This window comes from Rhodoferax sp. GW821-FHT09E07 (genome assembly GCF_059416145.1).
The window spans coordinates 1-113,880 of record NZ_JBWKOP010000003.1; the positions used below are offsets into that span (position 1 = coordinate 1).

Consider the following 113,880-nt stretch of genomic DNA (forward strand, 5'->3'; position numbering starts at 1 on the left):
GACCTGTCTCCTGTAGAGTTCGAGAAGCAATATTTCCTGAGACTCAGGTCTGTCTAGGAAACCCGGGGCGATTCACTGCTCCAAATTTGTTAACCCATCTCTCATATTCGGCAAGTTGCTCTCTGTATTGACTTCCTGATGCCTCCACAGCCTGGCGCCAAGCCGCGCATTCAGACTGATATTTCGCCTCTGCGGCCGACTTCGCTTTTCGTGCGTCAACCTCGCAGTCATAGTCGATGCCGGCATAGTGCCAAGCGGGCCGTGAGCTAAAAATAAGATGCGGGCGGCGAATCTCGACCACGTCCATCGTCGGCTCTTTCGGTGGTTGCGGTACAGGAACTGCAACAGGTTTTGGTGGCGGAACAAGTCCCACCGTTTGATTCCATGACTGCATGCCAGAAGCGCCCCACGCTTCACGAATCAAAGCCTTCTCAGCATCACTGCACTTGGTTGAAATCCACCGTTTCGCAGCTATCGATATCTCCTTGTGGGCTCGATCGCGCGCATCTCCCTGCAGTGAATCTACATGGACTCTATAGAGGGCCAAGAACAGTGCTTTAAATCCATCCTTCGTACCCTGGTACCGCAGAGCATCCTGCTTCCAAGAAGCTGCCAAGGCTTTTATTTCGTTGGCATGACGTTGAGCTTGGGAGGCACGGCGCTCTGCATCGTATGCGTCTCGTTGAGCCGCAGCCGCAGCGGACTCTGCATTGCGGCTCCGTGAATTCTGCAAGCCATCCGCGTACCCCTTGATCAATCCACCCATACAGTCCTCCTGTAATTCATCGAAATTTTTTTAGTGCCATTTAAGCATCAGGTAGCGCAGAGAGTTCACCAATACGACCAAAGCAGTGCCATTTAGGCATCAGAAGCACACCACCATGCTTCAAATTTGAGGCCTCGGAGGCCATTTAGTGCTATTCAGGCATCAAGCAACCGTTTGCGCCCCCTCACCTTGCCAATCTAGTGCCATTTAGGCATCAAATGACACCTGCTTTGTCGCTCAAAATCTTTGGGCGCTGGATGTTCTTCAGCACCTTTTGCTCAATGCTCCGCAGTCCGGGCGTGTCGGTGGTCCCAAGGATTTGTTCGACAACCTTAGGCCAGGCACTCCACAAGTTGGCCAAGGATCGGTGCTTGATCTCAAGCTTGGTTTGACCTCGAGTGCACATCCGCTCCACAACCTCATTGAGCGCATCGTTGATTTCATAGAGCTCGTCTTTCGTCAAGTCCATCTCACTGCTCCTGTCTGTTAAAAATTCCTGCTTTAAGAAGACCCCGCTGTCTTCGTTTGGGGTCCTCTCGATCCGTGGGTGCTTTTGTTTTTCCTGCTTCGCGTGAGCCCCAATGCCGTGCGACTAAAAGAGCCAGGTGGAGCCCAGATGCAAGGGCCAGCCCGGAAGCCGCAGCCTGACCGCAGGGAGGGACCGGGTGAGGACTGGGCGCAGCGCACCCTTGCATCTGGGTGGAGCCTGGCTACAGTCGCAAGAAAAGGCATGGGGACGCGGAGCAGGAAAAACACCACGGACCGAGAGAGACGGCGCGCGCCGAGCGCCCCTTGCGGCCATGGGCCGCACTGACCATTGAGCGCAGCGAACCTGCCGCAGGGCGGCTCTCCCGGTGTGGCGCTTGCCTCGCCATCTCCCAGGGTGCGCCCAGCGGCAGGGGTGGCGCGCGGCGCCTTCCCTGGGAGTGTGAGTGAGGGATCGTCACCCGAATGGGCGGGGACTACAGGCCCCGTTCTGCAACGCAGAATAGAGCCCGGTCGGCCCCGCCGGCACTCCCGGATCATTTGAGTTGGCAAGCTGCACCGTTAAAAATGGCAAAACACCATCCAACCACAGCACACGCCACCCACCAAGCATTTGATCGATAGGAGGTGCGCAGACGCGTCCTCAATTTGATGAGGCGCTGATTGAGTAAGCGCTGACGCGCCAACTCTTCCGCCCTCGCTTGCTGCCCAGCAATTCGCGTAAGAACGAAGTGCTGCCACGCCTCCTGTGCACCTACAGCAAGCGCCTCCGCACTGCAAGGACTGCCTGCCAGCCGAGAAGACTCAGCAGCCAAGAATCGAACGACCTCAGCTCGCCAATCAACCACGCATTCGAGGTCCGGTGGGCAATCGGCAAAGTCATAGAAGGATACCGAGTCAGGCAGCTGAGAAAGATGTGGTGCCGCCGCTGCGCGACGATACAAACACAAAAGTACCAAGCAGAAGACCGGCCCATGCGACTCAACTTTCTCGGCACGGGGCAGGCCATGACAAAGTGCATGTGCCACTTCGTGGAGGTAAACGGTGATTAAAGTAAATTGATTCCACAATGTGGCCCGTCCGGCCAAGACAACTCGCCCGTCATCATCGTCACGTCGAATGCGGCCGGCCGGCTGCATTCTGCTGCGCACCTCCACGGGGGGCGGCTCGCCGGCAAAACGGCAAGCCTGTATGGTCGGGGCCAGCATGCGGTCAAACCACCCCGACATTGCCGGCGGCGCCGCAGTGTTCACAAATACCCGCAGCGTCATGGATGTTTTTCCTTGAATTCTGAAATCAGGTGCCGAATTTCTTCGGCCTGCCGAACCGCTGTGTCGTGGAGTGACTGCGCCGCAGCAAGCATTTGCAAGCAAATTTCAAAAAAATCTTCCGCGCTGGGAGCTGCAGTGGGTTGTTGTTCGTTCATATCAAATTCCTGATAGGTAACGGGTTATCGGCGGCTGGCGGCGAATTACCGCCTGACTTCAAGTGCATTGATTTGGCGATCCGATATTCAGTCCAAAATTGAGCGCACACGTTGTGAACAACACTCAGGCGGATCTGCTGTTTGGCAGACTCAAGCGCCTCAGGAATGTCCTGGCCATCATCACAAAAGTGCTGCATCCGCCAGGCAAGTTCTCGGCCATTGGCCAGCAATGTCTGACCGGCTCGCAATTTGGCGATCAGTGCTGCTAAAAAATCTGGGTGAAATTCAACACGATTTTTTGTAATCAGCAGCATTTGATGGAGGCTCATGCCAGCACCTCCCGCAACACCGAGTGCATGGCCAGGGCTTCCGTCACACCGGTCAAGATCCGGTGTGGCTTTGGGTGACAACGCCGGGCGCCAAGCTTGTTCATCGCCAATAGCCGCGGCAGAGGGCGGCTAATGGTTTGCCACACCTCGTACTCTTTGCCGCTGCGGCGGTATGTGCGTTCGCAGATTTGCAGTACCCATTTGTCAGTCGGGTGTGATTTCATTTTTTCCTCCTTGAGTGTTTTGAGTTGACGTCGAGCTTTCAAATCGAGAAAGATTTGTCTTGGCCAGGCGCGCACGCATGGTGGCGAGCTGTTTGGTCGCTCGCTCCTGTTGTGGGGTCAGGCGCGGCGACTCATCGGCGACATGCGCCCGGCGAGCGAGGCGCCGAGTAATGCCCGTCCGTACGGGGCCGAGGTGAAACGTCGGCTCCCGTTCAATCCCTTGATCGGCGAGGCTCCGGTGATCCACACGGGCGGGTTGAGCTGCGACCTCAAGTGCCTGATTGACTAGCGCCGCCCAGCGCTCACGCCAAAAGACCACCTCGCCAGTTTTCTTGTCATCGAGTTCACGACACTTTTCGCCGAAACCATCTTGGGTGAGGCGCCGAGTTGTGGTTAGGACGTGGGCGTGTTCATTTCGGATGTCACCACCTTTTCCCGCCGTGTGGACCGCCACGTCAACAGCGCAAGAGTGCCGTTCTGCAAGCTCCCGGGCGAACTGCACCGCAAGATTTCGCCGTTGCAAAGGGGGGAGTTCATTTGGCAACGCAATCTCGAATTCGCGCGCAACTGTGCTGTTCTTCCGAGTTTCTGATGCCTCTGCCTGGTTCCAGAGCGATTCGCGCTGGCCAGCCCACTGCGGCGCATGGGCTGGAAGCACAAGCTCACGATGCAGCACGCCGGTTTTGCGCCGGTAGTCGAAGGTGCGCCCCAAGCGCGCATCGTGCAGGCGCTGCCCGGCACGATACGCAGAGGCACCGACCGCGGAGCGGCCGTGTGCCCTGCTGACGGTTTTGATGGAAAGATGAAAAATGGCCATGCCGTTTTACCTTTCCATACAGGCGGCGGAGCTGCCGCATAGCGCCGTCGGCGCTACGCTGCCCGCAGGGCCGCACGCAAACTCCGAAGGAGTTTGCATAAGTGCGCCCTTGTCGCTGAAAGCGACCATGGGAGCAGCCGCGCTCACACCTCGCCTCCCTCAGCGATGGAGGCACCATGAGCTGCCCCAGCGAGATCGACTGCAGATAGAGGCAGATCAAACAGCGCACGGTCATCAGGCTTAACCAACCAATCCGCCAAGCGCTTGTGCTGCACTTTCAACTGCTTGGCGCCATCCACACCAAGCTGATCAATAAGAAAGGCTCCCAGCAGAATTTTTCGGCGAGTGTCTGCCTTACGGTTGGCAGAGGCTGCGCGCGCGCGCTGCAGCGCATCCGCCTGCTGTTTTTGGGCTTTAAGCTGAGCGAGTTTTAGACTCAGGTCATCAATTTTCTTTGCCAAATTACTGGACATGCTGATTCTCTTTTTGTTGGTGCTGTGAACGAATTGCCGCAAATCGGGCAAGTATTTCTGGTGGGGGCCGCGTGCCTGCGGCTGGACGACTCTGGGGCACCGCAGCGTGAGAAGATCCAAGCGCTTCACGTGCACGTGCTGAAACACGCGCAGAGCGCAGCGCGGCCTCTTGCTTTGAGTACGTAAGTTGGTCTAGGGGAACTGCCAATATCGACGACAAAAATCGCGGCAAATTCCTGATTCCGCCTGCACCTGCTCGTCCTCGAGCGCGCACAGCACCCGCAAGCTCATCGATTAAAGATTGCTTGACCGCCTGGTCCGTAACTCCGCTCAGGATTCGAAGCAGTTGGTCCAGTTCAAGCTTGGTGCACAGACCCAATGTGAGAAGGTCATCTTCAAAAGCAACAACACAGTTGTTGTTCTCTATTTTTTCTTCTTCTATCTTGTTATCTATATACGGTGCTTTGCCAAGGCTTGGCTGTCCAAGCCGTGGTTCACCACACACTGGTTTTCCGGTGTCTGGTGAAAACACAGGTTCCAATGCGCAGGAGTACTGATGCTCAAATAGTCCCGCCCCCGTATTCCTGCGCTCATGCTTCCAATACCCTGACCGAGCAAGTTGTTGTGTTGCTTTGTAGTAGCGCTCTTGAGACCAGCCGAGTTCAGCCCTTAAACTTGATGTTCTGATTTCCCAGCCTGGTGGTTTGGCGCTCAAAAAGATGATGAGCCACTTGGCATCCTGACTAAGAAGTTTGTGCTGGATTAGCGCCCTCGGGATCTGTTGATACGGCGTCTCGACGGGGGTGAACCGTACTACCCCGCCTTTGCCCGTCATACTGCCTCCCGCTCAATAGCCCTCGCGGTTTTTCGTGGGCGACCTCTAGGTCGACCTAGTGGGGAAGATTCAACCTTTGGCTGGAGTTTGGGAAGCTCCGACTGGGAGGCAGTCAGCCATACAAACACATCCGCCAAGACCCAAAGGTATCGACGTCCGATTTTTCTGGCAGGCGGGGGAACTCTGTGTGGTGCACGCGTCAGGTCGTTCTTAACACTCCTGACCTCACGGTGCAAAATTTTGGCGAGCTCTTGGGTGTCGAGGGTGACATAGCGCGCATCGATGGCAGGCGCATTTTGAGGGAATAAAGTTGTGTGCAAGGCACATCTCCATTGGTCGTCGCGATCGGCAGAAGCTCATCGAGCAACTGAGCGGATATATGCGGCCGAGCCTTGCACCCGGTTAAATTCGGCGCCGACGAACGGACGACCAAATAGCCTACCAATCCTTATTTCGCAACTATGGAGATCACTTCAAAGTGAACACGAGATTTTTCAGCTCGCGGCTGGACTCTAGCACACTCATTTTCACTCGTCACCACTCTCAAAGAAAGAATTTTTCGACAATTCTTTTGGGACACTCTTGGGACAATACGAGTGAGTTTTAGAGAGTATTAGTGAGTCTGAATGAGAGGGGCATTTCACATAACCTATTGATTTATATAGAGTTAGTGGCCTGTCCGGAGGGGATCGAACCCCCGACCCACAGCTTAGAAGGCTGTTGCTCTATCCAACTGAGCTACGGACAGAAAGAACAAAGGCCCTGGAAGGGCCTTTGTTCTTGAATAGTGGTCGGCGTACAAGGATTCGAACCTTGGACCCCCTGCTCCCAAAGCAGGTGCGCTACCAGGCTGCGCTACACGCCGACAGCTGGTATTCTAACCTCGGATGGTTGCCCTCCTTGGCGGGCAGCCCCAATTAATTTGCTTTGCATGCGCACCATGGCTCCCCCCTCTCTCACCCTCCCCTGGCTGGAACCCGGCGACCCATTTCCAGATGTCACCACCGCCTGGGGCACCGACAGTGACGCCCCCGGCCTGTTGTGCATGGGGGCAGACCTGCAGCCCGACACACTGCAGGCCGCCTACGCCCAAGGCATCTTTCCCTGGTTCAGTGAAGGCCAGCCCACACTCTGGTGGAGCCCCGACCCGCGCATGGTGCTGCAAATCAGGAATTTCCGCCTCCACCGATCGCTGCACAAGACCATCACCCGGCTCCTGCAGGCGGGTCGCCTGGAGGTCCGCATGGACCATGCCTTCGGCGCAGTCATCCAGGCCTGTGCACAGACCACACGGCGTGGACAACCGGGAACCTGGATCCTGCCCGACATGGTGCAGGCCTACAGCCAACTCCACGCCCAGGGAATTGCCCACAGCGTGGAAACCTGGATCGATGGCGCATTGGCAGGTGGGTTGTACTGCATCGGCTTGGGCCGCGCGGTGTTTGGTGAATCCATGTTCACTCGCGCGCCAGACGCCTCCAAGATTGCGCTGGCAGGCCTGGTCGCGTTCTGCCGGCAGCATGGCATCCGCATGGTGGACTGCCAGCAGAACACCCCCCACCTGGCCTTCATGGGCGCACGTGAAATTGCACGGGGCGCATTTTTGCAACATGTGCGGCACGCCCGAGCCGAGCCTGCGCCAGCCTGGCGGTTTGACCCCGTATACTGGGATGAGCTTTTGTCTGCTTGATGCCGAATCACCATGACAAACCTGACCGACCTCCCCCTTCAAACGCTGCAGTTCTACGCGACTGCACCCTATGACTGCAGCTACCTGCCAGAGCGGCAGGCACGTTCGCAGGTCGCTACCCCCAGCCATGTGATTGACAATGCCACCTACTCCGACCTGGTGGCCAAGGGTTTTCGGCGCAGTGGCATGTTCACCTACCGCCCCTACTGCGATGGGTGCCAGGCCTGCACGCCGCTGCGGGTAGAAACACAGCACTTTCAGCCCGACCGCAGCCAGCGTCGTGCCTGGAAACAGCATCAGGCACTCCATGTGCGTGTGCTGAACCTGGGGTTCATGGCAGAACACTATGCACTGTATTTGCGCTACCAGACCAGCCGCCATGCGGGTGGTGGCATGGACGAAGACAGCGTAGACCAGTACACCCAGTTTTTGCTGCAAAGCCGGGTGAACTCCCGGTTGGTGGAGTTTCGTGAGCCCAGTACGGACGGCAGCCTGGGTACGCTGAAGATGGTCTCCATCCTCGATGTATTGGAGGATGGCATTTCGGCGGTGTACACCTTTTTCTCGCCCGAGGCCGGTGCCAGCTTTGGTACCTTCAATGTGCTGTGGCAAATTGCCCAGGCCAAGCGGCTGGGGCTCGAATTTGTCTACCTGGGCTACTGGATAGAGCAGAGCCCCAAGATGCGCTACAAGTCCCGTTTTCAGCCCACACAGCTCTTCGTGGACGGGCAGTGGGTTGCGCAAGGTAACATCGGGCGCACAAACCCACCATGACCAAAAAAGAACTCGATCCCCCAAGCACCCCAACCGTTCAGGTCATTGACCGCATGTTCACGCTGATTGACGTGCTGGCCTCCCGCGAAGAGGCCATCCCCCTGAAGGAGATCAGCGAACGGGCCGGGCTGCACCCCTCCACCACCCACCGTATCCTCAACGACCTGGTATCAGGCCGATTTGTGGACCGCCCCCAGTCGGGCAGCTACCGGCTGGGCATGCGTCTGCTGGAGCTGGGCAATTTGGTGAAAGCGCGCCTGAATGTGCGCGATGCGGCGCTGATTCCCATGCGAGAGCTGCACAAGCTCACGCAACAGCCTGTCAACCTGAGTATGCGCCAGGGTGACGAGATCATTTATGTAGAGCGCGCTTACAGCGAGCGTTCGGGCATGCAGGTGGTGCGCGCCATTGGGGGCCGGGCGCCTTTGCACCTTACGTCTGTGGGGAAACTGTTTCTCGCCGCCGATGATCCCCAACGCATTCGCGCCTATGCCACACGCACGGGACTTCAGGGCCATACCAAGAACAGCATCACCGATCTGGCGGCACTGGAGCGAGAACTGTCCAAGGTCCGCCAATATGGCCAAGCCGGAGACAACGAAGAGCTGGAGTTGGGCGTGCGCTGCATGGCAGCAGGCATTTACGACGACCAAGGCAAGCTGGTCGCGGGACTGTCTATTTCAGCACCCTCCGGGCGCCTGGAAGATGATTGGCTGCCCAAACTGAAGGACACGGCCAGACAGATCTCACAAACCCTGGGCTACCACGGCAACTAGCCGCGCCCAGAGCCTTTAGCCGCTCAGTTGGAGACGATGCGACGGTCCGGTTCGCGACTGGCCAGCGGAGAGGAGCGATTCGCCAGAGACGGGGTGGACTCCACCCAGCGGCGTACACGTTCCGCATCCGCGATGCGGCTCAACTTGCCTGCAGAGTCCAGGAACACCATGATGAGCTTGCGCCCTGCAATCTTGGCCTGCATCACCAGGCATTGGCCCGCCTCGGTGATATAGCCGGTCTTTTGCAGACCGATATCCCACGCAGGGTTTTTTACCAACCGGTTGGTGTTGTTGTACTGCAGGGTGCGGTTGCCCACTTCCACTTGGTAGCCTGTGGAGGTCGATAGCTCGCGCAACATGGGGTTGCTGTAGGCATAGTTCACCAGGGTCGCCAGATCTTTGGCGCTGGACTGGTTGCGGCTCGACAGGCCGGTGGGCTCCACGTACTGGGTGTCATGCATACCCAGCATGCGTGCTTTGCTGTTCATCAAACTTACAAAGGTCTGCAGGCCACCGGGGTAGGTGCGGCCCAGCGCGTGGGCAGCGCGGTTTTCACTGGCCATCAAAGCCAGATGCAACAACTCGCCACGGCTAAGCTCGGTGCCCACGCGCAGGCGTGAAGAGCTGCCTTTTTCGGTATCCACATCCGCCTGGGTAATGGCAATAGCTTCGTCCATGGGGAGGTGAGCCTCGCTTACCAGAACGCCGGTCATGAGTTTGGTGATGGAGGCAATCGGCAGCACAGCCGACTCATTCTTGCTGAACAGCACCTCTTTGGTGTCCTGGTCCACCACAAATGCCACACTGGACTTCAGCTCCAATGCATCCTGGGCACCATGCAAGCCTGCCAATTGGCCAAACGAAGGCGGCTTGGGAGCGACCGCTACCTTGGCATGCACCACTTTTTTGTGGATCTTTTTCTTGGCCACCACATGCTTGACCGCATGGGGCGCAATTCGCACTTTTTTACGCTGTGTCGCAGAGGCTTCCACGGGAAGCAACAACAGGGCGGCCACCAAACTGCCAAAACCGAGGTGTACAAGTGCGCGTTTCAACATACGTCCTTTGATTGGTGCAGGCTTACAGCGTGTAACACGATGTACAAAACCTGAAAGTGCCGACAGTTTAATCAAAAAACTTACGCAAGATCAACTACTTGCACACGAAAGTTCAAGAATATTTTGATGTCCGCGCACTGCTAGCCTTGTGCGGCCACCCGATCCGCCTTGCTTTGCAGCTTGTTGAGCGCGCTCAAATAGGCTTTTGCAGACGCAACCACGATGTCGGGATCTGCCCCCACGCCATTGACCACGCGGCCGCTGTTTTGCAGGCGCACCGTGACCTCTCCCTGGCTTTCGGTCGACCCGCTGATCGCATTGACCGAGTACAGGACCATTTCTGCCCCACTCTTCACGAAAGATTCAATGGCTTTAAGGGACGCATCCACCGGGCCGTTGCCATCGGCAGCGCTCTTGACTTCCTTGCCATCCACGGTAAAGACCACCGCAGCGTGGGGACGCTCGCCGGTTTCGCTGTGCTGCGACAGGGACACGAAGCTGTATTGCTCTTTGTCCAGCGTCACACTGTCGTCACTGACCAGCGCGAGGATGTCTTCATCAAAAATATCGCTCTTGCGATCTGCCAGTTCTTTGAAGCGGGCAAATGCGGCGTTGATTTCGGCTTCACTTTCCAGCTGCACACCCAATTCCTGCAGGCGCTGCTTGAAGGCATTGCGACCGCTGAGTTTGCCCAGAACGATCTTGTTGGCGGTCCAACCCACGTCTTCAGCGCGCATGATCTCGTAGGTGTCACGCGCCTTGAGCACGCCATCCTGGTGGATACCAGAGGCATGGGCAAAGGCGTTGGCACCCACCACCGCCTTGTTGGGCTGCACCACGAAGCCCGTGGTCTGGCTCACCATGCGGCTGGCAGCCAGGATGTGCTTGGCATCAATGCCCAGCTCCAGTCCGAAATAGTCCTTGCGGGTTTTCACCGCCATGACGATTTCTTCCAGGCTGCAATTGCCAGCCCGTTCGCCCAAACCATTGATGGTGCATTCCACCTGACGCGCGCCACCAAGCTTCACACCAGCCAAGGAGTTGGCCACCGCCATACCCAGGTCGTTGTGGCAATGCACGGACCAGATGGCCTTGTCGGAGTTGGGAATGCGCTCGCGCAACGTCTTGATGAAGTTGCCATACAACTCGGGAATGGCATAACCCACGGTGTCGGGCACGTTGATGGTGGTGGCGCCTTCGGCGATCACGGCTTCCAGCACGCGGCACAAAAAGTCCACATCACTGCGGTAGCCATCTTCAGGGCTGAACTCCACGTCCGCCACCAAGTTGCGCGCAAAGCGCACCGACTGCTTGGCCTGCTCAAACACCTGGTCCGGCGTCATGCGCAGCTTCTTCTCCATGTGCAATGGGGACGTGGCAATGAACGTGTGAATGCGTGCGCTGTTGGCACCTTTTAGCGCTTCAGCTGCACGCGAGATGTCGCGGTCATTGGCTCGCGACAAGGAACAGATGGTGGAATCCTTGATGGTGTTGGCAATCAGCTGCACAGCCTCAAAGTCACCATTGGAGCTGGCCGCAAAACCGGCCTCGATCACATCCACCCTCAGGCGCTCCAACTGGCGTGCAATGCGCAACTTTTCGTCGCGCGTCATGGACGCACCGGGAGATTGCTCACCGTCGCGCAACGTAGTGTCAAAAATAATCAGTTTGTCAGCCATACCAGTTCTCCTGTTCTTCCAATCACATGTGCAAGCCGCGCTCTTCCGGCTCATCGGTCGAGGTGCTGATCACGCTGGTGCGCACCCCGCGGGCACGACGTACCCCATAAACCACATAGCCGCTCAGGCCGTACACCACGAACACGCCAAACATCACGGTGGGTGGGTCAATATTGATGATCGCGATGCCTAGTGCAATCAATACGATCACGGCAAAGGGCACGCTCCGCTTCATGCTCACGTCCTTGAAGCTGTAGAACGGCACATTGGTCACCATGGTCAGGCCCGCATACAGGGCCAGCGCAAACATGACCCATGGTACGGGTAGCGCGAAGGCGCCGAATCCCAACACACCGCCGCCCTTCAGGCCACTCTCGGTCAGAAGCCAAATGAACCCGGCAACCAAGGCAGCTGCGGCGGGCGATGGCAGGCCCTGGAAGTAGCGCTTGTCCACCACCGTCGTATTCACATTGAAACGCGCCAAACGCAATGCGGCACAGGCACAGTAGACAAAGGCTGCAATCCAGCCCCACCGGCCCAGCCCCTGCAGAGCCCAGACATAGGAAATCAGCGCTGGCGCTGCGCCGAAAGACACCATGTCGGACAAGGAATCCATTTGCTCGCCAAACGCACTTTGCGTGTTGGTCATCCGCGCAACCCGGCCATCCAGGCTGTCCAACACCATGGCGCAAAAAACGCCCACTGCAGCCTGATCAAAACGGCCATTGATGGCCATCACAATGGCATAAAACCCGCCAAACAGCGCAGCAAGCGTAAACAGGTTGGGCAATATGTAAATACCTTTGCGACGCTTTCGCAGCACCACGCCCTCTTGGGGCGTCGTCAGTGATTCAGATCCATCATGCATAAATTCTCCTTGCGCTTGCAGCTGCCAGTGTAAGTCAGCAGACACCCCGAGCAGCCTCTGCGCCACCAACAACAAGGGCCACCGAAGTGGCCCTTGGCGCTACGCAGCAAGCGTATTAGTTGCGGGTCTGGTCGACCAGCTTGTTCTTCGCAATCCAGGGCATCATGGCGCGCAGTTGGGCGCCCACTTTTTCGATGGAATGTTCAGAAGTCAGGCGGCGGCGTGCAGTCATGCTGGGGTAGCCGGTACGGCCTTCCAGAATGAACATCTTCGCGTATTCGCCAGTCTGGATGCGCTTCAGGGCGTTGCGCATGGCCACGCGGGATTCGGCGTTGATCACTTCAGGGCCGGTCACGTACTCACCGTACTCCGCATTGTTGGAGATGGAGTAGTTCATGTTGGCAATGCCGCCTTCGTAGATCAGGTCGACGATGAGCTTGAGCTCGTGCAGGCATTCGAAGTAGGCCATTTCAGGGGCGTAACCGGCTTCGACCAGGGTTTCGTAACCCATCTTGATCAGCTCGACGGCACCGCCGCACAGCACGGCTTGTTCGCCGAACAAGTCAGTTTCGGTTTCTTCCTTGAAGTTGGTTTCAATGATGCCGGCCTTGCCGCCACCATTGGCCATGGCGTAGCTCAGGGCCAAGTCACGGGCCTTGCCGCTCTTGTCCTGATGCACAGCCACCAGGTGGGGCACGCCGCCACCCTGGGTGTAGGTGTTGCGCACGGTGTGGCCAGGCGCCTTGGGGGCGACCATCCACACGTCCAAATCTGCGCGAGGCACGACTTGGTTGTAGTGGACGTTGAAACCGTGGGCGAAGGCCAGCGAAGCGCCTTGCTTGATGTTGGGTTCGACGTTGTTCTTGTACACGCCAGCGATGTCTTCATCGGGCAACAAAATCATGACCACGTCGGCCGCCTTGACGGCATCGTTGACTTCCATCACGTTCAGGCCGGCCTTGCCAACCTTGTCCCAGGAAGCGCCACCTTTGCGCAGACCGACCACGACCTTCACGCCGCTGTCGTTCAGGTTCTGTGCGTGGGCGTGGCCTTGGGAACCGTAGCCGATGATGGCAACTGTCTTGCCCTTGATGAGGCTCAGATCACAATCTTTGTCGTAAAAAACTTTCATCACTTCTCTCCTAAAAATGGTTTGGCGAAATGCCCTTCGACAGGCTCAGGGCGAACGATGTACGTTGATCGCCACAGCAAGGTCCGTTCGCGTTGAGCCTGTCGAAACGCGCGCTCGGACCTGACAAACTAAACCCGCAGGATTCTCTCACCCCGGCCAATGCCACTGGAGCCCGTGCGCACTGTTTCCAGAATCGCCGCACGCTCGATGGCTTCGAGGAATGCATCGTTCTTGGACTGATCACCCGTGAGTTCGATGGTGTAACTCTTCTCCGTGACGTCGATGATGCGGCCGCGGAAGATGTCCGCCATGCGCTTCATCTCTTCACGTTCCTTGCCCACCGCGCGCACCTTGACCATCATGAGCTCACGCTCGATGTAGGCCCCCTCAGTCAGATCCACCACCTTGACCACTTCAATCAGGCGATTCAGGTGCTTGGTGATTTGTTCAATGACGTCGTCCGATCCGGTGGTCTGGATGGTCATGCGCGACAGGCTCGGATCTTCCGTGGGGGCCACGGTCAGCGATTCAATGTTGTAACCGCGGGCCGAAAACAAGCCCACTACGCGGGAAAGAGCGCCTGGCTCGTTTTCCAGCAAAACTGCAATGATGTGTTTCATAACTACCGATTCCTCTTTTCGTTGCCCTCCCCGTGCAGCGGTAACCGCACAGCTCGGCAGACAATAGATTCTTCAAAAATGATAGCAGTCAGCGCCCGTTCCACGAGGGCTAGACCGCTAAATGGCTTTGCTCCGGGTTACAGGTCCTCCGCACCCAGCAGCATTTCGGTGATGCCCTTGCCGGCCTGCACCATGGGGAACACGTTCTCCGTGGGGTCGGTACGGAAGTCCATGAACACCGTGCGGTCCTTGAGCTTGCGGGCCTCGCGCAGGGCGGGCTCCACATCACCGGGTTTTTCGATCAGCATGCCGACGTGGCCATAAGCCTCAGCCAGCTTGACGAAGTTAGGCAGCGCATCCATGTAGCTGTGGCTGTAGCGGCCTTCGTACTCGACCTCTTGCCACTGTCGCACCATGCCCAGGTAGCGGTTGTTCAGCGAGCAGATCTTGATCGGCGTGTTGTACTGCAGGCAGGTCGACAGCTCTTGAATGTTCATCTGCACCGAGCCTTCGCCGGTGATACAGAACACTTCGCTGTCGGGCTTGGCCAGCTTGATGCCCATGGCATAGGGAATGCCCACGCCCATGGTGCCCAGGCCACCGGAGTTGATCCAGCGGCGTGGTTCGTCAAACTTGTAGTACTGCGCAGCCCACATCTGGTGCTGGCCCACGTCGGACGTGATGTAAGTATCAGCATCCTTGGTCATGTTCCACAGCGTTTCCACCACGTACTGGGGCTTGATGACATCGCCATTGCCCTTGCTGTACTTCATGCAGTCGCGCTTGCGCCAGCCTTCAATCGTGTCCCACCAGGCACCCAAGGCATTGGCGTCGGGCTTGACGCTGCCTTCGCGGATCATGGCGATCATTTCGCTGAGCACGTCTTTCACGTCGCCCACGATCGGGATGTCGACCTTCACACGCTTGGAGATGCTCGACGGATCAATGTCGATATGGATGATCTTGCGTTCGTTTTGCGCAAAGTGCTTGGGGTTGCCAATCACGCGGTCGTCAAAACGGGCACCCACCGCCAACAGCACGTCGCAGTTTTGCATCGCATTGTTGGCTTCCACCGTGCCGTGCATGCCCAGCATGCCCAGGAACTTGGAAGAGCTGGCAGGGTAAGCACCCAGGCCCATCAAGGTGTTGGTGCAGGGGTAACCCAGCATGTCCACCAGCGTGCGCAGCTCGTTGGACGCATTGCTCAGCAACACGCCACCACCGGTATAGATGTAGGGGCGCTTGGCCGCCAGCAGCAGTTGCAAGGCCTTGCGGATCTGGCCGCCATGGCCCTTGCGCACCGGGTTGTAGGAGCGCATTTCCACAGTCTCAGGGTAGCCGTAGTAGGGAACCTTCTTGAAGGACACGTCCTTGGGGATGTCCACCACCACGGGGCCGGGACGGCCGCTGCGCGCAATGTGGAACGCCTTTTTCATGACCTCGGCCATGTCCTTGGCGTCCTTGACCAGAAAGTTGTGCTTCACGATGGGGCGGGTAATGCCCACGGTATCGCATTCCTGGAAGGCATCCAGACCAATGGCGTGCGTGGGGACTTGCCCACTGATGATCACCATGGGTATGCTGTCCATGTACGCCGTGGCGATACCAGTGACCGCATTGGTCAGGCCTGGGCCGGAGGTGACCAGGGCCACGCCCACGTCACCCGTGGCGCGGGCATAGCCGTCGGCCGCGTGCACGGCGGCCTGCTCATGGCGCACCAGCACGTGCTGGATGGTGTCTTGTTTGTAGAACGCGTCGTAAATGTGCAAAACCGCACCGCCGGGGTAACCCCAGATGTACTTGACGTTCTCGGCCTGAAGGGATTTGACCAGCACCTCGGCACCACGCAACTCGGGCACGGCAGGGGTGGCAGCAGAAGATTTGGACGCAGAGGATGCCGAAGCGATTTCAGCTTTAGTAATTTCCATGATGAACCTTTGTGAATTTCTCTAACGAAAAACCTTGGGTGCCCCTACGCAAACTCTTGTGGAGTCGTGTCGGGACTTGAGATCCAGGCCATGAGCGCACCGAATATTGCGCCGAACCAGGATCCGTTTGCCTTTTGATTTGCAACCGCATTATCGCACTGGTTTGCGCCGCCCCCCAAATGGGCGCAGCGGCGGCGCGCCAAAATGCCATAATTGCGCCGCCCTAAAAGCTCCTCCAGCCGTGCCTGATGCCGGCTGTTTTGCCCCAACCTCCCAGCAAGGCTGCTCCCGCTTGGCTACCGAACAAGAACTGTCTGATTTTTTGAAAAGCGTCGAGCGACGTGCGTTCAAACGTTCGGTCTACCACGTACGCAACGACGAAGCTGCCCTGGATATCGTGCAAGACAGCATGATGAAGCTGGCCGAGCATTACGGACACAAACCGGTGGAGGAGCTGCCCATGCTGTTCCACCGCATCCTTTCCAACTGCACACTGGACTGGTTCAGGCGGCAAAAAACCCACAACGCGCTGTTTTCCAATATGGGGGACTTCGAGTCCAACCAGGACGATGGGGACTTTGACCTGCTGGAGACTCTGCACGCCTCCAGTACGCCTGAACAAAACGAGAGCGCTGAGACCCAGACCGAACGGGCACAAACATTGCTTTCTATTGAGGAAGAGATATTGCAGTTGCCAACGCGTCAACGCGAAGCGTTTCTGATGCGTTACTGGGAGGATATGGACGTTGCGGAGACTGCCGCCGCAATGGGCTGCTCGCAAGGCAGCGTGAAAACACATTGTTCCCGGGCGGTACACGCGCTCGGTGCCGCATTGAAAGCGAAGGGGATCCGACTATGACGAGCAAATCGCACACCACCAGCCGACCATTCGACCAAGATACGTTGGGCCGCGCCATCGCGACCCGCCTGTCGGACGCCACACAGGAGTTGCCGCATGACATTACGCAGCGGCTCAAGGCTGCGCGCATGCTGGCTCTGGAAAAACGCAAAGTGCTCAAATTGAGCGTGGCCACAGGTGTGGCAGCCTCCGGTAACGCTGCGGTCATGCACCTTGGTGATGCGCCCCAGGGCAAATGGCGCCAGTTGGGGGCTTGGCTGCCACTGTTTGCCTTGGTGGCTGGTCTGCTCACCATTGGGTTTATCCAGGATGACTACCGCGCACGCGAAATTGCTGACGTAGATGCAGAAATCCTGACCGACGAACTGCCCCCCGCAGCCTTTACTGACCCAGGCTTTGCCCAGTTCCTGCGCGTGAACCGTGGCGAGTAAGCTTGGCGTACATGACATCCAGGTTTTTGCTGTGAATTTCTGCCGTTTCTCCCCCCTCATGACCCGCGCAAGCCAAATTGTCTTGGCTGCGCTCGTGTTGGGCGCAAGTGCATCTGGCGCCGCATGGGCACAGTCCGCAGCGCGAAGCGGCAACAGCACGTCGTCCCCACTCTCATCCCTTGCCTGGAGCGACCTGAGTGCCCCGCAACGCCAGTCTCTGCAGCCCTTAGCGACCACCTGGGACACCCTGAGCGATGGCCACAAGCGCAAATGGATTGCCGTTGCGCAAAACTATGCCAATCTGGGTCCTGTCGAACAGGCAAAAATGCACAGTCGCATGGCCGAGTGGGCGGCCCTCAAGCCACGTGACCGAGAACTGGCCCGCCTGAACTTTGCTGAGGCAAAAAAGGTGGAGCCTGCCAAGCGCGCCGCCGACTGGGAGGCCTACCAGGCGCTAAGCCCTGAGGAAAAGCAAAAGCTGGCCAGCAAAGCCGCTGGCAAACCTGCTGGCGCCGCCGTTTCCACCAAACCACTGGCCACGGCGAGCAAACTCACGCCAGTGCCGATTACCCGGCATACGCCCGAAGAAGAACGCTCCAAAATCACCGCCCAGCAACAGGTCGACCCCAATACCTTGCTACCGGTGGTGGCGCCCTGATCCTGCCCGGACAGCCAGGGGGCGCTTTGGCTAACTGGCCGTCTCTACAATCGGCGCATGCTTTCTTCTGCTCCCGCTTCCGAACTCCCCGCTTCTGTTTTTGACACCCCCGGCTTGGGCCGGCGCATGGCCTGCTGGCTGTACGAAGGAATTTTGCTGTTCGGTGTGGTTTTTTTGGCCGGCTACCTCTTCAGCACCCTGAGTCAGACTCGCAATGCGCTGGACAACCGGCACGCGTTGCAGGCGTTCGTCTTTGTGGTGTTCGGCATCTATTTCGTCTGGTTCTGGGGCCATGGCCAAACTCTGGCCATGAAGACCTGGAATATCCGACTGGTGGACCGCGACGGCCAGCGTGTCACCCAATTGCGCGCCTTGGGGCGCTACGTCGTGAGCTGGGTCTGGTTGTTGCCACCGCTGGCTGCAGTGGCGCCCTTTCACCTCAATGCAGGTGAAATCATCGTCATCACCATCGGTTGGGTAGCCGTCTGGGCCCTGCTGAGTCGCTTTCACCCGCAACGCCAGTTCTGGCACGATGCGCTGGCTGGCACCCGGCTGGTCACTTCCCCGCCCCTGAGCCGCTGAACGACTCCCTCTTCGTCATGGAACCTACTTTGTCGTCTGCTGACACCCCGGTGAACCCGCAAAAAGAACGCACAGGCTTGAACCGCGTGTGGCACGCCTTCGGCTACTCCCTAGCCGGACTGCGCGCCGGCTGGGGCGAAACTGCCTTCCGCCAGGAATGCATCGCCGCCTTCGTGCTGGTACCGCTGGCCTTCTGGCTGGGCCGCAGCTGGGTGGAAGTGGCCCTGCTGGCAGGCAGCATGCTGCTGCTCATGGTGGTGGAGTTGCTCAACACCGCGATTGAGACCGCCATTGACCGCGTAGGCCCCGAGTGGCACGACCTGTCCAAGCGCGCCAAGGATATGGGCAGCGCCGCGGTGCTGCTGAGCCTGCTGGTCTGCGCAGGCATCTGGCTGGCCGCGCTGGCCCAGCGCTTTTTCGCATGAACAACAAGCTCGTCGCCCCCAACTTCTCCCTCTGCGTCTACTGCGGCTCGCGCCCTGGTAGCGACCCGGCCTATATGGAGGTAGCGCAGGAGGTGGGCCGCTGGATTGCCGAACATGGCGGCCAGCTGGTCTATGGCGGCGGGCACAACGGCCTCATGGGTGCGGTGGCCGACGCGACGCTGCAGGCCGACGGCCGCGTGGTGGGCATCATCCCCCAGGCGCTGGTGGACAAGGAATGGGCGCACCGGGGTTGCACCGAGCTGCATGTGGTGGACACCATGCACGACCGCAAGCGCATGATGGCCGAACGCGCCGATGCCTTTCTGGCGCTGCCCGGCGGGATAGGAACGCTGGAAGAATTGTTCGAGGTTTGGACCTGGCGCCAACTGGCCTACCACGACAAACCCATTGGCCTGCTAAATACGGCAGGCTACTACCAGGGACTCGTGGACTTCATGGGCACCACCATCACCCAGGGCTTTCTGGGCGAGTGGCAGATGGGGTTGGTGCGGGTGAGTGACACGCCGCAGGCGCTGCTGCCGGAATTAGTGCAGGCCGCGGGCCTGGTACCGGCCGCGCGGCTGGAAAATATCTAGGACTTAGACGGCAGACTCGTCCTGCTCGCCGGTGCGGATGCGGATCACGCGTTCCACGCTGGTCACGAAGATCTTGCCATCGCCAATCTTGCCGGTGTGCGCGGCCTTGACGATGGCGTCCACGCAGCGGTCCACGTCTTCGGTCTTCACGACCACTTCCACCTTCACCTTGGGCAGAAAGTCCACCACGTACTCCGCGCCGCGGTAGAGTTCGGTGTGGCCCTTCTGGCGGCCAAAACCCTTCACTTCGGTCACGGTCAGGCCGGTCACGCCGCATTCGGCCAAGGCCTCGCGCACTTCTTCGAGCTTGAACGGTTTAACGACGGCGGTGATTTGTTTCATGGTCTTGTCTCGGTGAGGGAATGAACTGGGCCGGGCTGCTGGCTCACGCCCGGAATTTGCTGGTAATAGGATAACGCCAATCCTTGCCAAAGCTGCGGTGTGTGACACGAATGCCCACGGGCGCCTGGCGGCGTTTGTACTCGTTGATCTTGATGAGGCGGGTCACCTTTTCCACGTCGGCCCGGGCAAACCCTGCCGCGATGATGGACTCGATGCTCTCGTCGTTCTCCATGTAGCGCTCCAGAATGCCGTCCAGCACTTCGTAGGGCGGCAGGCTGTCTTGGTCCTTCTGGTCAGGGCGCAGCTCGGCGCTGGGCGGACGCGTGATGATGCGCTCGGGAATGGGCGCGCTGCCCGTGCCATACGGGTCATGCAGGTTGCGCCAGCGGCAGAGCTTGAACACCGTGGTTTTGGCCAAGTCTTTGATGACGGCAAAGCCGCCCGCCATGTCGCCATACAGCGTGCAGTAGCCCGTGGCCATCTCACTCTTGTTGCCCGTGGTGAGCACAATGCTGCCGAACTTGTTGGACAACGCCATGAGCAGCGTGCCGCGGATGCGGGCCTGGATGTTCTCCTCGGTCGTGTCTTCGGCGCGGCCCACAAAGTGCGGTGCCAGCGATGCCTTGAAAGCCTCGAACTCGGGCACGATGGAAATCTCGTCATAGCGCACGCCCAGGCGGGCGGCCATGTCGCGCGCGTCGATCCAGCTGATGTCGGCTGTGTAGGGCGAAGGCATCATCACGGCACGTACCTTGTCCTTGCCAATCGCGTCCACCGCCACGGCCAGCACCAACGCAGAATCGATGCCGCCGGAAAGGCCCAGCAGCGCACCGGGGAAGCCGTTTTTGCCGATGTAGTCGCGCACACCCAGCACCAGCGCATCCCACAGGTCCGCTTCCGGACTGCGCTCGGGCTCCACCGTCGCTACGATTTTCATAGCTGCTGGCGCACGTTCCACGAGGGCTGGGAACAGATTCTCCTTGAAACTGGGGGCGCGGCCAGCCACCGAGCCGTCGGCGTTCAGCGCAAACGAGTGGCCTTCAAACACCACCTCGTCCTGCCCGCCCACTAGGTGGGCATAGACCAGGGGCAGACCCGTGGCCTGGCAGCGCTTGGCCATCATGGCCTCGCGCTCGTAGCCCTTGCCCACATGGAAGGGAGACGCGTTGATGACGGCCAGCAGCTCGGCCCCGGCCTCCTTGGCAAGGCGCGCGGGCTCTTCAAACCAAGCATCTTCGCAAATCAGCAGGCCCACCTTCACAGCGTCAGCGCCCTCGCCTGCCGTGAACACGCAGACGCCGTTGCCGGGCGTGAAGTAGCGGCGCTCGTCAAACACCTGGTAGTTGGGCAGCTCGCGCTTGGCATAGGTGGCGACCACCTGGCCCTCGCGCAGCACGCTGGCGGCGTTGTGGCGTTGCTGCACCGCTACCGAACGCGTGCGGCTGTCGCCCCCAGTGGGGTGGCCCACCACGACGCTGAGGCCTTTTAACCCGGCAAGCTGCTGGGCCACGGCTTTCACGGCATCATCGCAGGCAGAGACAAAGGCGGGGCGCAGAAACAGGTCTTCGGCCGCGTAACCGCAAATGGAGAGTTCGGGGGTCAGCACCAGGCGCGCGCCGTCGGTGTAGGCCTGGGTCGCTGCATCGACGATTTTTTTGACGTTTCCATCCAGATCGCCAACGATGAAATTGAGTTGCGCAACGCACAGTGAAAGAGTCATGAACCAGCCAATAGTTGTTCGGGGCGGCGCAGTGGGCGCCGCCATGGCGCAGGGTGCGCTCCATGGGTGAAGTCAATTATGTCATCGGGGTCCACGCCTCGGTGCACGGTGTGGACGCAGCCGCCTGGGACGGCCTGCTGGCCGTCCAGTCGCAACCCAGCCCCTTCATGCGCCACGCCTACCTGGCCGCGATGGAAGACAGCGGCAGCGCCAGCCCCGCCACGGGCTGGACGCCGCAGTGCATCACCCTGCACACGGGCGGCGTGCTGCAGGCCGCCTGCATGGTTTACCTCAAGCACCACTCCTACGGCGAATACGTGTTCGACTGGGCCTGGGCCAGCGCCTACCAGCAGCACGGGGTGCCCTACTACCCCAAGGCGGTGATTGCGGTGCCCTTCACGCCCGTGCCGGGTGCGCGGCTGCTGGCGCGGGATGGCGAAGCACGGGCCGCGTTGCTGCGGGCCGTGGTGGACTGGTGCGAAGACGTGGGCGCGTCGTCGCTGCACACGCTGTTTGCCAGTGACGACGACGTGCAAGCGAGCGATGACACCGGCTTGATGCTGCGCCACACCGTCCAGTTCCATTGGCAGAACACCCACCCCGGCTATTCCGACTTCGATGCTTTCCTCGCCAGCCTGGCGCAGGACAAGCGCAAGAAGATCCGGCAGGAGCGGCGCAAGGTGGCCGAGGCTGGCGTGACGTTTCGCCACATACAGGCCGCAGACATCTCCAAGACCGACTGGGACTTTTTCTACCGCTGCTACGAGCGCACCTACCTGGAGCACGGCAACCCGCCCTACCTGAACCGCGACTTCTTTGCGCGCATGGCCCGCACCATGCCGGAGAACTGGCTGCTGTTTGTGGCCGACCGCAATGGCCGCCCCATTGCTAGCAGTTTGATAGCTGTTGGCGCATATTCCACGGGGGCTAGCGTGGCCTATGGCCGTTACTGGGGGGCACTGGAGCCGGTGGACTGCCTGCACTTTGAGGCCTGCTACTACCAGCCGTTGGCCTGGTGCATTGCCAATGGCTACCAGCGTTTTGAGGGCGGCGCGCAGGGCGAGCACAAGATGGCGCGGGCGCTGCTACCCGTCAAAACCACCAGCACGCACTGGCTGGCGCACCCGGCCTTTGCCGACGCCGTGGCCCGCTTTCTGGAGCGCGAGGGCCAGGGAATCGGCCACTACCTGGACGACCTGGGCCAGCGCTCGCCGTTCAAACGGCCAGCCTAACCCTCTCGGCGCGACTTAGAAGGTTTCCCAGTCGTCGTCCCCACCTGCCGGGGTGACCTTGGTGCTGGTCTTGGGCACCACGGTGGTGGGCGCATGCGCTGCAGCAGGCGGCGCCTTGGGTTTGGGGGCAGCGGCTTTGGCCGAGGCTGCAGGAGCCGGCTTCATATCGCCACGGCGTTCAGGTCCCTTGAACGCAGGTGCCTTGGGCACGCTGGACCGCACCTTGGCCGGCGGCAGGTGCATACCCGCAGCCTGGCCGGGTGCTTCATTACCCAGCTTGAAGACGGCCACCACCTGCACCAGATCCTGCGCCTGCGCCTTCAGGCTCGATGCCGCAGCCGCCATCTCCTCCACCAGCGCCGCGTTTTGCTGGGTGGTCTGGTCCATGGAAGTCACGGCCTCGCCCACCTGGGCCACGCCCGCGCTTTGCTCGCTGCTGGCCGCACTTATTTCTCCCATGATGTCCGTGACACGGCGGATGCTGGTTACCACTTCGGTCATCGTGGTACCAGCCTTGTCGACCAGGACCGTTCCCTGTTCCACCCGCTCCACACTCGCACCGATGAGGGACTTGATTTCCTTGGCCGCCTCGGCGCTACGGCCGGCCAGGCTGCGCACTTCGCTGGCGACCACCGCAAAGCCGCGTCCCTGTTCACCGGCCCGGGCAGCTTCCACTGCCGCATTCAGCGCCAGGATGTTGGTCTGGAAGGCGATGCCGTCGATGACGCTGATGATGTCGGCGATCTTTCTGGAAGATTCGTTGATGCCTTTCATGGTTTCCACCACCTGGCCTACGACTTCTCCGCCTTGAATGGCTACGGTAGAAGCATTCATGGCCAGCTGATTCGCTTGACGGGCAGAGTCGGCGTTTTGTTTGACGGTGGAGCCCAGTTCTTCCATGCTGGCTGCGGTTTCTTCCAGGGCGCTGGCTTGTTGTTCGGTGCGGGCGGACAAGTCGTTGTTTCCCTGCGCAATCTCTGCACTGGCCAGCGCCACGTTGTCCGCACTGCTGCGCACCTGGCGCAGCACCTGCTGGGTTTTCTCCACAAACTGGTTGAAGCCACCGGCGATGCTGGCCAGCTCATCGTTGCCCGTGGTTGCTATACGGCGTGTCAGATCGCCCTCGCCCGAGCCAATGTCTTGCATGGCATTGCGCAACACCACCAGCCGGCCCAGCACCTTGCTGAGCACTGCACCGATCACCAGAATGGCCAGCACCGCAATCACCACGCTCCACACCGCGGACGACCACACCATGGCCAGGATGCCGCCCATGGCCTCCTGGCGGTTCAGCGCCACCAGCAGCGTCCAGTCGGTGCCGGGAATGGCCTCGGCATACACCAGGCGGTTTTCGCCACGGATCACCACGTCACTGAGTGCAGCCGCCTTGACCAGCGCATCCACCCCGCCGTTCCCCAAGCTGGGCGCGATGTCGGTTACGGGCTTGAGCACCAGGGCGGTGTCTTCGTGCACCGCGATCTTTCCGTCCTTGGTGACGATGAAACCGTAGGTACCGGGCGTAGGCCGGATGGAGGCCACATTGCGCACCACGCCATCCATGAATACATCCAGCGCGGTGACCGCACTCACCTGGGCACCATCCTTGACGGCGGAGGCGAAGGTAATGACAAGCTTCTTGGTACCGGCGTCCAGATAGGGCTCGGTGACCACCGGGCCGGCGGCCTTGGCCGCCAGCTGGTACCAGGGGCGCGAGGTGGGGTCGTAGTCGGGCGGCAAACTCTGCGGGCTGGAGAACGCGGTGCGCTTGTCCGCATAGCCGATGTAGGCCGTATCCACGTCACCGGCAATCTTGGCCTGCTGCAGGAACTTGAGAGGGTCAGCCTCGGGCACCGCCCCCGCGAAGGACTTGACCACCTGCTGGCGGGACGCCACCCAGTCCCCCACGCCTGCCGCATGCGAATGCGACAACGCCCGCGTCTGGTTGGCCAGCGATTCCAACGCGTAGCTCCGTGCGGTGAGCACATTGGTGATGGACAGGCCCAGTAAACCCGCTACGACCAGCAGGCCCACGGTGGTCACAATTTTCCCGCGCAGGGAGGTCAAAAAGCCCAAGGTCATTTTTTTCTCCAATGAGTGCCAACTCTCACGCTTACCGCCTGCCCACCCGGGCACACCCCGGTGTCGAACAAGTGCCTGCTGTACTAGGCAGGCACCATGCCAATTTCTGCGTTGCCCAGCAGGGCTTCCATGTTCATCACGATCAACATGCGCTCTCCCACATGGGCCAGCCCGACGATGAAACGGGAGTCCAGCGCCGACTCAAACTGCGGCGCCGGCTTGATGGCCTCCGGCTGGAGCGTGACCACGTCGGAAACCCCGTCCACCACCGCGCCCACGACCTTGCCGCGCACGTTGAGGATGATGACCACGGTGAAGTCGTTGTAGTTGACCTCGGCAAGGTCCAGCTTGAGCCGCAGATCGACGATGGGGACGATGACACCGCGCAGGTTGATGACGCCCTTGACGAAGCTGGGCGAGTTCACCATCTTGGTGGGCACTTCGTAGGAGCGGATTTCCTGCACGCGCAGGATTTCGATGGCGTAGTCCTCACTGCCCAGCTTGAGGGTGAGGTACTGGTTGGTATGCGCTGCGCTGCTGCCTTGGCCGGCCTCCGGCGCGGGAGAGTTGTGAAGAGCTTCCATGGCATCACCTCGGTGGCACAGGGTTGGAATTCCAGCGACTTGCGATTCATCATACACGCGGGACTTCGTTTCAGGGGCGCAAAAACATGCTGGTTTTCCAGCACCACGCAGCCCTTGGCAAACCCTAGCTATCGGGCAGGCGACGTGCTGGTACGCTGCACACAGGAGACCTCCCCATGCAGACTTTGAGCGGCCTTGACGCCACCTTTTTGTACCTGGAAACACCGGAGATGCCCATGCACGTGGGCTCCTTCTGCCGCTACGCCCTGCCGGCCACGCCGCGCTACAGCTTTCACAAGGCGGTCACGGCGCACATCGGAGCGCGCATGCACCTGGCCGACGTGTTCAGCCGCAAGCTGGGCTTGATGCCCCTGGACTTGGGGCACCCGGTGTGGTTGCGGGTCGACGATGTGGATCTGGGCTACCACATCCGCAAGGTGAAGGGCCGCACGCTCACACTGGCCCAGGCGCAGGCCCACGCCACGACACTGCACACCGAGCTGATCGACCGCAGCCGCCCGCTGTGGGAGTTCCATGTATTTGACCGCGTACTGTGCCCGGACGGGACGGTGTGCGGCGCCATGTACGCCAAGATCCACCACGCCACGCTGGACGGCAAGGCGGGCGCCATCCTGAGCCAGGCCATGATGGATGTGAGCGCCACACCGCGTGAAGTCCCTGCGCCCCACGCCAAGGGACGCAAGCCGCAAGACCTGAAGATCGGCCAAATGCTGGGGGCAGTGTTCTCCAACACGCTGGCCCAGTACGCCAAGCTGGCCCGCGCCCTGCCCCAGGCCGCACAAGCCCTGGGCAACACCGTGGCCAAACAGACGCTGCAGGGCAAGGGGAGCGGGCTGCGCGCCAAGTCACCCCTCACATTGGCGCCGCTCACCGTGTTCAACGTGGCTGTAGGAACCGAGCGCAGCTTTGGCACGGCCAGCGTGCCGTTTGCCGACTGCCGGGCCATGGCGCAGGCCGTGGGCGGTTCGTTCAACGACATCGTGCTGTGGATCTGCGCCACCGCGCTGCGCAGCTACCTGGCGCAGCACGGCAGCATCCCGCGCAAGCCCCTGCTGGCTGCCATGCCCGTGAGCTTGCGCGAGGAAGGCAACCACGACTACAGCACCCAGGCCTCCATGACGGTGGTGGAACTGGGCACGCACCTGGCGCACCCTATCAAGCGGCTGCAGGCCATCATGACCTCCACCGCCAAGGTCAAAGACGCCATGGCCAACCTGAAAAGCATGCTGCCCACCGACTACCCCTCGCTGTTGGCGCCCTGGGTGGTGGGCGGCGTAGCCAAGGCCGCGTTCAAGACCTATAGCGCTACCGGCCTGTCCAAGCGGCTGCCCATGGTGGCCAACCTCGTGATCAGCAATGTGCCCGGCCCCCAAGTGCCGCTGTACCTGGCGGGCGCACGCATGCTGAGCTTCCATCCCATGTCCATCGTGGTCCATGGCATTGCGCTCAACATCACCATCCAGACCTATGCAGGCAGTGTGGAATTTGGCGTGATTGCCGGCCACGAAGCCGTGCCCCAGGTGCAGGAACTGACGGCGGCGCTGGAAGCCGCATTTGAGGAAGGCCGCGCGCTGCTGGCCAGTGCCAGCGCCGAAAAAGCACCGCCAACCGCCCCCGCAGTCACCAAGGCGACGAAAAAACAGAGTGCCCCAACTAAAGCCGCTGCACCACGCCGGGGCACAGCCACAAAAGCTGCTACTGTGAAAACCCCTTCTTCACGCAAGCGGCCAGCGAAAGCCGCCTGAACAACGTCGTATGGCAAAAGCAAACGCCCCTGAGAGCGAACACCCCCCTGCCCCCAATGCCTGGCTGATGGCCCTGGAACTGCGAGCTCCTTGGGAGCTGTGGTCGTTGCTGCCCAGTTGGCCCGCCTTAGCCCGCGCCCCGGTGGGGGATGGTCACCCGGTCATCGTGTTCCCCGGCCTGTCGGCCAGCGATGGCTCCACGCTGCCCCTGCGCGGTTACCTCAAAAATCTGGGCTACGACATATCAGGCTGGAACCAGGGCTACAACTTCGGCCCCCGCGCCGGTGTACTGGAAACCGCCAAGCGCCAGGTGCAGGAAACCGCCGAGGCCAGCGGCGAAAAGGTGAGCCTGGTGGGATGGAGCCTGGGCGGCATCTACGCCCGCGAGCTGGCCAAGGCCCTGCCCGAGCATGTGCGCAGCGTCATCACACTGGGCAGCCCGTTTGCTGGCTCCCACAAAAGCACCAACGCCTGGCGCCTGTACGAACTCACCAGCGGGCGCAGCATTGCGCAGGAGGTGGAAAACTTCGACCTACCGGCCGCGCCCCCGGTGCCCACCACCTCCATCTACTCGCGCACCGACGGGGTGGTGGCCTGGTCCGCCAGCCTGCAGGCCGCCAGCCGTACCAACCCTCACACCGAAAACGTGGAAGTGTTTGCCAGCCACATTGGCCTGGGCCTGAACCCCACGGCCTGGTGGGTCGTGGCCGACCGGCTGGCGCAAGCCCCTGGTGCCTGGAAGCCGTTTGAACGCGCCGGCAAGCTGCAACAGTGGGTGTTTCCCGATCCCAAGTAAAAAGAGCGCTGACCCGGCCAGGTCAGCGCTCCTTTTTTGATAGCTGCCCGCGCAGCATCTGCGGGGGCTAGAGGCCGCTTTAGGCCTGCTGCTTGTTGTAGTTGGCGATGCCGTCCATGATTTCCTTCTGGGCGGCTTCCGGGCCTTCCCAGCCTTGCACCTTGACCCACTTGCCTTCTTCCAGGTCTTTGTAGTGTTCAAAGAAGTGGGCAATGGTCTTGAGGCGGAAGGGGTTCAGGTCTTCAGGCTTCTTCCACTGGCTGTACAGCGACAGGATCTTGTCGATGGGCACGGCCAGCACCTTGCCGTCTTCGCCGGCTTCGTCGGTCATCTTCAGGATGCCGATGGCGCGGCAGGGCACCACCACGCCGGGAATCAGGGGCACGGGGGTGATCACCAGCACGTCCACGGGATCGCCATCACCGGAGATGGTCTTGGGCACGTAGCCGTAGTTGGTGGGGTAGTGCATGGCGGTGCTCATGAAGCGGTCCACAAAAATGGCGCCAGAGTCCTTGTCCACCTCGTATTTCACCGGGTCAGCGTTCATGGGGATTTCGATGATGACGTTGAACGCTTCGGGGACTTTGCTGCCAGGGGTGACTTTGTCGAGGGACATGCTTGATCTCTTTGTATGGAAAGTAAGAAACGGGAAACCTTAGGGAGAAACCTAGGGATTAACCCGGATTTTACTGACTTGACACTTTCGTTTTCCCGGGACTGTCATCAAAGCACGCTACATTCGGCCCGTTGGCCAATCATCTCCCCTTGCTTTGTAGGGTTGGAGCACTGAGGAAGCAACGCAGCGGGGGCCTCGCTAGCGTTGCTCCCATCTTTGCGAAACAACCATAGAGGAGTATTTCTATGACGGGCAACACAGCGCTATTTCTGGCGCTTGGCTGTGGACTGATCGCCGTGGTGTACGGTGTTTGGGCCCGCAGCTGGATTCTTTCCCAGGACGCCGGCAATGCGCGCATGCAAGAAATTGCAGCCGCGATCCAGACCGGTGCCGCCGCCTACCTTTCCCGCCAGTACAAGACCATCGCCATCGTGGGCGTGGTCCTGGCGGTACTGATTGGCGTGTTTTTGGACCCCCTGAGCGCCGCCGGCTTCGTGGTGGGTGCCGTGCTTTCGGGCGCCTGCGGCTTCATCGGCATGAACGTGTCGGTGCGGGCCAACGTGCGCACTGCACAGGCCGCCACCAAGGGCATTGGCCCGGCATTGGACGTTGCCTTCCGCGGCGGCGCCATCACCGGCATGCTGGTAGTGGGCTTGGGCCTGCTGGGCGTGACCGGCTTTTACTGGTACCTGGTGCCGGACGGCATGGTGACCACCGCCAAGCTCAATCCGCTGATCGGCTTTGCATTTGGTTCCTCGCTGATTTCCATCTTCGCCCGTCTGGGCGGTGGCATCTTCACCAAGGGCGCTGACGTGGGCGCCGACCTGGTAGGCAAGGTAGAAGCAGGCATTCCCGAAGATGACCCCCGCAATCCGGCTGTGATTGCCGACAACGTGGGTGACAACGTGGGCGACTGCGCCGGCATGGCCGCCGACCTGTTTGAAACTTATGCGGTGACCTTGATCGCCACTATGGTTTTAGGAGCACTTCTCGCAAGTGCTGCGGGGGCTACCGCCGTTTTATACCCCTTGGCACTGGGTGCCGTGTCGATTGTGGCTTCCATCATTGGCTGCTTCTTCGTCAAGGCTTCGCCCGGCATGAAGAATGTGATGCCGGCGCTGTACAAGGGCCTGGCGATTGCCGGTGTGCTCTCACTGATTGCGTTCTACTTTGTCACGCAGTCGCTGTTCCCCGCCGCCATCACGCTGACGGATGGCCACGTGATCACCGCCGGCAGCCTGTTTGGCGCCTGCACCGTAGGCCTGGTCCTGACCGGCGCGCTGGTGTGGATCACCGAGTACTACACCGGCACGCAGTACGCACCGGTGCAGCACATTGCCCAGGCTTCGACCACGGGCCACGGCACCAACATCATTGCCGGTCTCGGGGTTTCCATGCGCTCTACCGCCTGGCCTGTGATCTTTGTCTGTGTGGCCATCTACAGCGCGTTCAGCCTGGGTGGCCTGTACGGCATCGCCATCGCTGCCACCTCCATGCTGAGCATGGCCGGCATTGTGGTGGCACTGGATGCCTACGGCCCCATCACCGACAACGCCGGTGGCATTGCCGAGATGAGTGAGCTGCCCGCCAGCGTGCGCGACATCACCGACCCCCTGGACGCGGTGGGCAACACCACCAAGGCCGTGACCAAGGGCTATGCCATTGGTTCTGCCGGCCTGGCCGCCTTGGTACTGTTTGCCGACTACACCCACAAGCTGGACGCGTTTGGCAAGCACATCACCTTCGATTTGAGCGACCCCATGGTCATCATCGGTTTGTTCATCGGCGGCCTGATTCCCTACCTGTTCGGCGCCATGGCCATGGAGGCCGTGGGCCGTGCAGCGGGCTCGGTGGTCGTGGAAGTTCGCCGCCAGTTCAAGGAGATCAAGGGCATCATGGACGGCACGGGCAAGCCCGAGTACGACACCGCGGTGGACATGCTGACCACGGCAGCCATCAAGGAAATGATGATCCCGTCGCTGCTGCCTGTCGTGGTTCCCATCGTGGTCGGCCTGGCCCTGGGCCCCGCCGCCCTGGGCGGCCTGCTGATGGGCACCATCGTGACCGGCCTGTTTGTAGCCATCTCCATGTGCACCGGCGGCGGTGCTTGGGACAACGCCAAGAAGTACATCGAAGACGGCCACCATGGCGGCAAGGGCTCGGAGACGCACAAGGCAGCCGTCACTGGCGACACCGTGGGCGACCCCTACAAAGACACGGCCGGCCCTGCGGTCAATCCGCTGATCAAGATCATCAACATCGTGGCGCTGCTCATCGTGCCACTGATGATGAAGATCCACGGCGGCTGAGCTCCATCCGCCCCTCGAAAGGCCCGCCTCGGCGGGCTTTTTTCATGCAACAACCTGTCGTCGCTTTGCGCTACCATGGTGCTTTGTGGCAGACCGCCCGTCTTGAAGCGACCCGTGAAAATACTTGTAATTGACGACCATGCACTGGTGCGCGAAGGCTTGCACCAGGTGCTCAAAGGACTGGACGAAAACGTCGTTGTGCTGCAGGCGGGTACCTGTGCACAAGCCTTCGCCATTGCAGATGCCCACCCGGACCTGGATTTGGTGTTGCTGGACTACCACCTGCCGGACATGACCGGCCTGCAGGCCCTGGACGTGTTTGGCAAGGACCATCCCGAGCTGCCTATCGTCATGCTTTCGGGGTCGGCCAATATCCAGGTCATGCGACAGGTGCTGCAATCGGGCGCCTCCGGCTTTGTGACCAAATCAACCCTCAGCGACGAGCTGCTGAACGCGGTGCGTCTGGTGCTGGACGGAGATGTTTATTCGCCCGTGGAGCTGGAAGCCGACTACGGTGCCCTGCCCTTTGATGCTGCCTCGTCCAAACCCCCCTTGACCCAGCGCCAGGAGCTGGTCCTGCGTGAATTGCTGGACGGCCGCTCCAACCGCGAAATAGGCACCAGCCTGAATGTCTCGGAAGAAACCGTCAAGACCCACGTGGCGGCCATCCTGCGCTACTTTGATGTGCAGAACCGCACCCAGGCGGTCGTGGCCGCGGCGCGCTGCGGCTACCGCGCCAGCCAGGCGAATTAAGTTCCCGCGCTCAAACGTCGTCTGCCACGGATCCCGCGGCCATCACCAAACGCCGAAGCAGGCTGCGCAACTTGGCCGGGCGCACGGGTTTGTGCAGCAAGGTCAACCCGGCTTCCTTGGCGGCCTGAATCAAGGCGGCGTCGGTGTCGCCACTCATCAGGCAGGCCGGAATCTCGCGCCGCGCCGTGGCCCGCACCATGGCAATCACGTCCAGACCATTGCGGTCTTCACCGAGACGGAAGTCGCTGAGCACCACGTCAGGTGGCGCATAGCCATTGGCAAAATCCAGTGCCTGCGCCACAGAGGCCGCCGCATGCACCACGCAACCCCATGAGGTCAGCAAGTCACTGATGGCCTCCAGCGCAAAGCCATCGTCTTCAATCACCAAGACCCGCATCCCCTCCAGCCCCAGCAAGCTGGCGGGTTCTGCTGCCACCGCCGCACTCAGGCTGTCCACCGCCTGCGCCACCGGCAAAAAGATGGAAAAGCGTGTGCCACAGCCCAGGTCAGAGCGCAAGGCAATCGGGTGGCCCAGAAGTTGGGCCGTACGCTCCACGATATTGAGCCCCAGACCCAGCCCCTGGGTACGGTCGCGCCCCGAGTTGCCCACCTGGTAAAACTCTTTGAAGATGTCGGCCTGGTGGGCCGGTGAAATGCCAATGCCGCTGTCAGATACATCCAGGCGCAAGTTGCGCCCGCCATCCACGCTGCGGCAGCTGATGAGCACCGTACCGCGCTCGGTGTAGCGCAGGGCATTGTTGGCCAGGTTCATGACCATGCGCTGCAGCAGCATGGGATCGCTCAGCGCCCAGTGCCGGCTCGGGCGTACCCGCAGCCGCAGACCTTTGCCCTCGGCCAGCGGCAGCAGGGCCTTGCGCAGGCTGGTGAAAAGCTCTCCGATATTGACCGCACCGCGCTGCACTTGCACGGCACCCGCATCCAGCCGAGAAATATCCAGCAGCCCGTCCAGCAGGTCCTGCATGGACTGCACCGATGCCTCCAGGCTGGCCACCAATTGGCGCGTGGGAACATCCAGTGGCAACTGCCCCAGCCGGGCGACAAACATGCCCAAGGCATGGGTGGGCTGGCGCAGGTCGTGGCTAGCTGCGGCCAAAAACCGGGATTTGGCCAGGGTGGCGGTCTCGGCCTCTTCTTTTTTGAGGCGCAACTCCCGCGTGGCCGACTCCACCCGAAACTCCATTTCCTCGCGCCCCCAAGCCAGGCGCTGCGCCATCTGGTTCAGACGGGTTTGCAACACATACAAAGGATCCGTCGGCAAGGCTTCCGAGCTGGGAGTCAGATCGCCCTCACCGATACGTTCAATCATGCGCGAAACGCGCAGCACAGGCCGCACCACACCCTCACCCATGCGGGTCGCCAAAAAGCCTCCCAGCACCAGCCCCGCAAAACCTACGGCCAAGGCCACCAGCAGCAACTCGCGCTCGCGTGTGATCAAACGGCTGCGGGAGATTTCAATCACGACGTGGCCCAGCACCATGGCCGTTGGCGGCATGGGTGGTGCCGCGCTGGAGCCAAAAAAATCATCCAGCGGCACACTGCTGGAGGTCACCGGCACGGCCAGCACATCCACATCCCGGCTGCGCTGAAAGGCCTGGTACACCGCGCCCTGGGCTTCTTGCAGGCCTTTGTACTGCAGCACGCCGGTGCTGGCCAGCATGCGGCCGTCCACATCGAACACCGCCACCGAGCGAACATCGGCTTCACGCTGCAGGCCTCCCAGCACGACCTGGAGCGCCGATACATTCCCTGAAAACAAGCCGTACTCGCTGGCCAACGCCGCCTGGCGCGCCATCAGCTTGGCACGCAGGTCGTGCGATTCATCCAAGTCCGCAACCCGGCTGGTCCAGAAAATGCCCACCAGTGCCACCACCACCAAAAACACGGGGAGCAAAGCAGCGGCCAGCATGCGGGCGCGGATACCGGGGAACATCATGGGCGTTTCTCCATCCGCCGCAGGCGCTCGGTAAGCACCCCTTCATCCAGCAGCAGCCCCAGAGACCGGGCCACGTAGTCGTTCACCACCACACTGAAATCCAGGGGGTACTGCGACAGGGGAAGCGCCCCACCCTGCATCACGGCACGGGCCATGGCCGCGGCCTGCCCGCCCACCTGACGTGGCGCGCTGTGCAGGGACATCAGGGCTCCGGCCTTGGTGTAGGCCGGCGAAAACGCCACCAGGGGAACGCGCGATCGGTAAGTAGCCAAAAGAATGTTGGAAATCGTCGTACCGTTGTAGACAGCGGGGTCAGCAACAGCCAGCAGCACGTCGGTATCACTCAACACGGTCTTGAGCCCCGCGTAGAGGGTGATCGGGGAGGTCACGGTGCTGCCCACAATCTCCAACCCGCGCGATTGCGCGGCGGAGGCCAAACCGGTTTGCTGCGACAGCGATTCATGGCCCCACAACACCCCCACCCGCTTCGCATCCGGCAGGGCCAAGCGCAATAGGTCCAATTGGCGGCCAAACGGTTGGTCCAGGTACAGCGCTGTCACACCGGCCGTGGCTTTGTGCACGGTCTCACGCACGATGCGCTCAAATCCCAGGCGAGGAATCAGCGCCGCAATGATGGGCGGGCGACCATCCCGTGGCAACGCTCGGCTGAAAGCCTCAGTCCCCAGGGTGATCCACACCTTGCCGCCCTGCAAGCCTGCCACCTCAGCCCCCGGCACATCGGGCACCACCAGCTGTGCAATGTCTGCGCGATCAACCCCGGTGCGCACCAACTCGGCCACCACCGCCTGCGCCGCTTCAGAATACCCGGCGCTGCGCTCACTGCTGAGAATGACAACGTCCGAGCCCCAGCACGCACCGGCGCACCACAGCGCCAGCGCAGCCAGACATCGCGGAAGCACTGCCAGACCCAACATCCGCTCAGTTCTCCACCCGCAGGCTCACGAAAGCCCTGCGTTCAAACATGAACTTGGCGTCGCCATCACGCGACGGCACATCCAGGTTTTGCAATGTGAAGGCCCATTCGGCTTTGTTCTTGCCCAGCAAAAAACCTTTGGCAATGCGAATATCGGTGCGCCCCACGGAATACAGGCGGTCATTGCCGGACATCAGACCGATGTCGTCCGACTGCTGGTGCATGAGCGAAAGCGTGGTGCCCGACGGCAGGGTGTGTACCGCCATCAGAGAGGCTGCGTAACGTGCGGCTCCATGGGTGGTCTTGAAGCGCTCGGCACCGGCAATCTGGGTCCAGGCTTGGCTGGCGAAGATCTGGGTTGCCGCCAGGGGTTTCCACTGGATCTGGTGCTCCACCCCGGTGATGCTGAAGTTCTCGATGTTCTGGTAGTCCTCAGGTGACACATTGGCAGGACGTTCAATGCCATCCGTGATGCGCTCATCAAAGAAACGCACATCGCCCGAGACGCCCTGCTTCTGCAGGTTGTAGTTGTAGCCCAGCTCGCGGGTGAAGATTTTTTCCGGCAGCAACTGCCCCGTGCTCTGCACGGTCGTCAAGGGATTGGCACCATTGGCATCGTAGTAACGCACCGCCGCGTATTTCTCATACGCGCTTGGCGGGCGGAAGGCGCTGGAGACTCCGGCACGCAGGGTGTGCCCTGGAAGCGCATGCCAGTTCAGCATCAGGCGAGGAGAAAAGGTTCCCCCGCCCATGTCGCTTTGCTCAGCCATGGCACCCGCGTTCAAGACCCATTCGGGCTGCAGCCGCCACTCGGCACTGCCGAACAGGCGGGAGAAGTTGGACACCACCTGGTTGCGCGTATCAAAACTGGAATGCGACGTCACTTGCTCACGCCGCAGCTCCAACCCCCACACCGAGCGCAGACTCAGGGTGTGCACTACCGTGTGCTGCAATGACAGCGCGTCATTGAGTTCCTGAGCGCCAAAGTCGACCAGCGCACCGTAGTAATTGACGCCGTTGATAAGGTCTGTGCTTTGGTAGAGAAAGCTGTCTTTGTGCGTGTTTTGGGTATGGGAAAAACTCAGTTGCAGGTCCTGGTCACCTTCCAACGGTTTGCGCCAGTCCATCTGAACAAACTGTGACCCCAGAAACCGCATCCGTGCGATATTGCCGGGTGAATCGGCAGAGCCGCGACCCGCATCAATGCCCAGCGCGCCGACCCGCATGTCCAGCTCCGCCCCGCCTCCGGTGTCCAGCGAAGCCACGGCATTCACACGGGACACCCGATTGCCACCATAGCTTCGCCGCAGCCCCTGGTCGCCGCGGGTATCCACACTGAGCCGGTAGGTGGCGCCCGGCAGACCCCAACCAATGCTGGCACCGGCATCTGCCACGTTGTTGTCGCCCAGAGTCAAGGAAGCACTGGACCCTACCTCTCGCGCATCCTTGGAAATGATGTTGATCACTCCCAGAAAGGCCCGGGCACCATAGGTCGCAGAATTCGATCCCCGCAGCACCTCGATGCGGGCAATATCGTCCAGCGCCAAGGTTTGCAGCCCCAAGCCGGCAGAGCCCTGCAAGTGACCGGAGTACACAGATCGACCATCCACCAATACCTGGATGCGGTTGGCCCAGTCATCACTGCGGCCATGGTAGGAGGCCAGTGGCGCATCGGTTTCAAAGGACGTTGTGGTCTGAAAACCGGGGACCAGGCGCAGCAGGTCGGCCACATCGCGCGCACCAGAGTTGCGGATGAACTGGCGGTCCAATATGGTGACAGCGCCTGGTGCTTCGTCCACCGGCTGCGACAGCCGCGATACCGACAGGACTACGGGCATGTCGCCCAGAAAGTCGCGTTCGCTCACCGCCGAGCCCGTTTGGGCTTCAGCCAGCGTGCTGGACAGCAGGAGGGTGACAGCAAGAAGCTTGGTAGACATAGGCGTTTCCCCAACGAAAAACCTTGTAATAGTTGTGGGGTGATTTTGCACTGGGTTTCAAGGCTTGCCGGACAAGCCGTGGACAATATGCCCATGGCTGAACCCAGTACACAACGGATAGTCCCCCTGGTGGATCTACGCGGGGGGGCACTGCAGGTGCCGCGCTCTGCACTGGAGCCGAACGCGCACGCCCCGGCGACGGGGCATCTAAGCGACCGATTGGGACGTTCCCTGCGTGATTTGCGCATCAGCGTGACCGACCGTTGCAACTTCCGCTGCAGCTATTGCATGCCCAAGGAGGTGTTCGACAAGGACTACGCCTACCTTCCCCATCGGGACCTACTCAGTTTTGAAGAAATTACCCGCTTGGCGCACCACTTTGTTGCGCATGGTGTAACCAAAATCCGCCTGACTGGCGGAGAGCCCTTGCTGCGCAAGAACATTGAGGTGCTGATTGCCCAGTTGGCCCAACTGCGCACGCCGGAAGGACGTGGGCCAGACTTAACCCTGACCACCAACGGATCGTTGCTGGCGCGCAAAGCCCGAGCGCTGAAAGACGCGGGACTACAGCGTGTCACGGTCAGTCTGGATGGCTTGGACGACACGGTGTTTCGCCGAATGAACGATGTGGATTTTCCGGTGGCCGATGTATTGCATGGCATTGATGCCGCTTTGGCCGCAGGGCTTGGGCCTGTCAAGGTCAATATGGTGGTCAAGCGCGGTACCAACGACCAGGAGATTTTGCCCATGGCCCGGCACTTCAAGGGAACCGGTGTAGTGCTGCGGTTCATCGAGTACATGGACGTGGGCGCCACCAATGGCTGGCGCATGGACGAGGTGTTGCCGTCGGCCCAGGTCGTGGAATGCCTGCGTGAGGAATTTCCCTTGGTGGCACTGAACCACAGCGCTCCTGGAGAAACCGCGCAGCGTTGGGGCTACGCCAACGCCCTGGGTGTGCATGACCCTGCGGCGGGAGAAATTGGCGTGATCAGCAGCGTGACCCAGGCCTTTTGCGGTGACTGCAATCGCGCCCGTCTTTCCACCGAGGGGCAGTTGTACACCTGCCTGTTTGCCAGCCAGGGCCATGACCTGCGCAGCCTGCTGCGCGGTGGCTGTAGCGAGGCCGATCTCGCTTCGGCCATTGCCCACATCTGGGAAGGTCGCGATGACCGCTACTCAGAACTGCGCGCCAGCCTGCCCGCAGACGGAACCTCGGGAGCCCGACGCGTGGAGATGAGCTACATCGGGGGCTGAAGCACACGGCAGACACCGTGTCGGCCAGCTAACGCGTTTTCAGCGCGACCTCCACACCTTGGTTGGCCAAGGCATCCGCACGCTCGTTGCCGGGGTCACCGGCATGGCCCTTCACCCATCTCCAATCAATCGCATGGCCGCCGCCCGAAACCAGGGCGTCGAGCTGCTGCCACAGGTCTACATTCTTGACGGGTTGCTTGGCCGCCGTTTTCCATCCCTTGGCCTTCCAGCCCGCCAGCCACTCGGTGATGCCCTTGAGCACGTACTGGCTGTCGAGGTGCAACACCACGGCGCAGGGGCGTTTGAGCGCGCTCAGCGCCTGGATCACCGCCATCATCTCCATGCGGTTGTTGGTGGTACCCAATTCACCGCCACACAGTTCTTTTTCAGTGCCGTCTGGTGATCGCAGCAATACACCCCAGCCGCCGGGACCCGGGTTGCCCTTGCAGGCGCCATCGGTGTAAATCACCACAGAATTCAAAGCTTGGTTCAATCGTTTTTCCTTGTTTCAACCGGATGCATTCTCTGCGCTGCGGGTACCGACTGCTTCGCCAGCGCCGGTGTTGTACGCCAGGCCGCCCCCAGCATGCGTACGCCACGCACACGTTTGACGGCCACTACAAAATAGGCGGCTCCAAAAATGGGCCACCAGCGCGGACCAAAGCGGTCCATCCACGCCATACGCTGCAGCCATTGCGGGCTATCTACGGCCGGTCTATAGCAGCCAAAGCGCCCCACTTCGACCTCAAAGCTGAGCAAGCGCAGCCAGTCGCGCAATCGCCAATAACCAATATGGTCACCATAGTCGGGCAGAAACAGCGTGCCAAAACCCAGCTTTTGGTACAGACGCGCGCGACGCTGGCGCAGCCCCCACAGGCTGGTCGGGTTCATGCCGCACAGCACCACACGTCCGTCGGGTACCAGCACGCGCTCCACCTCGCGCAAAGTGGCATGCGGATCGACGCTGAACTCCAGGGTGTGGGGCAATACCACCAGATCCAGACTGCAGGCCGGAAACGGCAGTGCCGTAAAGTCCGTCAACACATCAATGGCTTGCAAACTGCCACCAGGGACTGCGTCTGTGTGCTGCACGGCCATCCAGCGGTGGGGCATGCGGTTGGCCTGCAAACCGGCCAGTTCGGGCAATCCCAGCTGCAGCGCATGGTAGCCAAAGATGTCGGCCACGGCGCTTTCCAGCTGCTGGTGCTCCCATTCCAGGAGGTACCGGCCCGCCGGTGTCTGGAGCCAGTCCTGCAAACCTATAATTTGTTCGCTCATGAAGTTAATACCACTGCCCGCTTTTACTGACAACTACATCTGGATGTTGCACGATGGACAAGGGGCGCTGGTGGTGGACCCGGGAGACGCTGCGCCTGTCTTGCAGGCATTGCAACGTGAAGGCGTACAACTTCGTGGCATTCTAGTCACTCACCATCATGCCGATCACACGGGGGGCGTGGACACCTTGCGCCAAGCGACTGGTGCCCAAGTATTCGGTCCGGCCCGCGAAACAATCCCTGAACCCCTGCAACGCCTGAGCCAGGGTGACAGCGTGGAGTGTCTGGGGTTGCAGTTCCAGGTGATGGACGTGCCCGGCCACACCGCCGGACACATTGCGTACTTCTGTGCCGAGATGGACGGATTGCCGCTGGTGTTTTGTGGCGACACGCTGTTCAGCGGCGGCTGCGGACGGCTGTTTGAGGGGACGGCCGCGCAGTTGGAGCATTCCCTGCAAAGCCTGGCTGCGCTGCCCGCCGAAACGCGGGTATGCTGCACCCACGAATACACGCTGAGTAATCTGCGTTTTGCCCTGGAAGTCGACGCCGACAATGCCGATCTGCAGCACTACCAGGCCCATTGCCAAGCACTGCGCGCCCAAGATTTGCCGACTCTGCCGTCGTCCATCGCATTGGAGCGGCGCATCAACCCTTTTTTACGCAGCAGACTGCCCGCCATCCAGGCATCCGCCCGCCGCTTTGACAGCCGCAGCGTGGACCAGCATGGCGTGTTTGCCACCCTGCGACTATGGAAAAACGAATACCGATGAGCCTTTTCAAAATCGCCAGTTTGGCCGCCGCGCTGCTTCTCAGCGCCTGTGCCACCACCGGCCCTGACACCACGGTAGCCACACCTTCCCAGACCAACGGCTCGACGCCAGCCCCTCGCAACCCGGATGGTCTGACACTGCAATCCAGCCGCGAACTCAAGCGCCCGGCCCCAGCACCGGCGGCAGCGGCACGGGCCACCGAACGCAGTACGGATAACAACACCCCACTGAGCCCCATCGATGCGCAGACCTTGTCCTCACGCACCGTGGTCGCGCTGGCCCCCCCTGCGGATTTGTGGGAACGCATTCGCCGCGGCTATGCCATGCCCGACCTGCAGAACGACCTGGTGCATGACCGAGAACAGTGGTACGCCACGCGCCCCGACTACATCTTTCGCATGACGGAGCGCTCCAAGAAATACTTGTTTCATATCGTGGAGGAGCTGGAAGTCCGTGGCATGCCCACCGAGCTGGCCCTGTTGCCCTTTATCGAGAGCGCGTTCAATCCACAGGCAGTGTCGGGCGCCAAGGCCGCTGGCATGTGGCAGTTCATGCCCGCCACCGGCAAGTACTTTGAGCTCAAGCAAAACACTTTCCGCGATGACCGCCGCGATGTGCTGGCCTCCACGCGCGCGGCGCTGGACTACCTGCAAAAACTTTACGGCATGTTTGGTGACTGGCACCTGGCGCTGGCGGCCTACAACTGGGGCGAAGGCAGCGTCCAGCGGGCCGTGAACAAAAACAAGCGTGCCGGCCTGGCTACCAGCTACCTCGACCTGAACATGCCCATGGAGACGCGGTTTTACGTGCCCAAACTGCAGGCTGTGAAAAACATTGTGTCCAACCCTGCGCAGTTCGGCTCGAAACTGCCGCTGATCGAAAACCACCCCTATTTCCAGACCGTCACCATCCGCCGCGACATCGATGTGGCACTGGCCGCCAAGCTGGCTGAAGTTCCGGTGGATGACTTCAAAGCGCTGAACCCCTCAATCAACCGCCCGGTGATCCTGGCGGCCGGCACGCCACAGATCCTGCTGCCCTGGGACAATGCCGAAGTGTTCCAGTCCAACCTGGAAGCCTACGGTGGCGGCCGACTGGCCAGCTGGACCGCCTGGGTGGCGCCCAGCACCCAGCGCCCAGCCGATGTAGCCAAGCGCGTGGGCATGTCTGAGAGTGAGTTGCGCAGCCTGAACAACATCCCGCCACGGGTGCTGATCCGAGCGGGCTCCACGCTGCTGGTACCACGCGCAGCCAACATGCAGGACGTGACTGTCAAAGTGGCAGACAACGGCCAACTGTCCCTGGCACCCGAGGTAGTACTCAAGCGCAGCACGGTGCGTGCCGGCAAGGGCGAGACGGTGGCCAGCATTGCACGCAAATACAAGGTGAGCGCGGTAACCGTGGCCGAGTGGAACAAGGTGAATACCAGTGCCAGCTTCAAGGCGGGCCAGCACGTGGTCGTTTACCTGCCGGCCGGCAAGGGCCATACGCGCAGCGCAAGCGCCAAGGCCGGTGGCAAGCACGGTGGCAGCAAAGTTGCCGCCAAGTCTGGCCACAGCTCCACGGCCAAAGGCAAAGCGACCGCGAGAAAGAGCAGCAAGTCCGGCGGCACCAAGCTGGCCCGCCACTGACTTTGCAAGGCGGGCTTAGCGGTAGCCCACCAGCAGAATGCCGATATTGACCGCGAAGGCGGCGGCCCACACCACTGTGCGGGCTGTGCCCATGCCGGACACATACATCATGATGTAGAGCATGCGCAGCACTACAAACAGGAAGGCCAGGATGTCCAGCCGCGCCTGATGCGCGCCCAGTTGGTGGGCAATGATGACAGCACCGATGAAGAAAGGCAGCGCCTCAAAGCTATTGGCCTGCGCCGCGTTGGCACGTGCGCGCCAATCGGTCTGGCGAGCCAGCCAGTCGCGGGGATGCACATTGTCGAAACCACCCTCGCGGCGTGGAACTCCCAAACGGCCGGACTTGGCCAAACCCGCACAAGCAATCGGCAACAGGGCGGCGATCAGCACACACCAGTAGGCAACCGTGAAATGGGCGTATTGCATGAACAACTTACTTTCTCAAAACGAAACGGTGCGCCCAGCAGTTCAACGCCGGTCCACCAAGGCATGGGCAATGGTGCCCAGATCCACGTACTCCAACTCACTGCCCACGGGTACTCCGCGCGCCAGGCGCGTGGGCCGCAGACCGCGGGCTTTCAGCCCCTCTGCGATCACATAGGCTGTAGCCTCGCCTTCCGCGGTGAAGTTGGTCGCCAAAATGACCTCCTGCACCACCCCATCGCAAGCACGCTCAAACAGCTTTTTCAGCCCCAGGTCATTGGGGCCCACGCCGTCCAGCGGGCTGAGCTTGCCCATGAGCACAAAGTACAAGCCCTTGTAGGCGCCAGTACGCTCCATGGCCGACTGGTCGGCAGGCGTCTCCACCACGCACAACTGGCTGCGGTCGCGTCGCACGTCTTCACAGGTGGCGCAGACCTGCGCCTCGGTGAAGGTGTGGCAGCGCTCGCAGTGGTGCACCTGGGCTGACGCTTCATGCAAAGCCTGTGCCAGCAATTGGGCGCCAGGCCGGTCATGCTGCAGCAGATGAAACGCCATGCGTTGCGCGGACTTCACCCCCACACCCGGCAGGCGGCGCAGCGCCTGGATCAGGACGTCAAGGGCGTTGGTATCAGACAAGAGGATGCTGCGGTATCAGAACGGGAACTTCATGCCGCCGGGCAAGCCAGGCATGCCCGCGGTGAGCTTGCCCATCTTCTCGGCCGAGGTTTCTTCGGCCTTGCGCACAGCGGCGTTGAAGGCGGCGGCCACCAGGTCTTCCAGCATGTCCTTGTCGTCGGCCAGCAGGCTGGGGTCGATGGTGATGCGCTTGACATCGTGCTTGCAGGTCATGGTGACCTTGACCAGGCCGGCGCCAGATTCACCGGTGACTTCAATGTTGCCCAGCTCGTCCTGGGCTTTTTTCATGTTGTCCTGCATCGCCTGCGCCTGCTTCATGAGGCCAGCGAGTTGTCCTTTGTTGAACATGGATTTCCTTGAGAGTGAGGGAGATAAAAAGCAAAGCGCCCGTTTACAGGGGCTTGATGGAGCCAGGCACGATTTTCGCGCCAAAGTCCCGCATCATGGTTTGCACAAAAGGGTTACCCAGAATTATCTTCTCGGCCGTGAGCTGTTTCTCGGCCGAAGCCGCGGCGTTGCGCCGGCCCGGGCAGTCGGTCACGCGGCCAATTTCGACCGCGAGCGTGATAGGGAAGCCCGCCGCGTTGAGTGCCTGCGTGAGGCGATCACGCGTGCCGGCCTGGTTCAGGGTTTCACGTTCCAGGCGCAGCAGCCACTGGTCGGTGTCTCGCGCCACCAGTTGGGACTGCAGCGCCAGTTCTCGCACAAAGGCGTTGATCGACTCGGAGGCGATGAGCTGTCGCACCGTGGCGTGCCAAAAGTCGCCTTCTTCCGTCGGAATCAGCACTGCGGGGGCCTGCGAGGCCACCGCATCGGCACGGCCTTCCGGCTGGGTACGCACCGGGACCGCTACAACTTTAGTAGCTGCTGGCGCAATAGCGACGGGGGCTAGCGGCGTATTTTCTTCTTCATAGAGGTCGTCAGGCTCCTCGAGATCGGGAGGGCCACTCTCGCGGACCGGCAGCACCTGGCCGGGGGGAATCACTTCGGCCACGGCGGGTGCCGGTACGTCTTCCCACGGCTGGACTACGGCGGGAGACTGTGGCTTGATGGGCGCAGCCACTACCACGGGTGCAGCCGCTGGCGGCACAACACGCACGGGCACTGGCGCGGAAGCCAGCACGGGAGCGGTGGCCGGCGCTACCGCCACCCGGGGTGCGGCATCAATTAGAGTTTTTTTTTCAGCCAGTGGCGCAGTGGCGACCCGGGATGCGGCATCCGCCGCGGGCGGCTTGAAGGCCAACAGCCGCAGCAACACCATGGTCAGCGCAGCATACTCATCGGGCGCCAGGCCCAAATCGGCCCGGCCATGCAGGCAAATGCTGTACAGCAGTTGGGTTTCGTCTGCGGCCATCAAGCCGGCCAGGCGCGCCGTGTCATCAGCTTCAGGATCAGAGTCGTCGCCAGCACTGCCCCCCATCGCCTGCTGCACGGCCATGCGCTGCAGCACCGTAGACATTTCTTCGAGGGTGGACGCCGCGCTCAGGCCATTCAAACGCAGTGCTTCGGAGGTTTCCACCACCGTCTTGCCATCGCCCAAGGCCAGCGCCTCGATCAGACGAAACACATAGCTTCGGTCCACACTGCCCAGCATCTGGCGCACCGCGGCTTCTTGCAGCTGGCCGGAGCCAAAGGCAATCGCCTGGTCGGTCAGGCTCAAGGCGTCACGCATGGAGCCACGCGCGGCACGCGCCAGCAGGCGCAGGGCTTGCACCTCGGCCTGCACGTGTTCCACCTCCAGGACCTTGGTCAGATGTTCACGGATGGTCTCTGGGGCCATGGGGCGCAGGTTGAACTGCAGGCAGCGGGAAAGGACGGTCACCGGCACCTTTTGCGGGTCGGTGGTAGCCAACACAAACTTCAAATACTCAGGCGGCTCTTCCAGCGTCTTCAGCATGGCGTTGAACGCCGTGTTGGTGAGCATGTGCACTTCGTCGATCATGAAGACCTTGAAGCGCCCCTGCACCGGTTTGTAGACCGCCTGCTCCAGCAGGGCCTGCACTTCGTCCACACCACGGTTGCTGGCGGCGTCCAGTTCGGTGTAGTCCACAAAACGTCCGCTATCAATATCAGAGCATGCTTGGCAGACGCCACAAGGTGTAGCGGTAATTCCACCATGGCCATCGACACCCTGGCAGTTCAGCGACTTGGCCAGGATGCGCGACACCGTGGTCTTGCCCACACCGCGTGTACCGGTGAACAAATAGGCATGGTGCAGGCGCTGGGTGGTCAGCGCATTGGTCAGGGCTTGCACCACGTGGTCCTGCCCCACCATTTCGGTGAAGTTGCGCGGACGGTACTTGCGGGCGAGCACGAGATAGGACATGGGAGGATTCTAGTGTGCCGGCATGGGCGCTCTCAGGTAGACTGGGCAAGAGGAAAGTCCTTTGTTCAACCCCACCATGGTGTCCCTCCTGCGCCAACGCCTGTTACAGCTGTTCTGTGCGTGGCTGCTGTGTGCCCTGCCCCTGGCGGCCCAGGCTGAAGAGGTATTGCGTGTGCTGGCTTGGCCCGGCTATGCAGACCCCGACGTGGTCAAAACCTTTGAGCAGCGCACGGGCGCCCGGGTCGAAGTCACCTTCATCGATTCAGACGAAGCCCTGTGGCAGCGCGTTACCCAAAACCAGGCCGAAGACTTTGACCTGTTTGCGGTCAACACCGCTGAACTGCAACGCTATATCCCCAAAGGCCTGGTGGTGCCCATCAACACCCGTGCCATCCCCAACATCCGGCGGCAATTGGCACGCTTTCAGCAGCTCAAGAGCATCCCGGGCATCGTGCATGGCAACCAGGCCTATGCCGTGCCCTACACCTATTCGGAAATGGGACTGATCTACGACCGCGCCCAATTTGCCACACCGCCCACCACCATCCAGGCGCTGTGGGACCCCAAATACAAGGGCCGGGTGCTGGTCTACAACGGTGGCACCCACAATTTCTCGTTGGCAGCCCAAATGCTGGGGGATGCCACGCCCTTTCAGTTGGACGCGAAGGAATGGCCCGCCGCGGTGCAACAGTTGTTGGCATTGCGACGCAATGCGCTCACCTTTTACAGCCAACCCGAAGAGTCTGTGGAATGGTTCCAGCGCAACAAGGCCGCCTTGCTGTTTGCCAACTATGGGTCGCAGCAGCTCAAGCTGCTGCAAGCCGCCGGCGCGAACGTGGGCTATGCCATCCCCAAAGAGGGCGCCCTGGCCTGGCTGGACTGCTGGGTCATCACACGGGGCGCCAAAAACATGGCGTTGGCAGAGTCTTGGATTGACTACATGCTGGAACCTGAACCAGGCCAGGTACTACTAAACCGCCAGGGCCTGGCCAACACCACGTCCGAGTCTCCTTACCTGCGCCCCAGTGATCGGCTGATATGGCTGGAACCCGTGGAAAACGTAGACCGCCGCAACCAACTGTGGATGCGAATTCTGTCGGGCGACCGGGCCAACAAGGTGCTGGCACCATGAGATTCGGCATCACCGCCCGCCTGGCGCTGGTGCTGGCACTGGTGGGGATCCTGGTGTCTGGGTTTACGGGGTTTTACGCCTTCAGTGTGAGCCGCAGCCTGCTGGTACAAAGTGCGCAAAACGAGTTGCTCACTTCCACCCAGGTGCTGGCACGGCGCCTGGCGCTGACCCGGCAGGAAATCTCTCGCAATCTGCTGGTGCTGGCCACCCATCCTGCGGCGCTAGCCAGCTTGCAGGGCAAAGACCCGGCTGCAGAGCAACAACTAGCCACACTCTTCCAGCTGATCATGGAGGCCAACCCGTCCTACTTCCAGGTGCGGCTGATTGCTGCGCAAGAGGGCGGCCTGGAGCAGGTGCGGGTAGACCGCGACAGTGGCACGCTGCTGCGCGTGACGGGGGACGATTTGCAGGAAAAAGGGCACTTCCCTTACGTCTATGAAACCCTGAAGCTGCCGTTTGGCGAGACCTACCTGTCCCCCATCACCATCAACCACGAACGCGGCGCGCACGCGGGCCTGGAGCGCCCCACCGTGCAGCTGGCCACGCCAGTAACCGATGCCAAGGGCGTGGCGTTTGGCGTGCTGGTGATCAATGTGGACCTCAATGGCGTGTTTGCCTTGCTATCAGCCGACCTGCCGCCAGATTTCCAGTTATTTCTGGCCAATCGCAACGGAGACTTCCTGATCCACCCCGATCCCACACACGCTTTTGGCTTTGACCGAGGGCGCCGCTTTCTGGTGCAACAGGAATTTCCTGATACGGCGGACCTGGTCGCGGGCAAGGCCACTACAGCTTTGGGCCAATCTGGTGAAGGCAGCTATGCCGACGCACCGATTCTGGTCAGCTTCATCGGGCGACAGCTCGACGTGTCCAGCGGCGAGGGCCAGCTGATTGTGGGCCTGGCCCAACCGCTCGGTAGCGTACTGCAGCAAGCCGACCGGCTGGGCGCAGGCATTCTGCGCATCGTGGCATTGGTGTGCCTGGGTTGCCTGGTGTTGGCCGTGTTTGTAGCCCGCGCCGTGACCCGCCCCATCAACGCCATGAACGCGGCCATCCAGCGCTTCTCCAACGACAACCACATGCTCAGCCTGCCGGTGGCGCGCCAGGACGAGATCGGCATGCTGGCGCGCAGCTTTCGACACATGCAGAATCTGATCAAACGCCAGGTCGAGGACCTGCAGGACAGCCGCGAAGAACTGGAGCACCTGGCGCAGCACGACATGCTGACCGACCTGCCCAACCGGCGCATGTTCATGGAGCGGCTGGAGTTGGCCATCGCCCGCGCAGTGCGCAACGACGAGGAATTTGCTTTGCTGTTCATTGACGTGGACAACTTCAAGCACTTCAACGACACCCTGGGCCATGCGGCCGGCGACGCCGTGCTCAGGACCGTTGCCCAGCGCCTTGTGGGTAGCACCCGCAAGGTGGATACAGTGGCCCGTCTGGGGGGCGACGAGTTTGTGGTGCTGCTGGACAAGTTCTCGCAGCGGGAGCAGATTGCGGGGTTTACCGAAAAACTTCTCGCCATGCTCAAGGCGCCGATGCCCTATGGAGCGACGCCGATGCATGTGGAATTCAGCATCGGTATCAGCCAGTTCCCCGAGAACGGCACGACCTCGGAAGACATCATCAACAACGCTGACCGCGCCATGTATAAAACCAAGGCCGGAGGCCGCAATGGCTACCGGTTCACCTCGGACGCCAACACCCAGCCCAACCTGCTTTGAAAAGGGAAAAAGTGCCGCCCTGCATTGGGTACAATGGGTACTGACGGGCCTTCCCGCATGGTGAAGCGGCCAACCGGGTCAGGTGGGGAACCAAGCAGCCCTAACTGTGGAGCCAGTGCCGGGGTCAGGCTCGTCAACTCCCCTTTTCTCACCCTTGAGGAATTCCAGGATTGAGTTTCAAGGCGCTCTCTCGTTGGACTTTCTCGATGCTGCTAGCGCTGTGCGTCAGCGCAGCCTGCGCGTTCACGGCGCCAACCGATCCCACTTTCCCCACACTGCGGCTGTCTGAGGCCACCGGGGCCAGCCAGGACATTGGCACCCACATGGGCTATCTGGTGGACAGCAGCCGATCGGCCAAGCTGGAGCAAGTGAGCCTGCCGGGCCAGGACTGGCAAACCATAGACCGCACCAGCCCCAACTTCGGGTTCACGGAGAAGGCTTACTGGTTCCGTTTTGCCGTCGACAACGCCACCGACAAGCCCCAACAGCGGCTGCTGGAGCTCCCCCGCCCATTCCTGGATGACGTGCGCCTGTTCCATCTGGTGGATGGCCAGGTGCAGACGCGCTATGCGCTCGGCGATGAGCAGCCCTTCGCCCAGCGCGTCGTGCAGCACCAGAATTTTGTGATGCCGCTCACGCTGGTACCAGGTCGGCAGGACATCTATCTCCGCATCGCCTCCAGCGGAACCGTCGAGGCACCGCTGCGCCTGTGGGAGCCAGCCGCCTTTTACGAGGCATCCGCACGCGAACACCTGCTGGCCGGCGCGGTACTGGGCATGCTGGTGGTGATGATCGTCTACAACCTGTTCGTGTTTCTGTCCACGCGGGACGTCAACTACCTGTACTACATCGCCTTCGTCTCCAGCTACCTGCTATTTTGGGCCACGCTGTGGGGTTACGCGTTTGCCTACCTGTGGCCCAACGAGATCCGCTGGAACAGTGAAGCGGTGCCGGTGTTCATTGCCACCGCCTGTATTTCGGCCTGCCTGTTCGCCAGCAGCTTCCTCAAACTCCAGCGCTTTTCCAAGCCTGCCTACCTGTCGGTCAAGGTCTTGGCTTGGGTCAACGCCGCGCTGCTGCTGGCCAGCTTTTACTTGCCCTACCACCTGGTCATCCGGGTGAATTCGGCCATGATTCTGGTGGTGTCGGTGGTCGCGCTGGGCATTGGCTACTGGCGCTGGTGGAAGGGTGCGCAGTTCGCGCGCTTTTACTGCCTGGCCTGGACATCGGTGCTGGTGGGCGTGTGCGTGTTGACGATTGGCAAGTTTGGCATTCTTCCGGCCAACTTCTGGACCGACAATGCCTCGCAAATCGGTATTCTGATGCTGGTGGTGCTACTGTCCTTCACGCTGGCCGACCGCATCAACACCGACCGCAGCCTGCGTATCGATGCCCAGGCCATTGCCCTGGTCCATGCGCGCAAGGCACGTGAATCGCAGCGCGCGCTGATCGAGTCCACCGCCCAAGCCAACCGCGAGCTAGAAAGCCGGGTTCGCGACCGCACCGACGAACTCAACGACGCGCTGGCCAAGCTGCAGGTGGTGAATGCGGAACTGCAACGCCTGTCCCACACCGATGGACTGACCCAGGTAGGCAACCGCGCCTACTTTGACCTGGCACTGGCCTCCGAGCACAAGCGCGCCAGCCGCCTCAAGCAACCACTGGCGCTGATGCTGTTTGACATCGACCACTTCAAATCCATTAACGACACCTGGGGCCACCCGGCAGGTGACGCCTGCCTGCGTTACCTGGCCGACTACATGCGCCAGAAAGTGCAGCGCGCAGGTGACGTGCTGGCGCGCTACGGTGGCGAAGAGTTTGTAGTGCTGCTGATCAACAGCACCCTGGGCGATGCCTTGGAACTGGCAGAGGAATTTCGGGAAGACATTGCCGGGCTGGTGATTCCCATTGAAGGGCAAACATTGCGCATCACGGCCAGTTTTGGGGTGGCAAGCGCCATCCCCGATGCCAGCACCACGCCGCCCACGCTAGTAGCGGATGCCGACAAAGCCCTGTACGAGGCCAAGCACGGCGGGCGCAATTGCGTGCGCGCCGCATCCCCCCGACTACCGGTTTAACCTTCGGGGAGCGGACTTGCGTCAGCTCCGCAGGTAAGCCAACGCACCCTGCCCGGCTTTGGCACCGCTGGCAAAGCAGGCCTGCAACAGGTAGCCGCCCGTCGGTGCCTCCCAATCCAGCATCTCGCCAGCGCAAAACACGCCTGGCAATTGCTCCAGCATCAGGTCTGGCGTGAGCACCTCAAACAACACACCACCCGCAGTGCTGATGGCTTCGTCCAGCGGGCGTGCAGCCTGCAGGGTGACGGGCAAGGCTTTGATGGCTGCGGCCAGGCGGACGGGGTCGTTCACCGCATCCTTGGGCAACAGCTCGTGCAGGATGGTCGCCTTGATACCGTCCAGATGCAGCCGACTTTTCAGGTGGTTGGAGAGAGACCGGCTGCCACGCGGGTGGCGCACCTCAGCCAGTACCTTCTCAGGCGACATATCGGGCAGCAAATCCAAATAAAAGGTGGCGTGGCCTGTACGGATGATCTCATCGCGCAACAGGCTGGACGCGGCGTAGACCAAACTGCCCTCCACACCCCCGGCAGTCGCCACAAATTCGCCTTTGCGCAGGAAGGTGACCCCCTGGCTATTGGTGAACGCCATGGCCACCGACTTGAAGGGCTGCCCGGCAAACCTGGTGCTGAAAAACTCGCTCCAGCCCCCCTGCACATCAAAGCCGCAGTTGGACGGCAGCAACGGTGCAACCGCTACGCCTTGCTGCGCCAGCAAAGGCACCCATGCGCCGTTGGAGCCCAGTCGCGCCCAGCTCCCCCCACCCAGTGCCAGCACCGTGGCTTTGGCCCGCACGGGCTGGCGCCCTTGCGGAGTGTCCAGCAGCAGCGTGGGCCCGTCCCAGCCCACCCAGCGGTGGCGCATATGGAACTGCACGGCCACGCCCTCGGCATGGACCGGCCGACGCAGGCGTTGCAGCCAGGCACGCAACAAGGGGGCTGCCTTCATGTCTTTGGGAAACACCCGGCCCGAAGTGCCCACAAAAGTCTCAATGCCCAAGCCCTGCGCCCAGGCGCGCAAACCATCGGCATCCAGCCCCTGCAGCAGCGCGGCAATGGCGCCACGCCGGGCACCATAGCGGCCGGCAAAGCGATCCGCCGCATCCGAATGGGTCAGGTTCAGCCCGCCCTTGCCAGCCAGAAGGAATTTGCGGCCAATGCTGGGCATGGCGTCAAACAGATGGACGGCCACACCGGCATCGGCCAGCACCTGCGCAGCCATCAGACCGGCGGGGCCACCACCAATCACGGCCACCTCCACGTCCAGCACAGGCAGGTTTGAGAGAACGGCGGGCGAGGAGTCAGAAACAGTCATTCAAGGAATATCCGGGGTGAGTTCGATCAGACGCCCCTGGGGCGTCAAAAAGGCAGCATGCACAGCCTGACCGGGATAGGCCAGTTGCACGACGCTGCGGTAGGTCAAAAGTTGGGCACGCAGCTCGGCCTGTTCTTGCGGTCGGGCGGTGGACTTGTAGTCCAGCACCCACCAGCTATTGTCGTCGCGCCGCTGCACCAGGCGGTCCATGCGCAGCACGCGGCCCTGGTGGGTAATAGCCACTTCGTTCGCATGCCACTGCAGGACCTGGGTGTCCCAGGCCCAAGCCCCCTCTCCTTGCAGAATGGCCAGCGCCATCTGGGCCGCAGTGTGGGTTTGTTCGGCATCCAGCGCAAAGGCCTGCCCGGCGCGTGCCAACTGCTGCCCGGTCCACGGCGCCCACTCCAGCAGGCGGTGCATGGCCTGGCCGATGCGCGACTCCAGGCTATCAGCAATCTCATCTGCTACCAAAACAGGAGCTGCTTGCGCAATGGATACGGGGGCTAGAGGCCTATTTGGCAAAATTTTCAGCGTCACTATCCCTTCAGCATCTGCCGCAGCGGCGTGCAAGGGCGTGGTGGCTTCTGCATCACCCAGCGGCCAGGGCGCTTCGCTGGCATGGGGCTGCAGGCGTTGCCACCAGCTGCCGGGGTTCTCGCGGTGCGGCGCCATGCTGGAGAGCACCAGGGTGGTCTGCGTGCGGGTCAACGCCACGTAGAGAGCGTTGAGTTCTTCGCGGCTGCGCGCCTGCTGCTCGGCCGCCAGCGTGTCGGCCACGCAGGCCGGTGGGCGCGATTCGCTGGCCAGAAACACAAAGCGGCGCGGGTAAGCGTCTTCGCCCGGCCAGTCCACCAGCACGCCCATGGTTTCGGACTTGGTGGGTTCACCGTCGGTGTCCAGCATCAGCACCAGCGGCGCCTCCAGCCCCTTGGCACCGTGGATGGTCAACAGGCGCACGGCCTGCGCATCGGCACGCACCGGCGCCGCAATGCCACCGGCCCGCAGCGCACGCACCAAGCCATAGGCCGTGGTGTAACGTCCACCGTCCACCTGCAATACCGCATTCAGCAACGCCCGCACATTGGCCAGCACGCTGTCGCGCAGCGTGGCTGGGGCCGCCGCGGCAAAGCGCGCCAGCACATCGCCGTCGTCGTAGATGGCGCTCAGCGCATCGTGCGGGGGCAAGGTGTCCAGCCACTGCTTCCAGCGCGCCAAGGTGGCACCCAGCGGCTGCAGAGTGAGTGGCAAATCGGTCGCGGTCTGCAGCGTCTCCAACCAGCCCACCGTTGCGGTGTTGCCGTCTGCCATGCGGCGCTGGGCCTGCAGCTGGCGCTGCTGGAGCACCAGAGCCACCAGATCGTCATCGCTGGCGCTGAACAGCGGCGATTTCAGCGCGCGCGCCAGCGACAGGTCGTGCTGCGGCGATACCAGCACATCCAGCAAGGCCACCAGGTCCTGCACCTCGGGCGCGTCGCCCAGTTCATTTTTCTCGGGCTGTTGGGCGGGTATGTGCAGCTCTGCCAATTCCTGCTGCATGAGCGCCAGGCGCTCGCGCTTACGCGCCAGCACCATCACGTGCTGGGGCAGCAGGCTGCTGCCAGGCTGGGCCAGTTGCTGGGCCAGCCATCGCGCAGCCTGGCGGCACTCCAGGGTTTTGCGAGTGTCTTCCACCTCGTGGCGGGGCACGGTCAAACTGTCGCGCCACGCAGACTCTACTGCTGCGGTCTCGTCACCCACTGAGGCATCGCGCTCCATGCGGGGCAGTCGCAACACCGTGCCGGTGGCCGTCGATTCCGTGCTGTGGTTGCGGAAACCGTCGAATGTGCCCTCGTCTTGGGCCTGCGCCATCACGGCGTTCACTACGTCGATGATGGCCGGCGCGTTGCGCCGTGTGTGGTCACAGCTCAGCAGATCACCGCCCAAGCCCTGCACGACAAAGGCCTTGGCCGCGCGGAACACCTGCGGCTCGGCCCGGCGGAAGCGGTAAATGCTCTGCTTGGGGTCACCCACAATGAACACACTGGGCGCGTTACCCGCGCCTGCGTACGACGACAGCCAGCTGCTCAGCGCCTGCCATTGCAGCGGGTTGGTGTCCTGAAACTCGTCAATTAGCAAGTGACGCACACGCGCATCCAGTCGCTCCTGCACCCAGCCGCTGAGCTCCACATCCGACATTAGCGTGAGCGCAGCACGCTCCAAGTCGCCCATGTCAATCCAGCCCCGCTCGCGCTTGAGTGCTGCGTAGTCGTTCAGCAGGCCGCGCGCCAGCCGCGCCATGCGTTGCTGGTGCAGCCAGGCTTCGTGCTGGGCCTGCGCATCCACCACCTGGGCCAGCAGCGCTTGCGCCGCCTGCACCGTATCGATGCCCGCCAGTTTGTCGCTGAACTTGCGGGGCGTGCCCTTCTGCGTCATCAAGGCGTCCACCACGCCATCCAGATGTGCATCCGTCAGCGCCCGCTCCAGGGCAGCCGCGGCCTTGGTCGCCGTTACCAACGTGCTGGCACCCAGGGCGCGCGCGCTGTCCCACAGCAGTTGCTGCACCGTGGCCTGAGCCAGGCGGTCCTGCGGGGCGTCCACCCCGGCAAAGTCCGGGTACTGCGCCGCGAAGTGGGTGACCGAGGCATCCACCACAGCGTGTGCGTCGGCCAATGCAAATTCGGTGCGCTTGTTCAGCGCCGCCTCCAGTGCCTTGTGCGTCTGGTGACGGCCAAAAGTGGCCATGGCGGCGCGGTAGTCAGCGTTGGCCACGTCGTCCTGCACGATACGGCTTTGGAACCGCCCCCACACCTGCGCTACCGCCTGTGCATCGTTCTCCAGCAATTCATACTGCGTGGGCAAGCCCATCTGGTGCAACACCGACAGCGGTGCGCTGCGCAACAACGCAGCAAACCAGCTGTGGAAGGTGCGAATCTGCACCGGCCGGCCACTGCCCAGCAGTTGCGCATGCAAGCCGCGCAAGGTGTGCAGCTGCGCCGCCGTGGGTTCACCACGTAAGCCGCGCTGCTGCAGGGCCACCCGCAGCGTGGCATCATCAGCGGCGGCAAATTCTTGCAGCCATTCCTGCAGGCGCTGGCGCATTTCGCCCGCGGCCTTTTTGGTGAAGGTGATCGCCAGGATGTCTTGCGGCGCAGCGCCTTCCAGCAGCGCCCGCACCATGCGGGACACCAGCATCCAGGTCTTGCCTGCGCCCGCGCAGGCCTCCACCGCCACGCTGCGGCGTGGGTCGCAGGCAATCTCGTAAAAGCGCTGGCGCTCCACCAGCGCGCCGTTGTGTTCAAATGCGGCGGCGGTGCTCATGCGCTGGTCCATCCATCTTTGCGGCACAAGCCGCGCGCCTGGCAAAAGTCGCACACCACGCCGTCGCCCAACGCGGGCAGCCGCTCCCCTTGGGCAATGCGCTGCATGTCGTCGAGCATGCCGGCAATCAGCGCGTCCCTTGCGTGTACCACCTCGGTCTGCTCGCACAGCACCGTGCCATCGCGCTCCCCCACATTCACATAGGCGGCGCGCAGCGTGTCGTGCGGCAGCAGTGCAGCGTAGAACGCGATCTGTGTGTCCTCCATAGGGTCCTTGACGCGCGAGCGGGTCTTGGCCGTGGGCTCCGTCTTGTAGTCCAGCACCATCACCGTGCCGTCCTTCAGGGTGTCGGTGCGGTCGATGCGGCCCACCAGCTTGAGGTTGCCGATGCGCTGGGTGTGCGAAGTCTCGCCACTCGCAAACACGCCGCCCTCCGCCTCGTACTTCTCCAGCCAATGCAAGTAGCCGTCGCGCACTGCGGGCCAGGCCGCAGCAAAGGACAAGAACTCGCCCTGGGGCAAGGCCATCTCTGCCGTTTGGGCGTCTGCCATCTGGTCCAGCAGCACGGAACGCGCCGTACGGTCAGCCACGGGCTGTGCGGCCAGCTCTTCGTGAAAGCGCTGCAACACGGCGTGCAGCCACAGACCAAAGTCGCGTTTGTCCACACCCGCATCCAGCTCGTCGTCCGACTTCAGTCCCAGCTGGCGCAGGGCAAAGAATCGGTAGGGACACTGACGCAGGTCCTCATACGCGCTGGCGGATAGCTGCGCCACAGGCACCCTAGCGCCGACGGGTTGCGGTGGCAGCACCGGCGCGAGCGGCACTTCACGCTCGGCACGCGGGTCATCCCCTCGCGGCACGTTGGAGTGTTGCAATTCCAGCAGCTGTACCAAAGCGCTGGGCATCAGGGCCTCGCCTGCGTCGTCGCTACTGCGCCACAGCACATCGCAGTGCGGGGACTGCAGCGCAAACTGCCAGGCCGCACGCAACTGCGCTTCCAGGTCCGCCCGGGCAGGGAACCCAAGCGCTGCACGCTGCACCGGCGTCCAACCCCCTGGCGGTTCTGGCGAGGGGTTCAGGCGCACCTCGTCACAACCCGCCAGCACCACGGCCGCAAAGGGGCGGGCCAACATCTGGCTCATGGGCAGGATCACCACCTGCTCTTCGTCGGGGTAGTCGGGCTGGAAGCTGGTGCTCTCCAGCGCCTGGTTCACCCAAGCCGTGAATTCGGCCAAGTCCCATTTGCTCTGGGCCCACAGGGCGTCGCCCAGCAACCCGGCCCAGCGCGCGGGGTCTTCGGGCGCCAGGCGCAACGCGGCCAGCACCTTGGCGCCGGCGCCGTCCTGCTGCAAGGGCTCCCATAGGCCAGAGGCGTGCAGCATCTCCTCCAGTGCGACCAGCCAGCCCTGCAGGGACTTGCGACCTGCCAAACCCGTGCGCCAAGTCTTTACCAGCGCATGGGCCTCTACCAAATCGGCCTCCCGCACCACTGCAGGGGACGTGGCTGCATCGCGCCAGTCCCGCACCTGATCACGCCGCAGCGCACGCTCCAGCCGGTGCACCCACGGCAGGGCTGTGGGGGACTGCTTGAGCCAGGCCAACACCGCATCGGCCGAGGCATTCCAGACGGCGGCTCGCAAGCCCGCCATGACGGACGCCGCAGCCAGGCTGGTGGAAAGCTTCCAGCCGTTCTCATCGCGCATGCGCACGCCAGCGCCTTCCAGCATGGCACGCACCCGGCGCGTCAAGGCACGGTCCGACGATACCAACGCCAGCGGAAACCGGTCTTCTGCAATATGGCGCAGCGCGCAGGCAGCGGCACACTGGGCTTCGTCTTCCGTGTCCAGGCAGGCATGCAGCGCCAGCGTTCCTGTGGCGACATCTGCGTCCCCGGTTGCCAGGGGCAAGGCCACGAGCTTGTGCTGCCACAGCGTTTGCAAACCGGCAGCCAGTGGGTCCGCCGCCAGCCCCTGCACCAGGATCAAGCAGTCCAGTGACGCTACCACCCCGGTATCGAACAGCGCGTCACTGGCGTAGGCCGATGCGGCAGCCCACTCCACGGCCACGCGAGCCACCTGGGCCTCCCAAGCCAGGGCTTCGCTTTCCATGCCCAGCACCGCCTGAAACCGCGCCGCCTGCGCCCACGCGGCACGGCCTTGCGGTCCCGCCGCAGCCGCCAACGGGGCGAGTTGGCCAGCCGCCTGCACCAGCATGGGCGCCAGGTCCTCTCGCCCAGCCATGCCACTGCGAGCCAGCAGGGCCTGGGCGGTCAGCGTGTCGATGGCGGTGTCAAAGGTAATGTCCAGAGGCCCCAGGGCAAAGCCGCCACTAGCGGATACCCAATTCAAGGTGGTTTCAAAACGGGGGGCAAAGCCCTGTGGGTAGAGGCTGGGCCACACGCGCTGGGCCAACGGCAGTAGCTGGGCATAAGGCAGCAGCACCAGGGTACGCGCCGGGTGGGCACCCAGGCGCTGCATTTCGACCGCGATGCGTGCAAGCACACCCGTTTTCGGGTCCAGCCAAAGCGCCATGGCGGGATGTTCTATGCCATAAGCAAAGGCCCTGAGTGCCTTTGGAAAATCGCTTTTGGCTATGCTGGCCATAGTCGCAAAGGCATCGGTGGTGGGCTTGGTTTCTGTCACAATGCCGCAACTTTAGCTGTTATAGCAATCTCCCAAAGGAACCATCATGGCCAGCGAACTCATCAAACACGTTACCGATGCCACATTTGAAGCCGATGTACTGGGCGCAGCCCAACCCATTCTGGTGGACTACTGGGCTGAGTGGTGCGGTCCTTGCAAGATGATTGCCCCCATCCTGGACGAAGTCTCGACCACCTACGAAGGCAAGCTACAAGTGGCCAAGATGAATGTGGACGAAAACCGCGACATCCCCGCCAAATTCGGCATCCGCGGCATCCCTACACTGATGCTGTTCAAGGGCGGCCAACTGGCTGCCACCAAGGTGGGGGCTCTGAGCAAGGCCCAACTGACCGCCTTTATCGACCAGCAACTGGCCTGAACGGCCTTCAGAAATCGCCTCCCTACGGAGGCGATTTCATTTGGAGCCCACTCAGCGGCTTGGCTCCGGAACAAAATTCAGCATCGCAGTATTTTCCTGTCATAATCTTTTCTGTTCACCCGCCCAACCCAAGGCGGGCGCCGATTCCCGGCACAGAACGCAGAGGCGCATAAACAGTTTTGCCTCTCCCTCCCCCAGATTTTTGTAATTCGCCGAACATCGGTCAACGCCCTCACCGGGACCCACTCCATGCACTTAAACGAACTCAAGGCACTGCACGTGTCTGAAGTCCTCAAGCAAGCCGAAGAACTCGAAATCGAAAACACGGGCCGCATGCGCAAGCAGGAGCTGATGTTTGCCATCATCAAGAAGCGGGCCCGCACCGGCGAGCAGATCATTGCGGACGGTGTGCTGGAAATCCTGCCTGATGGTTTTGGCTTCCTGCGTAGCCCTGACACCAGCTACACCGCCAGTACTGATGACATCTACATCAGCCCTAGCCAGGTGCGCCGCTTCAACCTGCACACGGGTGACATGATCGAAGGCGAAGTGCGCACCCCCAAGGACGGAGAGCGCTACTTTGCCCTGAACAAGCTGGACAAGGTCAACGGTGGCCCCCCCGAGGGCAACAAGCACAAGGTCATGTTCGAAAACCTGACGCCCCTGTTCCCCAAGGAGCAGATGAAGCTGGAGCAGGACATCAAGGGGGAAGAAAACATCACCGGCCGCGTGATCGACATCATTGCGCCCATCGGCAAAGGCCAGCGCGCCCTGATCGTGGCCCAACCCAAGAGCGGCAAGACGGTGATGATGCAACACATCGCCCACGCCATTTCGGCCAACTACCCCGACAGTTACCTGATGGTGCTGCTGATTGACGAGCGCCCCGAAGAAGTGACCGAAATGCAGCGCACCGTCAAGGGCGAGGTGATTGCGTCCACCTTCGACGAGCCCGCCGCCCGCCACGTGCACGTCGCCGAAATGGTGATCGAACGTGCCAAGCGTTTGGTCGAACTGAAGAAAGACGTGGTGATCCTGCTGGACTCCATCACCCGCCTTGCGCGTGCCTACAACAACGTGGTGCCCTCCTCTGGCAAGGTGCTGACCGGTGGTGTTGACGCCAATGCGCTGCAACGCCCCAAGCGATTCCTGGGTGCAGCCCGCAATGTGGAAGAAGGCGGCTCGTTGACCATCATCGCCACAGCCCTGGTCGACACCGGCAGCCGCATGGACGAAGTGATCTTTGAAGAATTCAAGGGCACCGGCAACTCTGAAATCCACCTGGACCGCCGTTTGTACGAAAAGCGCGTCTTCCCGTCCATCCAGCTCAACCGCAGCGGCACGCGTCGTGAGGAGCTGCTGCTCCAGCCCGAAATCCTGCAAAAAACCCGCATCCTGCGCCAGTTCCTCTACAACATGGACGAAATCGAGTCGATGGAGATGGTGCTCAAGCAAATGCGCGCGACCAAGAACAACAGCGAGTTCTTCGACATGATGCGCCGGGGCGGATAAGCTATAATCTTGGGTTTTCGCGACAAGTACACGGGTTTTGAATTGGGCAGAGGTTTGCCCGAGGGCCTGATGCGGCTAGCGCAACTGATGGAGAAGATATGAAAGAAGGCATTCACCCCAATTACCGCGAAGTGTGCTTCCAGGACATGTCCAACGGCTTCAAGTTCGTGACACGTTCCTGCGCCAACACCAAGGAAATGATCGACATGGAAGACGGCCGTAAGCTGCCCCTCTTCAAGCTCGACACGACCAGCGAATCGCACCCTTTCTACACCGGTACACAGAAATCCGTGGACAACATGGGTGGTCGCGTGGAGAAATTCCGCAATCGCTTTGGCAAGACCGCAGCCAAGTAATCTCTGGCTTCAGGCCTTGGCCTGTTGACCTGCAAGAGGCAGCCCGGAGAACCGAGCTGCCTTTTTTTTGCCCCAATTTGAAGTCCCTCGTCCACTTGTGAACCACCCGAATCCTGCCATCGTGGCCCAAGCGGCCGTGCGCCGCCTCCCGCGCTGGGCCTTGGTACTTTTGTGCTTGGCCTATGTATGTGCCGGGTTCGTAGGCCGTGAAGCTTGGCGCAGCGAGGACATGGCGGCTCTCGGCTATATGGGGGCGCTGGCGCACAGCGAATCCAACTGGATGCAGCCCGAACTGTTAGGAGTGACGCCAGACAACGGGGCGCTGTTGCCCTATTGGTTGGGTGCCTGGGCCATCCAGTTGTCCCCGCCCGGTGTGCCACTGGATTTTGCGGCACGTGTGCCTTTTGGACTATTGCTAGCCTTGGCATTGCTCGCCACCTGGTACGGCACCTACTACTTGGGACGCAGTCCTCTGGCCCAGCCCGTGGCATTTGCCTTTGGCGGAGAGGCTTTGCCCACTGACTATGCACGCGCCATGGCCGATGCCGGGGTTCTGGCCTTCGTGGCCAGCTTGGGCCTGGCCCAGTTGGCCCATGAAACCACCCCAGCGCTGGCGCAGTTGGCGTTCAGCGCCCTGCTGTTTTATGCCGTAGGTGCCTTGCCCTATCGCAAAGCAGGGCCGACCATAGCAACGGTTGTAGGGTTGGCAGGCCTGACACTTTCAGGAGCCCCGGCCCTCGCAGTGCTATTCGGACTGGGTGGCGCAGTGATTCACTGGCGCGAAAAACAGCCTGACGCATCTTCTGGCTCCGGCACGCTGTCGCGACGGGCTGGGGAAACCCTGGGCCTGCTATTGGCCACTTTGGCAGTGGCAATGTTGGCCAAGCACCTCCATCTGTGGCGTTGGAAAATTGTTTGGCCCAGTTGGAGTTGGGCAGACTGGAATGGCTACGCCCAGTTGCTGATCTGGTTTACGTGGCCCAGTTGGCCTTTGGCCCTGTGGACGGTGTGGCGCTGGCGCTACCAGCTCTTTACATTGCGCATGGCGCGCCATGTCGCCTTGCCCGCCTGGTTTGCCCTGGTCACAGTCATGGCGACCTTGGTATCCAGCGCTTCCGACCGCACACTGTTGCTCGCTCTGCCCGCCTTGGCGTCGCTAGCAGCATTCGCGCTGCCCACGCTTAAGCGTCAGGTTGCGGCCTTGATCGACTGGTTTACCCTGCTGTTTTTCTCTGGCTGTGGCTTCACCATCTGGGTGGTATGGATTGCCATGCAAACCGGTTTTCCCCGCCAGCCAGCAGCCAATGTGGTTCGGTTGGCGCCCGGGTTTGAACCTAGCTTTTCAGGGGTCGCGTTGGGCTTCGCGCTGGCGGCCACCTTGGCCTGGGCGTGGCTCGTCCGCTGGCGCGTGGGCCGCCACCGCGCGGCGATTTGGAAGAGCTTGGTGTTACCCGCAGGAGGCGCCGCGCTGTGCTGGCTTCTGCTCATGACGCTCTGGATGCCGCTACTAAACTACGCGCAAAGCTACACCGTACTGGTGCGCAGCGCCGCGGAGCGGGTGGGCACCCGCTGCGTGCAAATCGCCAACCTGAGCCCCGCACATATTGCCGCACTGCAGTGGTATGGCCACCTCGACCTGCAGAGTGGCAGCATCGCCTCAGCGTGCCCATGGATGCTGAGCGAACCCGGACTAGACATGGAAGTCAGTGAACAGATCGACACCACTGTGTGGGCTCCGAACACCCTGCTACGCCATCCTGTGGACAAAGGTGATGCGATCTGGTTGCTGCACCGACGCTGACTGCGCGGCCGCGCTAGGCCGCTAGCCGCACGGGCTCCAAGCTAGGGCGCACCCGCAGCGCTGAAAACAAGATGGAGAAGCACGATCCCTTGCCGGGAACGCTCTCAATGGTGAGTTCGGCAGCATGGCGTTGAGCCACGTGCTTGACAATCGCCAACCCCAGCCCCGTACCACCGGTATCGCGCGATCGGCTGCGGTCCACCCGGTAAAAGCGCTCGGTTAGACGCGGCAGGTGCTCTGGCGCAATACCAGGTCCGGTGTCCTGCACCGATAGCACGCCGCCGCCCACGGGCAGGGCATTCCACACCACGCGAATCGTCCTGTCCGCCGGGGTGTAGCGAATGGCATTGCCAACCAGGTTGAACACTGCGCTGTGCAACTCGCTGAGCGAGCCCGCAATCTCCGAGTCCTCACCCAGGTCAAACACAATGTCCTGGGCCTCACCCCACAGCATGCGCGAGAGGTCCCCCGCTTCTTGCCGACACTGGCGCAACAGGCCATGCACCGACACCCAATCTTGGGCCGATGGCAGCGGGCTGCCCTCCAGGCGCGACAGCATGAGCAAATCATTCACCAGGGTCTGCATGCGCTCGGCCTGCTGGGACATCAATGCCAAATAGCGCTGCCGCTCGGGTTCCTCCAGCGGCAAGGACTGCAAGGTCTCCACAAATCCGGCCAATACCGTCAGTGGCGTGCGTATTTCATGCGAGACGTTGGCCACAAAGTCGCGACGCATGGCCTCGGCCTGCTCCACGGCCGTGATGTCTCGCGACAGCAACAGATTGCGGCCTTCGCCATAAGGGTGCAGATGCACCGACAGTTGTATTGGCTTGGAGCTCGTGCTGTCGCGCCCCGGCATCACCACATCGTGCCGAAAATCACGCTCCGCCATGTAGGCGGCAAAACCTGGGTCTCGGACCAGGTTGCCAAAATGCTGGAGCATGTCACGGCGCACATCGAAGCCAAAATGCTCGGCAGCAGTCTGGTTGAACCATTCGATGCGCCCCTGTGCATCCAGCAGCACCACGCCGTTGGGTGAGGCCTGCAAGGCCGCCAAAAAGTCCTGCAGCTTGCTTTCGCTCTCTATGACTTGGCGCTCGCGGGTTCGCAACAAGCGGCGCATGCGGTCCGCGGCTTCACCCCACAAACCTTGGCCCAAGGCGATATCCGTGGACTCGCCGCGGCGCAGCCAACCCAGCAGGCGCAAGCCGCGGGAGGCATCCAGCAGCAGCCACACATACCCACTGGTCACGGCCGCAATGCTCGCGGTCAAGATGCGATCCGGTTCGCGTGACAAATACCAACCCAACGTCCCTGCAATACCTTGCAGGAGCACAAACGACAGCAAACGCCACACCATAGAGGGGACGCCGCGTCAGGCGCTGGCCTTGTCAGCCACCACGGCAACCGCGGGCTTGGCAGTCAAGCGGTAGCCCGCACCACGCACGGTTTCCACCATGGCGCCAGCCTGGGCCAGCGCTTCGCGCAGCCGTTTCACATGCACGTCCACCGTGCGTTCCTCGATATAGACATGGTCGCCCCAGACCTTGTCCAGCAACTGGGCTCGGCTGTGTACGCGCTCCGCATGGCCCATGAGGTAGTGCAGCAATTTGAATTCGGTAGGCCCCAGCTTGAGGGCCTGCTCCTGGAATGACACACGGTGCGTAGCCGGGTCCAAGCTGAGTCCGGCAATGGCGATCAACTCACCCGCGTCTTCAGGCGCACGGCGACGCAGCACAGCGCGCACCCGGGCCAGCAGCTCCTTGGTGGAAAACGGCTTGGCAATGTAGTCGTCCGCACCAGCGTCCAGCCCTGCCACGCGGTCGGCCTCGTCGCCTCGGGCGGTCAGCATGATGATGGGAACGTCCTTGGTACGCGAGTCAGCGCGCCAGCGTTTGGCCAGCGTCAACCCGCTCTCGCCGGGCAGCATCCAGTCCAGCAGGATCAGGTCGGGCACACCCGCATCTATCTCGCGTTGGGCGGACTCGCTGTCCATGGCCCAGCGCGGACGAAAACCGTTGTGCCGCAGGTTCACGGCTATCAACTCGGCAATCGCCGATTCGTCCTCCACGATCAAGACGGCGGGCATGTTTCTCATTTGACGATGGACTCGATTTTTTCCATGGTGGAGTGGCGAACATCTTCGCCCTTGACCACATAGATGATGAATTCAGCGATGTTCTTGGCGTGGTCGCCAATGCGCTCGATGGCTTTTGCCAGGAACAACAAGTCCAGGCTGGGCGAAATCATGCGGGGGTCCTCCATCATGTAGGTCACCAGTTTGCGCACAAAGCCGTCGAACTCGGCGTCGATCAGGTCATCTTCCTTGAGGATGGTGACGGCTGCATTCACATCCAGACGAGCAAAGGCATCCAGCGCCTTGTTCAGCAAGCCGGAAGCCAGATCCGCCGCCACGCGCAATTCCAGCGAGGGCAGCGAACGGGGCGCACCGCTCTGGATGATGGAGCGCACCATGCGTGCGATCTTCTCTGCCTCGTCCCCCACGCGCTCCAGGTTGGCCGTGGTCTTGGAGATGGCGATCAGCAAGCGCAAGTCACGCGCAGTGGGCTGGCGGCGCGCAATGATGGACGACAGATCGCGGTCGATCTCAATTTCCATGGCATTGACACGGGCTTCACGGGTGGTGACCTCATCGGCCACCTCCACGCTGAACTGCGAGAGCGCATAAATGGCCTGACGAATCTGGGACTCGACCAGACCACCCAGCTCCATCACCTGCGAGGACACGGAAGTCAGTTCGCTGTCGAACTGCGTGGACAAATGTTTATCGGACATGGTTTCCTCTCTGCTCTCAACCGAAACGGCCGGTGATGTAGTCTTCTGTCTCTTTGCGTGTGGGCTTGAAGAACATCTGTTCCGTGGCACCAAACTCCACCAGATCGCCGAGGTACATGTAAGCCGTGAAGTCGCTGCAACGGGCGGCCTGCTGCATGTTGTGCGTCACGATGACCACGGTGTAGTCGTTCTTCAGTTCGACGATCAACTCTTCCACCTTAGCGGTGGAAATGGGGTCCAGCGCCGAGCAGGGCTCATCGAGCAACAGCACTTCGGGTTTGATCGCAATGCCGCGTGCAATGCACAGGCGCTGCTGCTGACCACCCGACAGGCTGGAGCCACTTTGGTGCAGCTTGTCTTTCACCTCGGTCCACAGGGCCGATTTCCGCAACGCCCACTCCACACGCTCTTCCATGTCTGTGGCGTTGAGCGACTCGAACAACTTCACGCCAAAGGCGATGTTGTCGTAGATGGACATGGGGAACGGCGTGGGCTTCTGGAACACCATGCCGACCTTGGCGCGCAACAGCGCCACGTCTTCCTTGCTGGTCAGCAGATTCTGGCCGTCCAGCAGGATCTGGCCTTCAGCGCGTTGCTCGGGGTAGAGCTCGAACATGCGGTTGAAGATGCGCAGCAGCGTGGATTTTCCACAGCCCGATGGGCCGATGAAAGCGGTAACTTTCTTCTCGGGAATTTCCAGGTTGATGCCCTTCAGAGCGTGGAACTTGCCGTAGTAGAAGTTCAAATCCTTGACAGAGATCTTGGACTTGAGGGGGGTGTTTGCGGTTTGGATCATGGTTTTACTCGGTTCGGTGCGGGCGCTAGGGCCTCAGGCCTTGGTACGGGTCAACACGCGGGCCAGAATATTCAGGCCCAGCACAGCAATCGTGATCAGGAACACGCCGGCCCATGCCAGTTGCTGCCAGTTTTCATAAGGGCTCATGGCGAACTTGAAGATCGTGACCGGCAGGCTGGCCATGGGTTCGCTCAAGGAGGAGGTCCAGAACTGGTTGCTCAACGCGGTGAACAGCAGTGGCGCAGTCTCACCCGCAATACGGGCCACGGCCAGCAGCACACCCGTGATCACACCAGCCCGGGCCGACTTGAGGGTGATGCTCAGGATCACCTTCCATTTGGGCGCACCCAGGGCGTAGGCTGCTTCACGCAGACCGGCAGGCACCAGCTGCAGCATGTTCTCGGTAGTGCGAATCACCACCGGAATCACGATCAGCGACAGCGCCATGATGCCGGCATAGCCCGAGAAGGACTTGAAGCGCGACACCACCACGGCGTAGACAAACAGGCCCACGATGATGGAGGGTGCTGACAGCAGGATGTCGTTCACAAAACGCACGGTGGCAGCCAGCCAGCTCTTGCTGTCGAACTCGGCCAGGTAGATACCGGCCATGATGCCGATGGGGGTACCCACAAACGTGGCCAGCAGCACCATCAAAAAGGAGCCGTAAATGGCGTTGGCAAGACCGCCCGCTTCGTTGGGCGGCGGCGTCATCTGGGTCAGCGTAGCCAAGGTCATGCCGCCAATACCGAGGCGGAAGGTTTCCCACAGGATCCAGAACAGCCAGACCAGGCCAAAGGCCATGGCCGCCATAGCCAGGGTCGTGGCAACGACATTGACCCGTTTACGCTGGGCAAAGCGCGCAGCGCGTGCCTCGTGGACAGCGCGGGCCTGTTGAAGTGCAGTTGCGGTGCTCATGATTTAGCGCCTTCAGCCTTGCGCAGACGCGACAAGAGCAGTTTGGAGAGAGACAGAATCACAAAGGTGATGAAGAACAGCACCAGCCCCAGATACATCAGCGCGGCCTGGTGCAGGCCTTCAGCAGCCTCAGCAAACTCGTTGGCCAGAGCCGACGTAATGCTGTTGGCTGCCTGGAACACGCTGAGCGAATCCAGCTGGTTGAAGTTGCCGATCACGAAGGTCACGGCCATGGTCTCGCCAATCGCACGGCCCAGACCCAGCATGATGCCGCCGATGACACCGGTCTTGGTGTAGGGCAACACCACCTTGTAGACCACTTCCCAGGTGGTGGCACCCAACCCGTAAGCAGACTCTTTGAGCAGTGGGGGGGTGACTTCAAACACATCGCGCATCACCGCCGAAATGAACGGGATGATCATGATGGCCAAGATGATGCCGGCCGACAGGATGCCGATACCCACGGGCGGACCGGACACAAAGGCACCCAGGTAGGGAACGCCCGTCAGCAGCGCCTGCAGAGGCTGCTGCACATAGGTGGCCAGCACCGGGCCAAACACCAGCAGACCCCACATACCGTAGACGATGGAGGGAACCGCAGCCAGCAGTTCAATGGCGGTACCCAGCGGGCGCTTGAGCCAGGTGGGCGACAGCTCGGTCAGAAACAGGGCGATGCCAAAGCTCACCGGCACCGCAATCAACAGAGCGATCAGCGAGGTCGCCAGCGTGCCGTAAATCATGACCAGACCACCGAAGTCTTCCTGCACCGGATCCCACACGGTCCGGGTCAAGAAGCTCAGACCGTACTTGCTGATGGCAGGCCAGGCGCTGATGGTCAACGAGGTCAGGATTGCCAGCAGCAGGGCCAGTGTCAGCAGGGCCGCACCTTTGGCCATCCAGCCAAAAAAGCGGTCGGCCAAGGGGCCCGAACGGGCACGTTTCACAGGCGGTGGTTGGGTCATGGCACGCGAAGAAAAAGTGGCAGTCGGGCTGGACGGGGAATCCCCATGCACGAGTGTAGATGACATGGGGAGGTTCTCCATCAGGTCCGTGTCAACGCGCTTTTACTTGTAGGCAATGGCTTTGCCAGCGCCGTCCTTGATCTCGCCCCAGGACTTCTGGATCAGAGCCACCACCGATGCGGGCATGGGCACATAGTCCAGATCAGCCGCAGTCTTCTCACCGTTGGCGTAGGCCCAGTTGAAGAACTTCAAGGCTTCAGTGCCGTTGGCGGGCTTGTCTTGTTTGGCGTGCATCAGGATGTAGGTGGCGCCAGTGATGGGCCAGGATTCCTTGCCAGCCTGGTTGGTCAGGATTTGGTAGAACGACTTGCTCCAGTCGGCACCGGCTGCGGCGGCCTTGAAAGTGTCATCCTCAGGCTTCACAAAGTTGCCAGCGGCGTTTTGCATCACGGCATAGTTCAGCTTGTTTTGCTTGACGTAGGAGTACTCCACGTAGCCCATGGAGTTGGGCAAGCGGGACACGAAGGCGGCCACGCCTTCGTTGCCCTTGCCACCGGCGCCCACGGGCCAGTTCACGGCCGTGCCCTCGCCCACTTTGGCTTTCCACTCCGCGTTCACCTTGCTCAGGTAGTTGGTGAAGATGAAGGTGGTGCCAGAACCATCGGCGCGGCGCACTTGGGCGATCGCTGCGTCAGGCAGGGGCAGTGTGGGGTTCAACGCCTTCAGGGCAGGGTCGTTCCACTTGGCAATCTTGCCCAGGTAGATGTCGCCCAGCACTTGGCCGTTGAGTTTGAGTTGGCCGGGTTCGATGCCCTTGACGTTGATCACGGGCACCACGCCACCGATCACGGTGGGGAACTGCACCTGACCCTTGCTCTTCAGCACCTCGTCGGTCAGGGGCATGTCGGAAGCACCGAAGTCCACGGTCTTGGAGTCGATTTGCTTGATGCCACCGCCGGAGCCGATGGACTGGTAGTTCACCTTCACGCCAGTAACTTTGTTGTAGTCAGACGCCCACTTGGCGTAGATGGGAGCGGGGAATGTGGCACCCGCACCGGTAATTTCCTGCGCCGAGGCGCCCGTTGCAAAGCCCAGCATGGCCGTCATGGCGGTTGCCAAGGCTGCGCGTTGGAACAAGTTTTTCATGGATGACCTTCAGTCAGTTGGTTAAAGAAACTAGGAACGATTGAACTTTAAGAAGCTTTTATGACAGGCATGTGACATACAGCGCACCCCATGCCCTTCCCGTCCTTTTTGGCATTTGTCACCCATTTTTCAAGCTCGCGTCACAAAGTCGTCACACAAGCTTTTTACGCTCCGCGCTTACCTGCGGTGCGGTCCTCCGGGAGGGGCTCATGTGTAAAAAGTGCCATTAGCCTCCGTGGAATATGCGTTAGCAGCTCCTTATTTAATAGCAAAAACCATGACACCATCGCTGGACACCCCTCATTTCTTGCTCACCCGCCGCCGTTTGCTGGGCGCACTCCCTTTGGGCATGGCGGCATGCGCCCTGCCCGCCTGGGCCCAGGGCCCACGCGCCAGCCTGCCCGGCCCCACGGTGCTGCAGGTGGTGGATACCTCGGCCAGCCAGATTGACGTGTCCAAAGATTTTCTGGTCGGTGCCAGAGCCGCCTGGCAGGACCTCAATGCCCGGGGTGGGCTGCGCGGCAAGGCCGTACGCCACCTGGTGCTGGAAGTGGACGGCAGCGCCAGTTCCATACGTTCGACCGTGGACACCCTGAAGAACCTGACCGACTGTGTGGCCGTGGTCGGCACGGCCGGCGACCGCGCTGCCAGCCAACTGGCCACCCTGCTGCGCCGCGAAGCACCCGACATCGCCCATGTGGCCCCCTGGCTGCACAACACTGGCGCCGACAACCAGGACAGCACCTTTGGCATCTTCGCCACGCGGCAGGAGCAGATCACCCACGCGGTGAAATCGCTGTCCGTCATGGGCGTGTCAGAGATCGGTGCCGTGTTTGGCTCACAAGCCGAATACACCAGCTACCGCGACGACCTGGAGCAGGTGGCCACGGGCCTGGGTATGCGGCTCAAGACTTACTACCCCTCCAACGGCCTGCAGGCCTTGGCCAGCACGCTCAACGCGCAAAGTCCGCGCATCCTGATTTTTCTGGGCGGAACGCCCGAGCTGGTGCAATTTGCCCAGGGCATCGAGAAGCAGGCCGCCCAGCGCTATATCGTCGCCATGTCCGATGTGAACCTTCAGGCGTTGCAGCAGCTGGGTGTGTCACGCTTCACGCCCGTCATCGCCACGCAGGCCGTGCCCCTGGTCAACGGCAACCAACCCATCGTGCGCAGCTACCGCGAGACGCTCACGCGCCTGTACGACGAGCCCCCCACGCCACAGAGCCTGGCCGGCTACATCTCGGCCCGCTACGCCCAAGACGTGCTACAGGCTGTGGAAGGTCCGTTGAACCGCGCCAGCGCCTTGCAGGCATTCGCGCGCCGCGCGCCCATGGACCTGGGCGGCTTTCGCATCAACCCCGACAACAAGCGCAAAAGCAGTGCCTTTGTGACCCAAAGCATGGTGGCCGCCGATGGCCGGCTGGTGGGCTGACGCTGCGCCCCGGCGCATGGCGCCGGTGCTATGCTCCACCACGCTTTTCAAACTATTTACCTTTGGCAACGTCGATGCAAAACGGAAACCGCCTGGCCGCTGTGGACTTGGGCTCCAACAGCTTTCGCCTGGAAATTGGGCGGGTAGACCACGGTGAGTTTCTGCGCACCGAATACCTCAAAGAGACCGTACGCCAGGGCGGCGGCCTGGACGAAGACCGCAACCTGACCCCCGCTGCCATGGAGGCTGGCTGGGAATGCCTGGCACGATTTGGCGAACGCCTGGCCGGCTTCAAGCCGCACGAGGTGCGCGCCGTAGCCACCCAGACGCTGCGTGAGGCACGCAACCGCGACGCCTTTTTGGAACGCGCCAATGCCGTGCTGGGCTTCCCGATCGACGTCATCTCCGGGCGCGAAGAGGCCCGGCTGATCTACCAAGGCGTGGCGCAAATGCTGCCCGCCTCCGAGGAGCGCCGCCTGGTCATTGACATTGGGGGTCGCTCCACCGAGCTGATTTTGGGCACCGGCCTCACTCCCACCGTCATGGAGTCGTTTCGCGTGGGCAGCATTGCCTGGTCCAAGCGCTATTTCCCCGATGGCGGCTTCAGCAAAAAATCATTCGAGATGGCCGAGATTGCGGCCAAGGCGGTGCTCGACGAGGCCCTGGACGCCTACCCCCGTGACCGCTGGGACACGGCTTATGGCTCCGCCGGTACCGTAGGCGCCATCGGTGACGTCCTGGTGGCCGCAGGCTGGCCAGCGGGCGTGGTTACCCAGGACGGTCTGGACTGGCTGCTGGAGCGCCTGATTGCCGCCCAAAATGCCGACCGCCTGCGTATGCCCGGCATGCGTGAAGACCGCCGCGCCATCATTGGCGGCGGTGTCAGCGTGATGCGCGCCGTCTTCAGTCTGCTGGGCATCACCGAAATGCAGCACGCCACTGGCGGCCTACGCCACGGCCTGATCTGCGACCTGATGGGTGCCACCCAGCAATTTGGTGACATGCGTGCCAAGAGCGTGGAGCGCTTGGCACAGAAATTCAGCGTGGACACGGCCCACGGCGAGCGCGTGGGCCAGGTTGCGGCCCAGCTGCTGCAACAGGCCTTGGGCATTTCCGATGCCCAGGCCCAAGACGAAGAATCCGAGGCAGGCAGCCAAATGCGCAAACTGCGGTGGGCCGCCATGCTGCATGAGATTGGCAGCCACATCTCCCACAGCGATTACCACAAGCACGGTGCTTACATTCTGGACAACGCCGATGCAGTGGGCTTCTCGCTCTCGGAAATGCACCGTCTGAGCCTGCTGGTGCTGGGCCACCGCGGCAAGCTGCGCAAGCTGGAGTCTTCCTTGGGGCAGGATGATTTGGTGCTGCAGCTGCTGTGCCTGCGGCTGGCCGTGATCCTGTGCCACGCGCGAAGGGCTCCCGATCTGCAAGGCATGGCCTTGCACCGTGCCAGCGCCAAGAGTCGCCAGCTGGAACTGGTGTGCCGGCCCGGCTGGGCCGCCGCCTTCCCCCAGTCGGCCCACCTGCTGCGCGAAGAAACCCAGGCCTGGCAGAAGACGCCCTGGAGCCTGGAGATCAGCGGGCTCTAGGCCCGCCTCCCCAAACCGTCAGACGACGCGACGTTCCCACAGGCCTACACCGGCCTGCTTGGCATCGTGCTTGGCCAGGGCGGCGAGGTTAGCCACGTCCTCGGCCCGCGTGTACTGGCTGCCGTCAATGGCGACTGCGCCAATCGACAGCGTGGTGCACGCAAAGAAGCGCATCACGCCATGGCGGTCCTCAGCCTCAATGCCACCCCGCAGTCGGGCCTCTTCGTCAAACATGGCCTGCGCACGTTCGGCAAACTCCTCCACCAGACGCTCGCAACGCAGCTGCCAGTCAGGGCTCTGGAAGAGCAAGATGAAATCATCGCCCCCCACATGACCCAGAAAATCGCGTTGTGGGTCGCACTGTTCCATGGCAATGCGCGCCATCAGGCGGATCATCTCGTCTCCACGCCAGTAGCCGTAGTAATCGTTGAAGGGCTTGAAGTTATTCAGGTCGGCGTAGCAGGCCACAAAGTGCACTTCTTTTTTCAGCAGCCGCTCAATATGCTGGCTGATGGGAATATTGCCTGGCAAAAAGGTCAACGGGTTGGCATGGCGGGCTGCCTCGATGCGTGTCTCGGTCACTGAGCGCACCAACTGATCCCCCGTGCCCAAACCCATGTAGCGACCGTTTTCCGTTGCGATGAAACCGTCCGACAAATAGCGCTGATCCTGTGAGGTCAGGATGCCGACCAACTCATCTACGCAGTGCTCGCGCTCAATCAGGCGCGGTTCGCGGTTGGCATGCACGGCGCAGGACTTGCGCCCCCAGACCTCGCGGTAGTAGAGCTTGGTGTACTCGTTCATGAACTGCGCGCGGTTGATGATGCCCACCGGACTGTCCTCCTCCAGCAGCGCTACCGCATGCAAGGTGGGGTGCTCCAGGAACAGCTCGGCCAGTGCGTCATTGCTGGTCTCAGGCGTCACCGTGGGGGCACGCAACAGCGACAGGCTGCGCAAATGCCCACCCTGCGACGCACGGCTGAGCTCAGGAAACACCACCACCTGGCGCTCACTGAGGACCCGCTGGGGGTCGACCCCCAGGTACTTTAGCGGCGCACGATCCGGGTGGCCCAAAAAGTAGCCCTGACCATATTCAATGCCCAGATCACGCAGCACCCGCAAATCTTCGGCGGTCTCTATGCCTTCGGCGACCAACGAACTACCAAAGATCGTGGCAATCTGCTGCAGCGCCTGGATGGTCTTGAGTTTGTCGCCATGCTCGCTGATATTGCGCGTGAAGTACTTGTCGATCTTCACCACCTCAGGCTTGAGCTGCGACCACAGCCGCAGGCTGGAGTGGCCGTCGCCAAAGTCATCCAGTGCCAGTGACACTCCGGCAGAGCGGATATCGTTTACCACCTCGGCCAGGCGGTCCATGTTGGCCACACGTTCGTGCTCGGTGATCTCCAGCACCAGCATGCGCGGCACCACGCGCATATCCTGGATCCAGCGCAGTAAGCCATCACGCCCCTGCAGTTCCACAATGCGCGTCAGCGCATTGGCGCTGATGTTCACAAACAGCCGCCCCACCCCACGCATATGGCCCCACTGACGCAACGTGGCCATCACACAAGCACACTCAAATTCGTAGCCCAGATTCTCGAGCGCTGCTGCGCGCAGCAAACTGTCGGGGGTGTGCATGGGTGTGCCAGCAGGACCCCGTATGAGAGCCTCGTGCGCGTAGATCGACGCATCTGCCAGATTCACTATCGGCTGGAACACGGGATACAAAGTCCCGTCTCTCAGCACTTTCTCCAGCGGGCCGGGTTCGCCCTTCACCGCGGAGCGGTTGGCCACCAAACGCAAACTTGTAGTTGGCATGGCATGGATTCCAAAACGACTAGGGAGTCAGTCTAGAAAATCCATGTGACAACACCATGACAAAACCGTGTCACGCCATTTTGCAGAAAAACGTAAACAATATAAACTGTATATACCGTTTAATTTTTTTCAAAGGAAACCACGTGACGACTGCAGATACTGCCACCGCTATTGAGACCAAGGCTCCAGCCAAGACCAGCCCCAAGGCACCAGCAAAGCCGGCCACCAAGGCCACGGCCAAGGCGCCCGCAAAGACCGTGACCCAAGCAACGCCCAAGCCCGTCGTCAAAGCCAAGGCCTCCGTCGCCAACAAGCCTGTAGCCGTGGTGAAAAAGTCTGCCCCCAAATCCGTGAAGGCCGCTGCCAAGCCAACCGCAAAACCCGCGGCTGCTCCGGTCGCCAAGGTGAAGAAGCCCAAGATGGTGCGTGACAGCTTCACCATCCCCAAGCCCGAATACGACGTGCTGGATGTGCTGAAGCTGCGTGCTGCGAAACAGGGCACACCGGCCAAAAAGACCGAACTGATCCGCGCAGGCATCAAGGTACTGGCAGCACTGTCCGACACCGCTTTCAAGGCAGCGCTGCAAGCCGTTCCCAGCCTGAAGACCGGCCGCCCTGCCAAGGCCAAAAAAGCCTGAAACAGAACAGGGTTTAGAGCACTTCGGGGGATTGCACCGTGACCACCACGGTCTGTGCAATACCCTCGCGCTCGCGATGGCGCAGCCACCAGATCGCGCCTTTTTTCACGGCACAGTCCGCCTCGGCCAAGCCCAACAGGCGTGCAATGGTGTGACCCAAGGTGGGCTGATGGCCCACCACCAGCACACAGCCCTTGGCGTGCGGCCAGTGCACCAAGTCCAGTAGGTCATCCACCGTGGAGAGTGGCGCCAGCGCCGCATGGGTCTTGAACTTGCGGCCCAACGCCTGGGCGGTTTGCTCGGTGCGCAAAGCCGGACTGGCCCATATCTTGGCGCCGTCCGGCAACTGGCGGTCCAGCCAACCTGCCATGCGGGTGGCCTGCTTCTCGCCCTTGGCGGTCAGGGTGCGCACCATGTCGTCCCCCACCAGCTCCAGATCAATGGCCTCTGCGTGCCGCCACAAAATCAGATCCATCGCCCCTACTCCCCTTCAAGCTTTGTCGTTGCGCGCGTAACGTCCCATCAGCGCGGCCTGGGCGCCGTGGGCAGGCACGTCGGCGCGTGCTTCCTGCCGGTGGTACACCCCATCTGCGCCCAGATCCCAGGCGTCCACGCCATCGTGCAGGTAGGCCACCAGACACTCATCCACAATGCGCTGGCGCTGCACGGGATCCGTCACCGGCCAGGCCAATTCCACCCGGCGCACCATATTGCGGTTCATCCAGTCGGCGCTGGACAGGTAGAGGTCTTCCACCTCGCCCTGGCGGAAATAGAACACGCGCGAGTGCTCCAGAAACCGGCCGATGACCGAGCGCACGCGGATGTTGTCGGTATAGCCCGGCACTTGTGCCGGCAGCATGCAGGCGCCGCGCACAATCAAATCAATCTTCACGCCTTGGCTGCCTGCGGCCATCAGACTGCGGATCAGCGCCTCATCGGTCAGTGAATTCATCTTCACCACGATGCGCGTCTCCACGCCGCGTGCGGCAGCCGTGCCGAGGGCATCGATCTTGGCCATCAATTTGCGATGCAAATAAAACGGTGCCAACCACAGCTTGGACAAACGCGGCAGTTTGCTCTGGCTGGCCAGGTGCACAAACACATGCTCCATGTCCGTGGTCAACGCGGCATCCGCCGTGAGGTGGCTCACGTCGGTGTACAGCTTGGCGGTGCGCGGGTTGTAGTTGCCGGTAGAGAGATGCCCGTAACGCTTGAGCGACTTGCCCTCGCGCCGCGTGATCAGCATCATCTTGGCGTGGGTCTTGAGGCCCACCACGCCATACACCACCTGCGCGCCGATGGACTCGAGCATCTCGGCCCAGTTGATGTTGGCCTCTTCGTCAAAGCGGGCCTTGAGCTCCACCACCACGGTCACCTCTTTGCCGCGGCGCACCGCTTCGCGCAGCAGGTCCATGAGCTCGGAATCTGCCCCCGTGCGGTAAATGGTCTGCTTGATCGCCAAGACCTGCGGGTCATTCACGGCCTCGCGCAAAAACCGCAGCACGCCATCAAAGCTCTCAAACGGCTGGTGGATCAGAATGTCCCGATGTTTCAGCTGCTCAAAGATGGAATGGTTCGCCTGGATCTGTACCGGATAAGACGCACGGTACGGCGCAAAGCACAGGTCGGGGCGGTTGGCCAGGTCAATCAGCTGGGTGAGGCGCACCAGGTTCACAGGACCGTGCACGCGGTACAGCGCCTTGGCGGGCAGCGCAAACTGCTTGAGCAAAAAGTCCGCCAAATGCTCGGAACAACCGGCTGACACTTCCAGACGCACGGCTTGACCGTAGTGGCGGTGCACCAGGCCCTGGCGCAAGGCGGTGCGCAGGTTTTGCACATCGTCTTCGTCCACCGCCAGATCGGAATGGCGCGTCACACGGAACTGTGAGAACTGCCCCACCACGCGCCCCGGAAACAACTCATCCAGATGTGCCCGGATGATGCTGGACAGCGACACGAACCAGGCCTTGTTGCCCACCAGCTTGTCGGGCATGCGGATCAGGCGCGGCAGCACACGGGGCACTTTCACGATCGCGATTTCGTTCTCGCGCCCAAAGGCGTCCTTGCCGCTCAACCGAACAATGAAGTTCAGCGACTTATTGGCCACCTGGGGAAACGGGTGTGAGGGGTCCAGTCCGACGGGAATTAACAGCGGGCGCACCTCGCGCTCAAAGTACTGCTTGACCCAGGCGCGCTGGGCGGCATTGCGCTCACCATGCGAGAGGATGCGCAAGCCCTGGGCTTCGAGTCCCGGCATCAGTTTTTCGTTGTACAGCGCGTACTGGCGCGCCACCAGTTGGTGCAGCGCATCGGCCAGTCGATCAAACGAATCCACCGAGTACTGACCCTTGCGGTCGTTGGCCTGGTAGGCACTCAGGTGCGGCTCGGCCCGCACCTCGAAAAACTCATCCAGGTTGCTCGAGACGATGCACAAAAAACGCAGCCGCTCCAGCAACGGCACATCGTCACGCACCGCCCAGTCCAGCACCCGCTCGTTGAACGCCAGAATGCTGTGGTCACGGTCCAGCAGTGCGGGGGGCGCGGATTGCACCAACGCGAGAGGCTTGCGGAGAAAAGACGGCATGAGAAGCATCCATTTGTGACACAACGATGAACGATTGTTTACGCTCCAGATGACAGTTGTGTGACATCTTGCGCCACCGCCTGCGGCAGCGTCCGTGCGGTACGCGTGGGCACCAAATGCCCTGCAAACAACAGCGACGCATAGGCCCAGCTGAAGTGCAGCGCCCGCGTGCGCGCCTCATGGCGCGGCACCGCCAGTGCGCCATACCAGGCTGCAGCCAGGTCTGCATGCAGCACACCGCCCTGCGCGGGCGTGCCCACCACTTCGTTGGGCCCCTCCACCGGGTAGGCCGCCACGGGCGTGCCACAGGCCATGGCTTCCAACATCACCAGGCCAAAGGTCTCGGAACGGCTGGGCATGACAAATACGTCCGCCGCGGCATAGACCTTGGCCAGTTCATCGCGCGGCAACACGCCCAACCAGCGCACATGGGGGTAGCGCTCGCGCAGATTGGCCTCCAATGGGCCCACGCCGCACACGACCTTGGTGCCGGGCACATCCATCTCCAGAAACGCGGCGATGTTTTTCTCGTACGACACCCGGCCCACAAACAGCGACACCGGGCGCGCCAGTACGCCGAGCGCGGGATACACCTTGGGCACCTCCTGGTACTGGAACAGCTGCATGTCCACGCCATGCGTCCAACTGCGCAGGTTGCGAAAGCCCTTGGCGTCCAGCATGCGCAGCACGCTGGGCGTGGGCACCATCACGCCCGATGAAGGCTTGTGAAAATGGCGGAACAGCGCATAGCCCATCCACAGCGGAATCTTGAGTGCGGCCTGCAGGATCTCTGGAAAGCGTGTGTGGTACGCCGTGGTGAAGGCCAGCTTGCGCTTGCGGCAGTAGCTGCGTGCGGCCCAGCCCAGCGGGCCTTCGGTGGCCAGATGGATGGCATCGGGCGCACAGGCGTCCAGCATCTGCGCCAGCGCCTTGGCGGGGCGCACGGCCAGGTCTATGCCGGCATAGCCGGGGCACGGGCGCGTGGGGAACAAGCCGGGGTGGATGACCTCCACCACATGGCCCAGGCCTTCGAGTTCGCGCACCAGTTCCACCAGGGTGGTGACCACCCCGTTGACCTGGGGTTGCCATGCGTCGGTAATCAGGGCGAGTTTCATGCGTGGGTTTCCTGCAAAGCGGGTGTGGCCACCGCGGTGGCCGGTGGGGTGGGCGATCCTGCCCAGTAAATAAGTTCGAGCTGGCCGTCCAGGTGTTCCACCAGCGCGGTGCGGCTCTCCACCCAGTCCCCGTCGTTGCAGTACAGCGTGCCGTCGATGCTGCGCATCTCGGCGTGGTGGATATGGCCACAGACCACGCCGTCGTGGCCGCGGCGACGGGCCTCGTGGGCCACAGCCTTCTCAAAGTCGGTCACGTAGTTCAGTGCCTTCTTGACCTTGTGCTTGAGGTAGGCCGAGAGCGACCAATACGGCAGGCCCATGCGAGCTCGCAAGGTGTTGAGGTAGCGGTTGAGCTTGAGCGTGAATTCGTAGGCGTTGTCGCCCAGGTAGGCCAGCCACTTGGCGCACTGGATCACGCCGTCAAAGTAGTCGCCGTGCGTAACCCACAGCGTGCGGCCATCGGCCGTGGTGTGTACCGTGTCTTCGTAGACCTCAATGCCGCCAAACTGGTGGCCGACAAAGGCACGCGCAAACTCGTCGTGGTTGCCGGGGATGAAAACCACGCGGCAGCCCTTGCGCGCGCGGCGCAGCAGCTTTTGCACCACATCGTTGTGGGCCTGCGGCCAGAACCATCGGCGGCGCAGCTGCCAGCCGTCCACGATGTCACCCACCAGATAGAGGTGGTCACTGGGATGGTGTTTCAGAAAGTCCAGCAGAGGCTTGGCCTGGCAGCCTGCGGTGCCCAGGTGGATGTCGGACACAAACACCGCGCGGTAGCGGCGGTGGCCGACCTCGTCGTCATCGGCTTCGGCGCCTGGCGCCAAACCCTGCCAGTTGGCTCCCAGAGCGTCGAAGGCGGTGCGCATCAGGCCCCCAGAAAGTGCTTGCGGTAGCGGGAAGGCAAGTCGGCGATGCGCATCAGCATCGGCAAGTCGGCCGAGTTGAAGTCCGGGTCCCAGGCCGGTGCGCCCAGAACCTTGGCGCCCAGGCGGAGGTAACCCTTGATGAGGGCCGGTGGCTCCACATCGAGCGTGCTATCCAACTGGTCGATGGGCAGCGGCAGGCGGGGCCGCACGTGGTATTCGATGGGAGCCAGGTGTGTGGCCTCCACCTGGCGCCAGATGCTGGCCGCCACGTCGCCACTGACCACACCGTTGTGCAGCATGGGGATGCTGGCGCAACCAATCATGGTGTCGAGCTGGTTGCGCACCATGAATTCGGCCAGCGCGCCCCACAGCGCCATGATGACGCCGCCATGGCGGTGGTCCGGGTGCACACAGCTGCGGCCCAGCTCGACCATGCGTTCGCGCATGCTGCGCAGGCGGGTCAGGTCGAATTCGGTGTCGCTGTAGAAGCTGCCCACGCGCTTGGCCTGGGTGGGCGTGAGCACGCGGTAGGTGCCGATGACCTGGCCGCTGGCCTGGTCACGCACGATCAGGTGCTCGCAGTAGTTGTCAAACAGATCCACATCGTGGCCTGCCATGGGGGTGTTCAGGCGCGCGCCCATCTCTCCGGCAAACACATCAAAGCGCAGGCGCTGGGCAGCGCGGACATCGTCCTGGTGCTTGGCCCAGGACACTTCGATGCCGCCGCGCGCCGGCGCAGTCTGCAAAGGGCTTGTCGTTTGCACCGAGAGCGGGTGCAGCGTGGGTGTGGCCAGTGTTGGCACGGCGATGGCGGATGTTGTTGGCATTCTTGTCCCCTTCCTTGAGCGTGATTGCACTGACCCGGAAGTGTGAAGAGCGCCTGTGACCCACACATGGCAGTTGCATGAAGCTTTTGTGACGCAGCGTTTGCCGTGTTGATTGATTCAATATTTCAAGTATTATTGAAATATGAACACCATCACCTTTGACGAACCCCAGGCCCTCAAGGCGCTGACCGCCCTGGCCCAGGCCCAGCGCCTGCGCGCCTTCAAGGCGCTGGTGGTGGCCGGCCCTGAAGGCTTGACCCCCGGCACCCTGGCCCAGCAGCTCGACAGCGCCCCCAGCGCCCTGTCCTTCCACCTCAAGGAACTGGCCCACTCCGGCCTGGTGGACATCGAGCAGCGCGGGCGCAATCTCATCTACCGCGCCAACTTTGCGCAGATGAACGGCCTGCTGGCCTATATGACCATGCACTGCTGCCAGGGCGAAAGCTGTGAAGTGACCGACCCTGCAACCAGCAAATGCTGCTGAGCCCCATGACAACAACCGCCCACCCACTCCCCCTGCACCAGCAACTGCTGGCCGAATTTCTGGGCACCGCCGCCCTGCTCTGTGCCGTCATTGGCTCCGGCATCATGGCCCAGCGCATCAGCGGCGGCAACGACGGCGTGGCCCTGCTGGCCAACACGCTGGCCACGGTGTTTGCGTTGTACGTACTGATTGAAACCCTGGGCCCGGTCAGCGGTGCGCACTTTAACCCGCTGGTCACGCTGCTTATGTGGTCAAAACGGCAGCTAGCCCCCGAAAACACTGCGCGAGTAGCTACGTATTTCATAGCATCCCAGTTGTTGGGGGCCATCGCTGGTGCGGCCCTGGCCAATGCCATGTTTGAGCTGCAGACCCTGCACCTGAGCCAGCACCTGCGCGGCGGCAGCGGCCAGTGGCTGGCCGAAACCGTGGCCACTGCCGGGCTGGTGTTCACCATTCTGCGTGCGCCACCGGGCAAAGGAAGCGCAGTGGTGGCCTGCTACATCGGCGCAGCCTACTGGTTCACCGCGAGCACTTCGTTTGCCAACCCGGCTGCCGTGCTGGGCCGCATGTTCAGCGACACCTTTGCAGGCATTGCCCCGGCCAGCGCACTCGGCTTTGTGCTGGCACAAACCGCAGGCGCAGTGCTGGGCGCGGCCTTGGCCAGCCCCCTCTCCCCCAAGAAAGAAACCGTATGACCATCACCATCTTCCACAACCCCGCCTGTGGCACCTCCCGCAACACCCTGGCCATGATCCGCAACAGCGGCGTGGAACCCACCGTCATTGAATACCTCAAGACCCCGCCGACCAAGGCGCGCCTGCAGCAACTGCTGGCCGCCATGGGCACTGGCCCGCGCAATCTGCTGCGCGAAAAAGGCACGCCCTATGCCGAACTGGATCTGGCCAACCCCAAGTGGACCGACGACCAGTTGCTGGACTTCATGCTGGAGCACCCCCTCCTCATCAACCGCCCCATTGTGGAAACCCCGTTGGGCACGCGCCTGTGCCGGCCGTCCGAGCTGGTGCTGGACATCCTGCCCAACACCCAGCAAGGCGCGTTCAGCAAGGAAGATGGAGAGGTAGTGATCAACGCGCAAGGGCAACGGGTCTGACCCCATGCTGCTCACCGAGCCCGCCTCCACGACGCTGGCTGACGCGCTGAACCACGGCTGTCGCTGCCAGACGCTGGACCCGGAGCAATTGCGCCGTGAGTTGGGCCGCGATACTGGCCTGCGCAATACGGCCAGCACACTGGCACAAACGCACCCGCACCTGTTTTCCGGCACGGCTGTGTTTGCCTCGCAGGCCACAATCCAGGCGGTCCAGAGCGCCGTGGCAGCGATCGAGCGCACTTTGTCATTGCCAGCTTGGGCGCGGCAAGTGCTGCCCACTGCCAGCGCGATCGCCCAAGCAGACCATGGACCGTTGGGCGTCTTCATGGGGTACGACTTTCACATCACACCGCAGGGCCCCCAGCTCATCGAGATCAATACCAACGCCGGTGGCGCCATGCTCAATGCGGTGCTGCTGCGCGCGCAGGCCGTGTGCTGCGGGCTGATGAACCCGGCGCTCAACGCCTACCGCAACATGGCCACGCTGGAGGATGATTTTGTGGCCATGTTCCAGGCCGAGTGGGACCTGTTCAACCGCGCACGGGGACAACCAACGCGCTCTCTGCGCAGCATTGCCATCGTGGATGCAACGCCGCAGAACCAGTACCTCGCGCCCGAGTTCGCGCTCTTTGCCGAGCTGTTCCAGCGCCATGGCATCCAGGCGGTGGTGACCGACCCGACTCACCTACAACTGCGCGATGGCGCACTCTTCAGCGGCACGCTGCCCCCCAATCTGCCAATTGACCTGGTCTACAACCGCCTGACCGACTTTGAACTCTCAGACCCGGCCCACGCGGCACTGGCACAGGCTTATCGGGACGACGTGGCGGCGGTGACGCCGCACCCGCGTGCCCATGCCTTGCGCGCCAACAAACAGCATCTGGTCACGCTGGGACAGGCAGCGGCGCTGCAGGCCTTGGGCGTCCCGCCAGCGGATCAGCACACCCTGCTGGCCACCGTACCTGCCTGCGAACGCGTCGGCGCTGAGAACGCGGCGGCGCTGTGGGACCAACGCAAACACCTGTTCTTCAAACCGCTGGACGGCTTTGGTGCCCGTGCGGTGTACCGCGGCGACAAACTCACGAAGAAGGTGTGGGAGCAGATCCAGCAAGGCGACTACATCGCCCAGGCACTAGTACCGCCGCCGGTGCGTGCCATGCAAGTGGGTGACGCAGCCACCGAATTGAAGTTTGACCTGCGTGCCTACACCTATGCAGGGCGCGTGCAACTGCTGGCCGCCCGCACCTACAGCGGCCAGACCACCAATTTCCGCACCGAAGGGGGTGGTTTCGCGCCGGTGATGTGGGTGCCCGACCTGCCGAGTGCGGGTCCCAATTCCTGTCGCCCTGCCGCCTGATCGACCATACTGCAGCCAATGCAGCACGTCGCCTTCTTCCGTAACCTGAACCTGGGCCGCCCCCACTGCCCCACGCGGGTGCAGCTGGAGCAGGCCTTTCTGGACGCGGGCGCACATGCAGCGGCATCGTTTCTGACCAATGGCACGCTGGTCTTTGAACCCAGCGCCCGGGCCAAGCCTGATGCACTGTTGCGCAAGGCGGCCAAGCATCTGCACGCGGCGTGCGGTCTTGTCGAACCGGGGTCTGTGCGCTCGATGCCCTACCTGGCGGAGCTGGTGGCCAGCGCGCCGTTTGAGGGCATAGACACGAGCACGGTGTATGAATGCTGCGTGACCTTTTTGCATCCCGACGCACAGGCGCCGGGCCCGCTACCCATGCAGTCCAAACGCCAGGACCTGGAACTGTTTGCCTGCACGGGCAGCGAAGTCTTCAGTCTGAGCCGCAAGGTTGGCAACTCGCCGGGCAGTCCGAATGCGTTTCTTGAAAAACTGCTGGCGCTGCCAGCCACCACGCGCAACTGGAATACCGTGAGCCGGCTGGTGGCCAAGTACGCGTGACAGTGCGTCTCAGCCCAGCCACTTCTGCATAAAGCCCGCCTGGCCCATGGCCGGGTCCAGCTGGTAGTAGGCAAAGCCCACGCGCTGGTAAAGCTTCTCGGCGCCCTTGTTACCCGACAGCACTTCCAGCGTCATCTTGCAGGCACCGCGCTCCACGCTGATCTGCTCCACCAGCGCCAGCATCTGCTCGCCAATGCGCTGGCCACGGTAGCCGGGCAACACGGCCACGTCGTGCACATTCACCAGCGGCAGGCATTTGAAGGTGGAGAAGCCTTCAATGCAGTTGACCAAGCCCACGGGCGTGGCGTCATCGCTGGAGGCAAAGGCCAGCACGCTGAAAGCCTGAGGGCGCGCGGCCAGCGAAGGCACCAGATTCGCTTTGGCAAAGTCGCTAAGGCCCTCTCCACCACCCATGGGGTCACTGGCGTAGGCATCGAGCAGCATGACCAGGGCGTCTGCATGCACGGGGTTGGCGTAGTCGGCACGGACCACGCGGATCGCATTCGTCATGGAGTCAAACCTTCAAGGTATCGACAATGCGCTGGGCGCAGCTTTGGGCTTGCGCGGCGTCACGCGCTTCCACCATCACGCGTACCAACGGTTCGGTGCCACTGGCGCGGATCAGCACGCGGCCGGTGTCGCCCAGCGCCGCTTCGGCTGCCTTGGTTTCTTCGGCCATGCGGGTGTTGCTCTTCCAGTCCTGCCCCGGGGCCAAGCGCACATTGATTAGGGTTTGCGGGAACAGCGTCACGCCGCCCAGCAATTGCGCCATGGTCTTGCCACTGCGCACGCAAGCCTGTAGCACTTGCAGGGCCGACACCAGGCCATCACCCGTGGTGTGCTTGTCCAACGCCAGCAAATGGCCCGAACCCTCGCCGCCCAGAATCCATTTGTGCTTCTCCAGCTCTTCGAGCACGTAGCGGTCGCCCACCTTGGCGCGCACAAACTGCACGCCACGCTTTTTCAGTGCCACTTCCACGGCCATGTTGGTCATCAGCGTGCCCACCACGCCGGGCACGTGCTCGTCGCGGCCCAGGCGGTCGTCGGCCATCAGGTACAGCAGTTCGTCGCCGTTATAGAGGCGGCCGTCCGCATCCACCAGTTGCAGGCGGTCGGCGTCGCCGTCCAGCGCCACGCCAAAGTCAGCCTTGTTGTCTTTGACGGCCTGCACCAACGCCTCGGGGTGCGTCGCACCCACGCCCTTGTTGATGTTCAGGCCATCGGGCGCGCAGCCAATGGCGATGACCTCTGCGCCCAACTCGTGGAACACCTTGGGCGCGATGTGGTACGCCGCACCGTGCGCCGCATCCACCACGATCTTCAGGCCCTTGAGGGTCAGGTCATTGGCAAAGGTGCTTTTGCAAAACTCGATGTAGCGGCCCGCGGCATCGTCCAGACGGCGGCTCTTGCCTAGGCTGGCGGAGTCCACCCAAACCGGTGGCTTTTGCAGTTCGGCCTCCACGGCCAGCTCCCAGGCGTCGGGCAGCTTGCTGCCTTTGGCGCTGAAGAACTTGATGCCGTTGTCGGCGAAGGGGTTGTGGCTGGCGCTGATGACCACGCCCAGCGAGGCGCGCTGCGCACGCGTCAGATAGGCCACACCCGGTGTGGGCAGCGGGCCCAGCAGCACCACGTCCACACCGGCAGAGTTGAAGCCGCTCTCCAGCGCGCTCTCCAGCATGTAGCCCGAGATGCGCGTGTCCTTGCCGATGAGCACCGTGGGGCGCGCCTCGGTTTCCTTGAGCACATGGCCCACGGCGTGCGCCAGGCGCAGCACAAAGTCGGGGGTGATGGGGGCCTGCCCCACGGTACCGCGAATGCCATCGGTGCCGAAATACTGTCGTCCCATTGAAATTCCTGTTGTGTTGTTGTTTGTGTAGGTAGCGGCGCGCGTCAGGCCGCGGACTGCATCGCAGCCAGCACCTTGAGGGCGGCCACGGTGTCGCGCACATCGTGTACGCGCACCACATTCGCACCGTTTTGCACCGCCAGCACTGCCGCGGTGATGCTGGGCGCGCGGCGCAGGTCCACGTCCATGCTGGCCACCCGGCTCAGCGAGGTTTGGGTTACCGCAGCAAGCGACGATTTGCGCGACCACCCCGCCAGCACCGCGTAGCCCGCCGGTACCGCCTGTGCCTGGCGTGCCAGCAGTGCAAAGTTTTGTGGCACGGTTTTGCCAAAGCCGATGCCGGGGTCCAGGCAAATACGAGAGGAATCGACCCCTAGCCCCCGTAAACGCTGCGCGAGCAGCTCTAAAAACGATAGCACCTGAGGCACCACATCACCCGTCATGGGCGCCACCTGCATGGTCTGTGGGTCGCGGTGCATGTGCATGAGGCAGACACCACAGTTCGGATGGCCTGCCACCACCGACTCCCCCGTGGGGCCGCCCAGCCCGTCGCGCCAGCGCAAGGCCCAGACGTCATTCACGATGTCGGCCCCCAGGTCCAGCGCAGCTTGCATGACCGCAGGCTTGTACGTGTCTACCGATACCGGCACGCCCAGCGTCACCGCATGCCGCACCACCGGCAGCACACGCGCCAGTTCCTCCTGCAGCGGCAGGGGCTGCGCGCCAGGGCGGGTCGATTCGCCGCCAATGTCCAAAATGTCGGCGCCATCCTTGAGCAACTGCTCGCAATGCGCCAGCGCGGCATCACGCGCAGCGAACTGCCCGCCGTCCGAAAACGAATCTGGGGTGACGTTGACGATACCCATCACCTTGGGGGTGGACAGGTCGATCGCGAAGCGGGTGGTTTGCCAATGCATGGGCTGGATTATGCAAGCCCTGAAACGCACACAGGGCCCGAAGGCCCTGTGTGCGTTTCAGCGCAGCCCGTATCAGGCGGCTGTGGGAGCCGGGTCGGCCGCCACCGCGGGTGCACCACCGCTGCCACCGCCACCGTTGGTCGGAGTGCGGGGTGTCCAGTCCTTGGGGGGGCGGGGCTCGCGGCCGGCCATGATGTCGTCGAGCTGGTCGCTGTCGATGGTTTCCCATTCCAGCAGGGCCTTGGCCATGGCGTGCATCTTGTCCTGGTTGTCCTCAATCAACTTGCGCGCCAGGGCGTACTGCTGGTCAATGATGCGACGCACTTCCGAGTCCACCTTCTGCATGGTCTGCTCGCTCATGCTGGTGGTCTTGGTCACGCTGCGGCCCAGGAAAACTTCCCCTTCGTTCTCGGCGTAGACCATGGGTCCCAAAGCGTCGGTCATGCCGTAGCGGGTCACCATGTCGCGGGCAATGGATGTGGCACGTTCAAAGTCGTTGCTGGCTCCGGTGGTCATTTGCTTCATGAACACTTCTTCGGCAATGCGGCCGCCAAACAGCATGCTGATTTGGTTGAGCATGTACTCGCTGTCGTACGAATAGCGGTCCTGAGCTGGCAGGCTCATGGTCACGCCCAGGGCACGGCCACGGGGAATGATGGTGACCTTGTGCACCGGGTCGCACTTGGGCAGCATCTTGCCGATCAGCGCGTGACCGGACTCGTGGTAAGCCGTGTTCTTGCGCTCTTCCTCGGGCATGACCATGCTCTTGCGCTCGGGGCCCATGAGGATCTTGTCCTTGGCCTTTTCGAAGTCCTGCATTTCCACCAGACGCGCATTGCGGCGTGCGGCCATCAGGGCAGCTTCGTTGCAGAGGTTGGCCAAGTCGGCACCACTCATGCCGGGCGTACCGCGCGCAATGGTCATGGCACTCACGTCTTGGCCCAAGGGCACTTTGCGCATGTGCACGTTCAGAATCTGTTCGCGGCCGCGGATATCGGGCAGCGTCACGTAGACCTGACGGTCAAAACGGCCGGGGCGCAGCAGCGCGGCGTCCAGGATGTCGGGGCGGTTGGTGGCAGCCACCACGATCACGCCGACATTGGTCTCAAAGCCGTCCATCTCCACCAGCATCTGGTTCAGGGTCTGTTCGCGCTCGTCGTTGCCACCGCCCAGGCCTGCGCCACGCTGGCGGCCCACGGCGTCGATTTCGTCGATGAAGATGATGCAGGGGGCGTTCTTCTTCGCGTTCTCGAACATGTCGCGCACACGGGATGCACCCACGCCCACGAACATTTCCACGAAGTCAGAACCCGAGATGCTGAAAAACGGCACCTTGGCTTCGCCCGCAATGGACTTGGCCAGCAGCGTCTTGCCGGTGCCGGGAGGGCCGACCAGCAGCAGGCCACGGGGAATACGGCCGCCGAGTTTCTGGAATTTGGAGGGGTCTTTCAGGAAGTCCACGACTTCCTTCACCTCTTCCTTGGCTTCGTCGCAACCGGCGACATCGGCAAAGGTCACGGTGTTGGTGTTTTCGTCCAGCAAACGGGCCTTGCTCTTGCCAAAGCTGAATGCCCCGCCTTTGCCGCCACCTTGCATTTGCCGCATGAAGTAGACCCACACGCCGATCAACAGCAACATGGGGCCCCAGCTGACCAACAGGGTCATGAGCAGGGAACCTTCTTCACGGGGTTTGACGTCGAACTTGACGCCGTTGTTGATCAGGTCGCCCACCAACCCACGGTCCAGGTAGGTGGCGGTGGTGCGAACCTTGCGGTCATCGGTGGTGACAGCCAGGATTTCGGTGCCGCCCTGGCCTTCCTGGATGATGGCGCTCTTGATCTGCTTGTTGCGCACCTGCTCCAGGAAATCGGAGTAGCCGACCAAGCCCGCGCTGCCAGCGCCGCGCGAATCAAATTGCTTGAACACGGTGAAAAGCACCAAGGCAATCACCAACCACACTGCAATTTTTGAAAACCACTGATTATTCAAGCGAAGCTCCAATACTGGCGCAAGTAGACGAACCTTGCGTACTTGGGCCCCATTTTAGGCGTTTCAAGGCATGAAAGCTGCTAAATCCAAATCTACGGCCACAGAAACCGCATGGGAATAGGCCGCCCAGCGGCTCAGCCCGCGCGCAGGCCCATACCGACGAGAAAGGTTTCCGACGAACGGTCGCGTGAAGCCTTGGGTTTCAAGGGCTTGACGGTGACAAATGCCGCCTTGAAGTGCTGCACCACGTCGTTGTAGCTCCCGCCGTGGAAGACCTTGGCCACCAGGGCGCCCTGGGGTTTCATGTGGTTTTGGGCAAATTCAATCGCCAGCTCCACCAGGTATTCAATGCGCGCCGCGTCAGCCGAGGAAATACCGGACAGGTTGGGGGCCATATCGGACACCACCAGGTCGGCCTGCCGGCCATCCAGCGCCGCCTCCAACTGCGCCAGGGTCTCGGCCTCCCGAAAATCGCCTTGGATAAAGGTCACGCCCTCGATAGGCTCCATGGGTAGCAGGTCCAGCCCGATGATGGTGCCGTCCAGCTCTCCCACCGCAGCCCCTTGCGGCGACATGCGGCGGCGCAGGTACTGGCTCCAGGCGCCGGGCGTGCAGCCAAGGTCCACCACCAGCTGGCCGGGTTTGATGAGCTGCAGGGTTTCATCAATTTCCTTGAGTTTGTAGGCTGCGCGCGCCCGGTACCCCTCTTTGGTCGCCAGTTTGACGTAGGGATCGTTGATGTGGTCGTGCAGCCAGGCCTTGTTGACCTTTTTGCCTTTGGTGGGTGTTTTCATGCGGGCCTTGCGTGCTATCCCGTTTCCGGGAGGGTTCCGATTGTCGGGCTTTTCCAACCCGGCGCGCATGTCCTCCTCTATAGTGGCGGGCTGCCCTCGGACGGATGCTGTCCTGACACGGGCGCCCAATCGAGAGGAAGGCATGTCCCTGTTCAAGCGCAACGTGAAGCTGCACGTCACCATCAGTTGGCTATTTGTGGTGCTGACCCTGCCAGTGGTCATTGCCTTTCTGGTGGTCAGCTACCGGGCCAATACACTGTTGATCGAAGACTATTCCAACAAGTTCATCGAGAAGTCGGTGCACGAGAACTTCAACAATGCGGCCCGGTTGCTCAACCCCTTCATCAGCAACGCCCGCGCCGCCGGCACGCTGATGCGGGACAAGCCCGACTACTTTCGGGAACCCAACGCATCGGATTACCTGCACGAAATTGTGGCCTCCAACGAAGCGGTGTATGCCGCGTATGCCGCGTTTGAAGACGGCAGCTTCCGCCAGGTCCGCCGGGTAGTGCCGGGGCGTCCCGTGCTGGACAAGCAGGTACCCACCGGCACCCAGATCATTGAACGCTTTATCGACCAGCGTGCTACCGCCGGGGAGCCACAGGACCAGTACCGATTCCACAGCGCCTGGGGTACGGTGCTGGGAAGCGACGCCGGGCCAGTGAACTACGACCCGCGCACCCGTGGCTACTACAAAGAAGCCGCGCGCCTGCAAACACTCATCGTGTCGGACGTCTACCCCTTTGCCAGCTCCGGTGAGCTGGGCATTACCGTCACCGCACCGATCGTGACTGCCGGGCACACCTCTGGTGTTTTCGCCATCGACCTCACGCTCAAGACCCTGTCAGGCTATCTCTCGGACAACCGGGTCAGCCCCAACAGCATCACCATCATCGCGGACGACCATGGCGGCGTGATTGCGCACCCGGAGTTCGAGCGCGGCCTCACCCTGAAGGACAACGAACTGGTGCAGAACCAGCTGGGCAAACTTGGCGACGTCCGCGTAACCGCGGCCCTGGCCGAGCGCATTCGCAGTGGCACCGACCGATTCCACTTCACCGCGGGTCCCGACAACACAGAGTACATTGGCATCTTCTCCCCTTTCCCCAAGGACTTCAAGAAGCCCTGGGAGTTGCTGATCATTGCGCCCACTGATGATTTTGTGGGCGGCATCAAGGACACCAACCGCCGCCTGCTGATCTTCGGAACCTTGGTGTTTTTCGTGCAGTTGGTGCTGATTTATCGACTGTCGCGCGCCCTGTCGCGCCCCATCGAACAGTTGGCTGAAGACGTGGTGCACATCCGCGATTTCCAGTTCCGCCAAGCCCCCATGGTGGAGTCGCGCATTGCCGAAATCAGCCACCTGGCCAAGGCGGTGTTCACGCTCACGCGCGCGCTGGAGTCGTTCACCTCCTACGTGCCGCGCGGGCTGGTCAAACAGTTGATCGACTCGGGCCAGGGCACCAAACTGGGCGTGGAAAGCCGCTACCTGACGCTGTTCTTCACCGATCTGGAGGGCTTCTCCACCTTGTCAGAGTCCGAGCCATCGCAACAGCTGCTGTCCCGCGTGTCGGACTACTTTGCCAGCGTCACCGAATCCATTGAGCAAGAACATGGCACGGTGGACAAATATATTGGCGACGCCGTGATGGCGTTCTGGGGTGCACCTACCCCGCTGGAAAACCACGCCTACCTGGCATGCGTGGCGGCCGTGCGCTCGCAGCGCCGCATGACCCTGCGCAACCAGGAATGGACCTCCCAGTCCATGTCGGCCCTGAAGGTGCGCATCGGCATCCACAGCGACTCGGTACTGGTGGGCAATGTGGGATCGGCCGAACGCGTGAGCTACACCGTGATGGGGGACGGCGTGAACGTGGCTGCGCGCCTGGAGGGCATGAACAAGGAACTGGGCACCTGGGTCTGTGTGAGCCACGCGGTCTACCGGGCCGCCGGAGAACGCCTGTGGCTGCGCCCCATCGACACCGTCACCGTCAAAGGCCGCAAGGGTGAATTGTTGGTCTATGAGCTGCTGGCGATCCGCGATGGCGACGAAGAGACAGCCGCCACGCCCGAAGAAGCCCGCCTGTGCAACCTGACCGTGGAAGCCTACGCCCGCTACGCGAGCAACGACTTTGCAGGAGCCGCCGAAGCCTACGCCGCCATCCTCGCCCGGTTCCCGCAGGATCCGGTGGCGCAGCGCATGCTGGACAAGTGCCGGGTCCAGCGGGTCACGGACCTGTCGCCAAGTTGAGAGGCGCAAGGAGCCATTTCGCACTGGCACCATTGCGCCGATAATAAGGATATGCCCCAAATCCAACTGACACCTGCCCAGCGCAAGGAACACCGCGCTGAAGCCCACCACCTGGACCCCGTGGTCATGGTCGGTGGCGACGGCCTGACAGCCAACGTCAAAAAAGAAGTTGACGCCGCCCTCAACGCCCACGGACTCATCAAGGTGCGTGTGTTTTCCGACGATCGCGTGGCCCGCGACACCATGTTCCAGACTTTGGCCGATGAACTGAACGCCGCCCCCATCCAACACATCGGCAAGCTGCTGGTGCTCTGGCGTCCCCAGCCGGTGAAAGAAAAGGTGATCGATGAGGACCGCATGGCGGGCCCCCGTGATTTCAAGGTGCTGAAATTCAGCAAACGGCCCGGCCAGCGCCCCGAAGTGAAGACCCTGCGCGTATTGGGCAACCAGCGCCTGACAGCAGGCGGGAACATCAAACGCGCGAAACCCAAGCCAAAGACCAGCCTGAAGAAACGCAGCCAGACCTGAGTCAGGCCCATCCCCTTGCAAACCGGAGCCTGGTGCTCCGGTTTTTTTATGTCTGCGCCGCAGGCTCTGTGGGAGGGCGGGTGGCTGCGTGGGCCAACTTGCCAAACACCACCAGCGCGCACAGCCACTGCGCCAGGTACATGGCACTGCCCACTCGGTGCCATAAGGCGAGGTTGTCGCGGGCCACGATGCGCGGCGCCACCGCCACCTCCACCAACAGAGCCAGCAAAACCCCAGCCACTACAAAAAGAGTAGCAGCTTGTGCAGTATCGACGGGGGCTAGCGGCCTATTTGATCTAAAAAGCAGGAGCAGTAGCACACCACAGGCTACCGACAGCCAAGTCTGCACGGTGAACAGTTTGGCGGCCATTTGCCCCGCCATGGCGGGCGTTGGCAGGTGAACAAACAACATGGGCACAACGAAGAGACCCAACACGCTGAGGCTGACGGCCCAGACCGCGGCCAGCCACAAGGGCAAGGTGCGCATCAGATGTAGTGAACCGCTACGATTTCGTAGGCCTTCTCGCCACCGGGCGCCTGCACCACGGCAGTGTCACCCTCCACCTTGCCGATCAGGGCACGGGCAATCGGACTGCTGATGTTGATCAGGCCCTGTTTCAGATCAGCCTCGTCTTCACCCACGATCTGGTACTTCACGCGCTGGCCACTGTCTTCGTCTTCCAGCTCCACCGTAGCGCCAAACACCACGCGGCCATCGGCCTGGATGGAGGAAGGATCGATCACCTGCGCGGCAGAGAGTTTGCCCTCCACTTCCTGGATACGACCTTCGATAAAACCCTGGCGCTCCTTGGCAGCATCGTAGTCGGCGTTTTCGCTCAGGTCACCTTGGGCACGTGCTTCGGCAATGGCCTGGATGACCGAGGGGCGCTCGACGGTCTTGAGTTTGTGCAGCTCGGCCTTGAGCATGTCTGCGCCGCGCTTGGTGATGGGATAGGTTGCCATGGTGTCTCTAACTCGGTTTTGGGTGCCTCAAAGTACAAGGACAGTGCGGCGCTTGCGCGCGGCACTGTCCCATGCAGTTGGCAGGATTATGCCAACTTATCAACCCATTCAGGCCTGAAGTTCAGCGTGCATCTCCTGCACGGAAATCACACCCAGGTTGTCCAGATATTTCATGCCTTGCACCGCGGCTTCAGCGCCGGCGATGGTGGTGTACGTGGTGACGCGGGCCAGCAGGGCCGAGGTGCGAATCTGGCGCGAGTCGGCGATCGCGTTGCGTCGCTCTTCCACGGTGTTGACCACCATGGAGATTTCCTCGTTCTTGATCATGTCCACGATGTGCGGGCGGCCTTCGGCCACCTTGTTCACCACGCCACAGGCCACACCGGCCGCGTTGATGGCGGCAGCCGTGCCCTTGGTGGCCACAATCTCAAAGCCCATGGCCGCCAGGCTGCGCGCCACTTCCACGGCGCGTGGCTTGTCGGTCTGCTTCACCGAGATGAAGGCCTTGCCACCGCGTGGCAACTTGGCGCCCGCGCCCAGTTGCGACTTCACAAAGGCTTCGCCAAAGGTCTTGCCCACGCCCATCACTTCACCGGTGGACTTCATTTCAGGTCCGAGGATGGTGTCCACACCGGGGAACTTGACGAAGGGGAAGACGGCTTCCTTCACGCTGAAGTACGGCGGTGTGACTTCGGTCGTGATGCCTTGCGCAGCCAGGGTCTGTCCGGCCATGCAACGTGCGGCCACCTTGGCCAACTGGATGCCCGTGGCCTTGGAGACAAAGGGCACGGTACGGCTGGCGCGGGGGTTCACCTCCAACACGTAGATCACGTCCTTGCCATCCACGTTCTGGATGGCGAACTGCACGTTCATCAGACCCACCACGTTCAGGGCACCGGCCATGGCCTTGGTCTGGCGCTTGATTTCGGCCACGGTGTCTGCGCCCAAGCTGTAGGGAGGCAGCGAGCAGGCGGAGTCGCCGCTGTGCACGCCAGCTTGCTCGATGTGCTCCATCACGCCGCCAATGAAGGTGGCGCCGGAGGCATCGCGAATGCAGTCCACATCGCATTCGATGGCGTCGTTCAGGAAACGGTCCAGCAGCACGGGGCTGTCGTTGCTCACCTTCACCGCTTCGCGCATGTAGCGCTCCAGGTCACGCTGCTCGTGCACGATTTCCATCGCGCGGCCCCCCAGCACGTAGCTGGGGCGCACCACCAGCGGGTAGCCTAGAGCCGCGGCTTTTTCCAGCGCTTCTGGCTCCGTACGGGCCGTGGCGTTGGGCGGCTGGCGCAGCTTGAGTTCATGCAGCAGCTTCTGGAAGCGTTCGCGGTCTTCGGCGGCGTCGATCATGTCGGGCGTGGTGCCGATGATGGGCACGCCGTTGGCTTCCAGATCAAGTGCGAGCTTCAGGGGCGTTTGGCCACCGTACTGCACGATCACGCCAACCGGCTTTTCCTTGTCCACGATTTCCAGCACGTCTTCCAGCGTCAAGGGCTCGAAGTATAGGCGGTCGGACGTGTCGTAGTCGGTGGACACGGTTTCGGGGTTGCAGTTGACCATGATGGTCTCGTACCCGTCTTCGCGCATGGCCAGCGCTGCGTGCACGCAGCAATAGTCAAACTCAATGCCCTGGCCGATGCGGTTGGGGCCACCGCCCAGCACCATGATTTTCTTCTTGTCCGTGGGCTGTGCCTCGCACTCGGAGCCTTCGGCCTCGTAGGTGGAGTACATGTAGGCGGTGTTGGTCGCGAACTCGGCCGCACAGGTGTCCACACGCTTGTAGACGGGGCGCACACCCAGGGCGCGGCGCTTCTCGCGCACAGCCTTGTCGGTGGTCTTGAACTGTTTGGCCAGGCGACGGTCCGAGAAGCCTTTTTGCTTCAAAGCGCGCAGGGTAGGCGCGTCAATGTTGTCTAGTGCACTGCCCACGGCGGGCTGGGGCAGACGCTCGATCTCAAGCTCCAGCTTCACGATCTGTTCGATCTGCACCAGGAACCAGGGGTCAATCTTGGTCAGCGCAAACACTTCGTCCACGCTCATGCCCTGGGCAAAGGCGTCGCCCACGTACCAGATGCGCTCGGGGCCGGGTTCGCCCAGTTCCTTCTCCAGCACTTCGCGGTCTTGCGTCTTCTCGTTCATGCCGTCCACACCCACTTCCAGGCCGCGCAGGGCTTTCTGGAAGGACTCCTGGAAGGTACGGCCCATGGCCATCACTTCGCCCACGGACTTCATCTGCGTGGTCAGGCGGCTGTCGGCTGTTGGGAATTTTTCAAACGCAAAACGCGGGATCTTGGTGACCACGTAGTCGATGCTGGGCTCAAATGACGCGGGGGTTGCTCCGCCCGTGATGTCATTGCGCAGCTCGTCCAGCGTGAACCCCACAGCTAGCTTGGCCGCGACCTTGGCGATAGGGAAGCCCGTGGCCTTGGAGGCCAAGGCGGAGGAACGCGACACGCGCGGATTCATCTCAATGACGACCATGCGGCCATCCTTGGGGTTGATGGAGAACTGCACGTTGGAGCCACCGGTGTCCACGCCAATCTCACGCAGCACAGCCAGTGACGCATTGCGCAGGATCTGGTATTCCTTGTCGGTCAGGGTCTGGGCCGGGGCCACGGTGATGGAGTCACCGGTGTGCACGCCCATGGGGTCCAGGTTTTCGATGGAGCAAACAATGATGCAGTTGTCCGCCTTGTCGCGCACCACTTCCATCTCGTACTCTTTCCACCCCAGCAGCGACTCTTCGATCAGCAGCTCGTTGGTGGGCGAGGCTTCCAGGCCGCGCTTGCAGATGGTCTCAAACTCTTCGGAGTTGTAGGCAATGCCGCCGCCCGTGCCGCCCAGCGTGAAGCTGGGGCGGATGACGGTGGGAAAACCCAGCGTCTTCTGGACCGCCCAAGCCTCTTCCATGCTGTGGGCGATGCCCGAGCGCGCGGAGCCCAGACCGATCTTGGTCATGGCGTCCTTGAACTTCAAACGGTCTTCGGCCTTGTCGATGGCCTCGGGTGTGGCACCGATCAGTTCGACCTTGTACTTGTCCAGCACGCCGTGGTGCCAGAGGTCCAGCGCGCAGTTCAGCGCAGTCTGGCCGCCCATGGTGGGCAGGATCGCATCCGGCTTTTCCTTGGCAATGATCTTTTCGACCGTCTGCCAGGTGATGGGTTCGATGTAGGTAACGTCGGCCGTGGCCGGGTCGGTCATGATTGTGGCGGGGTTGCTGTTGATCAGGATGACCTTGTAGCCCTCTTCACGCAATGCCTTGCACGCTTGCACGCCGGAGTAGTCGAACTCACAGGCCTGGCCGATGATGATGGGGCCGGCGCCGATGATGAGAATGCTTTTAATGTCGGTACGTTTTGGCATGGTGAGACTCGTAGCTTTTAGGGCTCTTTACGTTTTAATTAATTCAGGCTCGCGGTGGCCAGCTTGGCGCCAAACCACACGAACAGGCCGCCCACGGCACTGGACAGGCTGGCGCTCAGGCGCTTGCGGCGGCTGAAGCCCTGCGCCAGGCGGGCACCGGCAAAAATCAGGGCAGACAAATACAGCGCGCTGAACACCATGATGATGGCGCTCAGGATCAGGAAAGGCACCGCAGGCGTGTCGTAGCTCGGGTCAATAAACTGCACAAAGAACGAGAGCAGAAACAAAATCGCCTTCGGATTGAGCAAGCTGATGACCAGGGCGCGCTTGAACGGTTGCTGCAGGTTGTCGGTGGCTTGCGCCACAGCCGTATCTGCAGACAGTTCCACAGCGCTGTTGCTGCGCCATTTCTTCACAGCGGCAATCAACAGGTTCACGCCGACCCAGGTCAGGTAGGCCGCGCCAGCGTACTTCACGACCATGAACAGGGCCGGATAGGTGCGCAGCAAGCCAGCAGCACCCAGCGCGGTGAGCAACAGCAAAATCGTGTCACCCACAAACACGCCCATGGCACCCCGGTACCCGGCCTTGACGCCGCGCACGGTGGCCACCGACAGAACAAACAACGAGTTGGGGCCAGGCAGCAAGATGATGCCCAGCGCGCCGATCACGTAGGTCCAGAGGTCGGTGACACCGTAGAAGCTCATGCGCGTTTTTCCATTTCGGTGATGAAGCGGTCGAACAGATAGCCGATGTCGTGCGGGCCGGGCGATGCCTCGGGGTGGCCCTGGAAGCAGAAGGCTGGCTTGTCGGTGCGCTCCAACCCTTGCAGCGTGTTGTCAAACAGGCTGATGTGCGTGGGGCGCAGGTTGGCGGGCAAGGTCTTCTCATCCACCGCAAAACCGTGGTTCTGGCTGGTGATGGAGACACGGCCGCTGTCCAGGTCCTTGACCGGATGGTTGGCGCCGTGGTGGCCGAACTTCATCTTGAAGGTCTTGGCACCACTGGCCAGCGCCATGATCTGGTGGCCCAGGCAGATCCCGAAGGTGGGCGTACCGGTTTCGATGAGTTCTTTGGCAGCGGCAATCGCGTAGTCGCAGGGCTCGGGGTCACCGGGGCCGTTGGACAGGAAGATGCCGTTCGGGTTGAGCTTGAGCACCTCGGCGGCGGGGGTTTGTGCGGGCACCACGGTGACCTTGCAGCCGCGTTCGGCCAGCATGCGCAGGATGTTTTTCTTCACACCGAAGTCATATGCGACGACGTGGAACTTGGGTGCGGTTTGTTGGCCATACCCCTCGCCCAGCGTCCATTCTGCTTCGGTCCAGCCGTAGCTCTCGGTGCTTGACACAACCTTGGCCAAGTCCAGGCCGGCCATGCTGGGCGCGCCTTTGGCAGCGGCCACCGCTTTCTCAATCGCTTCCTTGGTGACCGACTCACCGGCGGCCAGCGCCAGGATGCAGCCGTTTTGTGCACCTTGGGTACGCAACTGGCGTGTCAGTTGGCGGGTGTCGATGTTGGCAATCGCCACCGTGCCCTCCGCGACCAGGTACTCGGTCAGCGTCTGTGTCTTGCGGAAGTTGCTGGCCACCAGGGGCAGGTCTTTGATGATCAAACCGGCAGCGAAGACTTTGTGGGACTCCACGTCTTCGGGGTTGACACCGTAGTTGCCGATGTGAGGGTAAGTCAGGGTGACGATCTGCTGGCAATAACTGGGATCGGTAAGGATCTCCTGGTAGCCGGTCATGGAGGTGTTGAACACGACTTCACCGACGGTGGAGCCTGCGGCTCCAATGGAATTGCCAATGTAGACCGTGCCGTCTGCGAGCGCCAGAATGGCGGGTGGGGTGGTTCCCTTGAGAGACAAAAGCACTGGTTTCTCCGAATGGGTTACGGGTACGCCCAAACGCGCTCAAGAATGGCTCTTGGCGGGTGCTGCTGTGAGGGAATGTTCAGAGGTGCGCTTGGGACGGCTGTTTTCTGGATAGCCTCTCATTATAGCTGAGCGCAGTGTTATCCGAGCACGTGATCGGACAAGTTCACACGCCCCGCCCCTTACATCACGCCATCTTCCTTCATCTTCAAAACAATGGCTTCCAACACTTGCTGCGCAAAAGCGTCGTCATAAGAAGCGCCGATATCGCCAAAGCGGTCTTTTGACTTAGCTGTCAATGTGTTGGTGTCCAGAGTGGCCTGCCACACCGGCTTACGCATGCTGACATCAAATAGCTCCACTTTGAACTCGTAGTTGACGCCTAAATTGGAAGACTCGTACGCCCCACCGCGAGTTGTGGTGCTGCTGCGAATGGTGCCCTTGACTGGTGCGATTCGTAGGACTGCAAAGCCAGTCATAGGATCGTCTGCGGAATTGCGGGCCACGACTACTGAACCACCGACACGAATGACGTCGGCGCTAACTAATTCCAGTCCGCGGGGCGGAAACACCGTTCGCGCGGTTTTGACAATGCGGGGGCCAAAGCCCGCGAAACCGTTCTCCCCCGCATTGGTCCCCGTGTTGGTGCTAGGCAGCCCCTGCACCCAGTTGGGTGTTTGGTAGGCCACTTGCACGGACGTGAGCTTGTAGGGGGTATCCAACAGCTTCTTGTTTCCGTAGACCTGCACAGAGCTAGCACAAGCCGTTAACAAGACAACCCAAAGCCACGCGGTCACACGCGACGCTATTTGCATACAACGCATTCTCTACTCCCCCTTTGCTTTTTTTGATATGTCGCGACTGTAGCAGGCATAGACAGCCCGCAGACCGAGGATTTGGATTCTGCACTTACGCGATCTGCAAGCTGCTCGCATGCAGACAAATGGCCGCCGCCGCCGCCACGTTGAGCGACTCCTCGCCCCCTGGCTGGCCAATGCGCGCAAACACGCTGGCCCGCGCCATGAGTTCGCTAGATACGCCCTGCCCCTCGTGGCCCATGGCCCAGGCACAAGGGTGGGGCAGGTCCAGCTTCTGCACCAGGTCGCCCTGGTGGGAACTGGTCACCACCAGGGGGACGGCCAAGGTATCCAGATCGTACAACTCCAGCCCTTCGATTAACTGCAATCCAAAATGTGCCCCCATACCGGCGCGCAGCACCTTGGGACTCCACAGCGCAGCGGTACCTCTGAGTGCCAGCACCTGGCGAAAGCCGAAGGCCCCAGCACTGCGCAGGATGGAGCCGACGTTGCCGGCGTCCTGCACGCGGTCCAGGATGACAGTGGCCACTCCGGGTTGCAACGCAGTATCCAGCGGCAGATCCAGCACAAAACCCACCTTGGCGGGCGACTCCAGGCCACTCAGTTCGCGGAACAAGGCGTCAGGAATTACTATGGTTTTTGTAGCTGCTCGCGCATATTCCACGGGGGCTAGTGGCCAAAATGACTCCGAAACCACGAACACGGCAGGCTGCAGGCCGCGGTGCAAGGCAGCGCTGCATAGATGGTCGCCCTCCACCCAAAAGCGCTCGGCCTTGCGGTAGGCAGTGTTGTCGGTGCTGAGCTTGCGCAGCTCTTTGAGCAGCGTGTTCTCACGGGAGGTGACGAAGACAGGCTCGCTCATGGAAAAGCCTGCAACACCTGGGTAACGGGGGCAAAGGTTTTGCGGTGCTCAGGGCAAGCGCCATGGGCCTTGAGGGCCGCGAGGTGCTCGGCCGTGCCATAGCCCTTGTGGCCCGCAAAGCCATACTGTGGATACTGCTGATCCAGCGTGGCGCACCAGCGGTCGCGCGTGACCTTGGCCAGAATGGACGCCGCGGAGATGGCAGGCACCGTGGCATCGCCGCGCACAATCGCCTCGGCCAGCACGTCCAGCACCGGCAGGCGGTTGCCGTCCACCAGCACCTTGGCGGGTTTGAGGCGCAGGCCCTCCACAGCGCGGCGCATGGCCAGCATCGTGGCCTGCAGGATGTTGATCTCGTCGATCTCTTCCACACTGGCCTGCGCAATCGAGCAGCACAGCGCCTTGGCACGGATTTCGTCGAACAGCTTTTCGCGTTTGAGCGCGGTGAGCTTCTTGGAATCGTTAAGGCCGACGATGGGATTCTGGTCATCCAGAATCACTGCAGCAGCCACGACCGGACCCGCCAGGGGTCCGCGCCCTGCCTCGTCCACCCCGGCGATGAGCCCGGGCTGATCCCAGACAAAGGCGACCTGCTGGGCAGGTTCAGGCTTGGAGGACTTTTTCGAGGGCATCGGCGGCAAGGGTGGCGGTGTCGCGCTGCAGCGTGGCGTGCAACGCAGTAAAGGTGGACTGCAGGGTGGCTATTTTCGCAGGATCGGACGACCGGGCGTCCAGCCAAGCCAGCACTTCGCGCGCCAGCGCCTCGGGTGTGGCGGCGTCTTGCAGCAGCTCGGGCACCACAAAACGCTGGCACAGGATATTGGGGAGGCCCACCCAGGGCTGCAGGCGCTTGCCCCGCATGATCTGCCAGGACAACCAGGCCATGTGGTAGCCGATCACCATGGGGCGCTTGAACAACGCAGCTTCCAGCGTGGCCGTGCCGCTGGCAATCAGCGTCACGTCGCAAGCCGCCAGTGCAGTGTGGGACTGGCCGCTGAGTAGTTGCAAGCCCCCGCGCATGCCGCTTTGTTGCGCCAGTTTTTCAATCTCGGGCAACAGGCCCGGCACGCAGGGAACTATAAATTTGGGAGCAGGCTGCGCAGATTGAACGAGGGCTGCGGCCCGAAAGAAGCGCAAAGCCAAGTGGCGGATCTCGGACTGGCGGCTACCCGGCAAGATGGCCACCACCGCGTCCTCATCGGCCAAGCCCAACACGCGACGTGCGGCCGCCTTGTCCGGCTCCATGGGGATGACGTTGGCCAACGGATGGCCTACATAGGTGGCGTCAATGCCATGGGCCGCGAGCAGTGCAGGCTCAAACGGGAAGATGCAGAGCACGTGGTCCGTGCTACGACGGATTTTTTCCACGCGCTCCGGGCGCCAGGCCCAGATCGAGGGGCAGACGAAATGCACGGTCTTAACGTCCTGCCCTTTGAGCCGCGCCTCCAGATCCAGGTTGAAGTCTGGTGCGTCCACGCCGATGAACACGTCGGGCTTTTGCGCCAGCAGACGGTCCCCCAGCTGGCGGCGTATGCCCACGATCTCGCGGTAGCGCTTGAGCAACTCCCAGCTGAAGCCGTGGACGGCCAGCTTGTGGTGCGGCCACCAGGCCTGGAAGCCCTGCTTGGCCATCTGGGGGCCGCCGATGCCATGGGCCACTGCCCCTGGCCAGCGCTGGTGCACACCACCGAGCAGCAGCCCTGCGAGCAAGTCGCCCGAAGCCTCTCCAGCGACCATGGCCACCGTGGGAGCGCCAGCGCGGGCGTGAGACGGATGCATAACGATGGGGAGTCGCTGAAGGCTCAGCGAACGATGCCACGCTGGGCAGACACGGCCGCCAGAAAGCCATTCATCATGGCCACATCGGGCGCGGTCTCAGGATGCGCAATTTCCAGCGCAGCGATGCGCTGCTTGGCCTGCTCCAGCGTCAGGTCATCACGGTACAGGGCCTTGTGCATGGCCTTGACGCCGCTGATGCGCTCTGCCGAGAAGCCACGGCGGCGCAGGCCCTCAAAGTTCATGGAGCGGGCGCCAGCCGGTTGGCCCTGGCACATCACAAACGGGGGGACATCGGCAAAGAGCAGCGAGCACATGGCCGTCATGCTGTGGGCGCCCAGGCGCACAAACTGGTGCACCACGGTAAAGCCGCCGAGGATCACCCAGTCGCCCACATGCACATGACCGGCGAGCTGTGAGTTATTGGCAAAAATGACGTTGTTGCCTACCAGGCAGTCGTGCGCCAAGTGCACATAGGCCATGATCCAGTTGTCATTGCCCAGCACGGTCTTGCCCACGTCGCCCGGCGAGCCGATATTGAAGGTGCAAAACTCGCGAATCGTGTTGCGGTCGCCAATGATCAGTTCGCAGGGTTCACCGGCGTACTTCTTGTCTTGCGGAATCGCCCCCAGCGAGTTGAACTGGAAGATGCGGTTGTCCTGACCAATGGTGGTGTGGCCCTCGATCACACAGTGCGGGCCTACGGTAGTACCGGCACCAATGCGCACATGCGGTCCAATGACGGTGTAAGGCCCCACCGTCACCGAGCTGTCCAGCTCGGCCTTGGGATCGATGATGGCGGTAGCGTGGATAGCAGACACGCCCACCCCTTATGCAATCGCGCGCATCGCGCAGGTCAGCTCGGCTTCACAGGCCAACTCATCGCCCACCGTGGCACTGGCCTTGAACTTGAAAATACCGGCTTTCATGCGCAGCATCTCCACATTCAGGATCAACTGGTCACCCGGCTCCACCGGGCGCTTGAAACGCGCACCGTCAATCCCGGCAAAGTAATACACCATCTGATCATTGGGCGACGTGTCCAGCGCATCGAAAGCCAGCAGGGCAGCTGCCTGGGCCAGGGCTTCCAGCATCAGCACGCCCGGCATCACGGGGCGGTGGGGAAAGTGCCCCTCAAAAAAAGGTTCGTTGATGGTGACGTTCTTCAAGGCCTTGATGGTCTTGCCCTTGTCCAGCTCCAACACCCGGTCCACCAAGAGGAAGGGGTAACGGTGGGGGAGCTGCTTGAGAATTTTGTGGATATCCATCATTTTTGTAACTCTTTTTCCAAGGTTTTGATGCGGTCGCGCAGACTGTGCAACTGCTTGAGCGTTGCAGCATTGCGCTCCCAGGAGGCGTTCTCGTCAATCGGGAACATGCCGGTGTAATGACCGGGCTTCAAAATCGATTTGCTGACCACCGTAGCGGCCGAGATGTGGACATTCGCGCCCAGCGTCAAATGCCCCAGGACAATGGCGCCACCACCAATCGTGCAGTTCGGACCTATGGTGGCAGAGCCTGCCACGCCCACACAACCAGCCATGGCGGTGTTGCGCCCCACGCGCACGTTGTGGCCGATCTGGATCAGGTTGTCCAGCTTCACACCGTCTTCAATAACTGTGTCTTGCAAGGCTCCGCGGTCAATGCAGGTATTGGCGCCAATTTCGACGTCGTCGCCAATCCGTACAGCGCCCAGCTGCTCGATCTTTTCCCAGCGTTCGCCATCTGGGGCAAAACCAAAGCCGTCTGCGCCAATCACGACGCCCGAATGCAGTATGCAACGGGCGCCCACTGTACAGTCTTCTCCCAGGGTCACCCGCGATTTCAGTACAGAGTGAGCCCCCACATGGGCTCCGACTTCCACCACGCACAAGGGGCCGATGGAGGCCGTTGCGTCAATGGTGGCGGAAGGATCAACCACCGCACTCGGGTGAATCCACGGGCCTTGCGTCGCAAGCTGCGTCTTTCCACGCACCAAGTCTCGCTGCCGTTTCCATAACTGCGTCACCTTGGCGAAATACAGATACGGCTGTTCAACCACGATACAGGCTCCGCGTGCAATGGCTGCATCGCGCATGGCAACGCCCACGATCACACAGGCAGCGCGGGACGCCGCCAGCTGCTGCTGGTATTTGGGGTTGCTGAGAAAACTGAGTTCGTTGGGAGAGGCCAGCTCCAGCGGAGCCAAGCTCGTGATGACGGTCCCTGCATCACCATGCAGTTCCCCACCCAACACATCCACGATGGAAGCGAGGTCCATCTGTTCTCCCCTCGCCTGCCGGTCCAAGACTTACTTGGCGCCGGAATTGAGAATCTTGAGAACCTTTTCGGTGATGTCGTGGCGACCATTGCTGTACACCACTTCCTGTATCACCAAATCGTATTTCTCGGCATCGGCCACTTGCTTGACTGCCTTGTTGGCCTTGTCCAGCACCTGCTGCAACTCTTCATTGCGGCGGCCATTCAGGTCTTCCTGAAATTCACGTTGTTTGCGTTGAAAGTCACGGCTTTGCTCGGCAAACTCTTTTTGCCGCGCCACGCGCTGGGTTTCAGCCAGAGTCGGCGCATCACGTTCGAATTTCTCACTCATGGTCTTGAGTGCCTGCTGTTGGTCGGTCAGCTCTTTCTGGCGCTTGGCGAACTCCTGCTCCAGCTTGATCTGGGCTGCCTTGGCCGGCGCAGACTCTGCGGTAATGCGCTGCGTATTGATGTAGCCGATTTTGGATTCTTGCGCATGGGCGCCCACAGCGGCCATTGCCAGCATGAGTGCCACACCCCACATTGCTTTAACGTGTTTCATTAGAAAGTTGTTCCGATCTGGAATTGAAGACCTTGGATTTTATCGCCTTCGAACTTGGTGATGGGGCGTGCAAACGCCAAGCGCAGCGGTCCCACGGGGGAAATCCAGCTGATGCCGACCCCATACGACGAACGCATGTCACCAAACTGGATCGACTCTTCAGCCCCGTAAATGCCACCGGCATCCACAAAAGCGTAGGCGCGCAATGTACGGTCGTTGCCACCGCCCGGGAACGGTGCCAGCAATTCACCGTTGAAGGTAATCTTCTTGGTACCGCCCGTTGCGGTCAGCCCACCTGCGCGCTGCGCTGCCGTCGTCAAGCTGCTTTGCTCAAATCCGCGCACAGAACCCAGGCCGCCAGAATAGTAATTCTTGAACACGGGGTAAGACTTCCCATCCGTACCGGCTCCCATGGAAAGTTCCGAATTGAAAGCGGCGGTAACTTTGCGGGAAATCGGGAAGAACTGCTGGTACTGGGCAGTCCCGCGCACGTATCGCGCATCCCCCCCAACACTCCACTCACCAGACGCACGCATGACCTTGCCAGTGCTGGGCACCAAGGCGCTATCCCGCGTGTCCCGTGACCACCCCATGGTCAAGGGGAGTGAGGTGCTGGAATACCCGAATTCGTTGGCATAGTCTTGGTAGACAGTAGGCAACAGAGTACCTGGAACGATGGTGGTTTTGTCCGCACCAATACCGAAAAACACCGTATCCGAATCCGTAAACGGCACACCGAAGCGCACACCGACACCACTGGTCTCAATAGCATAGGTATTCACATCGTCATACGGGCGTGTCGTGCGCTGGTACAGGTCAAACGTGCGCGAAACGCCATCTTCGGTGAAGTAGGGATTGGTGGTACTGAGTACCCAGGTTCGATTGGTCTTGCTGGTATTGACCTCGACCCCCAAAGAGTTGCCCGAACCAAAAGCATTCTCTTGCTTGAAACTGAAGGACAAGCCCAAACCGTCAGAACTGGAGAGGCCAGCACCCAGACCGATGCTACCCGTGGGTTTCTCGGCAACCGTCACCGTCAAATCCACTTGGTCTTGGGAGCCAGGTACTTCCTGCGTTTCAATACCAACGCTCGTGAAGTATCCCAAGCGATCCACACGGTTGCGCGACTGGCGAATTTTTTCACCGTCGTACCAAGCAGCTTCCAACTGACGAAACTCTCGCCGAATCACTTCATCACGTGTTCGGTCATTGCCTGCGAGATTGATGCGCCGCACATACACACGGCGAGAGGGGTCGGCTACCAATGTCACCGCAACACGATTGCTGGTTCGGTCAATATCTGTGCGCGCTTCGGCACGGGCAAAGGCGAATCCAAAGTTACCAAAATAATCCGTAAACGCCTTGGTGGTTTGGGCAACTTCGGTTGCGTTGTAGGCCTCGCCAGCCTTGATGGTGATCAAAGACTGAAATTCCTCTTCCTTACCCAGAAAATTGCCTTCCAGCTTGATGCCAGAGACTACGAAACGCTCACCCTCAGTGATGTTGATGGTAATTTCAATGTCTTGCTTGTTCGGAGAAATAGCGACCTGGGTGGAATCCACCTTGAACTCAAGATACCCCCGCGCAAGGTAGTACGAACGCAGGGTCTCAATGTCGGCATTCAATTTGGTGCGCGAATACCGGTTTGACTTAGTGTACCAACTCAACCAGCTTCCCGTGTCGGAGTCAAAGAGGCCGCGCAGCGTGCTTTCGGAAAACGCCGTATTGCCCACGATCTTGATGGCGCTGATCTTGGCAGTATCGCCCTCTGTGACAGAGAAGCTTACGTTCACGCGGTTGCGCTCGATGGGAGTCACCGTGGTCACAACTTCGGCGGCATACATGCTCTTGTTGATGTACTGGCGCTTGAGTTCCTGCTCGGCACGGTCCACCAAGGCTTTGTCAAAGGGGCGGCCATCGGTCAGGCCGATCTCGCGCAGCGCCTTCTTCAGCACATCCTTGTCAAACTCCTTGGCGCCCACAAAGTCCACATCAGCAATGGTGGGACGCTCTTCCACAATAACTACCAACACACCATTGTTGGCTTCAATGCGCACATCCTTGAAAAGCCCCAAAGCGAACAGAGCTCTGATGGATGCCGCCGCCTTGTCGTCTGTGTAGGTATCCCCCACACGCACCGGCAAAGACGCAAAGATAGTCCCCGCTTCGACGCGCTGCAGGCCTTCGACCCGAATATCGCGAACAGAAAAAGGTTCCAAAGCCAAGGCCGCCTGCGCCACCAGGCCCACCGCCAAGGAACACACTACAGCACGCATAGAAGATCGGTCGAAATGCATAGTTACCAATTCAAAACTCTGGATATCCGCTCACCGGATTCGTTGGGCTGGGCATTAGCCCAGCAAATGTGTCAGGTCATTGAAAACCGCGACGGACATCATCATCAACAAAATGACCAGCCCGACGCGCTGCAGTTGCTCCATCCAGGCATCCGAGACAGCTTTGCCGGCCAGCAACTCCCAAAGATAATACATCAGGTGACCCCCATCGAGCACTGGCAGCGGCAGGAGGTTGAGCACGCCCAGGCTGATGCTAATCAACGCCAAAAACACCAAAAACTGGGACCAGCCCAATGCGGCGGATTTGCCCGCATAGTCTGCAATGGTCAAGGGACCACTGAGATTTTTGAGCGAGACTTCACCAATCGCCATCTTGCCCATCATGCGCAGGGTCAAGGCCGATACCTCCCACGTGTGCTGCAAGGCACGCGAGAAACCCTCGACCACACCATAGTGCACATCGACCATCGCTGGCATCGCACCAATCATGGCATTCACCCGCCCAACCGCTACAGCCCCAATCTGCTCACGCGTCGGCGTAACAGACACAACCAATTGCCGCCCTGCGCGCAGCAATATCCATCGCTGCGCTTTTGGCGAAGGCTCGACGCTGGAGCGAATGATTTCGCGCAAATGCGCACCGTCACGGACCACCACGTTGTCAACCTGCAGAACGACATCTCCATCCTGCAAACCAGCCGCCGCGCCTGCCCCGCCCGCCCGCACATCACCCACCACAGCGGAGGACCAAGGTCCCATCCATCCAATTTTGCGAAACAGCTCAGCGTCCGCGGTACGAGCATCCAACGCGCCAAAGTTCAAGCGTTTTTGCGCGACTGGGCCCGTGGCAGAGGACTGATACTCCACAAGAAGACTTTCGTGAGCCAACGCATGACGGGTCAACTGCCAGCGAAAATCCTCAAATGAATGGACGGGTTGCAGACTGGCCTCAGTGGTACCTGCACGCAACACCCGCTCGCCACCTTCGAAACCTACCCCCTCAGCCAGCGATCCCACAACAGGTTTTGACAGTTTCGCCTCGAACTCCTGCATGCCCGTCCAATTCACCACCGAGTACAACAACACGGCCAGCAGCAAATTCGCGGCTGGCCCCGCTGCCACGACTGCAGCACGCACTTTCAACGGTTGGGTATTGAACGCCAAATGTCGGTCTGTCGGGTCGACGGCGCCCTCCCGTTCGTCGAGCATCTTGACGTAGCCACCCAGTGGCAATGCGCCGAGAACAAACTCAGTACCGGAGCGGGCCGACGTCCAGCCCCAAATCTTGGGACCAAAGCCTACAGAAAACCTCAGCACCTTGACACCCGAGGCCACCGCCATGGCGTAATGCCCCCACTCGTGGACCGCTACCAAAATGGCAATCGCAACAATGAAAGAAGCGACGGTCAGCATGGGTTGGAGTCCAATTCAGTGCGCCAGCCGACGACTCAGCTGCTCAGCAGACTGCCGCGCGCGCGCATCCAAGGCGATCAAATCCCCCACCGACCCCGGTGGTTCAGGCTGGACTTGGGCCAAAGTTTCCACATTCACGCGGTGAATCTGGTCAAAACGTATTTCTCGATTTAAGAATGCTGCCACGGCGACTTCATTGGCCGCATTCAAGACTGCCGTGGTACCAGGGGCTCCATTCAGTGCGTCCCAAGCCAGTTGCAAACCGGGGAATCGGGCACGATGGTCGTTCAAATCCATGGACTCGAATGTCAAAGAAGACATCGCCGCGAAATTCAGAGGAGTCGCACCAGATTCCACCCGTTGCGGCCATGACAGTCCGTAAGCAATAGGGCCGCGCATATCCGGGGTCCCCAATTGGGCCACCACCGAGTTGTCCACGAACTGCACCATGGAATGAATCACGCTTTGAGGATGTATCACTACCTGGATCTGCTCAGCAGAAACGCCAAACAAGTACCGGGCCTCAATCACCTCCAGCGCCTTGTTCATCATCGTGGCCGAATCGACTGAGATCTTGCGCCCCATGACCCAATTGGGGTGGGCACAAGCCTGTTCGGGAGTCACATCCACGAGAGAGGAAGGCGACCGCGTGCGAAAAGGTCCGCCCGAAGCGGTCAAAATAATCTTGTCCACACAGGATACCCACCGGGTCGGGTCCTCGGGCAGCGATTGAAATATAGCGGAATGTTCGCTATCGATGGGCAGCAGGGTTGCTCCACCAGCACGCACCGCATCCAGAAACAGCTGCCCGCCTACAACCAAAGCTTCTTTATTGGCCAACAACAGGCGCTTGCCGGCACGTGCTGCTGCGATGCAAGGGCCGAGCCCCGCAGCACCCACGATGGCAGCCATCACCGTATCAGCCTCCGGATGCGAGGCCACTTCTTCCAGAGCCGAGGGGCCCCATAGAACTGCCGTGCGGCTTCCAGCAGCTTTCAGCTTCGTTTGTAATTCACGGCCATGCAACTCGCTGGACATGACTGCAAAAACCGGCGCATGCTCCAGGCACTGCGCCATCAGCAAATCCACACGCGTAGCAGCGGTCAATGCAAAGGCCCGAAACCGGAGAGGGTGACGAGCCATAACATCCAGTGTATTGACACCGATGGAGCCCGTGGAGCCCAGCACCACGACCTGGCGCTGTCTCTGTGCTGCTGCTTGCGTCATAAGGTATGCAACATCATGGCGAGTGGGATCACTGGTAGCAGGGCATCCAGTCGATCCAACACGCCACCGTGACCTGGGAGCAAGTGGCTGCTGTCCTTGGCCCCAGCACTGCGTTTGATCAAGGACTCCACCAAATCACCGACCACGCTCCACGCCGCCAAAAACACCGCGGCCAATGCGGTCACTGCAGGACTGATATTTGACATTTGCTGATAAAGGCTGGGCGTAGTAGCCCCCAGAGTCCGTTCTGCCCATGGCCAAACAAAGGCACAAATCAGCACACCGGCAACACCTCCTGCCACACCTTCCCAAGTCTTGCCCGGGCTAATAGACGGCGCCAGCTTTCTTTTGAAAATACGCCCACCCATTAAACGGCCTGAAAAATAGGCAAATACATCCGCAATCCAAACCAACAACAATACAGAAAACAAAAAATTGTTCCCTAGATTGCGTGCTTGCGCTACGGCCAACCAAGCCGCACAAAGTGCCACCATGCCCACAGACCACCGCACAAGCTGGGGAGTCTCCCTCCAGGCAGCCACTCCGCGAAACAGCAGCCAGCCGCCGCCCAACACCCAAGCGGCCCCGACAACCAACCAAACTTCGCGCAATGGCAGGCTTACCCAGCCCGCCGCCCAAAACCATACACCCACTGCAGCACAAAGCAGTCCCGAGCCCCATGCCTGGACCGCACCGATCTGATTTAACCGCGCCCACTCCCAGCCCCCGGCGGCAATCAGTAGCAGCGCCACCGCCTGAAAGGCTAGCGGATTGGGATAAAACACAGCCGGCAACAACACTGCCAGCAACAGGATGGCGGTGATTACTCTTTGCTTCAGCATGCGTAGTCCTTGTTCACTTGGCTTGCGGAACATCCGCCACGATTTGCTCTGAGGTTTTCCCGAACCGGCGCTCCCGCGCATGGAACTCAAGCAAAGCAGCATCCAAAGCTGCTTCATCAAAATCGGGCCAAAACAGGGGGCTGAAAACCAACTCGGTGTATGCACACTGCCACAACAGGAAATTGCTAATGCGGAACTCCCCACCGGTGCGAATCAGCAAATCGGGATCAGCCACGTGTGCCAGAGCCAAGGCCGAGGACAAGGAGGCTTCATCAATCGAGGCTCCAGATTGGGCAAGTTGACGCGCGGCCTGGACAATATCCCAACGCCCACCATAGTTGAAACACACATTCAGCGCCAAGCGGCTGTTGGAACTGGTTTCGGCTTCCGCATCAGAGAACCCTTGCTGCACCCGCGCTGACAAACCAGTTCGGTCGCCAACGAAACGCAATCGCACGCCGTCCTGCTTCAGCTGAGAAACCTCTTTGGCGAGCGCACCGGCCAAAATGTCCATCAAGCCAGATACTTCTTCAGCAGGTCGATTCCAATTTTCCGAAGAGAACGCAAAAACTGTGAGTGCTTCAATGTGCCGGTGTGCACAGGCACGCACAATTTTTTTGAGAGCCTCTACGCCCTGCTTGTGCCCAGCTATGCGGGGCAAAAAACGCTTGGAAGCCCAACGTCCATTTCCGTCCATGACGATGGCCACATGCCGTGGCCCTGCAACGTGGGCTGCCATAGCGATGCGGGGTCAAACCGCCATGATGTCTTGCTCTTTGGAAGCCACCAGACGGTCAATTTCGATAATGTGCTTGTCCGTGGCCTTTTGGACGTCCGCCTCACAGCGCTTCTGGTCATCTTCCGATGCCAGTTTTTCTTTCACCAGCTTCTTGACTGCTTCATTAGCATCGCGGCGCAGATTGCGCACGGCCACTTTGGAGGCCTCACCTTCCGTGCGAACCACCTTGGTAAGTTCGCGACGACGCTCTTCGGTCATGGCGGGCATTGGCACACGAATCAAATCTCCCATGCTGGAAGGATTCAGCCCCAGATCGCTGTCGCGAATGGCTTTTTCAATCTTGGCGCCCATGCCTTTTTCCCAAGGCTGCACGCTGATTGTTCGTGAGTCCAAGAGAGAGAGATTAGCCACTTGGCTGATGGGCAGCATGGCACCGTAGTAATCTACTTGAACCGTATCCAACAGGGCAGGATTTGCCCGTCCGGTACGGACTTTGGTCAGGTTGTTTTTGAGCGCCGCAATGGATTGATCCATTTTGTTCTCAAGATTCTTTTTGATGTCTTCAATTGACATGATTTTTCCCTCAGATCAACTCAACCAGACAGCCCGTCAGCGGGCCTCAGACGTGAACCAGAGTACCTTCATCTTCCCCAAGCACAACACGCTTCAATGCACCGTGCTTAAAGATGGAGAACACCTTTATCGGCAGCTTCTGATCGCGGCACAGTGCGAACGCCGCCGCATCCATGATGCCCAGATTTTGCGTCATGGCAGTATCAAAGGTAATGCTGGCATAGCGCGTAGCAGACACATCTTTCTTGGGGTCCGCTGTGTAAACACCGTCCACCTTCGTGGCTTTCAGGACAATCTCTGCCCCAATTTCTGCACCACGCAAAGCAGCTGCCGTGTCGGTGGTGAAAAACGGATTTCCAGTACCAGCGGCAAAAATAACTACCTTGCCTTCTTCAAGGTACTGCAGGGCCTTGGGGCGCACATAGGGTTCAACCACCTGCTCAATCCCGATGGCAGACATCACGCGCGCCGTCAATCCCGCCTTGTTCATGGTGTCACCCAAGGCCAAGGCATTCATGACAGTGGCCAACATACCCATGTAGTCCGCCGTGGCGCGGTCCATGCCTACTGAGCCACCGGCCACACCGCGGAAAATATTGCCCCCGCCAATCACAACGGCAACCTCCACCCCCAGGTGGGTTACTTCGGCGATCTCATCCACCATGCGAACAATGGTGTCGCGGTTAATGCCGAATTGATCATCCCCCATCAAAGCCTCGCCCGACAGCTTTAGCAATATGCGCTTGTAGGCGGGCTTTTCTTGGCTCATGAGGGACTCCGATAGGGAATGAAAGGTTAGGGTAAACGGTTTAAGCAGCTTGCTTGGCAGCGGCGACTTGTGCAGCCACTTCTGCAGCGAAGTCATCAACCTTCTTCTCAATGCCTTCACCGACCACGTACAGGGTGAAACCCTTCACGGTGGTGTTGACCGACTTCAGCATTTGCTCTACGGTCTGCTTGTCGTTCTTCACGAAAGGCTGGTTGAACAACGAGACTTCCTTGAGGAACTTTTGCACGCCGCCTTCGATGCGTTTGGCCACGATTTCAGCGGATTGCACTGGCTTGCCAGCAGCAGTTGCCACGGCAGCATCTTCCGCAGCTTTGGCGGCCGCCACAGAGCGCTCGCGCTCTACCAGCTCTGCCGGAACTTGGTCAGACGACAGGGACACAGGCTTCATCGCAGCCACGTGCATCGCCACATCTTTTGCAGCCACTTCTTCACCTTCGAACTCCACCACCACGCCAATGCGGGTGCCGTGCAGGTAAGAAGCCAGCTTGGTGGAACCGTCGAAGCGCTTGAAGCGGCGGAAGGTCATGTTCTCGCCGATCTTGCCGATCAGACCTTTGCGCACGTCTTCCAACGTTGGGCCAAAACCGTCTTGCTCGTAAGCCAGAGCGCTCAAAGCGGCGACATCAGCGGGATTGTGCTTGGCAACCAGCGCAGCGGCCGCGTTGGCCAATGCCAGGAAGCTATCGTTTTTGGTCACAAAGTCGGTTTCGCAGTTGACTTCGATCAGGGCACCCGCTGTACCTTCGAGCGCGGTGGCGACCACGCCTTCGGCGGTCACGCGGGCGGCGGCTTTACCGGCCTTGCTGCCCAGTTTCACGCGCAACAACTCTTCCGCTTTGGCCATGTCGCCCTCGGCTTCAGTCAGGGCTTTTTTGCATTCCATCATGGGGGCATCGGTCTTGCCACGCAGTTCTGCCACCATGCTTGCTGTAATTGCTGCCATTTGGATTCTCCGTAATTCAGTAGTTTAAATAAGAGCTAAAAAAAAGGGGCAACAAAGCCCCCTTTTTAGGGTGAAAAGCTGCTTAAGCAGACGCTTCACTCACTTCAACAAACTCGTCGTCGCCTTCAGCAGCAACAGCCTTCACGACATCGTCAACGGCGTTGGCGCGGCCTTCCAGGATCGCATCGGCGATGCCGCGGGCGTACAAAGTAACGGCCTTGGAGGAGTCATCGTTGCCAGGGATCACATAGTCAATGCCTTCGGGCGAATGATTGGAGTCCACCACACCGATCAGGGGGATGCCCAGCTTCTTGGCTTCTGCGATAGCAATCTTGTGGTAACCCACGTCGATCACAAAAATCGCATCTGGCAGCGTGTTCATGTCCTGAATGCCACCGATGTCTTTTTCCAGCTTTTCCAGTTCGCGGGCAAACATCAGTTGCTCTTTCTTGCTCATGCTATCCAGACCAGCTTCCTGCTGGACCTTCATATCCTTCAGACGCTTGATGGAAGTCTTGACGGTTTTGAAGTTGGTCAGCATGCCGCCCAGCCAGCGTTGATCGACGAAGGGAACGCCTGCGCGCTGGGCTTCTGTGGACACGATTTCACGGGCTTGACGCTTGGTACCCACCATCAGGATGGTGCCGCGCTTGGCGGACAATTGGCGGACAAACTTCGCCGCTTCCTGGAACATCGGCAACGATTTTTCCAGGTTGATGATGTGGATTTTGTTGCGGTGACCGAAGATGAACGGGGCCATCTTGGGGTTCCAGAAGCGGGTTTGGTGTCCAAAGTGAACGCCGGCTTCCAGCATTTCGCGCATAGTAACTGCCATATTTAACTCCAAAGGTTAGGTCTTAAAGCCGGTCCGCTCATTGCCGCGAAGCCCTGCTTCAACAACAACACCTTGGCTGGACCGGTTTGCGATTTACTTGCCTAACAGCGGAACGCTCTCAGCAAAGCCTATCGAGTATACCACGCTGACTTTTTCCGCTCGAAGGCCGCTCTCCGGACACGTAACAATCGACTTCTGAGGCCACTTGCGGGAAAACCGCCCCCGGCTTGTGAAAAAATACGGATATGGGCGACCAACACGGCGCCAAGCGGTTACAGAAAGAAACAATGAAGATTGCAGTAGTGGGCGCTGGAGTGGTGGGCATTGCAACGGCCTATGAGCTGGCGCTGGACGGGCACTCCGTTACCGTGCTCGAAAAAGCAGCCGCGGCCTGCGAAGGTGCCAGCTTTGCCAACAACGGCGTGGTCGCACCCAGCTTCACCCAGCCGTTTTCCTCCCCCGAATGGCATGCCAACGGCTTTGCACGCCTGCTGCGCAGTGCGCGGCGCCTGTCTCGCACGCCCTGGAAATCTGCGCAGCAGCTGAAATGGCTACGACGTTGGACCAAACTGCACGCCCCTACGGCCTATGACGAGATACAACGTGCTGGCCAACAACTGTCCGCTTACAGCACTGAACGTTTGACCCATATTGCGGACGCCTGCAAGCTCGAACTGGAGCGAAGCGAAGGCCAATTGCTATTGCTGCGCTCTGCCACCGCCCCGAACGAATTGCAAGCAGTGGTGGACGCGCTGAAAGCCCAAGAGATCACGTGCAAGCTGCTCACCCCCGAAGAAGCCCGCAAGCATGAACCTGCGCTGCACTCAGCCGCCCCATTTCAGGGCGCGCTGTGGCTACCGGGGAATCTGATTATCAATTGCAGACAGTTTGCCCTCTTGCTGCGCCAGGAAGCCCAACGGTTGGGTGTGCAATTCCGCTTCAACACGGCCGTGACACAGCTGCAAACACATGCCAAACCCAGCCTGGATCTGGTCACTGATGGCGAACGCGAGACGCAGGCTTTTGACCATATTGTTTTTTGTACAGGTGGTTTGCCAGACTTGCTTCCCGCCGCGTTGCGACAGCGGGTACCCATGATGGCACTGCATGGCTATGTGCTGAGCGTGACGGTCCGCGAACCCCTCAATGCACCGCGCAGTGCAGTGCAGGATCTACAGACCGGTCTCACCATCAACCGACTTGGGCAGCGTATCCGCGTGAGTGGCGGTGCCGAACTGGGTGACGACACAGGCACCAAAGACGATGCCACCGTCAACCAGCTGTACCGTGCGCTCGAGCAGTACTACCCCGGCGCGGCCAATTACCCGTCGGGCACCCAGGTCTGGCGCGGAACGCGTCAGCTGGTGGCAGACGGCATGCCCTTGATTGGCCCCAGTGGGCTGCCGGGCGTCTCATTGAACCTTGGACA

The 113,880-nt window shown here is 61.2% G+C and carries 107 protein-coding genes, 2 tRNA genes and 1 other RNA gene (1 of these 110 only partly in view); 36 read left to right on the top strand and 74 right to left on the bottom strand.

Annotated features, from left to right (window positions below; translation table 11 throughout):
• Positions 1-43: 43 nt before the first annotated feature.
• From AC07OE_RS05750 to AC07OE_RS05800, 11 genes are all read right to left on the bottom strand, one after another.
• Positions 44-766, bottom strand: coding sequence for a hypothetical protein (locus tag AC07OE_RS05750; protein WP_495069610.1), 723 nt, complete (start codon positions 764-766; stop codon positions 44-46).
• Between the two features lie 214 nt (positions 767-980).
• A complete protein-coding gene (locus AC07OE_RS05755; protein WP_495069611.1) occupies positions 981-1,235 on the bottom strand; it encodes a hypothetical protein in 255 nt (84 codons plus the stop codon).
• A 553-nt stretch (positions 1,236-1,788) separates the two neighbouring features.
• Positions 1,789-2,523: a hypothetical protein gene (locus AC07OE_RS05760; protein WP_495069612.1), complete on the bottom strand. Its 735-nt coding sequence runs from the start codon at positions 2,521-2,523 to the stop codon at positions 1,789-1,791.
• A complete protein-coding gene (locus tag AC07OE_RS05765) occupies positions 2,520-2,678 on the bottom strand; it encodes a hypothetical protein (protein WP_495069613.1) in 159 nt (52 codons plus the stop codon). The genes AC07OE_RS05760 and AC07OE_RS05765 overlap by 4 nt, the downstream gene beginning before the upstream one ends.
• On the bottom strand, positions 2,675-3,007 hold the full coding sequence (locus AC07OE_RS05770; RefSeq protein WP_495069614.1) for a hypothetical protein: 333 nt from the start codon (positions 3,005-3,007) through the stop codon (positions 2,675-2,677). Before AC07OE_RS05770 ends, AC07OE_RS05765 begins: the two co-directional genes overlap by 4 nt.
• On the bottom strand, positions 3,004-3,231 hold the full coding sequence (locus AC07OE_RS05775; RefSeq protein ID WP_495069615.1) for a hypothetical protein: 228 nt from the start codon (positions 3,229-3,231) through the stop codon (positions 3,004-3,006). Before AC07OE_RS05775 ends, AC07OE_RS05770 begins: the two co-directional genes overlap by 4 nt.
• A complete protein-coding gene (gene mobQ / locus AC07OE_RS05780) occupies positions 3,212-4,048 on the bottom strand; it encodes a MobQ family relaxase (RefSeq protein ID WP_495069616.1) in 837 nt (278 codons plus the stop codon). Before mobQ ends, AC07OE_RS05775 begins: the two co-directional genes overlap by 20 nt.
• A gap of 143 nt (positions 4,049-4,191) precedes the next feature.
• Positions 4,192-4,521 carry a mobilization protein gene (locus AC07OE_RS05785; RefSeq protein WP_495069617.1) on the bottom strand — a complete coding sequence of 110 codons (330 nt, stop codon included), beginning with the start codon at positions 4,519-4,521 and terminating at the stop codon, positions 4,192-4,194.
• Entirely contained in the window at positions 4,511-5,356 is an 846-nt protein-coding gene (locus AC07OE_RS05790) for a hypothetical protein (protein ID WP_495069618.1), read from the bottom strand. The genes AC07OE_RS05785 and AC07OE_RS05790 overlap by 11 nt, the downstream gene beginning before the upstream one ends.
• Before the next feature lie 671 nt (positions 5,357-6,027).
• Positions 6,028-6,104, bottom strand: a tRNA-Arg gene (locus AC07OE_RS05795).
• Between the two features lie 40 nt (positions 6,105-6,144).
• Positions 6,145-6,221, bottom strand: a tRNA-Pro gene (locus AC07OE_RS05800).
• A 75-nt stretch (positions 6,222-6,296) separates the two neighbouring features.
• Between AC07OE_RS05800 and aat the strand changes: the two genes are divergently transcribed.
• The 3 genes from aat to AC07OE_RS05815 are packed head-to-tail and all read left to right on the top strand — an operon-like array spanning position 6,297 to position 8,596.
• On the top strand, positions 6,297-7,046 hold the full coding sequence (gene aat / locus AC07OE_RS05805; RefSeq protein WP_495069619.1) for a leucyl/phenylalanyl-tRNA--protein transferase: 750 nt from the start codon (positions 6,297-6,299) through the stop codon (positions 7,044-7,046).
• A 12-nt stretch (positions 7,047-7,058) separates the two neighbouring features.
• A complete protein-coding gene (locus tag AC07OE_RS05810; RefSeq protein WP_495069620.1) occupies positions 7,059-7,820 on the top strand; it encodes an arginyltransferase in 762 nt (253 codons plus the stop codon).
• Positions 7,817-8,596, top strand: coding sequence for an IclR family transcriptional regulator (locus AC07OE_RS05815; protein ID WP_495069621.1), 780 nt, complete (start codon positions 7,817-7,819; stop codon positions 8,594-8,596). The genes AC07OE_RS05810 and AC07OE_RS05815 overlap by 4 nt, the downstream gene beginning before the upstream one ends.
• Positions 8,597-8,619: 23 nt before the next feature.
• On the opposite strand, the gene pbpG is transcribed toward AC07OE_RS05815, so the two are convergent.
• From pbpG to AC07OE_RS05845, 6 genes are all read right to left on the bottom strand, one after another.
• Positions 8,620-9,651: a D-alanyl-D-alanine endopeptidase gene (gene pbpG / locus AC07OE_RS05820; RefSeq protein WP_495069622.1), complete on the bottom strand. Its 1,032-nt coding sequence runs from the start codon at positions 9,649-9,651 to the stop codon at positions 8,620-8,622.
• A 143-nt stretch (positions 9,652-9,794) separates the two neighbouring features.
• Positions 9,795-11,333 (bottom strand): 2-isopropylmalate synthase, encoded by a 1,539-nt coding sequence (locus AC07OE_RS05825; protein WP_495069623.1) that lies wholly within the window; start codon positions 11,331-11,333, stop codon positions 9,795-9,797.
• Between the two features lie 22 nt (positions 11,334-11,355).
• Complete coding sequence (gene pssA / locus AC07OE_RS05830; RefSeq protein ID WP_495069624.1) at positions 11,356-12,201, bottom strand: CDP-diacylglycerol--serine O-phosphatidyltransferase; 846 nt, start codon at positions 12,199-12,201, stop codon at positions 11,356-11,358.
• A gap of 115 nt (positions 12,202-12,316) precedes the next feature.
• On the bottom strand, positions 12,317-13,333 hold the full coding sequence (gene ilvC / locus AC07OE_RS05835; protein ID WP_495069625.1) for a ketol-acid reductoisomerase: 1,017 nt from the start codon (positions 13,331-13,333) through the stop codon (positions 12,317-12,319).
• 128 nt (positions 13,334-13,461) lie between these two features.
• Entirely contained in the window at positions 13,462-13,953 is a 492-nt protein-coding gene (ilvN, locus tag AC07OE_RS05840) for an acetolactate synthase small subunit (protein WP_294768691.1), read from the bottom strand.
• 137 nt (positions 13,954-14,090) lie between these two features.
• Positions 14,091-15,881 (bottom strand): acetolactate synthase 3 catalytic subunit, encoded by a 1,791-nt coding sequence (locus AC07OE_RS05845; protein WP_495069626.1) that lies wholly within the window; start codon positions 15,879-15,881, stop codon positions 14,091-14,093.
• A gap of 292 nt (positions 15,882-16,173) precedes the next feature.
• Between AC07OE_RS05845 and AC07OE_RS05850 the strand changes: the two genes are divergently transcribed.
• From AC07OE_RS05850 to AC07OE_RS05875, 6 genes are read left to right on the top strand one after another with little or no spacing between them, the layout of a single operon-like run.
• The gene (locus tag AC07OE_RS05850; protein ID WP_495070077.1) at positions 16,174-16,740 is read left to right on the top strand and encodes an RNA polymerase sigma factor; all 567 of its coding nucleotides are present in this window, start codon (positions 16,174-16,176) and stop codon (positions 16,738-16,740) included.
• A complete protein-coding gene (locus tag AC07OE_RS05855; protein ID WP_495069627.1) occupies positions 16,737-17,171 on the top strand; it encodes a DUF3619 family protein in 435 nt (144 codons plus the stop codon). The genes AC07OE_RS05850 and AC07OE_RS05855 overlap by 4 nt, the downstream gene beginning before the upstream one ends.
• A gap of 58 nt (positions 17,172-17,229) precedes the next feature.
• Entirely contained in the window at positions 17,230-17,829 is a 600-nt protein-coding gene (locus AC07OE_RS05860; protein ID WP_495069628.1) for a DUF3106 domain-containing protein, read from the top strand.
• 57 nt (positions 17,830-17,886) lie between these two features.
• Positions 17,887-18,411, top strand: a complete 525-nt coding sequence (locus AC07OE_RS05865; RefSeq protein WP_495069629.1) for an RDD family protein — start codon at positions 17,887-17,889, stop codon at positions 18,409-18,411.
• Between the two features lie 17 nt (positions 18,412-18,428).
• The gene (locus AC07OE_RS05870) at positions 18,429-18,836 is read left to right on the top strand and encodes a diacylglycerol kinase (protein ID WP_495069630.1); all 408 of its coding nucleotides are present in this window, start codon (positions 18,429-18,431) and stop codon (positions 18,834-18,836) included.
• A complete protein-coding gene (locus tag AC07OE_RS05875) occupies positions 18,833-19,432 on the top strand; it encodes an LOG family protein (RefSeq protein WP_495069631.1) in 600 nt (199 codons plus the stop codon). Before AC07OE_RS05870 ends, AC07OE_RS05875 begins: the two co-directional genes overlap by 4 nt.
• A gap of 3 nt (positions 19,433-19,435) precedes the next feature.
• Here the strand turns inward: AC07OE_RS05875 and AC07OE_RS05880 are convergent, their stop codons facing one another.
• Together AC07OE_RS05880 and AC07OE_RS05885 are read right to left on the bottom strand one after the other, a co-directional pair.
• Complete coding sequence (locus tag AC07OE_RS05880; protein WP_479598869.1) at positions 19,436-19,774, bottom strand: P-II family nitrogen regulator; 339 nt, start codon at positions 19,772-19,774, stop codon at positions 19,436-19,438.
• 43 nt (positions 19,775-19,817) lie between these two features.
• Entirely contained in the window at positions 19,818-21,494 is a 1,677-nt protein-coding gene (locus AC07OE_RS05885; protein WP_495069632.1) for an NAD+ synthase, read from the bottom strand.
• 62 nt (positions 21,495-21,556) lie between these two features.
• Between AC07OE_RS05885 and AC07OE_RS05890 the strand changes: the two genes are divergently transcribed.
• Positions 21,557-22,726, top strand: a complete 1,170-nt coding sequence (locus AC07OE_RS05890) for a GNAT family N-acetyltransferase (RefSeq protein WP_495069633.1) — start codon at positions 21,557-21,559, stop codon at positions 22,724-22,726.
• 15 nt (positions 22,727-22,741) lie between these two features.
• Here the strand turns inward: AC07OE_RS05890 and AC07OE_RS05895 are convergent, their stop codons facing one another.
• On the bottom strand, positions 22,742-24,805 hold the full coding sequence (locus AC07OE_RS05895; RefSeq protein ID WP_495069634.1) for a methyl-accepting chemotaxis protein: 2,064 nt from the start codon (positions 24,803-24,805) through the stop codon (positions 22,742-22,744).
• An 83-nt stretch (positions 24,806-24,888) separates the two neighbouring features.
• Complete coding sequence (locus tag AC07OE_RS05900) at positions 24,889-25,389, bottom strand: chemotaxis protein CheW (protein WP_495069635.1); 501 nt, start codon at positions 25,387-25,389, stop codon at positions 24,889-24,891.
• Between the two features lie 176 nt (positions 25,390-25,565).
• Between AC07OE_RS05900 and AC07OE_RS05905 the strand changes: the two genes are divergently transcribed.
• Positions 25,566-27,155, top strand: a complete 1,590-nt coding sequence (locus tag AC07OE_RS05905) for a wax ester/triacylglycerol synthase family O-acyltransferase (RefSeq protein ID WP_495069636.1) — start codon at positions 25,566-25,568, stop codon at positions 27,153-27,155.
• 10 nt (positions 27,156-27,165) lie between these two features.
• The gene (locus AC07OE_RS05910; RefSeq protein ID WP_495069637.1) at positions 27,166-27,951 is read left to right on the top strand and encodes an alpha/beta hydrolase family protein; all 786 of its coding nucleotides are present in this window, start codon (positions 27,166-27,168) and stop codon (positions 27,949-27,951) included.
• 79 nt (positions 27,952-28,030) lie between these two features.
• Here AC07OE_RS05910 and ppa read toward each other — a convergent pair whose 3' ends face one another.
• Positions 28,031-28,567 carry an inorganic diphosphatase gene (gene ppa, locus AC07OE_RS05915; protein WP_495069638.1) on the bottom strand — a complete coding sequence of 179 codons (537 nt, stop codon included), beginning with the start codon at positions 28,565-28,567 and terminating at the stop codon, positions 28,031-28,033.
• A gap of 245 nt (positions 28,568-28,812) precedes the next feature.
• On the opposite strand from ppa, the gene AC07OE_RS05920 reads away from it, so the two are divergent.
• A complete protein-coding gene (locus tag AC07OE_RS05920; RefSeq protein ID WP_495069639.1) occupies positions 28,813-30,876 on the top strand; it encodes a sodium-translocating pyrophosphatase in 2,064 nt (687 codons plus the stop codon).
• A 114-nt stretch (positions 30,877-30,990) separates the two neighbouring features.
• Positions 30,991-31,629, top strand: coding sequence for a response regulator (locus AC07OE_RS05925; RefSeq protein ID WP_495069640.1), 639 nt, complete (start codon positions 30,991-30,993; stop codon positions 31,627-31,629).
• 10 nt (positions 31,630-31,639) lie between these two features.
• Here AC07OE_RS05925 and AC07OE_RS05930 read toward each other — a convergent pair whose 3' ends face one another.
• The 3 genes from AC07OE_RS05930 to AC07OE_RS05940 are packed head-to-tail and all read right to left on the bottom strand — an operon-like array spanning position 31,640 to position 36,454.
• On the bottom strand, positions 31,640-33,583 hold the full coding sequence (locus tag AC07OE_RS05930) for a hybrid sensor histidine kinase/response regulator (RefSeq protein ID WP_495069641.1): 1,944 nt from the start codon (positions 33,581-33,583) through the stop codon (positions 31,640-31,642).
• Positions 33,580-34,518, bottom strand: a complete 939-nt coding sequence (locus AC07OE_RS05935) for an ABC transporter substrate-binding protein (RefSeq protein WP_495069642.1) — start codon at positions 34,516-34,518, stop codon at positions 33,580-33,582. Before AC07OE_RS05935 ends, AC07OE_RS05930 begins: the two co-directional genes overlap by 4 nt.
• A 4-nt stretch (positions 34,519-34,522) precedes the next feature.
• Positions 34,523-36,454 carry a TonB-dependent receptor plug domain-containing protein gene (locus AC07OE_RS05940; protein WP_495069643.1) on the bottom strand — a complete coding sequence of 644 codons (1,932 nt, stop codon included), beginning with the start codon at positions 36,452-36,454 and terminating at the stop codon, positions 34,523-34,525.
• 93 nt (positions 36,455-36,547) lie between these two features.
• Here AC07OE_RS05940 and moaA point away from each other — a divergent pair, with 93 nt between their 5' ends.
• On the top strand, positions 36,548-37,708 hold the full coding sequence (gene moaA, locus AC07OE_RS05945) for a GTP 3',8-cyclase MoaA (protein ID WP_495069644.1): 1,161 nt from the start codon (positions 36,548-36,550) through the stop codon (positions 37,706-37,708).
• A gap of 28 nt (positions 37,709-37,736) precedes the next feature.
• On the opposite strand, the gene rnhA is transcribed toward moaA, so the two are convergent.
• Positions 37,737-38,189, bottom strand: coding sequence for a ribonuclease HI (gene rnhA / locus AC07OE_RS05950; RefSeq protein WP_495070078.1), 453 nt, complete (start codon positions 38,187-38,189; stop codon positions 37,737-37,739).
• An 8-nt stretch (positions 38,190-38,197) separates the two neighbouring features.
• Entirely contained in the window at positions 38,198-38,986 is a 789-nt protein-coding gene (locus tag AC07OE_RS05955) for a class I SAM-dependent methyltransferase (RefSeq protein WP_495069645.1), read from the bottom strand.
• Here AC07OE_RS05955 and gloB point away from each other — a divergent pair.
• Both gloB and AC07OE_RS05965 read left to right on the top strand, forming a co-directional pair.
• Positions 38,985-39,755 (top strand): hydroxyacylglutathione hydrolase, encoded by a 771-nt coding sequence (gene gloB, locus AC07OE_RS05960; RefSeq protein WP_495069646.1) that lies wholly within the window; start codon positions 38,985-38,987, stop codon positions 39,753-39,755. The genes AC07OE_RS05955 and gloB overlap by 2 nt on opposite strands.
• Positions 39,752-41,386, top strand: coding sequence for a transglycosylase SLT domain-containing protein (locus AC07OE_RS05965; protein WP_495069647.1), 1,635 nt, complete (start codon positions 39,752-39,754; stop codon positions 41,384-41,386). Before gloB ends, AC07OE_RS05965 begins: the two co-directional genes overlap by 4 nt.
• Before the next feature lie 15 nt (positions 41,387-41,401).
• On the opposite strand, the gene AC07OE_RS05970 is transcribed toward AC07OE_RS05965, so the two are convergent.
• The 4 genes from AC07OE_RS05970 to dnaX are packed head-to-tail and all read right to left on the bottom strand — an operon-like array spanning position 41,402 to position 44,774.
• On the bottom strand, positions 41,402-41,815 hold the full coding sequence (locus tag AC07OE_RS05970; RefSeq protein ID WP_495069648.1) for an MAPEG family protein: 414 nt from the start codon (positions 41,813-41,815) through the stop codon (positions 41,402-41,404).
• A 42-nt stretch (positions 41,816-41,857) separates the two neighbouring features.
• Entirely contained in the window at positions 41,858-42,448 is a 591-nt protein-coding gene (gene recR, locus AC07OE_RS05975; RefSeq protein ID WP_495069649.1) for a recombination mediator RecR, read from the bottom strand.
• Positions 42,449-42,463: 15 nt separating this feature from the next.
• Positions 42,464-42,796, bottom strand: coding sequence for a YbaB/EbfC family nucleoid-associated protein (locus AC07OE_RS05980; RefSeq protein ID WP_479598891.1), 333 nt, complete (start codon positions 42,794-42,796; stop codon positions 42,464-42,466).
• Positions 42,797-42,839: 43 nt separating this feature from the next.
• On the bottom strand, positions 42,840-44,774 hold the full coding sequence (gene dnaX / locus AC07OE_RS05985; RefSeq protein ID WP_495069650.1) for a DNA polymerase III subunit gamma/tau: 1,935 nt from the start codon (positions 44,772-44,774) through the stop codon (positions 42,840-42,842).
• A 61-nt stretch (positions 44,775-44,835) separates the two neighbouring features.
• On the opposite strand from dnaX, the gene AC07OE_RS05990 reads away from it, so the two are divergent.
• From AC07OE_RS05990 to AC07OE_RS06005, 4 genes are all read left to right on the top strand, one after another.
• Positions 44,836-45,906, top strand: a complete 1,071-nt coding sequence (locus AC07OE_RS05990; protein ID WP_495069651.1) for an extracellular solute-binding protein — start codon at positions 44,836-44,838, stop codon at positions 45,904-45,906.
• A complete protein-coding gene (locus tag AC07OE_RS05995; protein WP_495069652.1) occupies positions 45,903-47,633 on the top strand; it encodes a diguanylate cyclase domain-containing protein in 1,731 nt (576 codons plus the stop codon). The genes AC07OE_RS05990 and AC07OE_RS05995 overlap by 4 nt, the downstream gene beginning before the upstream one ends.
• Before the next feature lie 42 nt (positions 47,634-47,675).
• An RNA gene (gene ffs, locus AC07OE_RS06000) (signal recognition particle sRNA small type) lies at positions 47,676-47,771 on the top strand.
• A 68-nt stretch (positions 47,772-47,839) separates the two neighbouring features.
• Entirely contained in the window at positions 47,840-49,711 is a 1,872-nt protein-coding gene (locus AC07OE_RS06005) for a sensor domain-containing diguanylate cyclase (protein ID WP_495069653.1), read from the top strand.
• 21 nt (positions 49,712-49,732) lie between these two features.
• Here the strand turns inward: AC07OE_RS06005 and AC07OE_RS06010 are convergent, their stop codons facing one another.
• From AC07OE_RS06010 to AC07OE_RS06020, 3 genes are read right to left on the bottom strand one after another with little or no spacing between them, the layout of a single operon-like run.
• Positions 49,733-51,025: a TIGR03862 family flavoprotein gene (locus AC07OE_RS06010; RefSeq protein ID WP_495069654.1), complete on the bottom strand. Its 1,293-nt coding sequence runs from the start codon at positions 51,023-51,025 to the stop codon at positions 49,733-49,735.
• Positions 51,026-54,322: a UvrD-helicase domain-containing protein gene (locus AC07OE_RS06015; protein WP_495069655.1), complete on the bottom strand. Its 3,297-nt coding sequence runs from the start codon at positions 54,320-54,322 to the stop codon at positions 51,026-51,028. It lies immediately after the preceding gene.
• On the bottom strand, positions 54,319-56,853 hold the full coding sequence (locus AC07OE_RS06020) for a PD-(D/E)XK nuclease family protein (RefSeq protein WP_495069656.1): 2,535 nt from the start codon (positions 56,851-56,853) through the stop codon (positions 54,319-54,321). Before AC07OE_RS06020 ends, AC07OE_RS06015 begins: the two co-directional genes overlap by 4 nt.
• Positions 56,854-57,010: 157 nt before the next feature.
• Here AC07OE_RS06020 and trxA point away from each other — a divergent pair, with 157 nt between their 5' ends.
• The 4 genes from trxA (at position 57,011) to AC07OE_RS06040 (ending at position 61,012) form a co-directional block, all read left to right on the top strand.
• Positions 57,011-57,343, top strand: a complete 333-nt coding sequence (gene trxA / locus AC07OE_RS06025) for a thioredoxin TrxA (protein ID WP_310342054.1) — start codon at positions 57,011-57,013, stop codon at positions 57,341-57,343.
• A 249-nt stretch (positions 57,344-57,592) separates the two neighbouring features.
• Entirely contained in the window at positions 57,593-58,855 is a 1,263-nt protein-coding gene (gene rho / locus AC07OE_RS06030) for a transcription termination factor Rho (RefSeq protein WP_296465607.1), read from the top strand.
• 98 nt (positions 58,856-58,953) lie between these two features.
• Positions 58,954-59,211: a type B 50S ribosomal protein L31 gene (locus tag AC07OE_RS06035; RefSeq protein WP_138516054.1), complete on the top strand. Its 258-nt coding sequence runs from the start codon at positions 58,954-58,956 to the stop codon at positions 59,209-59,211.
• A 97-nt stretch (positions 59,212-59,308) separates the two neighbouring features.
• Positions 59,309-61,012, top strand: a complete 1,704-nt coding sequence (locus AC07OE_RS06040) for a hypothetical protein (protein WP_495069657.1) — start codon at positions 59,309-59,311, stop codon at positions 61,010-61,012.
• 13 nt (positions 61,013-61,025) lie between these two features.
• On the opposite strand, the gene phoR is transcribed toward AC07OE_RS06040, so the two are convergent.
• The 7 genes from phoR to pstS all read right to left on the bottom strand — a co-directional run bounded on the left by phoR (position 61,026) and on the right by pstS (position 67,630).
• Entirely contained in the window at positions 61,026-62,372 is a 1,347-nt protein-coding gene (gene phoR / locus AC07OE_RS06045) for a phosphate regulon sensor histidine kinase PhoR (RefSeq protein ID WP_495069658.1), read from the bottom strand.
• 15 nt (positions 62,373-62,387) lie between these two features.
• The gene (gene phoB, locus AC07OE_RS06050; RefSeq protein ID WP_495069659.1) at positions 62,388-63,110 is read right to left on the bottom strand and encodes a phosphate regulon transcriptional regulator PhoB; all 723 of its coding nucleotides are present in this window, start codon (positions 63,108-63,110) and stop codon (positions 62,388-62,390) included.
• Positions 63,107-63,808: a phosphate signaling complex protein PhoU gene (gene phoU, locus AC07OE_RS06055; RefSeq protein WP_495069660.1), complete on the bottom strand. Its 702-nt coding sequence runs from the start codon at positions 63,806-63,808 to the stop codon at positions 63,107-63,109. Before phoU ends, phoB begins: the two co-directional genes overlap by 4 nt.
• Positions 63,809-63,824: 16 nt before the next feature.
• On the bottom strand, positions 63,825-64,604 hold the full coding sequence (gene pstB / locus AC07OE_RS06060; RefSeq protein WP_495069661.1) for a phosphate ABC transporter ATP-binding protein PstB: 780 nt from the start codon (positions 64,602-64,604) through the stop codon (positions 63,825-63,827).
• Between the two features lie 33 nt (positions 64,605-64,637).
• Positions 64,638-65,522, bottom strand: coding sequence for a phosphate ABC transporter permease PstA (pstA, locus tag AC07OE_RS06065; protein WP_495069662.1), 885 nt, complete (start codon positions 65,520-65,522; stop codon positions 64,638-64,640).
• Positions 65,519-66,484, bottom strand: coding sequence for a phosphate ABC transporter permease subunit PstC (pstC, locus tag AC07OE_RS06070; protein ID WP_495070079.1), 966 nt, complete (start codon positions 66,482-66,484; stop codon positions 65,519-65,521). The genes pstA and pstC overlap by 4 nt, the downstream gene beginning before the upstream one ends.
• A gap of 102 nt (positions 66,485-66,586) precedes the next feature.
• The gene (gene pstS / locus AC07OE_RS06075) at positions 66,587-67,630 is read right to left on the bottom strand and encodes a phosphate ABC transporter substrate-binding protein PstS (RefSeq protein ID WP_495069663.1); all 1,044 of its coding nucleotides are present in this window, start codon (positions 67,628-67,630) and stop codon (positions 66,587-66,589) included.
• 277 nt (positions 67,631-67,907) lie between these two features.
• Between pstS and AC07OE_RS06080 the strand changes: the two genes are divergently transcribed.
• The gene (locus tag AC07OE_RS06080; RefSeq protein ID WP_495069664.1) at positions 67,908-69,062 is read left to right on the top strand and encodes an ABC transporter substrate-binding protein; all 1,155 of its coding nucleotides are present in this window, start codon (positions 67,908-67,910) and stop codon (positions 69,060-69,062) included.
• A gap of 74 nt (positions 69,063-69,136) precedes the next feature.
• On the top strand, positions 69,137-70,654 hold the full coding sequence (locus tag AC07OE_RS06085; RefSeq protein ID WP_495069665.1) for a Ppx/GppA phosphatase family protein: 1,518 nt from the start codon (positions 69,137-69,139) through the stop codon (positions 70,652-70,654).
• A gap of 18 nt (positions 70,655-70,672) precedes the next feature.
• On the opposite strand, the gene AC07OE_RS06090 is transcribed toward AC07OE_RS06085, so the two are convergent.
• Complete coding sequence (locus AC07OE_RS06090) at positions 70,673-72,475, bottom strand: EAL domain-containing protein (RefSeq protein ID WP_495069666.1); 1,803 nt, start codon at positions 72,473-72,475, stop codon at positions 70,673-70,675.
• A gap of 143 nt (positions 72,476-72,618) precedes the next feature.
• On the opposite strand from AC07OE_RS06090, the gene AC07OE_RS06095 reads away from it, so the two are divergent.
• Positions 72,619-73,113 carry a hypothetical protein gene (locus tag AC07OE_RS06095; RefSeq protein ID WP_495069667.1) on the top strand — a complete coding sequence of 165 codons (495 nt, stop codon included), beginning with the start codon at positions 72,619-72,621 and terminating at the stop codon, positions 73,111-73,113.
• A 13-nt stretch (positions 73,114-73,126) separates the two neighbouring features.
• Here the strand turns inward: AC07OE_RS06095 and AC07OE_RS06100 are convergent, their stop codons facing one another.
• Genes AC07OE_RS06100 through AC07OE_RS06120 form a run of 5 tightly spaced genes read right to left on the bottom strand, consistent with a single transcriptional unit; the run spans position 73,127 to position 78,505 of the window.
• Positions 73,127-73,588, bottom strand: coding sequence for a SixA phosphatase family protein (locus AC07OE_RS06100; RefSeq protein ID WP_495069668.1), 462 nt, complete (start codon positions 73,586-73,588; stop codon positions 73,127-73,129).
• Between the two features lie 15 nt (positions 73,589-73,603).
• Entirely contained in the window at positions 73,604-75,697 is a 2,094-nt protein-coding gene (gene ppk1, locus AC07OE_RS06105; protein WP_495069669.1) for a polyphosphate kinase 1, read from the bottom strand.
• 38 nt (positions 75,698-75,735) lie between these two features.
• Positions 75,736-76,812, bottom strand: coding sequence for a glycosyltransferase family 4 protein (locus AC07OE_RS06110; RefSeq protein ID WP_495069670.1), 1,077 nt, complete (start codon positions 76,810-76,812; stop codon positions 75,736-75,738).
• Positions 76,809-77,678, bottom strand: coding sequence for a UDP-2,3-diacylglucosamine diphosphatase (locus AC07OE_RS06115; RefSeq protein ID WP_495069671.1), 870 nt, complete (start codon positions 77,676-77,678; stop codon positions 76,809-76,811). Before AC07OE_RS06115 ends, AC07OE_RS06110 begins: the two co-directional genes overlap by 4 nt.
• Positions 77,678-78,505: a GNAT family N-acetyltransferase gene (locus AC07OE_RS06120; RefSeq protein ID WP_495069672.1), complete on the bottom strand. Its 828-nt coding sequence runs from the start codon at positions 78,503-78,505 to the stop codon at positions 77,678-77,680. The genes AC07OE_RS06115 and AC07OE_RS06120 overlap by 1 nt, the downstream gene beginning before the upstream one ends.
• A 142-nt stretch (positions 78,506-78,647) precedes the next feature.
• Between AC07OE_RS06120 and AC07OE_RS06125 the strand changes: the two genes are divergently transcribed.
• From AC07OE_RS06125 to AC07OE_RS06145, 5 genes are read left to right on the top strand one after another with little or no spacing between them, the layout of a single operon-like run.
• Positions 78,648-78,989, top strand: coding sequence for an ArsR/SmtB family transcription factor (locus tag AC07OE_RS06125; RefSeq protein ID WP_495069673.1), 342 nt, complete (start codon positions 78,648-78,650; stop codon positions 78,987-78,989).
• 5 nt (positions 78,990-78,994) lie between these two features.
• Positions 78,995-79,684 carry an aquaporin gene (locus AC07OE_RS06130; RefSeq protein ID WP_495069674.1) on the top strand — a complete coding sequence of 230 codons (690 nt, stop codon included), beginning with the start codon at positions 78,995-78,997 and terminating at the stop codon, positions 79,682-79,684.
• Complete coding sequence (arsC, locus tag AC07OE_RS06135) at positions 79,681-80,100, top strand: arsenate reductase (glutaredoxin) (RefSeq protein ID WP_495069675.1); 420 nt, start codon at positions 79,681-79,683, stop codon at positions 80,098-80,100. Before AC07OE_RS06130 ends, arsC begins: the two co-directional genes overlap by 4 nt.
• Before the next feature lie 4 nt (positions 80,101-80,104).
• Positions 80,105-81,457: an ATP-grasp domain-containing protein gene (locus AC07OE_RS06140; RefSeq protein WP_495069676.1), complete on the top strand. Its 1,353-nt coding sequence runs from the start codon at positions 80,105-80,107 to the stop codon at positions 81,455-81,457.
• Positions 81,458-81,475: 18 nt separating this feature from the next.
• Positions 81,476-82,015, top strand: coding sequence for a DUF1697 domain-containing protein (locus AC07OE_RS06145; RefSeq protein ID WP_495069677.1), 540 nt, complete (start codon positions 81,476-81,478; stop codon positions 82,013-82,015).
• A gap of 9 nt (positions 82,016-82,024) precedes the next feature.
• On the opposite strand, the gene AC07OE_RS06150 is transcribed toward AC07OE_RS06145, so the two are convergent.
• The 5 genes from AC07OE_RS06150 to AC07OE_RS06170 form a co-directional block, all read right to left on the bottom strand.
• Positions 82,025-82,525, bottom strand: a complete 501-nt coding sequence (locus AC07OE_RS06150) for a GNAT family N-acetyltransferase (protein ID WP_495069678.1) — start codon at positions 82,523-82,525, stop codon at positions 82,025-82,027.
• 4 nt (positions 82,526-82,529) lie between these two features.
• Positions 82,530-83,861: a phosphoglucosamine mutase gene (glmM, locus tag AC07OE_RS06155; RefSeq protein ID WP_495069679.1), complete on the bottom strand. Its 1,332-nt coding sequence runs from the start codon at positions 83,859-83,861 to the stop codon at positions 82,530-82,532.
• Positions 83,862-83,905: 44 nt separating this feature from the next.
• A complete protein-coding gene (folP, locus tag AC07OE_RS06160; protein WP_495069680.1) occupies positions 83,906-84,778 on the bottom strand; it encodes a dihydropteroate synthase in 873 nt (290 codons plus the stop codon).
• Between the two features lie 72 nt (positions 84,779-84,850).
• Entirely contained in the window at positions 84,851-86,767 is a 1,917-nt protein-coding gene (ftsH, locus tag AC07OE_RS06165) for an ATP-dependent zinc metalloprotease FtsH (protein ID WP_495069681.1), read from the bottom strand.
• A gap of 134 nt (positions 86,768-86,901) precedes the next feature.
• Positions 86,902-87,561: an RlmE family RNA methyltransferase gene (locus AC07OE_RS06170; protein ID WP_495069682.1), complete on the bottom strand. Its 660-nt coding sequence runs from the start codon at positions 87,559-87,561 to the stop codon at positions 86,902-86,904.
• 142 nt (positions 87,562-87,703) lie between these two features.
• Here AC07OE_RS06170 and AC07OE_RS06175 point away from each other — a divergent pair, with 142 nt between their 5' ends.
• Both AC07OE_RS06175 and AC07OE_RS06180 read left to right on the top strand, forming a co-directional pair.
• Positions 87,704-89,812 carry an adenylate/guanylate cyclase domain-containing protein gene (locus AC07OE_RS06175; RefSeq protein WP_495069683.1) on the top strand — a complete coding sequence of 703 codons (2,109 nt, stop codon included), beginning with the start codon at positions 87,704-87,706 and terminating at the stop codon, positions 89,810-89,812.
• Between the two features lie 51 nt (positions 89,813-89,863).
• Entirely contained in the window at positions 89,864-90,340 is a 477-nt protein-coding gene (locus tag AC07OE_RS06180; protein ID WP_495069684.1) for a YhbY family RNA-binding protein, read from the top strand.
• A 46-nt stretch (positions 90,341-90,386) separates the two neighbouring features.
• On the opposite strand, the gene AC07OE_RS06185 is transcribed toward AC07OE_RS06180, so the two are convergent.
• The 22 genes from AC07OE_RS06185 to rpsB all read right to left on the bottom strand — a co-directional run bounded on the left by AC07OE_RS06185 (position 90,387) and on the right by rpsB (position 112,451).
• Entirely contained in the window at positions 90,387-90,827 is a 441-nt protein-coding gene (locus AC07OE_RS06185; RefSeq protein WP_495069685.1) for a DUF4149 domain-containing protein, read from the bottom strand.
• Entirely contained in the window at positions 90,827-91,303 is a 477-nt protein-coding gene (gene greA / locus AC07OE_RS06190) for a transcription elongation factor GreA (RefSeq protein ID WP_495069686.1), read from the bottom strand. The genes AC07OE_RS06185 and greA overlap by 1 nt, the downstream gene beginning before the upstream one ends.
• Before the next feature lie 108 nt (positions 91,304-91,411).
• Positions 91,412-94,666 (bottom strand): carbamoyl-phosphate synthase large subunit, encoded by a 3,255-nt coding sequence (gene carB, locus AC07OE_RS06195; RefSeq protein ID WP_495069687.1) that lies wholly within the window; start codon positions 94,664-94,666, stop codon positions 91,412-91,414.
• A 38-nt stretch (positions 94,667-94,704) separates the two neighbouring features.
• The gene (leuE, locus tag AC07OE_RS06200) at positions 94,705-95,373 is read right to left on the bottom strand and encodes a leucine efflux protein LeuE (protein ID WP_495069688.1); all 669 of its coding nucleotides are present in this window, start codon (positions 95,371-95,373) and stop codon (positions 94,705-94,707) included.
• Positions 95,370-96,536, bottom strand: a complete 1,167-nt coding sequence (gene carA / locus AC07OE_RS06205) for a glutamine-hydrolyzing carbamoyl-phosphate synthase small subunit (RefSeq protein ID WP_495069689.1) — start codon at positions 96,534-96,536, stop codon at positions 95,370-95,372. The genes leuE and carA overlap by 4 nt, the downstream gene beginning before the upstream one ends.
• Positions 96,537-96,718: 182 nt before the next feature.
• On the bottom strand, positions 96,719-97,258 hold the full coding sequence (locus tag AC07OE_RS06210) for a hypothetical protein (RefSeq protein ID WP_495069690.1): 540 nt from the start codon (positions 97,256-97,258) through the stop codon (positions 96,719-96,721).
• A gap of 187 nt (positions 97,259-97,445) precedes the next feature.
• The gene (locus AC07OE_RS06215; protein WP_495069691.1) at positions 97,446-98,216 is read right to left on the bottom strand and encodes a TrmH family RNA methyltransferase; all 771 of its coding nucleotides are present in this window, start codon (positions 98,214-98,216) and stop codon (positions 97,446-97,448) included.
• On the bottom strand, positions 98,213-98,848 hold the full coding sequence (gene rnhB, locus AC07OE_RS06220; RefSeq protein WP_495069692.1) for a ribonuclease HII: 636 nt from the start codon (positions 98,846-98,848) through the stop codon (positions 98,213-98,215). Before rnhB ends, AC07OE_RS06215 begins: the two co-directional genes overlap by 4 nt.
• Complete coding sequence (lpxB, locus tag AC07OE_RS06225; RefSeq protein ID WP_495069693.1) at positions 98,820-99,995, bottom strand: lipid-A-disaccharide synthase; 1,176 nt, start codon at positions 99,993-99,995, stop codon at positions 98,820-98,822. Before lpxB ends, rnhB begins: the two co-directional genes overlap by 29 nt.
• Positions 99,996-100,018: 23 nt before the next feature.
• Positions 100,019-100,813, bottom strand: a complete 795-nt coding sequence (gene lpxA, locus AC07OE_RS06230; RefSeq protein ID WP_495069694.1) for an acyl-ACP--UDP-N-acetylglucosamine O-acyltransferase — start codon at positions 100,811-100,813, stop codon at positions 100,019-100,021.
• Between the two features lie 9 nt (positions 100,814-100,822).
• On the bottom strand, positions 100,823-101,263 hold the full coding sequence (fabZ, locus tag AC07OE_RS06235; protein WP_492656793.1) for a 3-hydroxyacyl-ACP dehydratase FabZ: 441 nt from the start codon (positions 101,261-101,263) through the stop codon (positions 100,823-100,825).
• Complete coding sequence (gene lpxD, locus AC07OE_RS06240; RefSeq protein WP_495069695.1) at positions 101,260-102,252, bottom strand: UDP-3-O-(3-hydroxymyristoyl)glucosamine N-acyltransferase; 993 nt, start codon at positions 102,250-102,252, stop codon at positions 101,260-101,262. The genes fabZ and lpxD overlap by 4 nt, the downstream gene beginning before the upstream one ends.
• Before the next feature lie 30 nt (positions 102,253-102,282).
• A complete protein-coding gene (locus tag AC07OE_RS06245; protein WP_495069696.1) occupies positions 102,283-102,792 on the bottom strand; it encodes an OmpH/Skp family outer membrane protein in 510 nt (169 codons plus the stop codon).
• Entirely contained in the window at positions 102,792-105,089 is a 2,298-nt protein-coding gene (bamA, locus tag AC07OE_RS06250; RefSeq protein ID WP_495069697.1) for an outer membrane protein assembly factor BamA, read from the bottom strand. The genes AC07OE_RS06245 and bamA overlap by 1 nt, the downstream gene beginning before the upstream one ends.
• 54 nt (positions 105,090-105,143) lie before the next feature.
• Positions 105,144-106,502: an RIP metalloprotease RseP gene (gene rseP / locus AC07OE_RS06255; RefSeq protein WP_495069698.1), complete on the bottom strand. Its 1,359-nt coding sequence runs from the start codon at positions 106,500-106,502 to the stop codon at positions 105,144-105,146.
• Between the two features lie 15 nt (positions 106,503-106,517).
• Positions 106,518-107,729 carry a 1-deoxy-D-xylulose-5-phosphate reductoisomerase gene (gene ispC, locus AC07OE_RS06260; RefSeq protein ID WP_495069699.1) on the bottom strand — a complete coding sequence of 404 codons (1,212 nt, stop codon included), beginning with the start codon at positions 107,727-107,729 and terminating at the stop codon, positions 106,518-106,520.
• The gene (locus tag AC07OE_RS06265; protein ID WP_495069700.1) at positions 107,726-108,571 is read right to left on the bottom strand and encodes a phosphatidate cytidylyltransferase; all 846 of its coding nucleotides are present in this window, start codon (positions 108,569-108,571) and stop codon (positions 107,726-107,728) included. The genes ispC and AC07OE_RS06265 overlap by 4 nt, the downstream gene beginning before the upstream one ends.
• Positions 108,572-108,584: 13 nt before the next feature.
• Positions 108,585-109,310 (bottom strand): polyprenyl diphosphate synthase, encoded by a 726-nt coding sequence (gene uppS, locus AC07OE_RS06270; RefSeq protein WP_495069701.1) that lies wholly within the window; start codon positions 109,308-109,310, stop codon positions 108,585-108,587.
• Between the two features lie 12 nt (positions 109,311-109,322).
• Positions 109,323-109,883, bottom strand: a complete 561-nt coding sequence (gene frr / locus AC07OE_RS06275; RefSeq protein ID WP_495069702.1) for a ribosome recycling factor — start codon at positions 109,881-109,883, stop codon at positions 109,323-109,325.
• A gap of 46 nt (positions 109,884-109,929) precedes the next feature.
• Positions 109,930-110,652, bottom strand: coding sequence for a UMP kinase (gene pyrH / locus AC07OE_RS06280; protein WP_495070080.1), 723 nt, complete (start codon positions 110,650-110,652; stop codon positions 109,930-109,932).
• Between the two features lie 40 nt (positions 110,653-110,692).
• Positions 110,693-111,616 carry a translation elongation factor Ts gene (gene tsf, locus AC07OE_RS06285; RefSeq protein ID WP_495069703.1) on the bottom strand — a complete coding sequence of 308 codons (924 nt, stop codon included), beginning with the start codon at positions 111,614-111,616 and terminating at the stop codon, positions 110,693-110,695.
• Between the two features lie 82 nt (positions 111,617-111,698).
• The gene (gene rpsB / locus AC07OE_RS06290) at positions 111,699-112,451 is read right to left on the bottom strand and encodes a 30S ribosomal protein S2 (RefSeq protein WP_495069704.1); all 753 of its coding nucleotides are present in this window, start codon (positions 112,449-112,451) and stop codon (positions 111,699-111,701) included.
• A 287-nt stretch (positions 112,452-112,738) separates the two neighbouring features.
• On the opposite strand from rpsB, the gene AC07OE_RS06295 reads away from it, so the two are divergent.
• Positions 112,739-113,880 carry the 5' portion of an FAD-dependent oxidoreductase gene (locus tag AC07OE_RS06295; protein ID WP_495069705.1) on the top strand. Its footprint extends 118 nt past the window's final position, so 1,142 of the gene's 1,260 nt are visible here — the first part of the coding sequence; the start codon lies at positions 112,739-112,741; its stop codon lies off the right edge, out of view.

Bases quoted from the DNA above. Each gene is read 5' to 3' on its own strand.
- bamA (WP_495069697.1), bottom strand. From the start codon at position 105,089: ATGCATTTCGACCGATCTTCTATGCGTGCTGTAGTGTGTTCCTTGGCG.
- leuE (WP_495069688.1), bottom strand. From the start codon at position 95,373: ATGAGCTTCTACGGTGTCACCGACCTCTGGACCTACGTGATCGGCGCG.
- AC07OE_RS05755 (WP_495069611.1), bottom strand. From the start codon at position 1,235: ATGGACTTGACGAAAGACGAGCTCTATGAAATCAACGATGCGCTCAAT.
- AC07OE_RS05790 (WP_495069618.1), bottom strand. From the start codon at position 5,356: ATGACGGGCAAAGGCGGGGTAGTACGGTTCACCCCCGTCGAGACGCCG.
- AC07OE_RS06180 (WP_495069684.1), top strand. From the start codon at position 89,864: ATGCCCCAAATCCAACTGACACCTGCCCAGCGCAAGGAACACCGCGCT.
- mobQ (WP_495069616.1), bottom strand. From the start codon at position 4,048: ATGGCCATTTTTCATCTTTCCATCAAAACCGTCAGCAGGGCACACGGC.
- pstC (WP_495070079.1), bottom strand. From the start codon at position 66,484: ATGACCCAACCACCGCCTGTGAAACGTGCCCGTTCGGGCCCCTTGGCC.
- frr (WP_495069702.1), bottom strand. From the start codon at position 109,883: ATGTCAATTGAAGACATCAAAAAGAATCTTGAGAACAAAATGGATCAA.
- AC07OE_RS05900 (WP_495069635.1), bottom strand. From the start codon at position 25,389: ATGGAAGCTCTTCACAACTCTCCCGCGCCGGAGGCCGGCCAAGGCAGC.
- AC07OE_RS05905 (WP_495069636.1), top strand. From the start codon at position 25,566: ATGCAGACTTTGAGCGGCCTTGACGCCACCTTTTTGTACCTGGAAACA.
- dnaX (WP_495069650.1), bottom strand. From the start codon at position 44,774: ATGTCCTATCTCGTGCTCGCCCGCAAGTACCGTCCGCGCAACTTCACC.
- AC07OE_RS05810 (WP_495069620.1), top strand. From the start codon at position 7,059: ATGACAAACCTGACCGACCTCCCCCTTCAAACGCTGCAGTTCTACGCG.
- AC07OE_RS05825 (WP_495069623.1), bottom strand. From the start codon at position 11,333: ATGGCTGACAAACTGATTATTTTTGACACTACGTTGCGCGACGGTGAG.
- AC07OE_RS06145 (WP_495069677.1), top strand. From the start codon at position 81,476: ATGCAGCACGTCGCCTTCTTCCGTAACCTGAACCTGGGCCGCCCCCAC.
- pstA (WP_495069662.1), bottom strand. From the start codon at position 65,522: ATGAGCACCGCAACTGCACTTCAACAGGCCCGCGCTGTCCACGAGGCA.
- AC07OE_RS06085 (WP_495069665.1), top strand. From the start codon at position 69,137: ATGCAAAACGGAAACCGCCTGGCCGCTGTGGACTTGGGCTCCAACAGC.
- AC07OE_RS06035 (WP_138516054.1), top strand. From the start codon at position 58,954: ATGAAAGAAGGCATTCACCCCAATTACCGCGAAGTGTGCTTCCAGGAC.
- AC07OE_RS05935 (WP_495069642.1), bottom strand. From the start codon at position 34,518: ATGTTGGGTCTGGCAGTGCTTCCGCGATGTCTGGCTGCGCTGGCGCTG.
- lpxD (WP_495069695.1), bottom strand. From the start codon at position 102,252: ATGGACCTCGCTTCCATCGTGGATGTGTTGGGTGGGGAACTGCATGGT.
- AC07OE_RS06130 (WP_495069674.1), top strand. From the start codon at position 78,995: ATGACAACAACCGCCCACCCACTCCCCCTGCACCAGCAACTGCTGGCC.
- greA (WP_495069686.1), bottom strand. From the start codon at position 91,303: ATGGCAACCTATCCCATCACCAAGCGCGGCGCAGACATGCTCAAGGCC.
- ilvC (WP_495069625.1), bottom strand. From the start codon at position 13,333: ATGAAAGTTTTTTACGACAAAGATTGTGATCTGAGCCTCATCAAGGGC.
- AC07OE_RS05995 (WP_495069652.1), top strand. From the start codon at position 45,903: ATGAGATTCGGCATCACCGCCCGCCTGGCGCTGGTGCTGGCACTGGTG.
- phoU (WP_495069660.1), bottom strand. From the start codon at position 63,808: ATGTCCGATAAACATTTGTCCACGCAGTTCGACAGCGAACTGACTTCC.
- AC07OE_RS06215 (WP_495069691.1), bottom strand. From the start codon at position 98,216: ATGAGCGAGCCTGTCTTCGTCACCTCCCGTGAGAACACGCTGCTCAAA.
- pstS (WP_495069663.1), bottom strand. From the start codon at position 67,630: ATGAAAAACTTGTTCCAACGCGCAGCCTTGGCAACCGCCATGACGGCC.
- AC07OE_RS05760 (WP_495069612.1), bottom strand. From the start codon at position 2,523: ATGACGCTGCGGGTATTTGTGAACACTGCGGCGCCGCCGGCAATGTCG.
- pyrH (WP_495070080.1), bottom strand. From the start codon at position 110,652: ATGAGCCAAGAAAAGCCCGCCTACAAGCGCATATTGCTAAAGCTGTCG.
- AC07OE_RS06100 (WP_495069668.1), bottom strand. From the start codon at position 73,588: ATGGATCTGATTTTGTGGCGGCACGCAGAGGCCATTGATCTGGAGCTG.
- uppS (WP_495069701.1), bottom strand. From the start codon at position 109,310: ATGGCAGCCCACGTTGCAGGGCCACGGCATGTGGCCATCGTCATGGAC.
- ispC (WP_495069699.1), bottom strand. From the start codon at position 107,729: ATGACGCAAGCAGCAGCACAGAGACAGCGCCAGGTCGTGGTGCTGGGC.
- AC07OE_RS05955 (WP_495069645.1), bottom strand. From the start codon at position 38,986: ATGAGCGAACAAATTATAGGTTTGCAGGACTGGCTCCAGACACCGGCG.
- AC07OE_RS05965 (WP_495069647.1), top strand. From the start codon at position 39,752: ATGAGCCTTTTCAAAATCGCCAGTTTGGCCGCCGCGCTGCTTCTCAGC.
- AC07OE_RS06120 (WP_495069672.1), bottom strand. From the start codon at position 78,505: ATGCCAACAACATCCGCCATCGCCGTGCCAACACTGGCCACACCCACG.
- AC07OE_RS05845 (WP_495069626.1), bottom strand. From the start codon at position 15,881: ATGGAAATTACTAAAGCTGAAATCGCTTCGGCATCCTCTGCGTCCAAA.
- gloB (WP_495069646.1), top strand. From the start codon at position 38,985: ATGAAGTTAATACCACTGCCCGCTTTTACTGACAACTACATCTGGATG.
- AC07OE_RS05775 (WP_495069615.1), bottom strand. From the start codon at position 3,231: ATGAAATCACACCCGACTGACAAATGGGTACTGCAAATCTGCGAACGC.
- AC07OE_RS05980 (WP_479598891.1), bottom strand. From the start codon at position 42,796: ATGTTCAACAAAGGACAACTCGCTGGCCTCATGAAGCAGGCGCAGGCG.
- AC07OE_RS06005 (WP_495069653.1), top strand. From the start codon at position 47,840: ATGCTGCTAGCGCTGTGCGTCAGCGCAGCCTGCGCGTTCACGGCGCCA.
- AC07OE_RS05875 (WP_495069631.1), top strand. From the start codon at position 18,833: ATGAACAACAAGCTCGTCGCCCCCAACTTCTCCCTCTGCGTCTACTGC.
- rnhB (WP_495069692.1), bottom strand. From the start codon at position 98,848: ATGCCCTCGAAAAAGTCCTCCAAGCCTGAACCTGCCCAGCAGGTCGCC.
- fabZ (WP_492656793.1), bottom strand. From the start codon at position 101,263: ATGATGGATATCCACAAAATTCTCAAGCAGCTCCCCCACCGTTACCCC.
- AC07OE_RS05750 (WP_495069610.1), bottom strand. From the start codon at position 766: ATGGGTGGATTGATCAAGGGGTACGCGGATGGCTTGCAGAATTCACGG.
- AC07OE_RS05895 (WP_495069634.1), bottom strand. From the start codon at position 24,805: ATGACCTTGGGCTTTTTGACCTCCCTGCGCGGGAAAATTGTGACCACC.
- aat (WP_495069619.1), top strand. From the start codon at position 6,297: ATGGCTCCCCCCTCTCTCACCCTCCCCTGGCTGGAACCCGGCGACCCA.
- AC07OE_RS05890 (WP_495069633.1), top strand. From the start codon at position 21,557: ATGGGTGAAGTCAATTATGTCATCGGGGTCCACGCCTCGGTGCACGGT.
- AC07OE_RS06020 (WP_495069656.1), bottom strand. From the start codon at position 56,853: ATGGCGCTTTGGCTGGACCCGAAAACGGGTGTGCTTGCACGCATCGCG.
- tsf (WP_495069703.1), bottom strand. From the start codon at position 111,616: ATGGCAGCAATTACAGCAAGCATGGTGGCAGAACTGCGTGGCAAGACC.
- carB (WP_495069687.1), bottom strand. From the start codon at position 94,666: ATGCCAAAACGTACCGACATTAAAAGCATTCTCATCATCGGCGCCGGC.
- pstB (WP_495069661.1), bottom strand. From the start codon at position 64,604: ATGATCCAAACCGCAAACACCCCCCTCAAGTCCAAGATCTCTGTCAAG.
- phoR (WP_495069658.1), bottom strand. From the start codon at position 62,372: ATGGTGTGGCGTTTGCTGTCGTTTGTGCTCCTGCAAGGTATTGCAGGG.
- ppk1 (WP_495069669.1), bottom strand. From the start codon at position 75,697: ATGCCGTCTTTTCTCCGCAAGCCTCTCGCGTTGGTGCAATCCGCGCCC.
- AC07OE_RS06125 (WP_495069673.1), top strand. From the start codon at position 78,648: ATGAACACCATCACCTTTGACGAACCCCAGGCCCTCAAGGCGCTGACC.
- arsC (WP_495069675.1), top strand. From the start codon at position 79,681: ATGACCATCACCATCTTCCACAACCCCGCCTGTGGCACCTCCCGCAAC.
- AC07OE_RS06150 (WP_495069678.1), bottom strand. From the start codon at position 82,525: ATGACGAATGCGATCCGCGTGGTCCGTGCCGACTACGCCAACCCCGTG.
- AC07OE_RS05765 (WP_495069613.1), bottom strand. From the start codon at position 2,678: ATGAACGAACAACAACCCACTGCAGCTCCCAGCGCGGAAGATTTTTTT.
- AC07OE_RS06080 (WP_495069664.1), top strand. From the start codon at position 67,908: ATGACACCATCGCTGGACACCCCTCATTTCTTGCTCACCCGCCGCCGT.
- pssA (WP_495069624.1), bottom strand. From the start codon at position 12,201: ATGCATGATGGATCTGAATCACTGACGACGCCCCAAGAGGGCGTGGTG.
- rpsB (WP_495069704.1), bottom strand. From the start codon at position 112,451: ATGGCAGTTACTATGCGCGAAATGCTGGAAGCCGGCGTTCACTTTGGA.
- AC07OE_RS05910 (WP_495069637.1), top strand. From the start codon at position 27,166: ATGGCAAAAGCAAACGCCCCTGAGAGCGAACACCCCCCTGCCCCCAAT.
- AC07OE_RS06170 (WP_495069682.1), bottom strand. From the start codon at position 87,561: ATGAAAACACCCACCAAAGGCAAAAAGGTCAACAAGGCCTGGCTGCAC.
- AC07OE_RS06265 (WP_495069700.1), bottom strand. From the start codon at position 108,571: ATGCTGAAGCAAAGAGTAATCACCGCCATCCTGTTGCTGGCAGTGTTG.
- AC07OE_RS05930 (WP_495069641.1), bottom strand. From the start codon at position 33,583: ATGATGTTCCCCGGTATCCGCGCCCGCATGCTGGCCGCTGCTTTGCTC.
- AC07OE_RS05870 (WP_495069630.1), top strand. From the start codon at position 18,429: ATGGAACCTACTTTGTCGTCTGCTGACACCCCGGTGAACCCGCAAAAA.
- AC07OE_RS06185 (WP_495069685.1), bottom strand. From the start codon at position 90,827: ATGCGCACCTTGCCCTTGTGGCTGGCCGCGGTCTGGGCCGTCAGCCTC.
- AC07OE_RS05860 (WP_495069628.1), top strand. From the start codon at position 17,230: ATGACCCGCGCAAGCCAAATTGTCTTGGCTGCGCTCGTGTTGGGCGCA.
- rseP (WP_495069698.1), bottom strand. From the start codon at position 106,502: ATGCTGACCGTCGCTTCTTTCATTGTTGCGATTGCCATTTTGGTAGCG.
- AC07OE_RS06010 (WP_495069654.1), bottom strand. From the start codon at position 51,025: ATGACTGTTTCTGACTCCTCGCCCGCCGTTCTCTCAAACCTGCCTGTG.
- AC07OE_RS05815 (WP_495069621.1), top strand. From the start codon at position 7,817: ATGACCAAAAAAGAACTCGATCCCCCAAGCACCCCAACCGTTCAGGTC.
- AC07OE_RS06110 (WP_495069670.1), bottom strand. From the start codon at position 76,812: ATGAAACTCGCCCTGATTACCGACGCATGGCAACCCCAGGTCAACGGG.
- AC07OE_RS06090 (WP_495069666.1), bottom strand. From the start codon at position 72,475: ATGCCAACTACAAGTTTGCGTTTGGTGGCCAACCGCTCCGCGGTGAAG.
- ppa (WP_495069638.1), bottom strand. From the start codon at position 28,567: ATGTCCCTCGACAAAGTCACCCCTGGCAGCAAAGTCCCCGAAGCGTTC.
- AC07OE_RS06140 (WP_495069676.1), top strand. From the start codon at position 80,105: ATGCTGCTCACCGAGCCCGCCTCCACGACGCTGGCTGACGCGCTGAAC.
- lpxB (WP_495069693.1), bottom strand. From the start codon at position 99,995: ATGCATCCGTCTCACGCCCGCGCTGGCGCTCCCACGGTGGCCATGGTC.
- AC07OE_RS05940 (WP_495069643.1), bottom strand. From the start codon at position 36,454: ATGTCTACCAAGCTTCTTGCTGTCACCCTCCTGCTGTCCAGCACGCTG.
- AC07OE_RS05785 (WP_495069617.1), bottom strand. From the start codon at position 4,521: ATGTCCAGTAATTTGGCAAAGAAAATTGATGACCTGAGTCTAAAACTC.
- AC07OE_RS06115 (WP_495069671.1), bottom strand. From the start codon at position 77,678: ATGCGCACCGCCTTCGACGCTCTGGGAGCCAACTGGCAGGGTTTGGCG.
- rho (WP_296465607.1), top strand. From the start codon at position 57,593: ATGCACTTAAACGAACTCAAGGCACTGCACGTGTCTGAAGTCCTCAAG.
- phoB (WP_495069659.1), bottom strand. From the start codon at position 63,110: ATGAGAAACATGCCCGCCGTCTTGATCGTGGAGGACGAATCGGCGATT.
- trxA (WP_310342054.1), top strand. From the start codon at position 57,011: ATGGCCAGCGAACTCATCAAACACGTTACCGATGCCACATTTGAAGCC.
- AC07OE_RS05970 (WP_495069648.1), bottom strand. From the start codon at position 41,815: ATGCAATACGCCCATTTCACGGTTGCCTACTGGTGTGTGCTGATCGCC.
- AC07OE_RS06175 (WP_495069683.1), top strand. From the start codon at position 87,704: ATGTCCCTGTTCAAGCGCAACGTGAAGCTGCACGTCACCATCAGTTGG.
- AC07OE_RS06015 (WP_495069655.1), bottom strand. From the start codon at position 54,322: ATGAGCACCGCCGCCGCATTTGAACACAACGGCGCGCTGGTGGAGCGC.
- AC07OE_RS05770 (WP_495069614.1), bottom strand. From the start codon at position 3,007: ATGAGCCTCCATCAAATGCTGCTGATTACAAAAAATCGTGTTGAATTT.
- AC07OE_RS05885 (WP_495069632.1), bottom strand. From the start codon at position 21,494: ATGACTCTTTCACTGTGCGTTGCGCAACTCAATTTCATCGTTGGCGAT.
- AC07OE_RS06245 (WP_495069696.1), bottom strand. From the start codon at position 102,792: ATGAAACACGTTAAAGCAATGTGGGGTGTGGCACTCATGCTGGCAATG.
- AC07OE_RS05855 (WP_495069627.1), top strand. From the start codon at position 16,737: ATGACGAGCAAATCGCACACCACCAGCCGACCATTCGACCAAGATACG.
- AC07OE_RS05865 (WP_495069629.1), top strand. From the start codon at position 17,887: ATGCTTTCTTCTGCTCCCGCTTCCGAACTCCCCGCTTCTGTTTTTGAC.
- folP (WP_495069680.1), bottom strand. From the start codon at position 84,778: ATGCATTGGCAAACCACCCGCTTCGCGATCGACCTGTCCACCCCCAAG.
- ilvN (WP_294768691.1), bottom strand. From the start codon at position 13,953: ATGAAACACATCATTGCAGTTTTGCTGGAAAACGAGCCAGGCGCTCTT.
- moaA (WP_495069644.1), top strand. From the start codon at position 36,548: ATGGCTGAACCCAGTACACAACGGATAGTCCCCCTGGTGGATCTACGC.
- AC07OE_RS05880 (WP_479598869.1), bottom strand. From the start codon at position 19,774: ATGAAACAAATCACCGCCGTCGTTAAACCGTTCAAGCTCGAAGAAGTG.
- AC07OE_RS05920 (WP_495069639.1), top strand. From the start codon at position 28,813: ATGACGGGCAACACAGCGCTATTTCTGGCGCTTGGCTGTGGACTGATC.
- glmM (WP_495069679.1), bottom strand. From the start codon at position 83,861: ATGGGACGACAGTATTTCGGCACCGATGGCATTCGCGGTACCGTGGGG.